The organism is Rhizobium sp. MHM7A, assembly GCF_005862215.1.
Classification (GTDB): Bacteria; Pseudomonadota; Alphaproteobacteria; order Rhizobiales; family Rhizobiaceae; genus Rhizobium; species Rhizobium bangladeshense.
Genome location: NZ_VCHT01000002.1, coordinates 396,903 through 512,245, shown reverse-complemented (window position 1 = coordinate 512,245; position 115,343 = coordinate 396,903). Strand labels below are relative to the sequence as shown.

The 115,343-nt window shown below is 60.0% G+C and carries 100 protein-coding genes, 1 other RNA gene and 3 pseudogenes (2 of these 104 cut by a window edge); 33 read left to right on the top strand and 71 right to left on the bottom strand.

The genetic code is table 11. From position 1 onward, the window contains the following. Positions 1-1,318, bottom strand: partial view of an FAD-linked oxidase C-terminal domain-containing protein gene (locus tag FFR93_RS10650; RefSeq protein WP_064705555.1) — the 5' portion only. It extends 95 nt beyond the left edge of the window; 1,318 of the gene's 1,413 nt are visible here — the first part of the coding sequence; it begins with the start codon at positions 1,316-1,318; its stop codon lies beyond the left edge, outside the window. Positions 1,319-1,583: 265 nt separating this feature from the next. Beyond that, entirely contained in the window at positions 1,584-2,618 is a 1,035-nt protein-coding gene (locus FFR93_RS10645) for an aldo/keto reductase (protein ID WP_064705556.1), read from the bottom strand. Between the two features lie 93 nt (positions 2,619-2,711). Between FFR93_RS10645 and FFR93_RS10640 the strand changes: the two genes are divergently transcribed. Both FFR93_RS10640 and FFR93_RS10635 read left to right on the top strand, forming a co-directional pair. Continuing rightward, the gene (locus tag FFR93_RS10640; protein WP_138393185.1) at positions 2,712-3,614 is read left to right on the top strand and encodes a LysR family transcriptional regulator; all 903 of its coding nucleotides are present in this window, start codon (positions 2,712-2,714) and stop codon (positions 3,612-3,614) included. A 212-nt stretch (positions 3,615-3,826) separates the two neighbouring features. Beyond that, on the top strand, positions 3,827-4,921 hold the full coding sequence (locus FFR93_RS10635) for an AbrB family transcriptional regulator (protein ID WP_138393184.1): 1,095 nt from the start codon (positions 3,827-3,829) through the stop codon (positions 4,919-4,921). Here FFR93_RS10635 and FFR93_RS10630 read toward each other — a convergent pair. Continuing rightward, on the bottom strand, positions 4,881-5,795 hold the full coding sequence (locus tag FFR93_RS10630) for an AraC family transcriptional regulator (protein WP_064711572.1): 915 nt from the start codon (positions 5,793-5,795) through the stop codon (positions 4,881-4,883). The two genes, FFR93_RS10635 and FFR93_RS10630, sit on opposite strands and share 41 nt — an antisense overlap. Before the next feature lie 32 nt (positions 5,796-5,827). On the opposite strand from FFR93_RS10630, the gene FFR93_RS10625 reads away from it, so the two are divergent. Next, positions 5,828-6,235 carry a DUF2000 family protein gene (locus FFR93_RS10625; protein WP_138393183.1) on the top strand — a complete coding sequence of 136 codons (408 nt, stop codon included), beginning with the start codon at positions 5,828-5,830 and terminating at the stop codon, positions 6,233-6,235. A gap of 66 nt (positions 6,236-6,301) precedes the next feature. Here FFR93_RS10625 and FFR93_RS10620 read toward each other — a convergent pair whose 3' ends face one another. The 9 genes from FFR93_RS10620 to FFR93_RS10580 form a co-directional block, all read right to left on the bottom strand. Further along, positions 6,302-6,967 carry an OmpA family protein gene (locus FFR93_RS10620; protein ID WP_011426055.1) on the bottom strand — a complete coding sequence of 222 codons (666 nt, stop codon included), beginning with the start codon at positions 6,965-6,967 and terminating at the stop codon, positions 6,302-6,304. Between the two features lie 294 nt (positions 6,968-7,261). Next, positions 7,262-8,260, bottom strand: coding sequence for a flagellin (locus FFR93_RS10615; protein ID WP_064705560.1), 999 nt, complete (start codon positions 8,258-8,260; stop codon positions 7,262-7,264). Positions 8,261-8,531: 271 nt separating this feature from the next. Further along, positions 8,532-11,687 (bottom strand): efflux RND transporter permease subunit, encoded by a 3,156-nt coding sequence (locus tag FFR93_RS10610; protein WP_138393182.1) that lies wholly within the window; start codon positions 11,685-11,687, stop codon positions 8,532-8,534. Then, complete coding sequence (locus FFR93_RS10605) at positions 11,684-12,895, bottom strand: efflux RND transporter periplasmic adaptor subunit (protein ID WP_138393181.1); 1,212 nt, start codon at positions 12,893-12,895, stop codon at positions 11,684-11,686. The genes FFR93_RS10610 and FFR93_RS10605 overlap by 4 nt, the downstream gene beginning before the upstream one ends. 282 nt (positions 12,896-13,177) lie before the next feature. Further along, positions 13,178-14,086 (bottom strand): adenylate/guanylate cyclase domain-containing protein, encoded by a 909-nt coding sequence (locus FFR93_RS10600; protein ID WP_138393180.1) that lies wholly within the window; start codon positions 14,084-14,086, stop codon positions 13,178-13,180. A gap of 273 nt (positions 14,087-14,359) precedes the next feature. Then, entirely contained in the window at positions 14,360-15,913 is a 1,554-nt protein-coding gene (locus FFR93_RS10595; RefSeq protein WP_064711566.1) for a SpoVR family protein, read from the bottom strand. Next, positions 15,910-17,184 carry a YeaH/YhbH family protein gene (locus FFR93_RS10590; RefSeq protein WP_064705565.1) on the bottom strand — a complete coding sequence of 425 codons (1,275 nt, stop codon included), beginning with the start codon at positions 17,182-17,184 and terminating at the stop codon, positions 15,910-15,912. Before FFR93_RS10590 ends, FFR93_RS10595 begins: the two co-directional genes overlap by 4 nt. Positions 17,185-17,196: 12 nt before the next feature. Next, positions 17,197-19,140, bottom strand: a complete 1,944-nt coding sequence (locus FFR93_RS10585) for a PrkA family serine protein kinase (RefSeq protein WP_138393179.1) — start codon at positions 19,138-19,140, stop codon at positions 17,197-17,199. Between the two features lie 405 nt (positions 19,141-19,545). Then, positions 19,546-20,022, bottom strand: a complete 477-nt coding sequence (locus tag FFR93_RS10580; RefSeq protein ID WP_138393178.1) for a VOC family protein — start codon at positions 20,020-20,022, stop codon at positions 19,546-19,548. Between the two features lie 233 nt (positions 20,023-20,255). Between FFR93_RS10580 and FFR93_RS10575 the strand changes: the two genes are divergently transcribed. Further along, positions 20,256-22,733 carry a UvrD-helicase domain-containing protein gene (locus FFR93_RS10575; protein WP_138393177.1) on the top strand — a complete coding sequence of 826 codons (2,478 nt, stop codon included), beginning with the start codon at positions 20,256-20,258 and terminating at the stop codon, positions 22,731-22,733. Positions 22,734-22,760: 27 nt separating this feature from the next. Here FFR93_RS10575 and FFR93_RS10570 read toward each other — a convergent pair whose 3' ends face one another. After that, positions 22,761-23,108, bottom strand: coding sequence for a hypothetical protein (locus tag FFR93_RS10570; protein ID WP_064705569.1), 348 nt, complete (start codon positions 23,106-23,108; stop codon positions 22,761-22,763). A gap of 370 nt (positions 23,109-23,478) precedes the next feature. Between FFR93_RS10570 and pncA the strand changes: the two genes are divergently transcribed. After that, the gene (gene pncA / locus FFR93_RS10565) at positions 23,479-24,105 is read left to right on the top strand and encodes a bifunctional nicotinamidase/pyrazinamidase (protein WP_064706125.1); all 627 of its coding nucleotides are present in this window, start codon (positions 23,479-23,481) and stop codon (positions 24,103-24,105) included. Positions 24,106-24,192: 87 nt separating this feature from the next. Further along, the gene (locus FFR93_RS10560; RefSeq protein ID WP_064711562.1) at positions 24,193-24,858 is read left to right on the top strand and encodes a dihydrofolate reductase family protein; all 666 of its coding nucleotides are present in this window, start codon (positions 24,193-24,195) and stop codon (positions 24,856-24,858) included. Positions 24,859-24,910: 52 nt separating this feature from the next. On the opposite strand, the gene FFR93_RS10555 is transcribed toward FFR93_RS10560, so the two are convergent. Together FFR93_RS10555 and FFR93_RS10550 are read right to left on the bottom strand one after the other, a co-directional pair. Then, positions 24,911-26,503: a hypothetical protein gene (locus FFR93_RS10555; protein ID WP_138393176.1), complete on the bottom strand. Its 1,593-nt coding sequence runs from the start codon at positions 26,501-26,503 to the stop codon at positions 24,911-24,913. A 93-nt stretch (positions 26,504-26,596) separates the two neighbouring features. Then, on the bottom strand, positions 26,597-26,842 hold the full coding sequence (locus FFR93_RS10550; protein ID WP_064711560.1) for a DUF2164 domain-containing protein: 246 nt from the start codon (positions 26,840-26,842) through the stop codon (positions 26,597-26,599). Positions 26,843-26,973: 131 nt separating this feature from the next. Here FFR93_RS10550 and FFR93_RS10545 point away from each other — a divergent pair, with 131 nt between their 5' ends. Both FFR93_RS10545 and FFR93_RS10540 read left to right on the top strand, forming a co-directional pair. After that, entirely contained in the window at positions 26,974-27,705 is a 732-nt protein-coding gene (locus FFR93_RS10545; RefSeq protein ID WP_138393175.1) for an AzlC family ABC transporter permease, read from the top strand. A 3-nt stretch (positions 27,706-27,708) separates the two neighbouring features. After that, complete coding sequence (locus FFR93_RS10540; RefSeq protein WP_138393174.1) at positions 27,709-28,017, top strand: AzlD family protein; 309 nt, start codon at positions 27,709-27,711, stop codon at positions 28,015-28,017. Positions 28,018-28,081: 64 nt separating this feature from the next. On the opposite strand, the gene FFR93_RS10535 is transcribed toward FFR93_RS10540, so the two are convergent. Further along, entirely contained in the window at positions 28,082-29,917 is a 1,836-nt protein-coding gene (locus FFR93_RS10535) for an aminopeptidase P family protein (protein WP_138393173.1), read from the bottom strand. Between the two features lie 249 nt (positions 29,918-30,166). On the opposite strand from FFR93_RS10535, the gene FFR93_RS10530 reads away from it, so the two are divergent. Next, positions 30,167-30,370 (top strand): hypothetical protein, encoded by a 204-nt coding sequence (locus FFR93_RS10530; RefSeq protein ID WP_138393172.1) that lies wholly within the window; start codon positions 30,167-30,169, stop codon positions 30,368-30,370. A 285-nt stretch (positions 30,371-30,655) separates the two neighbouring features. Here the strand turns inward: FFR93_RS10530 and FFR93_RS10525 are convergent, their stop codons facing one another. Together FFR93_RS10525 and FFR93_RS10520 are read right to left on the bottom strand one after the other, a co-directional pair. Further along, entirely contained in the window at positions 30,656-31,534 is an 879-nt protein-coding gene (locus FFR93_RS10525) for a 50S ribosomal protein L11 methyltransferase (RefSeq protein ID WP_138393171.1), read from the bottom strand. A 68-nt stretch (positions 31,535-31,602) separates the two neighbouring features. Continuing rightward, positions 31,603-32,202, bottom strand: a complete 600-nt coding sequence (locus FFR93_RS10520) for an SCO family protein (protein ID WP_138393170.1) — start codon at positions 32,200-32,202, stop codon at positions 31,603-31,605. 381 nt (positions 32,203-32,583) lie between these two features. Between FFR93_RS10520 and FFR93_RS10515 the strand changes: the two genes are divergently transcribed. After that, complete coding sequence (locus FFR93_RS10515; protein WP_138393169.1) at positions 32,584-34,548, top strand: HAMP domain-containing methyl-accepting chemotaxis protein; 1,965 nt, start codon at positions 32,584-32,586, stop codon at positions 34,546-34,548. Positions 34,549-34,550: 2 nt separating this feature from the next. Further along, positions 34,551-35,018 (top strand): chemotaxis protein CheW, encoded by a 468-nt coding sequence (locus FFR93_RS10510; RefSeq protein ID WP_004668786.1) that lies wholly within the window; start codon positions 34,551-34,553, stop codon positions 35,016-35,018. Positions 35,019-35,298: 280 nt separating this feature from the next. Here the strand turns inward: FFR93_RS10510 and FFR93_RS10505 are convergent, their stop codons facing one another. Both FFR93_RS10505 and FFR93_RS10500 read right to left on the bottom strand, forming a co-directional pair. Continuing rightward, positions 35,299-35,793, bottom strand: a complete 495-nt coding sequence (locus tag FFR93_RS10505; protein WP_064705578.1) for a CreA family protein — start codon at positions 35,791-35,793, stop codon at positions 35,299-35,301. 107 nt (positions 35,794-35,900) lie between these two features. Further along, positions 35,901-36,491, bottom strand: a complete 591-nt coding sequence (locus FFR93_RS10500) for a 3'-5' exonuclease (protein ID WP_138393168.1) — start codon at positions 36,489-36,491, stop codon at positions 35,901-35,903. A 272-nt stretch (positions 36,492-36,763) separates the two neighbouring features. On the opposite strand from FFR93_RS10500, the gene FFR93_RS10495 reads away from it, so the two are divergent. After that, positions 36,764-37,300, top strand: coding sequence for a GNAT family N-acetyltransferase (locus FFR93_RS10495; protein WP_138393167.1), 537 nt, complete (start codon positions 36,764-36,766; stop codon positions 37,298-37,300). Positions 37,301-37,451: 151 nt separating this feature from the next. Here the strand turns inward: FFR93_RS10495 and ligA are convergent, their stop codons facing one another. The 9 genes from ligA to FFR93_RS10450 all read right to left on the bottom strand — a co-directional run bounded on the left by ligA (position 37,452) and on the right by FFR93_RS10450 (position 49,355). Next, complete coding sequence (ligA, locus tag FFR93_RS10490) at positions 37,452-39,608, bottom strand: NAD-dependent DNA ligase LigA (RefSeq protein WP_138393166.1); 2,157 nt, start codon at positions 39,606-39,608, stop codon at positions 37,452-37,454. A 109-nt stretch (positions 39,609-39,717) separates the two neighbouring features. Beyond that, positions 39,718-40,245, bottom strand: coding sequence for a DUF6886 family protein (locus FFR93_RS10485; protein WP_138393165.1), 528 nt, complete (start codon positions 40,243-40,245; stop codon positions 39,718-39,720). A 118-nt stretch (positions 40,246-40,363) separates the two neighbouring features. Continuing rightward, positions 40,364-42,037, bottom strand: coding sequence for a DNA repair protein RecN (gene recN, locus FFR93_RS10480; protein ID WP_138393164.1), 1,674 nt, complete (start codon positions 42,035-42,037; stop codon positions 40,364-40,366). A 5-nt stretch (positions 42,038-42,042) separates the two neighbouring features. Then, positions 42,043-42,912: an outer membrane protein assembly factor BamD gene (locus FFR93_RS10475; RefSeq protein ID WP_171049151.1), complete on the bottom strand. Its 870-nt coding sequence runs from the start codon at positions 42,910-42,912 to the stop codon at positions 42,043-42,045. A gap of 265 nt (positions 42,913-43,177) precedes the next feature. Then, positions 43,178-44,134: a UDP-3-O-acyl-N-acetylglucosamine deacetylase gene (gene lpxC, locus FFR93_RS10470; RefSeq protein WP_138393163.1), complete on the bottom strand. Its 957-nt coding sequence runs from the start codon at positions 44,132-44,134 to the stop codon at positions 43,178-43,180. Between the two features lie 263 nt (positions 44,135-44,397). Next, entirely contained in the window at positions 44,398-46,125 is a 1,728-nt protein-coding gene (gene ftsZ, locus FFR93_RS10465; RefSeq protein ID WP_138393162.1) for a cell division protein FtsZ, read from the bottom strand. Between the two features lie 55 nt (positions 46,126-46,180). Beyond that, a complete protein-coding gene (gene ftsA / locus FFR93_RS10460) occupies positions 46,181-47,512 on the bottom strand; it encodes a cell division protein FtsA (RefSeq protein ID WP_004668807.1) in 1,332 nt (443 codons plus the stop codon). Then, the gene (locus FFR93_RS10455; RefSeq protein WP_064705586.1) at positions 47,509-48,441 is read right to left on the bottom strand and encodes a cell division protein FtsQ/DivIB; all 933 of its coding nucleotides are present in this window, start codon (positions 48,439-48,441) and stop codon (positions 47,509-47,511) included. The genes ftsA and FFR93_RS10455 overlap by 4 nt, the downstream gene beginning before the upstream one ends. Next, the gene (locus FFR93_RS10450) at positions 48,429-49,355 is read right to left on the bottom strand and encodes a D-alanine--D-alanine ligase (RefSeq protein WP_064711548.1); all 927 of its coding nucleotides are present in this window, start codon (positions 49,353-49,355) and stop codon (positions 48,429-48,431) included. The genes FFR93_RS10455 and FFR93_RS10450 overlap by 13 nt, the downstream gene beginning before the upstream one ends. Before the next feature lie 440 nt (positions 49,356-49,795). Here FFR93_RS10450 and FFR93_RS10445 point away from each other — a divergent pair, with 440 nt between their 5' ends. Beyond that, on the top strand, positions 49,796-50,725 hold the full coding sequence (locus FFR93_RS10445; RefSeq protein WP_138393161.1) for an SDR family oxidoreductase: 930 nt from the start codon (positions 49,796-49,798) through the stop codon (positions 50,723-50,725). Between the two features lie 3 nt (positions 50,726-50,728). Here the strand turns inward: FFR93_RS10445 and murB are convergent, their stop codons facing one another. From murB to FFR93_RS10355, 18 genes are all read right to left on the bottom strand, one after another. Then, complete coding sequence (gene murB, locus FFR93_RS10440) at positions 50,729-51,703, bottom strand: UDP-N-acetylmuramate dehydrogenase (RefSeq protein ID WP_064705589.1); 975 nt, start codon at positions 51,701-51,703, stop codon at positions 50,729-50,731. Further along, a complete protein-coding gene (murC, locus tag FFR93_RS10435) occupies positions 51,700-53,115 on the bottom strand; it encodes a UDP-N-acetylmuramate--L-alanine ligase (protein ID WP_138393160.1) in 1,416 nt (471 codons plus the stop codon). Before murC ends, murB begins: the two co-directional genes overlap by 4 nt. Then, positions 53,112-54,236, bottom strand: a complete 1,125-nt coding sequence (murG, locus tag FFR93_RS10430) for an undecaprenyldiphospho-muramoylpentapeptide beta-N-acetylglucosaminyltransferase (RefSeq protein ID WP_064711545.1) — start codon at positions 54,234-54,236, stop codon at positions 53,112-53,114. Before murG ends, murC begins: the two co-directional genes overlap by 4 nt. A gap of 6 nt (positions 54,237-54,242) precedes the next feature. Further along, the gene (gene ftsW / locus FFR93_RS10425; protein ID WP_064705592.1) at positions 54,243-55,397 is read right to left on the bottom strand and encodes a putative lipid II flippase FtsW; all 1,155 of its coding nucleotides are present in this window, start codon (positions 55,395-55,397) and stop codon (positions 54,243-54,245) included. A gap of 1 nt (position 55,398) precedes the next feature. Next, positions 55,399-56,811, bottom strand: a complete 1,413-nt coding sequence (gene murD / locus FFR93_RS10420) for a UDP-N-acetylmuramoyl-L-alanine--D-glutamate ligase (RefSeq protein WP_138393159.1) — start codon at positions 56,809-56,811, stop codon at positions 55,399-55,401. Positions 56,812-56,818: 7 nt separating this feature from the next. Next, positions 56,819-57,919 carry a phospho-N-acetylmuramoyl-pentapeptide-transferase gene (gene mraY, locus FFR93_RS10415; RefSeq protein WP_004668823.1) on the bottom strand — a complete coding sequence of 367 codons (1,101 nt, stop codon included), beginning with the start codon at positions 57,917-57,919 and terminating at the stop codon, positions 56,819-56,821. 21 nt (positions 57,920-57,940) lie between these two features. Continuing rightward, on the bottom strand, positions 57,941-59,380 hold the full coding sequence (locus FFR93_RS10410) for a UDP-N-acetylmuramoylalanyl-D-glutamyl-2,6-diaminopimelate--D-alanyl-D-alanine ligase (RefSeq protein WP_138393158.1): 1,440 nt from the start codon (positions 59,378-59,380) through the stop codon (positions 57,941-57,943). Beyond that, positions 59,377-60,897: a UDP-N-acetylmuramoyl-L-alanyl-D-glutamate--2,6-diaminopimelate ligase gene (locus tag FFR93_RS10405; RefSeq protein ID WP_064705595.1), complete on the bottom strand. Its 1,521-nt coding sequence runs from the start codon at positions 60,895-60,897 to the stop codon at positions 59,377-59,379. The genes FFR93_RS10410 and FFR93_RS10405 overlap by 4 nt, the downstream gene beginning before the upstream one ends. 6 nt (positions 60,898-60,903) lie before the next feature. Then, the gene (locus FFR93_RS10400; protein WP_138393157.1) at positions 60,904-62,661 is read right to left on the bottom strand and encodes a penicillin-binding protein 2; all 1,758 of its coding nucleotides are present in this window, start codon (positions 62,659-62,661) and stop codon (positions 60,904-60,906) included. After that, complete coding sequence (locus FFR93_RS10395; RefSeq protein WP_064705597.1) at positions 62,661-63,113, bottom strand: hypothetical protein; 453 nt, start codon at positions 63,111-63,113, stop codon at positions 62,661-62,663. Before FFR93_RS10395 ends, FFR93_RS10400 begins: the two co-directional genes overlap by 1 nt. A 1-nt stretch (position 63,114) precedes the next feature. Further along, the gene (gene rsmH, locus FFR93_RS10390) at positions 63,115-64,140 is read right to left on the bottom strand and encodes a 16S rRNA (cytosine(1402)-N(4))-methyltransferase RsmH (protein ID WP_138393156.1); all 1,026 of its coding nucleotides are present in this window, start codon (positions 64,138-64,140) and stop codon (positions 63,115-63,117) included. A 17-nt stretch (positions 64,141-64,157) separates the two neighbouring features. Then, on the bottom strand, positions 64,158-64,595 hold the full coding sequence (gene mraZ, locus FFR93_RS10385) for a division/cell wall cluster transcriptional repressor MraZ (protein WP_064706127.1): 438 nt from the start codon (positions 64,593-64,595) through the stop codon (positions 64,158-64,160). Positions 64,596-65,005: 410 nt separating this feature from the next. After that, an RNA gene (rnpB, locus tag FFR93_RS10380) (RNase P RNA component class A) lies at positions 65,006-65,403 on the bottom strand. Between the two features lie 56 nt (positions 65,404-65,459). Next, positions 65,460-66,635, bottom strand: a complete 1,176-nt coding sequence (locus FFR93_RS10375; RefSeq protein WP_138393155.1) for an FAD-dependent oxidoreductase — start codon at positions 66,633-66,635, stop codon at positions 65,460-65,462. Between the two features lie 10 nt (positions 66,636-66,645). Beyond that, positions 66,646-67,833: an FAD-dependent oxidoreductase gene (locus FFR93_RS10370; RefSeq protein ID WP_138393154.1), complete on the bottom strand. Its 1,188-nt coding sequence runs from the start codon at positions 67,831-67,833 to the stop codon at positions 66,646-66,648. A 116-nt stretch (positions 67,834-67,949) separates the two neighbouring features. Further along, positions 67,950-68,477 carry a lytic transglycosylase domain-containing protein gene (locus FFR93_RS10365; protein WP_064705601.1) on the bottom strand — a complete coding sequence of 176 codons (528 nt, stop codon included), beginning with the start codon at positions 68,475-68,477 and terminating at the stop codon, positions 67,950-67,952. Between the two features lie 261 nt (positions 68,478-68,738). Further along, positions 68,739-69,500: an N-acetylmuramoyl-L-alanine amidase gene (locus FFR93_RS10360; protein ID WP_064711539.1), complete on the bottom strand. Its 762-nt coding sequence runs from the start codon at positions 69,498-69,500 to the stop codon at positions 68,739-68,741. After that, a complete protein-coding gene (locus FFR93_RS10355) occupies positions 69,497-70,204 on the bottom strand; it encodes a DnaJ family molecular chaperone (RefSeq protein ID WP_064705603.1) in 708 nt (235 codons plus the stop codon). The genes FFR93_RS10360 and FFR93_RS10355 overlap by 4 nt, the downstream gene beginning before the upstream one ends. A 385-nt stretch (positions 70,205-70,589) precedes the next feature. On the opposite strand from FFR93_RS10355, the gene FFR93_RS10350 reads away from it, so the two are divergent. The 3 genes from FFR93_RS10350 to FFR93_RS10340 all read left to right on the top strand — a co-directional run bounded on the left by FFR93_RS10350 (position 70,590) and on the right by FFR93_RS10340 (position 73,787). Then, positions 70,590-71,801: a pyrophosphate--fructose-6-phosphate 1-phosphotransferase gene (locus FFR93_RS10350; RefSeq protein WP_138393153.1), complete on the top strand. Its 1,212-nt coding sequence runs from the start codon at positions 70,590-70,592 to the stop codon at positions 71,799-71,801. Between the two features lie 58 nt (positions 71,802-71,859). Beyond that, positions 71,860-72,495 (top strand): LysE family translocator, encoded by a 636-nt coding sequence (locus tag FFR93_RS10345; RefSeq protein ID WP_138393152.1) that lies wholly within the window; start codon positions 71,860-71,862, stop codon positions 72,493-72,495. A 359-nt stretch (positions 72,496-72,854) separates the two neighbouring features. Then, positions 72,855-73,787: a lytic transglycosylase domain-containing protein gene (locus FFR93_RS10340; RefSeq protein WP_138393151.1), complete on the top strand. Its 933-nt coding sequence runs from the start codon at positions 72,855-72,857 to the stop codon at positions 73,785-73,787. Between the two features lie 119 nt (positions 73,788-73,906). Here FFR93_RS10340 and FFR93_RS10335 read toward each other — a convergent pair whose 3' ends face one another. Then, a complete protein-coding gene (locus tag FFR93_RS10335) occupies positions 73,907-75,328 on the bottom strand; it encodes a serine hydrolase (protein WP_138393150.1) in 1,422 nt (473 codons plus the stop codon). Here FFR93_RS10335 and FFR93_RS40790 point away from each other — a divergent pair. The 6 genes from FFR93_RS40790 to FFR93_RS10310 all read left to right on the top strand — a co-directional run bounded on the left by FFR93_RS40790 (position 75,327) and on the right by FFR93_RS10310 (position 80,712). Beyond that, the gene (locus tag FFR93_RS40790; protein WP_156665755.1) at positions 75,327-75,476 is read left to right on the top strand and encodes a hypothetical protein; all 150 of its coding nucleotides are present in this window, start codon (positions 75,327-75,329) and stop codon (positions 75,474-75,476) included. The genes FFR93_RS10335 and FFR93_RS40790 overlap by 2 nt on opposite strands. A 45-nt stretch (positions 75,477-75,521) precedes the next feature. Further along, complete coding sequence (locus tag FFR93_RS10330; protein ID WP_138393149.1) at positions 75,522-76,766, top strand: DUF3419 family protein; 1,245 nt, start codon at positions 75,522-75,524, stop codon at positions 76,764-76,766. Further along, on the top strand, positions 76,763-77,437 hold the full coding sequence (locus FFR93_RS10325) for a class I SAM-dependent methyltransferase (protein ID WP_064711533.1): 675 nt from the start codon (positions 76,763-76,765) through the stop codon (positions 77,435-77,437). The genes FFR93_RS10330 and FFR93_RS10325 overlap by 4 nt, the downstream gene beginning before the upstream one ends. Positions 77,438-77,564: 127 nt before the next feature. Further along, positions 77,565-78,362, top strand: a complete 798-nt coding sequence (locus FFR93_RS10320) for a GH25 family lysozyme (protein WP_138393148.1) — start codon at positions 77,565-77,567, stop codon at positions 78,360-78,362. An 81-nt stretch (positions 78,363-78,443) separates the two neighbouring features. After that, complete coding sequence (locus tag FFR93_RS10315; RefSeq protein ID WP_138393147.1) at positions 78,444-79,667, top strand: lytic murein transglycosylase; 1,224 nt, start codon at positions 78,444-78,446, stop codon at positions 79,665-79,667. Between the two features lie 139 nt (positions 79,668-79,806). Then, a complete protein-coding gene (locus FFR93_RS10310) occupies positions 79,807-80,712 on the top strand; it encodes a DMT family transporter (RefSeq protein WP_138393146.1) in 906 nt (301 codons plus the stop codon). 457 nt (positions 80,713-81,169) lie between these two features. Here FFR93_RS10310 and metF read toward each other — a convergent pair whose 3' ends face one another. From metF to FFR93_RS10290, 4 genes are all read right to left on the bottom strand, one after another. After that, positions 81,170-82,072 carry a methylenetetrahydrofolate reductase [NAD(P)H] gene (metF, locus tag FFR93_RS10305; RefSeq protein ID WP_138393145.1) on the bottom strand — a complete coding sequence of 301 codons (903 nt, stop codon included), beginning with the start codon at positions 82,070-82,072 and terminating at the stop codon, positions 81,170-81,172. A gap of 1 nt (position 82,073) precedes the next feature. Continuing rightward, entirely contained in the window at positions 82,074-83,099 is a 1,026-nt protein-coding gene (locus tag FFR93_RS10300; RefSeq protein WP_064711683.1) for a metalloregulator ArsR/SmtB family transcription factor, read from the bottom strand. Between the two features lie 162 nt (positions 83,100-83,261). Then, positions 83,262-84,911 carry an energy-dependent translational throttle protein EttA gene (gene ettA, locus FFR93_RS10295; RefSeq protein ID WP_064705614.1) on the bottom strand — a complete coding sequence of 550 codons (1,650 nt, stop codon included), beginning with the start codon at positions 84,909-84,911 and terminating at the stop codon, positions 83,262-83,264. Positions 84,912-85,008: 97 nt separating this feature from the next. Then, positions 85,009-85,749 carry a ribonuclease gene (locus FFR93_RS10290; protein ID WP_064705615.1) on the bottom strand — a complete coding sequence of 247 codons (741 nt, stop codon included), beginning with the start codon at positions 85,747-85,749 and terminating at the stop codon, positions 85,009-85,011. Positions 85,750-86,006: 257 nt separating this feature from the next. Between FFR93_RS10290 and FFR93_RS10285 the strand changes: the two genes are divergently transcribed. The 6 genes and pseudogenes from FFR93_RS10285 to FFR93_RS10260 all read left to right on the top strand — a co-directional run bounded on the left by FFR93_RS10285 (position 86,007) and on the right by FFR93_RS10260 (position 93,085). Next, entirely contained in the window at positions 86,007-86,957 is a 951-nt protein-coding gene (locus FFR93_RS10285; RefSeq protein ID WP_138393144.1) for an alpha/beta hydrolase, read from the top strand. Next, positions 86,954-87,910, top strand: a complete 957-nt coding sequence (locus FFR93_RS10280; protein WP_138393143.1) for a DMT family transporter — start codon at positions 86,954-86,956, stop codon at positions 87,908-87,910. Before FFR93_RS10285 ends, FFR93_RS10280 begins: the two co-directional genes overlap by 4 nt. Before the next feature lie 17 nt (positions 87,911-87,927). Beyond that, a complete protein-coding gene (locus FFR93_RS10275) occupies positions 87,928-89,130 on the top strand; it encodes a CaiB/BaiF CoA-transferase family protein (protein ID WP_138393142.1) in 1,203 nt (400 codons plus the stop codon). Between the two features lie 13 nt (positions 89,131-89,143). Next, positions 89,144-90,796: pseudogene (locus FFR93_RS10270) on the top strand (thiamine pyrophosphate-binding protein); the annotation flags it as partial. A 309-nt stretch (positions 90,797-91,105) separates the two neighbouring features. After that, positions 91,106-91,395 (top strand): annotated as a pseudogene (locus FFR93_RS10265) (NIPSNAP family protein). Between the two features lie 61 nt (positions 91,396-91,456). After that, positions 91,457-93,085, top strand: a complete 1,629-nt coding sequence (locus FFR93_RS10260; RefSeq protein ID WP_138393141.1) for a hypothetical protein — start codon at positions 91,457-91,459, stop codon at positions 93,083-93,085. 408 nt (positions 93,086-93,493) lie between these two features. On the opposite strand, the pseudogene FFR93_RS10255 reads toward FFR93_RS10260, so the two are convergent. From FFR93_RS10255 to FFR93_RS10200, 12 genes and pseudogenes are all read right to left on the bottom strand, one after another. Further along, positions 93,494-93,643 (bottom strand): annotated as a pseudogene (locus FFR93_RS10255) (NAD-dependent epimerase/dehydratase family protein); the annotation flags it as partial. After that, positions 93,640-94,776, bottom strand: coding sequence for a dTDP-4-amino-4,6-dideoxygalactose transaminase (rffA, locus tag FFR93_RS10250; protein ID WP_138393140.1), 1,137 nt, complete (start codon positions 94,774-94,776; stop codon positions 93,640-93,642). The gene rffA and the pseudogene FFR93_RS10255, both read right to left, overlap by 4 nt. A 225-nt stretch (positions 94,777-95,001) precedes the next feature. Then, positions 95,002-95,100 carry a sugar phosphate nucleotidyltransferase gene (locus tag FFR93_RS41365; RefSeq protein WP_246661292.1) on the bottom strand — a complete coding sequence of 33 codons (99 nt, stop codon included), beginning with the start codon at positions 95,098-95,100 and terminating at the stop codon, positions 95,002-95,004. Positions 95,101-95,191: 91 nt separating this feature from the next. Then, positions 95,192-96,073, bottom strand: coding sequence for a class I SAM-dependent methyltransferase (locus FFR93_RS10240; protein ID WP_138393139.1), 882 nt, complete (start codon positions 96,071-96,073; stop codon positions 95,192-95,194). Then, positions 96,070-96,456, bottom strand: coding sequence for a GtrA family protein (locus tag FFR93_RS10235; RefSeq protein WP_246661291.1), 387 nt, complete (start codon positions 96,454-96,456; stop codon positions 96,070-96,072). Before FFR93_RS10235 ends, FFR93_RS10240 begins: the two co-directional genes overlap by 4 nt. A gap of 10 nt (positions 96,457-96,466) precedes the next feature. Further along, complete coding sequence (locus FFR93_RS10230; RefSeq protein WP_138393138.1) at positions 96,467-97,408, bottom strand: hypothetical protein; 942 nt, start codon at positions 97,406-97,408, stop codon at positions 96,467-96,469. After that, complete coding sequence (locus FFR93_RS10225) at positions 97,405-98,070, bottom strand: acetyltransferase (RefSeq protein ID WP_138393137.1); 666 nt, start codon at positions 98,068-98,070, stop codon at positions 97,405-97,407. The genes FFR93_RS10230 and FFR93_RS10225 overlap by 4 nt, the downstream gene beginning before the upstream one ends. Then, positions 98,067-98,702, bottom strand: coding sequence for a class I SAM-dependent methyltransferase (locus FFR93_RS10220; protein WP_138393136.1), 636 nt, complete (start codon positions 98,700-98,702; stop codon positions 98,067-98,069). Before FFR93_RS10220 ends, FFR93_RS10225 begins: the two co-directional genes overlap by 4 nt. A gap of 393 nt (positions 98,703-99,095) precedes the next feature. After that, complete coding sequence (locus FFR93_RS10215; RefSeq protein WP_138393135.1) at positions 99,096-100,043, bottom strand: glycosyltransferase family 2 protein; 948 nt, start codon at positions 100,041-100,043, stop codon at positions 99,096-99,098. Beyond that, on the bottom strand, positions 100,040-100,861 hold the full coding sequence (locus FFR93_RS10210) for a phytanoyl-CoA dioxygenase family protein (protein WP_138393134.1): 822 nt from the start codon (positions 100,859-100,861) through the stop codon (positions 100,040-100,042). The genes FFR93_RS10215 and FFR93_RS10210 overlap by 4 nt, the downstream gene beginning before the upstream one ends. Then, positions 100,858-101,955: a class I SAM-dependent methyltransferase gene (locus FFR93_RS10205; protein ID WP_138393133.1), complete on the bottom strand. Its 1,098-nt coding sequence runs from the start codon at positions 101,953-101,955 to the stop codon at positions 100,858-100,860. The genes FFR93_RS10210 and FFR93_RS10205 overlap by 4 nt, the downstream gene beginning before the upstream one ends. Before the next feature lie 477 nt (positions 101,956-102,432). Then, a complete protein-coding gene (locus FFR93_RS10200; RefSeq protein WP_138393132.1) occupies positions 102,433-103,125 on the bottom strand; it encodes a WbqC family protein in 693 nt (230 codons plus the stop codon). 310 nt (positions 103,126-103,435) lie between these two features. On the opposite strand from FFR93_RS10200, the gene FFR93_RS10195 reads away from it, so the two are divergent. Next, positions 103,436-103,702 carry a hypothetical protein gene (locus FFR93_RS10195; protein WP_138393131.1) on the top strand — a complete coding sequence of 89 codons (267 nt, stop codon included), beginning with the start codon at positions 103,436-103,438 and terminating at the stop codon, positions 103,700-103,702. A gap of 39 nt (positions 103,703-103,741) precedes the next feature. On the opposite strand, the gene FFR93_RS10190 is transcribed toward FFR93_RS10195, so the two are convergent. From FFR93_RS10190 to FFR93_RS10175, 4 genes are all read right to left on the bottom strand, one after another. Beyond that, positions 103,742-105,787, bottom strand: a complete 2,046-nt coding sequence (locus FFR93_RS10190; RefSeq protein WP_138393130.1) for a DCC1-like thiol-disulfide oxidoreductase family protein — start codon at positions 105,785-105,787, stop codon at positions 103,742-103,744. Between the two features lie 834 nt (positions 105,788-106,621). Beyond that, entirely contained in the window at positions 106,622-106,966 is a 345-nt protein-coding gene (locus tag FFR93_RS10185) for a RidA family protein (protein ID WP_064705620.1), read from the bottom strand. Positions 106,967-107,039: 73 nt separating this feature from the next. Continuing rightward, complete coding sequence (locus FFR93_RS10180) at positions 107,040-107,378, bottom strand: TIGR01244 family sulfur transferase (RefSeq protein WP_064705621.1); 339 nt, start codon at positions 107,376-107,378, stop codon at positions 107,040-107,042. A 72-nt stretch (positions 107,379-107,450) separates the two neighbouring features. Then, entirely contained in the window at positions 107,451-108,290 is an 840-nt protein-coding gene (locus FFR93_RS10175; RefSeq protein WP_138393129.1) for a DUF4432 family protein, read from the bottom strand. Positions 108,291-108,543: 253 nt separating this feature from the next. On the opposite strand from FFR93_RS10175, the gene FFR93_RS10170 reads away from it, so the two are divergent. The 4 genes from FFR93_RS10170 to FFR93_RS10155 all read left to right on the top strand — a co-directional run bounded on the left by FFR93_RS10170 (position 108,544) and on the right by FFR93_RS10155 (position 112,693). Beyond that, positions 108,544-109,941, top strand: coding sequence for a L,D-transpeptidase (locus FFR93_RS10170; protein ID WP_138393128.1), 1,398 nt, complete (start codon positions 108,544-108,546; stop codon positions 109,939-109,941). A gap of 166 nt (positions 109,942-110,107) precedes the next feature. Beyond that, entirely contained in the window at positions 110,108-111,076 is a 969-nt protein-coding gene (locus FFR93_RS10165) for an aliphatic sulfonate ABC transporter substrate-binding protein (protein WP_138393127.1), read from the top strand. Positions 111,077-111,096: 20 nt separating this feature from the next. Further along, positions 111,097-111,936, top strand: coding sequence for an ABC transporter permease (locus FFR93_RS10160; RefSeq protein WP_064705625.1), 840 nt, complete (start codon positions 111,097-111,099; stop codon positions 111,934-111,936). A 1-nt stretch (position 111,937) separates the two neighbouring features. Then, positions 111,938-112,693 (top strand): ABC transporter ATP-binding protein, encoded by a 756-nt coding sequence (locus FFR93_RS10155; protein ID WP_138393126.1) that lies wholly within the window; start codon positions 111,938-111,940, stop codon positions 112,691-112,693. A gap of 57 nt (positions 112,694-112,750) precedes the next feature. On the opposite strand, the gene FFR93_RS10150 is transcribed toward FFR93_RS10155, so the two are convergent. The 3 genes from FFR93_RS10150 to FFR93_RS10140 form a co-directional block, all read right to left on the bottom strand. Continuing rightward, a complete protein-coding gene (locus FFR93_RS10150) occupies positions 112,751-113,449 on the bottom strand; it encodes a ParA family protein (RefSeq protein ID WP_138393125.1) in 699 nt (232 codons plus the stop codon). A gap of 229 nt (positions 113,450-113,678) precedes the next feature. After that, positions 113,679-114,833, bottom strand: coding sequence for an iron-containing alcohol dehydrogenase (locus tag FFR93_RS10145; protein WP_064705628.1), 1,155 nt, complete (start codon positions 114,831-114,833; stop codon positions 113,679-113,681). After that, positions 114,830-115,343: the 3' portion of an aldehyde dehydrogenase family protein gene (locus FFR93_RS10140; RefSeq protein ID WP_138393124.1), read on the bottom strand. 872 nt of this gene lie beyond the right edge of the window; only the last 514 of its 1,386 coding nucleotides appear in the window; its start codon lies beyond the right edge, outside the window; it ends in the stop codon at positions 114,830-114,832. The genes FFR93_RS10145 and FFR93_RS10140 overlap by 4 nt, the downstream gene beginning before the upstream one ends.

Sequence of the window (115,343 nt, the reverse complement as noted above, 5' to 3'; positions counted from 1 at the left end):
CCTGCTCCAGAAAGGCCATCTTGCCCTGCCCGATCCCGTGTTCGCCGGTGCATGTTCCATCCATATCGAGTGCCCGGCGGTTGAGCCGCTCGACGAAGCTCTCGGCCCTGGCTATGTCTTCGGCGCTTTTGTCATCGAACAGCAGCAGCACATGGAAATTCCCGTCGCCGGCATGACCGACAATCGGACCGAGCAGCCCGTGTTCCTCGATATCCGCCTGCGTTTCGGAAACGCAAGCGGCAAGCCTCGATATCGGAACACAAACATCGGTCGAAAGTGCGGCAAGTCCAGGCGCCAGCGCTCTCGAGGCCCAGTAGGCGTCGTGGCGCGCCTTCCAAAGCTTCGTCCGCTCCTCGGGATTGGCGGTCCACAGGAATTCGCCGCCGCCGCATTCGGCCGCGATCTCGGCAAAGGCGCCCGATTGCAGAGGCACGGTTTCGTCGGTGCCGTGGAACTCCAGGAAAAGCGTCGGGCTTTCGGCATAAGATAGCCCCGAATAGGCGTTGCACGCCCGCATCTGCACAGCATCCAACAGCTCGATGCGCGCCACCGGAATGCCCATCTGGATCGTCATGATGACAGCGTCGCAAGCCGCCTTGACGCTCGGAAAGGCGCAGACGCCGCCGGCAATCTTCTGCGGAATCGCCTGCAGGCGCAGCGTCACCGAGGTCAGAATTCCGAGCGTGCCCTCGGCGCCGACAAAGAGCCGCGTCAGGTCGTAGCCGGCCGAAGACTTGCGGGCGCGCCGCGCCGTGCGGATCTCCTCACCATTGGCGGTGACTGCCGTGACCGCAAGCACATTGTCCTTCATCGTGCCGTAGCGAACGGCATTAGTGCCGGAGGCCCGCGTCGACGCCATGCCGCCGATCGACGCATTGGCGCCGGGGTCGATCGGGAAGAACAGGCCGGTATCGCGCAGGTGGATGTTCAGGGCCTCGCGGGTGATACCGGGCTCGACCGTGCAGTCGAGATCCTCCGGATTGACCTCAAGCACCCGGTTCATGCGGCTGAAATCGATCGAAATGCCGCCACTGACAGCATTGACCTGACCTTCCAGCGAGGAGCCGGTGCCGAAACCGATCACTGGCACCTTGTGCGCCGCACAGGCGCTGACCGCCATCTTCACATCTTCGGCGCTTTCGGCAAAGAGAACGCCGTCGGGCAGTTGTGGCGGGATATAGGTCGTCGTATGGGCATGCTGTTCTCGGAAGGACTGGCCGGTCTGGAAGCGCTCACCGAAGCTCTGTTTGAGAATGCCGAGCACAGCCGATATCCCCGCTTCGTTGCGTGTTCCGGCCTTTGCGTCCCTCAGCGCCATCCCTTTGATCTCCCTTCCAGTCCGCGTAGACGAGATCTTGTCTCGCAGATACAGCGCCGCGCATCTCGCCAGACGCGCAAAGGACGCTGTAGAACTTTAAAATTGTTGCATAATTCCACCCTCGGATCGATTCCGATTTAAGGGGATATGCAGCAGGCTGGTATGGGGCAAGTCAAAGCGGCTGTCCAGTTAAGTTTGGGAAAAGATATTAACTCTCCTTTTGTTGTTGACCCGGTGCCATAGAGAGGCCGGCGTCCCGGCCGCCTCAGATGATCGGTGGATTGAGCCGCGCAAAACCCTGCTGCCGTCGATAGGGGAAATAAGGATAAGGCGCCGTCACGGCGCTGACTGCGTCGAGCCTTTCGATCTGATCCTTCGACAGGCTCCAGCCGGTCGCGGCGAGGTTTTGCCTGAGCTGATCTTCGTTGCGGGCGCCAATGATGACGCTCGATACCGTCGGCCGGCCGAGCAGCCAGTTTATGGCAATCTGCGGGACCGTCTTGCCGGTCTCCGTTGCGATCAGATCCAGCACGTCGATGATGTCGAAAAGCCTCTCATCGTCGACAGGTGGACCGTACTGGGCCGTCTCGTGCAGGCGACTTGCGGCAGGCATCGGCTCACCGCGGCGGATCTTGCCGGTCAGCCGGCCCCAGGCGAGCGGGCTCCAGACGAGAGCGCCGACACCCTGGTCGGCGCCGAGTGGCATCAGCTCCCATTCATAGTCGCGCCCTGCCAGGGAATAATAAACCTGATGGGCGACATAACGTGGATAGCCCTGACGCTCGGCAGCGGCGAGCGATTTCATCAGTTCCCAGCCGGAAAAGTTTGAAACACCGACATAGCGGATCTTGCCTGCGGCTACGAGCCCGTCGAGCGTCGACAGCACCTCCTCGACCGGCGTCGAGGCATCAAAGGCATGGAGCTGAAGCAAGTCGATATAATCGGTCCCGAGCCGGCGCAGCGCATCCTCCGTCGCGCGGATCAGCCGCGCTCGTGAGGTCCCCCAGTCCTGCGGCCCTTCGCCCATCGGCAGCGCCATCTTCGTCGAGATCAGAACGGAGGCCCGCCGGCCTCGGATCGCCTGCCCGAGCACCTCTTCGGAAGCGCCGGCCGAATAGACGTCGGCTGTGTCGAAGAGATTGACGCCGGCTTCGAGGCAGATATCGACAAGCCGCCGCGCCTCTTCAGCACCGGTATTGCCCCAGGCGCCGAATAGCGGGCCGCTGCCACCGAACGTGCCAGCGCCGAAACTCAAGGCCGGCACTCTGAGGCCCGATGCGCCGAGATTTCTGTACTCCATCGATCTGTCTCCTTCATTTTCTCCTGAGATAGACCCGCCCGCTCGGTTGATATAGCATGCTTCAAAGCACATCATCTGTGATTTGAATTCATCATGAGCCGTCAGGACATCAACCGCTCCGGCGAAATGGAAGTCTTCGTCAGCGTCGTCGAGCGCGGCGGCTTTTCAGCAGCCGCCACGACCAGGCGCATGACGCCCTCGGCCGTAAGCAAGCTCGTCGCCAGACTGGAGGCGCGCCTTGGCGCCCGCCTCATCAACCGCTCGACCCGGAAACTGCAGCTGACACCGGAGGGCTGCGCCTTCTATGAGCGCAGCATCGCTATCCTTGCCGATATCGCCGAGGCTGAACGTCAGGCTTCATCAGGCGAACAGGCCTCAGGCCGCATCCGCATCAACACCAGCGGCTCCTTCGGCAATCATGTGCTCGCGCCTCTCGTGCCCGCCTTCATGGCGCTTCATCCCGCCGTGACGCTCGATATCACCCACACCGACAGGATTGTCGATTTGATGGAGGAGCGCGCCGACGTCGCGATTCGCACCGGCCCCTTGAAGAACTCCAGCCTGATCGCCCGCAAGCTCGGCGTCACCGGCAAGGTCATCGTCGCCTCGCCCGACTATCTCAAGCGTCACGGCGGACCGTGCAGCATCACTGATCTCCGTCGGCATTGCCGCATCGGCTTTTCCTACGCCCGCGCCGTTGAGGGCTGGCCGATCCGCGACAACGGCGAAACGGTGATGGTCCCCATCACGCCGGGCGTGCAGGTTGCCGATGGCGAAGCGATGCGCCATCTTGCGCTCGCCGGCGCAGGCCTTGCGCGGCTAGCCGCCTTCACCGTGCGTGCCGACATTGAAGCAGGCCGGCTGGTGCCGGTGCTGCAGGCGGCCAATCCCGGCGACATCGAGGAATTCTACGCCCTCTATCTAGGCCAGGGCGGACCACTGCCGGCGCGGGTGCGCGCCTTGCTCGACTTTCTCGGCAGCCATGTACGTCTTTGATTGATAACAATGACTTGGGTCGACACGTTGAATCATATTCGCGTGGCAGCTTGCCAGAAAGTCAGATTTCGCAATTGACCGCGCTCGCGGCGCCCGCCTATACCGAGACCGCGCCGACCGGCCCTTGCAGCCGGACTCTCTTCGTCATGCCGGAGCTTCCTCCCATCTTCAGCCTCAGGGCTTGGCACCGGTCGGGAAAGATACGGGGATTCATGTCACTCAGCCACGCACGCCGCCTGCTCCGGGATGCCGGCCTGCCGAAATGGGCGCTGCTGCTCGCGCTTTCCGCAGCCTTCACCGTCTTCCTCGAACTCTTCGCCCTGCCCGCTTCGCTGCTGATCGGACCGATGGTCGCCGCCATCGTGCTGGCGCTGACCGTCGGCAAGGGAAGGCTTCGCGTGCCGCTCTGGCCGCTGCAGCTCGGACAGGTTCTCGTCGGCCTGATGATGGCGCGCACCATCACCCCTGATATTCTCGGCACGATGGCGAAGGACGCGCCGATCTTCCTGCTGTTCATCTTTTCGGTCATCGCTATCGCTACAGGCCTAGGATGGCTCCTAACGCGCTGGCAGGTTCTGCCGGGAACAACCGCAGTCTGGGGCTCCTCGCCGGGCGGTGCCTCCGCCATGGTCATCATGTCGGAAGCCTATGGCGCCGATGCCCGCCTCGTCGCCTTCATGCAATATCTGCGCGTCGTATTCGTCGCTGTCGGCGCTTCGGTGGTCTCGCGGCTGTGGGTGGCGGCCGATGGCGGCGAACCGCCGCCTCTCATCCTCTTTCCCCCGGTCGACTGGCCGGCCTTTGCCGCGACGATCGCCTTTGCCGCCTTTTGCGCCTATGGCGTACGCCGCCTGCGTATTCAGGGAGGCATGATCATCGTGCCGCTCTTTCTCGGAGCCTTTCTGCAGGGCGTCGGCCTCCTGAAGATCGAGCTGCCGATGTGGCTGCTCGCGATCGCCTATGCCCTCGTCGGCTGGAGCATCGGTCTGCGGTTCACCCGCTCGATCCTCGAGCATGTGGCGCGCGCCCTGCCGAGAGTGTCGGCCTGCATCGTGCTGCTGATGGCGCTCTGCGGCTGCATGGCCGCTGCCCTTCACATCTTCGCCGGCATCGATCCACTGACGGCGTATCTCGCCACCAGCCCCGGTGGCGCCGATTCCGTCGCCATCATTGCCGTTTCCAGCGATGTCGACGTGCCCTTCGTGATGGCGATGCAAACCGGCCGGTTCCTCGTCATTCTTCTGATCGGGCCGGCGCTTGCCCGCTTTATCGCGCGCCGTTCCGGCCTTGCGGAAAACCCCGCCTAAGGCTCGCCCATTGACCGGGCGTGATGCCGTAGGCCTTCTTGAAATGGCGATTGAAATGCGCCTGGTCGGCAAAGCCGGTCGCAGCCGCCACATCGGCAAAACCTTCGCCAGCATTCATCAGCGCTCGCGCCTGCTGCAGGCGACGCATCAGCATGTAGCGGTGCGGGCTGGTGGCAAAGGCCGTGCGGAAATGCCGTGACAGCGTAAAGCGGTCGAGGCCGGTAATCATCTCCAGCTCGCCCGAGCGCACCGGCCGCAACGCATGCGCTTCGAGATAATCGCGCGCTGCCCGCACCTGCCGCCAGGCGACCGCACCCAAAGGCCGGCGGCGCACCTGTGAATGTCGCGACAGGCCGCCAGCGACACGGCTGACGAAATCGTCGACGAAAAGCTCGTCCAGCTCCCGATCGAGTTCGCCGAGCGCGCCCAGCAGCACCTTCGCCAAAGCCCCGTCGCCGATGACCGGCTGCTCGACGAAGGGAAGCCCGATCTTCTCCGAGGTCAGGCATTCCATCAGCAGCGCCGGCTCCAGGTAGAGCATGCGGTAATGCAGCCCGGCCTCGGTCGCCGCCCCGCCGTCATGCTCCTCGTCGGGATGCAATACGATCACCTGCCCAGGCAGGCTGAAGCGCCGCTCGCCGCGGTAGGTGAAGGTCTGCACGCCATGCAGCGTCACCCCGAGCGCATAGGTATCGTGCCGGTGCGGCTCGAAGACATTGCCGGAGAATTGCGCTTCGATGCGCTCGATGCCGGGAAAGGCGGGCGCAGTCAGGATACCGCTGCCGGCGGGCGCGGCCAGTATGCCGCTGCCCCCCTGCGGCTCGCACAAACGTTCAAGACCCTCGAAGACCTGCGGCGTTAGATCCTGGCTCAACGCGTTTCGATACCCTGATGAGAGAGACTGTAATGTTTGATACCAAAATTGCGATCGTCCTGCGAAACAATCTTGCTGGCTGGCAGAAGCTGAACGTCACAGCCTTCCTTTCGACAGGCATCGCCGGACAATATCCCGAAATCATTGGGGAGCCTTACAAGGATCGCGCCGGCAATTTTTACAACCCGCTTTCGATCCAGCCGATCATCGTCTTGTCGGCCGACGAAGCGACCATATCGATGATTCACCGTCGCGCGCTCGAGCGCGAGGTAACCCCCTCCATCTTCATCGAGGAAATGTTTGCCACCGGCCACGATGCCGCCAACCGCGCCGTCTTCGCCGAATATGCCCCCGACGACGCCAAGGTCGTCGGTATTGCCTTACGCGCCGACAAGAAGATCGTCGACAAGATCACCAAGGGTGCGACGATGCAGCATTGACGCATAGGCAGAAACGAAGGAGGCCGGGCGATGGCCCGGCCCCCTCATGTCTGAAAGAGCGCCGGCTCAACCTTGCGTGATCGGCGCGATCTGGATCTCGACGCGGCGGTTCTGCGCGCGGCCGGCCTCGGAAGCGTTGGAGGCGACGGGCTGGGACGGGCCGAAGCCGACGGCGGAGACGCGGCGCTGGTCGATGCCCTGACCACCGAGGTAATCGGCAACCGACAGCGCGCGGCGCTGCGACAGGTCCTGGTTATGCTGCAGGCTGCCGGTCGAATCCGTATGGCCGTTGACGTCGATCAGCGTGCGGTTGAATTTGCGCAGTACGATCGCCACCGAATTCAGCGTGGGATAGAAGCCCGGTTTCACCGCGTCCTGGTCGACGTCGAAGGTGATGTTCGAAGGCATGTTGAGGATGATGTTGTCGCCGTTTCGCGTTACCGAAATGCCGGTGCCTTCGAGCTGGGCGCGAAGCTCAGCTTCCTGCTGGTCCATGTAGTTGCCGATTGCGCCGCCGGCCAGCGCCCCGATACCGGCGCCGATCAGCGCCGCATTGCGCTTGCCGTGGCCGCCGCCGCCGACGGCAACGCCGACGAGAGCGCCGCCGAGCGCGCCGAGCGCCGCACCGCCCGCCGTATTGGAAACCTTCTGCTCACCAGTATAGGGATCGGTGGTCGTGCAGGCGCTGAGATAGCTTGCCGCGACAGCCAGAAGTACGAATTTCTTGATCATGGACAGGATGGTCTCCGTTCAAAACTGATGCGAGCAAATGGCAAGGATTAAGGCAAGAAAATGAAGAGTTCTCTTGATAGGGGAATTTCAGGCGCCGAAACAGCAGCCATGTTGCAGCGATGCGCTGATATCACCAGATTTTAAGCGCATTGTGGGAGCTCCCGCTTCTCTCCCTCATTCCTGTGCTCGTCACAGGAATGAGGGAGAGTGGGTTGGCACGCCCTCCAAGTCGAGCGCTGGTATCCTGGTAGTCGAATAGACAGTGCAGCACCGCTCCAGCGTCCAATCACACCCTTAAAAATTCTGGAACAGCTGCCTGACGGTATCGTAGGTCGCGTTGGCGATATTCAGCGATTGCAGGCCGAGCTGTTGCTGCGTCTGCAGCGCCCTGAGCCTGCTCGACTCTTCCTCCATATCGGCGTCGACGAGCCTGCCGATGCCGGCGGTGATGTTGTCGTGCAGCTGGGTGGCGAAGTCGTTCTGCAGCTCGATGCGTTTTTCCAGCGCCCCGAATGCCGATCCGACTGTCGTCAGCTGCGTCAGTGCGGCATCGACAACGCTGATCATCTGGCCGATCTGGCCTTGCGTCGTGGTTGCCGATAGCGAAATGACGACCTGCCCTGCTGTGCTGCCGTTTTTGCTGGTCATCAGCACGTAGTTCTGCGCGGCCCCGAGCTCCGTGGCGAAATAGGCCGAGGTCAGCACGCCGTATTCGCCCGAGCCGGTGGCGCGGTCGTCGATCAGGTAGCGCGCGTCCTTGGAAGTCGTCGCCCCCACAGGCGTGTTGTCGATGTGGTAGCTCAGCATGCCGATTGAAATCGTGCCGTCGGCATTGCGGATAAAGGACGCCGGGATCTGCCGCGGCTGCGTCGGCGTCGCGTCATTGTTGAGGATCACCCAGTTGTCGCTGTTGAAACTCGCCGATTCCGAAACGCTGCGCAGTTGCTCCTGCAACTGCTTGAGCTCTTCATTGATCTTGTTCTTATCGACCCCTTCCTCGGTGGCGGCGACAAGCTTGGCCTTGATCTCGGAGACGACATCGATGACGTTCTGGACGCCGGTATAGGCCGTCCCCATCGTGGCAGCCGCCATGCCGAGCGCGTCCTGGATCGCCGAAACGGCCTTGTTGTCTGTGCGTGCGGTGGTAGCGATCGACCAGTAAACGGCGTTGTCAGCCGCTTTCGCGACACGCATACCTGTCGTTATGTGGTTCTGCGTCACGGTCATATTGCGATTGATATCACGCAGCACATAGAGCGCCGCATCAACGGAGACGCGCTGATAAAGACTCACGGAACTAAACTCCAAAAACACAACAGAACGCAACAGAACAGGAATGAACCTTCCGCGCAGACACTCATGTCCGGGGTCGCTGGGCCTCCAGCGCATTGCAGCCTTCAAAAACGAAGAAGACCAGTCGGTTCCTGGTCACGATCATTGCCGTTTATACTTAACAAACGGCTAATCTTCGGACGAAATTTATCCTATTTCGCAACGGTTCATACACCATAAGGGGCAGCGCCGAAACGAGGTCCGACGGGCGCGTTCAACTCGAACGGAAAGCTTATTCGGCGGCCTGCAGCCGCTCCTCGTCAGGCGTCGGACGCGGCCTTGTCGCCACCGACATTTCTTCGTGCAGGCGCGCTTCCTCATGGGCGTGCGGCTTGGCGAAGCGCGCAACGAGGAGATAGGCGACCGGCGTGATGAACAGCGTCACCAGCGTGGCGAAGCCGAGGCCACCGACGATCACCCACCCGAGCGCCACGCGCGCTTCCGCACCCGCGCCATGGGCAAAGACCAGGGGCACACCGCCGAGGATGGTGGCGATCATCGTCATCATCACAGGGCGAAGGCGCAGTGCGCAGGCCTTCTCGATCGAGGATCGCACGTCCTCGCCCTTGTCGCGCAGCTGATTGGCGAATTCGACGATCAGAATGCCGTTTTTGGCCATGACGCCGACGAGAAGCACGAGGCCAATCTGGCTGTAAATGTTGAGGCTAGAGCCGGTGATGATCAATGCGAAGACGGCGCAGGCAAGACCGAGCGGCACGGTCGACATGATGATCAGCGAGGACAGCACGCTTTCGAACTGCGCCGCCAGCACCAGGAAGATGATGACGATGGCAAAGCCGAAGGTCAGAGCCATGCCGTTCGAATTCTCTTCCAACGTTGCAGCTTCCGCAAGCGGCAGCAGACGAGCGCCTGGCGGCAGCAGCGGCTCGGCGAGCTCGGTCACCTGTCTGACGGCATCGCCGAGCGACATGCCGTTCTTTAGGCCGGCGGTGATAGCGACGGAGGCGAGCTGCTGCTCTCGGTTCAGCTGCGGCGCGACCGAACCTTCCTTCATCGTGGCGATGACCGACATCGGCACGATCTTGCCGTCGCCGGTTTTCAGGAACACGTTTTCGAGATCAGTCGGATCGTCGATCGGCCGCGTCGTCGAGGTCAGCAGCACGGGATAGGATTCGCCATCGACGAAGACATCAACCACCGAGCGCCCTTCGAGCAGCGACTGGATCGCAGTCGAAAGCCCGGTAATGTCGATGCCGAGATCCGAGGCGCGCTCACGGTCAATCGCCACCGATACCTGCGCCTGGCTGGGCTCGTTGGTTAGGCGCGGCGTGTCATATTGGCCGGTGGCGTCGAGCGCCTGCACCAGCTTGGCGGCGGCCGCCGTCAACGCCTCGTGATCATTACCGACCAGCGCCATCTGCACGCCGCTGCCGGCACCGCGGATGCGCAGGCTGTTGGATGAAATGGCGTTGCCGCGTAGCGCCGGCACCTTGGCGGCCGCCTGATTGATATCGCCGACAATCTCCGCCTGCGTCCGGTGGCGCTCTCCCCATGGCGCAAGTGTCAGCACCATGAAGCCGCTGTTCAGCGAACCGCCCTGGCCGGAGATCGAGAAGACGTTGCGAATGTCGCCGCTGTCGACCAGCGGCTGCAGATATTCCTCGACTAGCTGCATCTTGTCGCGGGTATATTCGAGGCTCGATCCCTGCGGCGTCGTCAGCCGCATCATCACCAGCGACCGGTCCTCTTCCGGCGTCAGCTCACTCTTGACGGTGGAGAAGGCGACGAGCGCCGCACCGGCGAAGATGACCGAGAACAGGATCACGACGAAGGGAGCGTTGAGGCAGCCGTGCAGTGCCCATTTGTAGAGACGGGCGAGCGCGCCGCCGAAGCGGCCGAGCGCCCCGTGATCCTCGATCATCGGCTTCGTCAGCATGCGCGAGGCGAGCATCGGGCACAATGTCAGCGCCACGATCGACGATAGCCCGACCGAGAAGGCGAGCACAAAACCGAATTCGCGGAACAGGCCGCCGACCTGTCCCGGCAGGAAAGAGAGGGGTATGAAGACTGCAGCGAGCGTCGCCGTCGTCGCGATGACGGCGAAGAACACCTCGCGCGTACCGAGTACGGCGGCCGCGCGCGGCCCCATGCCCTCGGCGCGCCGCCGCACGATGTTTTCAAGCACCACAATCGCGTCGTCGACGACGAGGCCGGTCGCCAGCACGATGGCGAGCAGCGTCAGGATATTGATCGAGAAGCCGACCATGTAGATCGCAGCCAAGGTCCCGATCAGCGCCACAGGCATGCTGACGGCAGGGATCAGCGTCGCCCGCCAGTCGCGCAGGAAGAGGTAGATGACGGCAGTGACGATGACGGCGGCGAGCACCAGCGCCAGCACCACCTCATGGATCGCGCCCTGGATGAAGACGGCGTCGTCGCTGGTGATGGCGATCGTCGTTCCCTCGGGCAGCGTTCTCGACAGTTGCTCGACGGCAGCCTTGATGCCGGTCGAGATATTGAGCGTATTCGACTGCGCCTGGCGGATGATGCCGAGGCCGATGCCGGGTTTGCCGTTGGAGCGCAGCGCGGTATCGCCGTCACGCGGCCCGAGCGTCACCGTCGCGACATCGCCGAGCCGGACGCGATCCTGCAGCATCACATTCGAGAAATCCGCCGGCGTCTGCAGGTTGGCGGTGGCGCGTACGACGATGTCCTGCGTCGTGCTCTTCAGCGAACCAGCCGGCACGTCGAGTGCGGCATTGTCAAGCGCCTTCGTCAGGTCGCCGATCGTCAGCCCTCGGCTCGCAAGCGCGCCCTGGTCGACATCGACGCGGAAGACCTTCTCCTGGTCGCCATATTCCTCGACGTCGGCCACGCCATCGACAGAAGCCAGCCGATCGATCACCTCATTCTCGACGAGCTGCGTCAGATCGTCCATGTTGAGCTTGGTGGAGGTGACGGCAAGGCGCATGATCGCAGAGGAATCCGAATCCGCCTTGACGATCTGCGGCGCATCCGCCTCCTCGGGCAGGTTCTGGGTGATGCGGCCGATCGCATCTCGCACGTCGTTGGCGGCGACCGCGAGGTCGATCTTATCGGAGAATTCCAGCGTCACTCTGCTCTGGCCGAAGGAAGAAGTGGACGAGATTGATTTCAGGCCACTGACGCGGGCGACCGCGCCTTCGATGACCTTTGTCAGTTCCTGGTCGATCGTCTGCGGCGATGCGCCGTCGAAGGTGGTGCGCACGGTGACGACGGGGCGGTCCACATCGGGCAGTTCGCGCACTTCGACGCCGACATAAGCCGCAAGGCCGGCGACGACCATCAGCGTGTTGAACACCAGCGCCAGGATCGGCCGACGAACGAAAAGCGCGGTGAAGCTCTGCTTGCCCGACGCTCGGTCCTGAGGCAGTTCGGTCACACTCATTGGGTCGCGACCTCCCCGCTCGAGGCGACATCTGCAGTGACGCGCACTGCCCCGCCCTCGCGCACGCGCTGCAGGCCCTGAGTCACGATCTTGTCGCCGTCCTTAAGGTCGGCCTTGACGAGAATGAAATCAGGATTGCGTTGCACGATGCTCACGCGAACCTTGTGCGACTTGTCGTCGGTGACCCTCCAGACGAAGGACCCTTGCGAATCCCACTGCACAGACTGCGGATCGACCGCCGGGTATTTATCGCCGGGAAATTTCATGCTGACGCTGAAGGACATGCCCGCGCGCAGCTCGTCCGAGGAATTATCGATCCTGGCGCGCAGGCGCAGCGTCCGGCTGGCCGCATCGATGCGGTTGTCCACCGCCTCGACCACTCCGAAAAACACCTGCCCCGGCTTGGCCACCGACATCGCCTCGACCGGCTGGCCCACCTCGACCGTGTTGGCGAAGCGCTCCGGCACCCAGAAATCGACGAGGATTTCCGATCGGTCGTCAAGCGTCACGATCGGCGTGGTCGTCGTGACGTTGTCGCCGATATTGACCGGCACGATGCCGACGATGCCGTCGATCGGAGCCGTGATATTGCGCCGTGCGAGATTGAGCTCTGCGGCCTGGAGCTGCAGCCGCGCGCCCTGCTCGGCGATCTCGGAATCGAACACGTCCATGCGCGATACGCTGGACTTGATGTTGTGATAGAGATTAGACTTCTCGACTGCGGCCTTCACCGCCACATCCGCCTGGCCCCGGGCAATCACCTGCTCCTCGCTGTCGAGCTTGGCGATCACCTGGTCGGCCTTCACCTTGTCGCCGGATTTGATGAGGATTTCGCGGATCGTCCCCGACGCCTGCGGCGTCACCGCGACGGAACGGATCGCATCGCCCGTCCCGATGGCGTTCAGCCGGTCGTTGACGACGCCATGAACGACCGCCTGGGTCACGACGAGAATGGCGCTGTTGCGCCCGCCGCCGCTGCGGCGGTTCTGTCCTTGATCCTCAGCCCCATCGGGCCGCTGGCCTCGCGCCCCGGCCGGAGCACCGGCATCGGCCGTCTCGTAGGCCTTCGGCGCGATCATGGAAACGAGGCTCTCCGGAATGCCTGCATCGCGCATCGTATCGCCGGCGCCGGGCGCGAAGGAAACCCACGCGGAAAAGCCGGCAATGATAACAATGAGAGAAAGTACAAACTGCTTCCAAAAGGCCATTCACGTCTCCGGAGGGACTCGAGGTTGGACCAGGGCCGGTCGAAAGAGGCGCTGCGGGACCAAAATCCCGAGGATATGCATCCAAGGATCTTGATGCCGTCTGATGCGACAATATCGCGCGTTTACAGCTTAACAGCAAGCATAAGCACCCGGGATTACCGATTTGTAATACCAGCAAAGAATGGAAATAGCCCAGCCGCTCACTTTTGCTTGAACGAAGCTGGAAAACCTCTTGACGTCACTGATTGCGAGGCAGATTACGCGGTAAAACCAGTGACAGGTCTAGCGACGCAATGACCATCGCAGGCCAGCCGCCGCCGCCAGCCCGAGCGTCGGCCAGACCGCCCAAAAGCGGCCTTCCCAGGTGAGCATATTAATGCCGATAATACCGAGCGCCACGATCGCGAAGGCGGCTGTCTTGCGGTCGAACCAGGTCTGGTCGCGATTCCAGGCGAGCGCCGCAACGACGGCGAGCACAAGTAGGGGAAAGCGCGCCCAGAAAACGCCCTGCCACGACAGGAGATTGATGCCAATCAGCACCGCGGCGATGACGCCGAACACGGCAAACAGCCTTCGTCCGCCGGAAACGGGCCTTGCCGCGTCCATGCTGGCGGAGGCCGGCTGCGGTCGGGCAGCGGCTCTCTCGGCAGGCGCCGCCTCCTCGCCTCCGCCGCCGATTCTGACCGCATAGCTCGGCACGCCCTGGTCGACGTTCTTTACCATCAGCGGCCCGAGAAACTCGAAACCAACCGCCACTTTGTTGCGCACCTGATCATATACGGTGCTCGATATGACGATGCCGCCCGGCGCCGCCGACGTCTGCAGCCGCGCTGCGATATTGACGCCATCGCCATAGATGTCGTCGCCTTCGACGATCACGTCGCCGAGATTGATGCCGATGCGGAAGAGCATGCGCCCGTCGCTCGGGCGGCCGGCATTGAAGCCGGCAAGTTCGTTCTGGGTATCGACGGCCGCGCGCACCGCTTCGACGACGCTCGGAAAATCTGCGATCAGCCCGTCGCCCCAGGTGTTGACGACACGACCGCCATGGCTTTCGATCAAATGCCCCATCGCGTCGCGGCAGCGCTTCAGGGTCGCCAGCGTCCCCTCCTCGTCGGCCCCCATCAGCCGCGTATAGTCCTGCACGTCAGCACAGAAGATAGTCGTCAGCTTCCGCCGCGTTTCACCCATGGTCACTCTTCCCGCGCTCTCCGACCCGGAAGATGCTGCAAAGGCTGAATCCGGTTAAGGAGATCGATGGAGCGATCGCAGCAGCGGCAGATTACGAAGGCTTTGCCATTGTTGCCACCGATAATTGCCAATCAGACCCATTATGTCCGAACGTTACCGGTTCAGCTTCTTTAGCTCGCCCAGTCATCGACCTTTGAAGACTCTGAAATGCGGGCAAAACCCAACCCAACACAGGCCGCCAGGCGTTTCCAATCCGGCGCCTCAGGGAAAACGCTATGACTGAACAATCTTGCGCGGGGTCGCCGCGTGCTCCCTCGCCACGGTGTTCGAACCGTCGATTTCCTGAAGCAAGACGTCGTAGCCCCAGAGATCGGCGAGATGCTGCAGCACGAGCTTTGTGTCGCTTTCCTGCAGATAGCAGCCGTTCATGACGATGTGCTGCAGCAACAGCCGACGGTCGCCGGCGAGATCGACATCGACGATATCGATTGCCGGATCGGTCCAGCCGATGTCGTATTCACGGGAGAGCTGGCGGCGAATGCGCAGATAGCCGCGCTCATTGTGAATTGCCGAAACCAGCACGCCTTCGGTCTGTTCCGGGTCGTCGTAGAGATGAAACAGCCGCAACCGGCGGATCAGGTTCGGGCTCAGGAACTGGCTGATGAAACTTTCGTCCCGATAATTCGCCCAGACGTCGCGCAGGACCCCCATCGCATCGCCTCGCCCCGCGATATCGGGAAACCATGCCCGGTCCTCTTCCGTCGGCTTCGTGACGATCCTCTCGATGTCCTGCATCATCGCAAAACCAAGCGCATAGGGATTGAAGCCCGAGAAACGACGGTCGTCGTAATTTGGCTGGAAGACAACATTGGCGTGCGACTTGAGGAATTCGAGGAAGCTCCCGTCGCTGATCTGCCCGCGTTCGTGAAGCCGGTTCATGATCTGGTAATGCACGAAGGTGGCGGTTCCCTCATTCATCACCTTGGTCTGCCGCTGGGGATGAAAATATTGCGCGACATGGCGGACGATGCGAAGGATCTCGCGCTGCCACGGCTGCAGCCTCGGCGCGGACTTCTCGAGAAAATAGAGGATGTTATCCTGCGGAAGACCGAGCGCGGCACGCCGCTTTTCCAAGCCGATGTCACCCGCCTTCTTCGCCTTGCCAACGGGAACCGTGCGCCACAGGTCGTTGAACATCTGCTCCTCGTGGGCACGACGCTCCTGCTCCCGCTTCTCTTCCTGGCGAAGGTCAATGGTGGTCTTGCCGGCATATCGATGCACCCCATGCGACATCAGCGCATGCGCCGCGTCGAGCGTCCTTTCGACGGCCGTCTCGCCATAACGCTCTTCGCAGCGGATGATATAACCCTTGGCGAAATCTAGGTAATCGAGAATTCCTTCCGCATCGGTCCAGAGCTTGAAGAGATAGTTGTTCTTGAAGAAGTGATTGTGGCCGAAGGCCGCATGGGCGGTGACGAGCGTCTGCATCGTCGCCGTGTTCTCCTCCATCAGATAGGAGATGCATGGAGAGCTGTTGATAACGATTTCGTAGGCAAGGTCGCGCATCCCGCGGCGGTAGAAGGTTTCATGATGCGCAAAATGTTTTCCGAAGGACCAATGGCGGTAGAAGAGCGGCATGCCGGTTGAGGAATAGGCATCCAGCATCTGCTCCGATGTGATGACCTCGATCTGGTTCGGATAGACATCGAGGCCGAGTTCACCGAGAGCGATCTCCTCGCACGCATCGTGGATGCGCTGGAGCGTAGCAAAGTCCCAGTCGGCCCCCTCGAACAAGAGCCGCTCTCTTGGCCTCACCGTCATGGTCATGGCGTCACCCTCGACTGTGCGTCACGTTTCTGGAAGAGATCGTGGAAAACTGGGAATATCTCGCTGCGCCGGCAGACCTTGCGCATCGAAAGCGGCAGCGGTTCGGAACGGATCCCGTCATAGAGCATCCAGAGGGGCGACCGCGACACTGAAGAATCGCCGCCTTCCTCGCCGACCTCGATATACGCGAAATACTGGCACAATGGCAAAATTTCGCGCAACAGCTGTCCGGTCAGATTTCCGTCCGAATGGGCGTTGTCGCCGTCCGATGCCTGGGCGCCATAGATGTTCCACTCAGCCGGGTCGAATCGCGCCGCGATGATCGCCCGCATTGCCGCCAGCGCACTGGACACCAAGGTACCGCCGGTCGCCGGACCGTAGAAAAAGGTTTCCTCATCGACCTCCTCAGCCCTGTCGGTGTGGCGGATGAAGACGATTTCCACTTTCTTGTAGCGCTTCGACAGGAAAAGATAGAGCAGCAGATAGAACCGCTTCGCAAGGTCCTTCATGTGCTCGGACATGGAGCCCGAAACGTCCATCAGGCAGAACATCACCGCTTTGGCGACGGGCTTCGGCTCGTTTTCGAATCGGCGGTATCGAACGTCGAGCGGATCGATATAGGGAATGCGTCGGCTTTTTTCCGTGAGGGATTTCAGTTTTGCCTCAAGCGCCAGACGGTTCTCGTCGTCCTCGCATTCCTCGATCTGCCGCTGCAGGGCTTCGATCTCTTCGCGGCGTGGGCGGCCAAGAGCAACGCGGCGCATCATCGCAAGCTTCGTGGTGCGACCGACCGCAATGTTGGAGGGCGATCCAGATACGGAATAGCCGGCGCGGAACGGCGTTTCCTCCTCGGTTTCGGCTAGACGCCGCTTGGCAAGGTCTGGCAATTCGAGGTCGTCAAGGAACACATCGAGGAATTCCTCCCGCGTCAGGACGAAACGGAAGCCATCCTCACCGTCGCCTTCGCCTGCATCTTTTGGTTTCCCCCCCTTCCCGCCCGGCGGCCGCGGAATGATGTCCCCTTCGACGAAAGCCCGGTTTCCTGGCAGGATGTGGTCGGCGATGCCGCCTTCGCCCCGTCGAAAGCTTGGTTCGGCCATCCCATCGATCGGCAGGCTGATCTCCCCACCGTCGAGCACGTCTCGAATGTTTCGATTTTGCAGAGAACGTTTCACCGCCTGCTGCACGGCTCCCTTCATGCGTCGAAGGAACCGCTGACGATTTTCCAGACTTTTACCGCGCGGATTTAGCCGCCGGTCGACAATGTGCATAATGGCTCCGCATTAACTTGCCTGTTTGACGCGCATGTACCATTCGACAAGGCGCCGAACCTGCCGTTCCGTGTAACCTCGCGCGGCCATGCGCGAGACGAATTCGCTATGCTTCTTTTCTGTTTCCGAATCCTTCTTCGACCCGAAGGAAATGACCGGCAAGAGATCTTCGACCTGCGAGAACATACGTTTCTCGATGACTTCCCGGATTTTCTCGTAGCTCGTCCATGACGGATTTTTTCCGCCGTTGGCTGCCCGCGATCTCAGCGAGAACTTGACGATTTCGTTTCGGAAATCCTTCGGATTGGCGATTCCCGCCGGCTTTTCGATCTTCGTCAGCTCCTGGTTGAGGAGCTCGCGGTCGAGAAGCTGGCCAGTATCGGGATCCTTGAAGTCCACATCTTCGATCCAGGCATCGGCATAATCAACATAGCGGTCGAACAAATTCTGTCCGTAGTCCGCATAGGATTCAAGATAGGCCTTCTGAATCTCGTTGCCAATGAACTCTGCGTAGCGTGGCGCCAGATCGGCCTTGATGAATTCCAGATACCGCTTCTCGACATCATCGGGAAACTGCTCGCGACGGATCGCCTGTTCCAGCACATACATCAGATGGACAGGATCGGCACCGATATCCGTTGTATCGTGATTGAAGGTGGACGCGAGGACCTTGAAGGCGAAGCGGGTCGATATTCCGTCCATGCCTTCGTCGATGCCGGCAGCATCCCGGTATTCCTGGACGCTGCGGGCGCGCGGATCGCTTTCCTTCAGGCTCTCACCATCATAGGTGCGCATCTTCGAGAAGAACGTCGAGTTCTCGTGTTTGCGAAGCCGCGAAAGGACGGAGAAACGCGCCAGCATTTCGAGCGTTGCCGGAGCGCAGGGTGCGTCCGCCAGCTCCGATCCCTCAATCAGCTTTTCGTAGATCTTCTGTTCCTCCGTCACCCTCAGGCAATAGGGCACTTTGATTACGCAGATACGGTCGATGAACGCCTCATTGTTCTTGTTGGCCTTGAAAGTCTGCCACTCCGCCTCATTCGAATGAGCAAGGACGATACCGGAGAAAGGTATGGCGCCGATATTCTCGGAGCCGATATAATTGCCCTCCTGCGTTGCCGTCAGCAGCGGATGCAGCATCTTGATCGGGGCCTTGAACATTTCGACGAATTCGAGGATGCCCTGATTAGCGCGGTTCAGCCCACCCGAATAGCTGTAGGCGTCGGGATCGTTCTGGGAGTAGGTTTCCAGCTTGCGGATATCGACCTTGCCGACCAGCGAGGAGATGTCCTGATTGTTCTCATCTCCAGGCTCGGTCTTTGCAATTGCGATCTGGCGCAATCGCGAAGGTTGTATCCTGACGACGCGGAATCGCGAGATATCGCCTCCAAAATCGTCGAGCCGCTTTAGGCACCACGGGCTCATCAATCCGTGCAGACGCCGCAGCGGGATGCCGTACTGCTCCTGCAGGAGCGAGCCCATCGTCTCCGGATCGAAGAGGTTGAGCGGGCTTTCGAATACGGGACTGATTTCTTCACCCGCCTTCAGCACGTAGATCGGATGAACCTCCATCAACTGCTTCAGCCGCTCCGCGAGCGAGGACTTGCCGCCGCCGACCGGACCGAGCAGATAAAGAATCTGCTTGCGCTCCTCGAGCCCCTGTGCCGCATGCCGAAAGAAGGAAACGATGCGTTCGATTGTCTCTTCCATGCCGTGAAAGCCGGCAAAGGCGGGATAAACCCGGATGGTCCTGTTCATGAAGATCCTGCCGAGGCGCGCGTCCCTGGCGGTATCCACCATCTGCGGTTCGCCTATTGCAGCGAGCAAACGCTCGGTCGCGTTGGCATAGGCGATCGGCTCGGTTTTGCAGAGATCGAGATATTCCGAAACCGACATGTCGCTTTCGCGGCGTGCTTCATAACTGCGGGTAAACGCATCGAATACGGATTCACTCAGCATGGGACCTCCATTAAGGTTATGCCGCAGGCTCTAAGCCGTATAACCATCGAGATGGCCACGGCGTTCCTAAGAATCAATAGTTTCGTAGGTATATTCGACGCCGACCGGCGGTTTGTAGCAATGCACAAAATTGTGCATGCACCGGTAATTTTTTTACTCCACGAAACTGTTTCTCATTGTAGTTGAGAAAAGGGTCATTGCGATATCAGCACATTTAGCGACGTGACATGAATGTCAAAAAGGTGTGCAATGGCGCCCGTGATTCGAGCTGTGGAAAATCGGCCTTGGCCGCCAGTGAGAGCAAGCCGGCTCTCAGAGCGGAGCAGCCAGCGCGCTCCCACAGGATGGAACGGGGCGAACGTCACCATCCGCCCGGTATAATTCGTTCATGCGCTTCTCGGGCTTTTAGCCGTTGAACGCCTTCTCCAGCTCAGCCACATCAATCTTGACCATGCCGAGCATGACTTCGGTGACGCGCCTTGCCCGCTCGCGATCTTCATCGGCGATCATCTCGGAGAGAGCGCGTGGCACGATCTGCCAGGAAAGACCCCAGCGATCCTTCAGCCAGCCGCAGGCCTCCGGCGTGCCACCATTGGCGAGGAAGGCATCCCATATCCGGTCGATCTCCGCCTGGCTTTCCAGAAGGATGGCGATCGAAAAGGAATGGTTGAAGCTGTCGAGCGGACCGGCCTTCATCGCCAGAAACGCCTGGCCGCCAAGCGTGAACTCGATCAGCTCGACGCTGCCGGGAGGACCGCTGGGCGTTTCCGCCGGAAGTATGGTGGTGCGGCCAATGCTGGAATCCGGAATGATCGACACGTAGAATTCGACGGCTTCGCGCGCCTGCTCCGCGAACCAGAGATTTGAAATGACCTTCGCCATAGACAGCCTCCTTGTTGGCTAGGATCCCGGACTCCCATCCGATGCTTCAAGGACGTCTGGTCGGCGCCGGTTCCGACAGGCTGGAATCGGATTTTTTGCCGCTCACCCGCACAAGACAGCAGCCGCACCCACGGCGGCCTGCCGCCCGCATCCGTCTGCAATAGCGGTGATTCCAGAATGAAAGCAGAACATCTTTTCTGGTCTTTCCTTCCCGAATCACTACATTACGCGCCATGAGCAATAGTTTCGACGATATTCCCTTCTTCGACGAAGAACCGGGCGACGTGGCGCGCAAGCCGCAGCCGTTTGTCGCGGCTGCCGGAAGACCCGCCGCCGGCGGCGGTATTGCCGCCCGCGCCATGGCGGCACGCGACGGCGGTAAGCGGCCGGATTATCTCGCGGGCCTCAATCCCGAGCAGACGGAAGCAGTCGAAACACTTGAAGGCCCGGTCCTCGTGCTCGCCGGCGCCGGCACCGGCAAGACGCGCGTGCTGACGACACGGATCGCCCATATTCTCAATACCGGCCGCGCCTTCCCTTCACAGATCCTCGCCGTCACCTTTACCAACAAGGCCGCGCGCGAGATGAAGGAGCGCATCGCCCTGCTCGTCGGCGGCGCCGTCGAAGGCATGCCATGGCTCGGCACCTTCCATTCGATCGGCGTCAAACTGCTGCGCCGCCATGCCGAGCTGGTCGGCCTCAGCTCCGATTTCACCATCCTCGACACCGATGACGTCGTCCGTCTGATCAAGCAGCTGATCCAGGCCGAGGGCCTCGACGACAAGCGCTGGCCGGCCAAGCAGTTCGCCGGCATGATCGACACTTGGAAGAACAAGGGCCTCGGCCCCGCCGATATTCCCGAAGGCGACGCCCGCGCCTTCGCCAATGGCCGCGGCCGCGATCTCTATTTCGCCTATCAGGCGCGCTTGTCGACGCTCAACGCTTGCGATTTCGGCGACCTGCTGATGCATCCGATCGCGATCTTTCGCAAGAATCCGGACCTCCTGAGGGAATATCACGGCCGCTTCCGTTATATCCTTGTCGACGAATATCAGGATACAAACACCGCCCAATATATGTGGCTGAGGTTGCTGGCCCAGCGCAATAAGGGCGAGCCGCAGAATGTCTGCTGCGTGGGCGACGACGACCAGTCGATCTATGGTTGGCGCGGCGCTGAGGTCGACAATATTCTTCGCTTCGAGAAGGATTTTCCCGGCGCTAAGGTGATCAAGCTCGAGCGCAACTACCGCTCGACCGAACATATCCTGGGTGCCGCCGCCCACCTGATCGCCCATAATGAAGGTCGTTTGGGCAAGACATTGTTCACCGATCGCGCCGACCCGGACGACGTCAAGGTGCAGGTCCACGCCTCCTGGGACTCCGAGGAGGAAGCCCGCGCCATCGGCGAGGAGATCGAGCAGCTCCAGCGCAGCAAGCACCTGCTGAACGACATGGCGATCCTCGTGCGCGCCTCCTTCCAGATGCGCGAATTCGAAGATCGCTTCGTCACCCTTGGCCTCAACTATCGCGTCATCGGCGGCCCGCGCTTCTATGAACGCCTCGAGATCCGCGATACCATGGCCTATTTCCGGCTCGTCGCACAGCCGGCCGACGACCTCGCCTTTGAACGCATCATCAACACGCCGAAGCGCGGCCTCGGCGACACGACGGTGCGTGCGCTGCATGACTATGCTCGCGCTCGCGACATTCCGATGCTTGCGGCAGCGGCCGACATCATCGAGACGGACGAGCTGAAGCCGAAGGCGCGAAAGGCCCTCTTCGACGTGATTCAATCTTTCCGCCGATGGCAGGAACTGCTTGAAAACACTCCGCATACCGAACTTGCCGAGCAGATCCTCGAAGAGTCCGGCTATACCGACATGTGGAAGAACGATAAGAGCGCGGAAGCGCCCGGCCGCCTCGAAAACTTAAAGGAACTCATCCGCTCGATGGAGAGCTTCGAGTCGATGCGCGGCTTTCTCGAGCACGTCTCCCTTGTCATGGACGCCGAGACCAACGAGAACCTCGACGCTGTCTCGATCATGACGCTGCATTCTGCCAAAGGCCTGGAATTCGACACCGTCTTCCTGCCCGGCTGGGAAGAAGGCCTCTTTCCGCACCAGCGCTCGCTGGATGAGAGCGGCCGCGCCGGCCTGGAGGAGGAGCGCCGCCTCGCCTATGTCGGCATCACCCGCGCCAAACGCCGCTGCCACATCTGGTTCGTCTCCAACCGCCGCATCCACGGCCTCTGGCAATCGACCTTGCCTTCGCGTTTCCTGGACGAACTGCCGGAGACCCATGTGGAGGTCGCCGAAATGGAGCAGAGCTACGGTGGTTACGGCCGCGGCGGCTACGGCCAGTCTCGCTTCGACAAGGCCGAACCCTTCGCCAACTCCTATTCCACCCCCGGCTGGAAACGCGCCCAAGCCAACAGGACTGACGCCACCCGCGAGAATTGGGGCACCCGCTCCGGCCATGCCGTCGAACGTATCGGCTATGGCGAAAGCGGCCCAAAGGGGCGCACGATCGACGGCGAACTGGTGGCGAAATCGACTTCCTCCGAGCCCTCGCGCTTCACCCTCGGCGACCGGGTCTTCCATCTGAAATTCGGCAATGGCAACATCACCGGCATCGAAGGCAACAAGCTGACGATCGATTTCGACCGCGCCGGACAGAAGCGGGTGCTGGACGGATTCGTCGAGCGCGTGTGACCGCGCGGCGGTACGGCTTAGGAATCGTCAGCCGAACATCCGCATGCTGCTGAGCCCGAGAATGTCGTTCAGCAGCGCGATCCCCATTCCGGCGGCGACGATCGACAGCCCGATCAGGAACAGCTGACGAGCCCGGTCATATCTGGCGGCGAGCAGAGAGTCGCGCGCCAAAAGATCGGCGAACACCTTCACCTGAATGGCGATACCGACAGTCAGGAACACCATCGGCAGCAGATCGATACGACTCCAGTCGTTCGGGTTGGACACCCAGAGACTGATGAAATTGAGGGAAAAACCAAGAATGATCCCGGTCGCCGTCAGCGAGCCGTTGCGGAACGTCGCATCGATCTTTTCATCTGCTTGAGGCTCGGACATGGCTTCGGTTCCGGCTTGTGTCTCGAGCAAGAAAGGCAGAAATCGCGGCCGTGAGCAAGATCGAGCTAGCATCATCGCCGGAGAGGCGCCGCAACGGCTGAGCCGGTAACCGACGATAGCGGGCCACGAAAAGAGCCTCTGTCGGCGAGCCTCGACCCGCAAAACGCAAAAGCACCCTTCTCTTTCCCGCCGCTTGCGGAGGAAAGCCTCCGCTCTCTATCGCTATGATTGTATTAGCGAATACTTTTTTGACCGACGGCTACCGCTGGTGCCAGATTTAACACTTGCGCGCCCGCGCCGGGAAATCCACTAGTGATGTATTCGGTGCATTCGGCATTTGCATTGCAAGAACGCGAAGGGATTGGGCTTGATGAAAGCGCTGCTGCTCGTCGATATCCAGAACGGTTTCTGTCCGGGCGGCAATCTGCCGGTACCGGACGGCGACAAGGTGGTTCCCGTCGCAAACAGGCTGATCGACAGCGGCAGATATGATCTGATCGTCGCCTCCCAGGACTGGCATCCGCCCGGCCATGGCAGCTTCGCATCCGCCCATCCGGGGGCCGCCCCTTTCGAGATGGGAGAACTGTCCGGCAAGCCGCAAATGATGTGGCCCGACCACTGTGTCCAGGGTACGCTCGACGCCGAACTGCATCCGGAACTGAGGTCCGAAGAGATCGACCTGATCCAGCAGAAGGGCGAGGATCCCAGGATCGACAGCTATTCGGCATTCCGCGACAATGACCGGGATGCCTCCACCGGGCTTTCCGACTTCCTCGAAGACCAGGGGGTCACCGATCTCGATGTCTGCGGCCTCGCCACCGATTACTGCGTCAAGTTCTCCGCGCTGGATGCGCTGGAAATGATGCCGGGCATACGGGTGCGCTTCATCGAGGACGCCAGCCGCGGCATCACCCCCGAAGGCGTCGCCGCCGCCATCGACGAGATGCGGGCGCATGGCATCGCGATCATCGACAGCGCCAAGGCTCTGGCCGGCTAACCCACGCAAAAAATACCGCGGGAATGTCGGGTCTGCGTAAGCCCATCCGTCCTTGGCTCTGAACACACCAACCATGGGAGCAGAGAGATGAGAAAGCTTGTGACCGCAGCCTTTGTGAGCCTGGATGGCGTGATGCAGGCGCCCGGTGCGCCTGAGGAGGACCCGACTGGCGGCTTCACCCTTGGCGGCTGGACCGCCAACTACTGGGACGAGACGATGGGTCACTTCATGGACGGGATCTTCACCGATCCCTTCGCGCTGCTGCTTGGCCGCAAGACCTACGAGATCTTCGCCGCCCATTGGCCCTATGTCGGCGAAGACGATCCCATCGGCAAAGCCTTCAGCGCCGCGACCAAGTATGTCACGACCACCTCCAAAGAGCCGTTCACTTGGGAAAATACTATCGCGCTGCGCGGCGATGTAGCCGCCGAAATCGCCCGGTTGAAGCGGGAGGACGGCCCCGACCTCCTGACGCAGGGCAGCAGCGGCCTCCTCCAAACCCTGCTGGCGCATGACCTGATCGACGAACTCCGGCTCCTGACCTTCCCAGTGATCCTCGGCCCCGGCAAGCGTCTGTTCGGCCATGGCGCGAAGCCGGAAGCGCTGAAGCTCACCGCCAACTCGGTATCGACGACCGGTGTCATTATGAGCGTCTACGAGCGTGCCGGCGAGGTCAAACCCGGCAGCTTCGCGATGGCCGAGCCCTCGCATGCCGAACTCGCACGCCGGGAGCGGATAAAGCGCGAGGGCTGATAAGCGCGGGCGTATGAAAGAGCGGAGGCCGGGCAGGCTGCTGTCCGGCCTTTTACTTCAAAATATAGGCGTCGTAGGTCTCATCGCTTCCGGCAGCCGGACCGAAGCGTTTGACGAGCTCTGTCGCGCTTTGGAATGCCGAAATATCCTCAGGCGTCAGAGAAAGCCGCCAAACATAGCTTTCACGCAAAGAGACCGGAGCGGTGATCTGATCGAGCCGCTGCGAAAGAAGAATGACGACGGGCACCTTCTCGCTCTGCTGCAATCCGCGTGCCGATTGGAGGATGTCGGCAAGGCTGAGCGAAAGCCGTGCGCTGCGGGTATATCGTACGATGGCGCCGAACCGCTCCTCCCGTAAAAGATAAGTTCGATTGGAAACGTAGTAAGGCAGGGCTTCGACGAGATAATCGGGATCCGCCATGATGATCGCATCCTTGAGATCGGGGCGCGATTGAATGAACGCACCGAAATCCTTGCTGCGGCTGAAGGGTATTTCGGCCACGAAGGTGCGATTGACTTTTTCGACAGCGGACACAACCTGCAGCGCCAGCAATATCATGAAGCACAGGCGGCCGACCTTTACGATGCGGCTGGCAGCCGTCGCGCCGGCGACGCCCGCCCCGTCGTGCTGAATGTCTGTGGTCAAGGCAGTCATCGCGATCATGAAAACCAGCCAGAGCGCCTGGTGTCTGTATCCGCCGGGATAGACCAGCGTAAACAATAGCGAGAGCCCCAACAGCACCAGCGCCGCTGCGATCATGGTCGGCCGCCGGTTCGCCAACCCCAACAGGCTGCCGTAGATCAGCACCGACATCAAAGCTGCGAAGATGCGGAAAGCCAACGGGTCGGCCACCATCAGCCCAAGGATGCCATCGGGATAGAACGACAGAAAATGCGAACTGGCCAGCGCAAGAGCACGAAGGGCGAGCAAAGCGAAATTCTCGCCGCTGAGGTCGTTCTGCCCTGTATCGTTGAAGGTCGGATAGACCGTGAGGAAACACAGAACAACTCCAACCGCGGCCGAGGCTCCGGCAATCGCAAAGTCTCGATAGGCTCGCGAAGAAGGCCTTGGCCGCGCCAGAACCAGATCAAAAAACCAATAAGTCAGGAAGCCGCCGACAAGGACCACCGAATGCACGTTGGTATTCGCCAGCAAGGCAAACAGCAGGCCGCTCAACAAGCCTTTGCGCGCTCCCTTCTGCCACGCCAGGACGATCAGGAAGATTATCAGCATGCTGATACCGTAATTTCGCGACATCGCGGCGTATTCGAAAACCGAAAAGCTGCCGAACAGCGACAGCAGCATGATGGAAAGAGGCAGCTTCAGCCTGAAAACCAGAAGGTAAGCCGCAGCCGCCGCAATCGTCAGCGCGACGACTTTCAGAACGACGGGTGAGCCGACCACGACATAGGCGGCGCGCAGCAGGATATACCAGATGGCGGGATGACCCTCGCCATGCATCTGGCGAAGCATGTCGGCGAAGTGGTCTCCCTGAAGGGCCAGCGACAATGCGCGAACTTCGTCACGCCAGACGGTTTCGGACCAGCAAAGCGCAGAGGCCAGTGCAAGCCAGACCAGGAAGGTCAACGCCTTGCCGAGCTGCCCGAAACGAGATTCATCAACAACAGAGACAATCGAGGCCAAATGACACGCTACCCGGTGAATGAAAGCGTGACGACCATATCGGCCGGGACATAATTTGGTGTTAAATGAAGGCTCTGATTTGATCTCCAGGCGCTAAGTTTTCTCCTCCCGCTCGAGAAGATGGATGTCCTCGTTCACGTCTTCCATTCTCTTCAACAAGGCGGCTTGCGCATCTCGCAGGCCGCGATTGTAGATGTAAGGCCCGATCTCCTCGGTGAAGAAGTCGAGCAGGAATTCGGCCGGCAAGGCGCCGATGGGGTCGAGTTCCCGGTCGAAATAGGCGCGGATGCGCGAAACGATTTCAGCCTTTTCTTCCTTCGAAAATTCGATCTTCTTCATGAGGGCCTCTCCGCCGGATGCGATCGGGCCTTTGATGCTTCAGAGAAATCGATTGGTCAATCAACGAAATTCAATTGCCGTGTCAGCTCTTAGCCCATAAGTGAAACCTGAATTTCCAATAGGACACCCACATGAATCGCGCCGACTTTGTTGAAGGTTTGCGGGGCGGCTCCGCCGTTGCGCTGGCATCGGCGCCCTTTGGCGCTTTGTTCGGGGCGCTCGCGGTCGAGAACGGCATGTCGCTTTCCGAAGTCGCCTTCATGAGCGCCACCGTCTATGCCGGCGCCAGCCAGATGGTTGGCATCGAACTCTTCGGCCACAATGTCCATGCTTGGCTGATCGTGTTGTCAATCCTCGCCGTCAACTTCCGCCACGTCCTCTATTCCGCCGCGCTGGCACGCTACATCGGCCATTTCACGCCAGTGCAGAAGTTCTTCACCTTCTTCCTGCTCGTTGATCCGCAATTTGCCGAAGCGGTCAAGCGCGGCGAAGCCGGCAGACCGCTGACCTTCGCCTGGTACCTCGGCTTCGGCATTATCATCTACATCCCCTGGGTGCTGATCAGCGTTGTTGGCGGCATGCTCGGCAGCTTCATCGGCGATCCCAAGGCAATCGGCCTCGATATCCTGCTGCCAGCTTATTTCCTCGGGATCGTCCTCGGCTTTCGAAAGCGTGACAATTTCCTTCCCGTGGCGCTCGTCAGCGCGGTGGCATCAGTGCTCGCTTACCACTATGTCGGCTCGCCCTGGCACGTCAGCCTCGGCGCCGCCGCCGGCATCGTCCTGGCTGCTCTGCTGCCGCTGCCGCGCCAGATGCCGGATCTCGAAGCCGACGCTCTTCAACCCGAAGTGCACGAGGTCTGAGCCATGGAATTCGATCTTCACATGGCGTTGGTCATCCTCGCGGCGGCGGTCGCCACATTCGCGACCCGCATCGGCGGCTATATTCTCATTACCAGGATGAAGAGCATCCCGCCGCGCATGGAGGCGGCCCTAAACGCCGTGCCGGCCGCCGTGCTGACGACCCTGGTCGCGCCTGCCTTCTTCATCGGTGGCTGGGAGACGAAGCTGGCGCTGATCGTCGCCCTCTTCGTCTGCCTGCGCATTTCCCATACATGGATGCTGGTCGCCGCATGGGCTGTCGTGATGGCTTGGCGGCATACGATCGGCGCCTAGTCCTATGCTGTGCCTAAGAAGATAAGCGGCGTTATAACCCGAAGGTCGCGTTCCGCCCTCTTCCCTAATATTCCAGCGGCAGCGTCGCGTTGTCGAGCCATGCTCGAACGTCGTGATCGTGGATGAGCGGCATCAGCGCCTCACGCGTGCGGCGGTGATAGTCATTGAACCAGTGAAGTTCGTCATGGGTCAGAAGCTCGGGAATGACGAGGCTGCGGTCGATCGGGCAGAAGGTCAGCGTCTCAAAGCCGAGCATCGGCATGTCTCCGCCTTCAATTTCCTCGGCGCCGCGCACGTAGATCAGGTTCTCGATACGGATGCCGAAGCTGCCTGGGCGGTAATAACCGGGCTCGTTCGAAAGGATCATGCCGGGTAGCAATTCCTGCGTCGAAAGCCGGGATATGCGCTGCGGGCCCTCATGCACGGAGAGATAGGAGCCGACTCCATGACCTGTGCCGTGGGCAAAGTCGGCCCCTGCCCGCCACAGCGCGATGCGCGCCAGCGGATCGAGGTCGCAGCCGCGCGTACCCTTCGGGAAACGCGCAGTGCTGATCTGGATCATTCCCTTGAGCACCATCGTGAAGAAACGGCGATGCTCCTCGGATACCGTGCCGATCCCGACCGTGCGGGTAATATCGGTCGTGCCGTTGATATATTGCGCACCGGAATCGATCAGGAAGAGTTCGCCCGCATCGATCATCCGGTTGGTCTCGGTCGTGACGCGATAATGCATGATCGCCGCATGTTCGCCGGCGCCCGAGATCGTATCGAAAGAAATATCCTTCAGCGGGTTCTGCATGCTTTGGCCGACACGGGCGCGCACCGTTTCCAGATGTTCGGCGGCGGCGATCTCGCTTACCGTGCCCGGCTTCTCCTGCGACAGCCAATAGAGGAACTCCACCATCGCCGCCCCGTCCTGCAGATGTGCAGCGGCCGAGCCGTTGATCTCGACGTCATTTTTCACCGCGCGCGGCAGCTTGGCGGGGTCAGCGCCCTCCACCACTTCGCCGCCCGCCTTGCGGATGATCTCCGCCAGCGCATGAGAGGCGACATCAGCATCGATCAGCACGCGGCCGCCATTCCTGGAAACGGCGGAGAGCCTCTCTTCCAGCGCCGAAGGCGGCAGTTGTGTGCAGATCTGCCCGAGATAGGCCTCCGGCTCGATGCTTGTCTTGCGCTTGTCGAGGAAGAGTTCGGCCCGCTCGTCGGCATGGATGATGGCGCGCGCCAACGGGTGCGGGGTGTGCGGCACGTCGGCACCGCGGATATTGAAGATCCAGGCCACCGACGAGGGATCGGCAATCAGCACCGCAGCGAGATTTTTCTTCGAAAGACCGGCGGCTATCGTGGCAATCTTATCGCTCGCCAGCACGCCCGCTTGGGCGACATTCTGGATGGTGACGGCGCCGAGCGGTTCGGCCGGTCGATCGCTCCACAACCTGTCGAGCGGATTGTACGGCAGGAAGACCAACATCCCGCCGATCTCTGCCAGTGCCCTTTCCAGACGCCGTACCTCCGCGCCCGAGTGCAGCCAGGGATCGATGCCGAGCCTCAACCCCTTGGTGCCGTTTGCGGCAAGCCAGACGTGCGGCGGCTCGTTGACCAGATCGCCGCCCGAGAACACCGAGCCGTCGACTTGTTCGGCCAGTTGGGTCACATAACGCCCGTCGACGAAGACGATCGCCTGCGTCCGCAGGATCAGCGCGATGCCCGCCGAACCGGTGAAGCCCGTCAGCCATGCCAGCCGCTCCGAGCAGGCCGGAACATATTCGCCGTTGAACTCGTCGGCGCGCGGCACGAGGAAGGCGTCGATGCCGAGCGTATCGAAAGTGGCGCGCAACGCGGAAACCCGTTCCTTACCGAACTGCGGCGTGGAGGTAACCTCGAAAGACTGGAACATGCTGGAAATCCGAATGGTTGAAACGAATCCGGTTAATGGGATGCCGGCCATGTTAGCGAATTTTCAATCGATGGGGAGAAAAAGCGACGAAACGAGTCGAAGCCAATGCCGACCCTTTTTATTTTGACGGAACTGTGACGCTAAAAGTTAATTTGGCACGCTTTATGCATTAGTCGCATGGCTCCCATGAGAAAAACCCTCTGCCTCCGCATTTCAGAATAGCTATATAGACGCCATCGAACGGTTCGGATGAACCAGCAAACAAAGGAAATTTTTGTAATGACCGCCTCTCTCTCGCGCTTCGCATACAGCAGCCCGGTGCAGGCTGGCGAACGCCAGACCGTGCGTCACGTGATCGGCGCCCGCCGACCGCAGAACGAGGACACCCTCAAGCTGCTCGGTGCCGGCCAGCGGGTCACGCGCCACCAGGGCGCCCCCAGCTACGCGTTCTGAGCTTGAAAGCCCGTCCATCTCCTCCCTCCCGGACAGGCCTTATTGGAATGCAGTAGAGCCCGCTCGAGCGCTCCTCCTCCTTCGAGCTCGCGGGCATTGACCGGAAAACCGGTCCAAGGCGGTGCCATCGGCACCGCCTTTTTTTGTTATGGGCGAGTTTTAATATCTTCGGAGCAGTGCAAGAACGATTTGGCTTTGGTGAGATGCAACATCCCTTGACGAGCACAGGGATGAGGGAGAGACGCCGCGCCTCAGACAAACCCGCTGCAGACCCAGCCCAAAAACTTACGGCCGGTCGAAATGGATGGTCACCCAGCCGTTCCGCCAGATCGTCCTGACATGACGAAGTCTGGCGCCGCTATAGGCGGCAATCACCTTCCACCGCTGCACCGCTAGAATGCCCGAAAGGATCACCGATCCGCCGGGCGCAAGATGCGTGGCGAGCTTTGGCGCCATTCGGATCAGTGGCCGGGCGAGAATATTGGCGATGATCAGATCGAAGGGACCATGCGCCGAGAAGGCCGTTGAATGAAAACCCGGCGCGGTCCTCGTGACAATACCCGACGCGATGCCGTTGCGTCGCACGTTCTCGGCCGCGACCCGCGTCGCCACCGGATCGATATCGGTCGCAAGCACCGGTATGTTCTTAAGCTTGCGCACGGCGATCGCCAGAACGCCGCTGCCGGTGCCGAGGTCGAGTGCGTTGGAGACCGGGCGCGAACGCACCACGGCATCGATCACCTCAAGGCAGCCGGCCGTTGTGCCGTGATGGCCGGTGCCGAAGGCCTGGCCGGCATCGATCTCGATGGCGATGTCACCAGGACGGACCTTATCGCGGTCATGCGATCCATGCACCAGGAAGCGCCCTGCCCTGACGGGCTTCAGCCCTTCCAGCGATTTCGCCACCCAATCGACGTTGGGGATGACTTCTCGCGACAGCTGAGCATGGGGAAAAGCGTCCTTCAGCGCCGCTTCGATGCGAGAGCGCACATCCGTCTCATCCTCGGCCATCATGTAGACCGAGGCCTCCCAGATATCCTTCTTCTCATCGATTTCGGTGGTGCCAATGGCAAAGTCTTCTTCGCCGAAGACTTCGGTCAGGAGGTCGAGGATCGCTTCTGCCTGGCTTTCGGTCGTCGATACGTAAAGGCGGATTTCACTCACGATAGGCGATCTTTCCGGTTTCCGTTGCCCGCCGCCGGTCGAGCCAACGCCCTATCACGCTGGAGCCGTCATCCCTTGTTGACGAGATTCTCCAGCTTCTTTACCGCCGTGTCCGGATTTTCGCCATAGGCGATCGTTCCGGAAAACCGCCCGGCCGAATCAAGCAGGAAAACCGAAGCCGTATGGTCCATCGTATAGTCGCCATTCGGGTCCTTCTCATCGACCGGCACCTTCTTGGCATAAACGCGGAAACCTTTGATGACTTCGGCAATCTTGTCCGGCGGGCCCGAAATGCCGGTAATGCGTTTGGAAACGTTGGAGACATATTGGTCCACGATCTCCGGCGTATCGCGCTCCGGATCGACGGTAATGAAATAGGCCTGCAATTTGTCACCCTTGGGATCGACCTTCTCCATCCAGCCGTTCAGCTCGAACAGCGTCGTCGGGCAAACTTCCGGGCAATGGGTAAAGCCGAAGAACAGGGCCGTCGGCTTGCCGCGCAGCGCCTCCTCGGTGATCGGCTGGCCGCTCTGGGAAACGAGCGTGAAGGGCACGCCAAAGGGTGGTTCCGCCACGACGTCCCGCGACTTCATCGAATAGCTAACCACGCCGAGAACCCCGGCAAGTATCAGAACACCAACCCAGACGGCGATGCGAAATGTCTTCATTGACGTGATCCTCGATCCGAGACGGCCATGTCCCCGCCGGCGTGATTATAGTCTCGGCCGGCCGCGCGCAATTCAAGAGTGCGTTTTCTGACCCGTGATTAATTGTCTCACGGGCAGAATCTGTCCAAGGCGGAAAAACCGTCAAACCGGAAGTGGCGCCGATCAAACGCAGCGTGTTTTGAACCCTTTACCTTCAAGACAAACAGATCGTCCCAAGAGAACATCGTTAGGAAAGGCTTAAATCGTCATCTCTATATTTAGCAGTGCGTGCGGCCTGATCGAGCCGTTCTGACATGAAGTCTGCCGAGTGGCGAAAACCCGGGACGTCCGCATGAGGGTAGGAAAAACATAAACCCGAGCGGTTTGTGGAGGGGTCTTTTCATGGCGAATTCATCAGTGCGCAAGAGCCTATCGGTCAGCCAGAGGCTCTGGACGCTCGGTGGCGCGGCCTTCGTCGGTTTCGGCACGATGCTCGGCGTCGGCTGGTACGAGAACATGCGGGTCGACGCGGCCCTGCACCGCGCCACCGAGATCCAGGCAAGCGTCAATCATCTCGGCGATATGCGGCTTGCGAATCTGACAATGGTCTTGGCTGCCATGGACATTATTGTCGACAAGGATAGCAAGGTCGTCGAGCCTGCGCGCATCAAACTGATCGGCGATTCGCTGACTGCTCTTTCCAGTGGCTCAAGGGAAATGCGCCTTCTTGCCGGGGAAATGCACGACGAGGCGCTGTTGAAGAGTTATGACGCTGATGTCGCCGCAATCGGCAAGGCAATACAGGTCGATCTGATCGCGCTGGTCCAACAGGGAGCACCCGATGCGGAATTCGACAAGATTGACGACACGATCGACGGCGCCGGCGAGGAGCTAACTGCAACGCTCGACAAGCTCGCCGCTGACGGCACCGTCTTCGCCAAGCAGCATGTCGAGCTCGCCAACGCCGTATCGCGGGAGGCCCTCATCCTGCAGATCGGCCTCGGCGTCTTGGCTATCCTCACTATGGGCATCCTGCAATATGTCCACGGCGGTTCGATCCGGCGCGGTATCGGCGCCGTGCGCCAAAGCATGCAGCACATCATGAACGGCGATCTAGCCAGCGACGTTCCGGAAAAGAACCGCGGCGACGAAATCGGCGAAATGGCGCGCGCCGCCGACAGCTTCCGACTCGCCGCCATTGAAAAGCGCGACCTTGAAGCCCAGACCCAGACGGACAGGCAACGCAGCGATGCCGAGCAACGTGCCCGCGAAGCCGCCAAGCTAGCCGAAGCCGAAGCCCTGAACGCCGCTGTCACCGCTCTCGGCGCCGGCCTCACCCGCTTGTCGGGCGGGGACGTGACCGTAACGATCGAACAGCCTTTCCGCGACGAGCTGGAGCGCTTGCGCCTCGACTTCAACCAGACGACCGCAACGCTGCGCAAAGCGATGAGCGACATCGCCATCAATAGTAGCTCGATCGAGGCGAACAGCCGCCAGATGCGCGCCGCCGCCGACGATCTCGCCAAGCGGACCGAGCAACAGGCCGCCTCGCTGGAAGAAACGTCGGCCGCCCTCGACCAGATCACCGCCACCGTCCGCAACGCCACCAGCCGCGCCGAGGAAGTGGGCCACATGGTCTCGCATACTCGCGAGAATACAGCAAAATCGGACATCGTCGTCGGTAATGCGATGGCCGCGATGGAGCGAATCGAGGGTGCCTCCCGCGAGATCGGCAAGATCATCAACGTCATCGACGAGATTGCGTTCCAGACGAACCTCTTGGCGCTTAATGCCGGTGTCGAGGCAGCGCGCGCCGGCGAGGCTGGCAAGGGTTTCGCTGTTGTCGCCCAGGAAGTGCGCGAACTCGCCGGCCGTGCCGCGGGTGCTGCCAAGGATATCAAGGCCTTGATCGGCAAATCCGGCGAGGAAGTGAAGGTCGGCGGCGAACTGGTGACGGCCGCAGGTGAAGCGCTTCGCCAGATCGGCGAGGATGTTCTGCGCATCGACGAACATGTTAAGTCAATCGTAACCTCTGCGCGCGAACAATCGGTCGGACTGAACGAAATCAACACTTCAATCAGCCAGATGGATCAGGTCACGCAGAAGAACGCGGCCATGGTGGAAGAGACGAATGCCACAAGTCATACGCTCGCCATCGACGCGGAAAACCTGACGCAGCTGGTCAAGCAGTTCAAAACCGGCGAGGGCATGACCGCCCGGCAACCGCCGCGAGAGGCAACCGCCGCCTCGCATTCACGACCATCTCCCGCGCGCAACCTGATCGGCAAAGTCGCGGGCGCATTCAACGGCGGTTCCGCCGCCAAGGCTATCGCTCCCCCCGCCGGGGACAACTGGGAAGAATTCTGATCATGAACAACAACGCCATCAAGCAGTCAGGCGCCTACCTCGAAATCGTCTCGTTCCATCTGGGCGACCAGGAATTCTGCATCGACATCATGGCCATCCGCGAAATCCGCGGCTGGGCGCCGGTGACGCCGATGCCGCATACTCCGCCCTACGTGCTGGGCCTCATCAACCTGCGCGGTGCAGTGATCCCGGTCATCGACATGGCCTGCCGCCTTGGCATGAAGATGACGGAGCCCTCCGAGCGTTCGGCGATCATCGTCACCGATATCGCCGGCAAGCTGGTCGGTCTGCTGGTCGAGCAGGTTTCCGACATGATGACGATCAAGAGCGAAGACCTTCAGCCGCCGCCGGAGATCATTCCGGAAGCTCAGCGCGCCTTCTGCCGCGGCATCGTCGCACTTGAGAAGACCATGGTCTGCTTCCTGAACCTCGATACCGTCATTGCGGACGAACTGAATCAGGCTGCTTGATATTTTGCCGGGAAAATAAGATCGCGGAGGCCCGGCTCGTCCGGGCCTTTCGCTTTGGAAGACGCGACTGATCTGACCTATTGAACCAGATGCCCCCTCTCCACCCTCATCTCTGTGCTTGTCACAGCGATCCAGCCACCGCGCGTCTGCGCGGTGAATGACCTTCTGCTCGCGCAGAGAGTCTCCTGCGCCCAAGGACTTTGGCGCGCCGACTTCCTGTGACGAGCACAGGGATGAGGGATTTGGGGAGACACTCGCACCCTTCCTAAAATCCGCAACCCTACTGCGGCTTCCCATTCCTCCAGATCACGTTCTGCCCATAGAGTGGAATGGTCGAGATCGACATCTTCGCCGAACCATCAGTGAGTTCCCGCGAATGGGCGAGATAGATCAGCGTGTCGTTGGTCTTGTCGTAAATGCGGTTGACAACGAGCGTCTTCCAGATCAGCGACATGCCCTGGCGGAACACCTCGCTGCCGTCCTTTGAGAGATCGATATTACCGATCTCGACCGGCCCGGTCTGCCGGCAGGCGATCGAATTGTTGGATGGATCCTCGAACCAGTTGCCGTTCTTGAGCCGGTCGATCAGGCTGCGATCGAAATAAGTGACATGGCAGGTGACGCCCCTGACCTCCGGATCGGACACCGCCTCGACAATGATATCGTTGCCGATCCAGTCGACCCCGACCTTGCCGACGACCTCGGCCGGGGCTGCGCCCGCTGAAAGCGCGAGAAAAGAAAGGGCAGCAAGGAAAAGATTACGCGGCTTGGACATAGCGGCTCCCTGGAGCGCAGCGCGTCCGACGGGACGCGCCTAAGGCGCTCTATCGCTTTATTGGCGCTTTGTAGATAAGTACGCGCCCATGCTTTGCAAGAAACCGCTCAGCCCTTCCGGCAGGTGCAGGGCTCATAGCCGCGCGCTGTCAGCCGCCCCGGCGTCATCCCGATCAGCGCCGGGATCGCTTCCACGGCTTTCGCCTTGACCGCCTTCGCCATCTCGATCGCCGCTGCCGCGCAGACCGCGGCGTCCTCGGCGGCGTTGTGGTGTATGAAACGCAGGCCGAGATGCTCGGCGATCAGGTTCAGCCGATGCGAGAGGAAATGCGGCCAGATCCGCTGCGCCATTTTCAGGCTGCAGAGATAGGTGAGCTCCGGATAGGACTGCCGATAGAGATCGAGGCTCGCCCGCCAGACGCTGAAATCGAAAGCCGCGTTGTGCGCGATCATCGTCGCGCCGCTGATATCATCGTAAAACTCGTCCATCACCTCGGGAAACTCCGGCGCATCCTCGACATGCTCCGGCCGGATACCGTGGATGGCGATATTCATCCCTGAAAAGCGCATGTCGCGCGGGCGGATCAGCCGCTCCTCGACACGGGTCACCCTGCCCTCCTCGATCCAGGCAAGTCCGACTGAACAGGCGCTGCCGCGCTGCTCGTTGGCTGTTTCGAAATCGATGGCAATGGTCTTCAAGGACAAAAATCCGAATCGTCTAGGCCTACCGGAATAATCATAGCGGCACGCGAAGGCAAATCTCCGCCTGTTGACATCTGCACGCGGATGGGGAAACTTCCGCGCATGATCAACTCTGTGACGCTTACCATGCATCATATCGCCACGACCCTTCCAGGGTACGCGGGAGCGATGGTGCGTCACTAGCCGTCCGATCATCCCGAAAACCCTGCCGAGGCGAGCAGGGTTTTCGACAAACCGGCTCTCCTCCAAAAACTGAGGAGAGCTATCCTATGGCCAATAACGAAGAGAATGAATTCGGCGACCGAGCGCGCCTGCCGGATGGAGTCGTCGTGCGCGCTGTACGTATTTCCGATGCCGAGGAAATCACCGATCTCATAAATTTGCCGGGCTACCGGGCCGGCACGCTGCGGCCGCCCTACCAGCGGATCGAGGATGTTCGCAAGAATATGGAAAATCCGTCGCCCGGCGCGCTCAACCTCGTCGTCACCCTGAACGGCAGGATCGTCGGCAATGGCGGCCTCAACCGCCTTAGCGGCCGTCGCCAGCACGCCGCCAGCCTCGGCATGGGCGTGCATGACGATTTCACCGGTCGCGGTTTCGGCCGTATCCTGTTTGGCGCGATGGTCGATGCCGCCGACGACTGGCTCGACATCAAGCGGCTCGAACTGACCGTATATACCGACAATGAGGCCGCGATCGCACTCTATGAGAAATTCGGTTTCGAAAAGGAAGGGCTTCTGCGCTCATTCGCCTACCGCGCCGGCCGCTATGTCGACGCCTATACGATGGCGCGGCTGAGGACTTGAAAAAAAGGCCGACAGACACCGACCTAAAGGCAGGAAAGGCCTGCCAAGCGCTCCTTCGTCATGCTCGGGCTTGTCCCGAGCATCTGCAACGATCGAATACAGGAGGTCCTCGACACGCGGAGGAGCCCTTAAAGCCTCCACACCGGTCTCTCTACCCGCCAATCAGCGCCAGCCACTCATCCTCGTCCATCGTCTGGACACCGAGCTCACGCGCCTTATCGAGTTTAGAGCCGGCGCCGGGGCCGGCAACGACGAAGTCGGTTTTCTTCGACACCGAGCCCGCCACCTTGGCGCCGAGGCTTTCGGCCCTCGCCTTCGCCTCATCGCGGGTGAATTTTTCGAGCGAGCCGGTAAAGACGACGGTCTTGCCGGCGACCGGGCTTCCGGACGTGGTCGGCTGTTCGGCCTCGGCAGGCGTCACTTCTTCGAGCAGACGGCCGATCACCTCGATGTTGCGCGGCTCCTTGTAAAATTCGACCATGGCGCGCGCCACGACCTCGCCGATTCCTTCGATAGCGTTGAGATCGTTCCACGCATCGCCGGAAAGCGGTGTTGCCTCCTGCATTGCGGTCGCAAAGGCCTCATAGGTGCCGTAGGAGCGCGCCAGCAGCTTTGCCGTGGTCTCGCCGACATGGCGGATGCCGAGCGCATAGATGAAGCGATGCAGCGCAATGCTGCGCCGCTCGTTGATCGCCGCATAGAGCTTGCCGACGCTGACTTTGCCGAAGCCGTCGATATTTTCCAGCTTGGTCAGAGAATGCGCCTGGCGCTTCTCCAAGGTGAAGATATCGGGCGCCGTCCGGATCTGCAGGGACGGATCCTCGTTTTCGAAAAAGAAGTCGACCTGCTTCGAACCAAGCCCTTCGATATCGAAGGCGTTGCGCGAGACGAAGTGTTTCAGATGCTCCGTCGCCTGCGCCCGGCAGATGAAGCCGCCGGTGCAGCGGCGTACGGAATCCATCTTTCCGGTCTTCTCGTTGACCTCGCGCACCGCGTGCGAACCGCAGACGGGGCACGTCCTCGGGAATTCATATGCCTTGGCATTGGCCGCACGCTTCTCCAACACCACGTCCAGGATCTGCGGAATGACATCGCCGGCGCGCTGGACGATGACGGTGTCGCCCTCCCGGATATCGTGCTCCTCCGGCCGTATGCGCTCACCGCTATTGCCGATGCCCTTGATGTAATCCTCATTATGAAGCGTCGCATTGGTGACGACGACGCCGCCGACCGTGATCGGCTTCAGCCGCGCCACCGGCGTCAGCGCCCCCGTGCGGCCGACCTGAATCTCGATCTTCTCGACCTCAGTAAAGGCCTGCTCGGCAGGGAACTTGTGCGCCGTCGCCCAGCGCGGCGAACGGGAGCGGAAGCCAAGGCGCTGCTGCAGTTCCAGACTGTCGACCTTATAGACGACGCCGTCGATATCGTAGTCGAGATCAGGTCGCTTCAGGCCGATCTCGTCATAATGCGATAGGATGTCGGCGACCGAATTCAGCCGCTTCATCAGCGGGTTTACGGGAAAACCCCACTCCTTGAAGGTCTGCACCATGCCGAACTGCGTGTCTTCAGGCATCTCCGACATCTCGCCCCAGGCATAGGCGAAGAATTTCAGCTTGCGGCTCGCCGTCACCTTGGCGTCGAGTTGACGCAACGATCCGGCGGCCGTATTGCGCGGATTGACATAGGTCTGCTTGCCTTCCGCTTCCATCTGCCGGTTCAGCGCCAGGAAATCGCTCTTCGCCATATAGACCTCGCCGCGGATCTCCACGACCGCGGGAACGCCCTTCGGCAATTCCTGGGGAATTTCCGCGATGGTGCGGATGTTGGCGGTGACATTCTCCCCGGTTGTGCCGTCGCCGCGCGTGGCAGCCGTCGTCAGCCGCCCGTTCTCATATCGGATCGACATCGACAGCCCGTCGATCTTCGGTTCGGCGGTAAAGGCGATCGACTGATCTGGCAGGCGGCCGAGGAAGCGATAGACGCTGGCGACGAAATCCTGCACGTCCTCCTGCGAAAACGTATTGTCGAGCGACAGCATCGGCCGCGCGTGAACGACGGGCGAGAAGGTAACCGACGGCGCAGCACCGACCCGCCGCGACGGGCTGTCCTTACGGATCAGCTCGGGAAACCGCGCTTCCAGCGCATCGTTGCGGCGCTTCAGCGCGTCGTAATCCGCGTCCGAGATCTCCGGCTGGTCCTTGCCGTGGTATAGCGCATCGTGATGCGCGATCTCCCTTGCCAGCCGCTCGAGCTCGGCGGCGGCCTCTTCGATCGTCAACGTGTCGACGGCGGAACCTTCGGTGGACATGGAACATCTCTCCAGAGAATCTGGCCGGAAAACTGCTTTGTTTTTAGAGCAAAATTGCCGGATGAAAAGAGCAGTTGCTTACCCTGTCCGGTGAGGACTGCCCATCAGCCTATTCCCAATCCAAGGCATTGCGCAGCCGGAGGCCGCTGACGTGCAGCCCGCTGTCCCAGAGGCCTTTCAGCGGCCGTAAACTGTCGACCACCCGCAATTCCACTCCGCGCGGCATGAATTCCCGGTCGAGCCGCGAAATGGCGGTGCATTCGATCGGAACAATACGCCGGCGAGCCACCCACATGCCCGCATCGCCGAGGTCCTCGAAACCTTCGGCCGGCAGCGCGTAGCGATAAATCGTCACCGTCGAGAGCCGTTCCAGCCAATGACGCTCGACATAGGCTGCTGCCCGGCAACCTGCAAGCCAATGCCGCCTCTCGGCTTCCGGCGTCTCGGATGTGGCCCAGATCAGGATCCGCGGGCAATCCCGCGGAAAGAGATACATGAAGTCATGATCGTCATCGATCGCCCAGACGAGCGGACCGTTCAGCCATTCGCAGCCCGCCGGTCGGATCGAGGGAATGCGAACCGGACGCGGCTCGAACGCCGCAATGACGGGATCATCGCTGAAATGGAAAAGGCGCATGGGAACGGATCGCCGCTGATCGGAATGATGCGCATAACGCGAAGCGCAATGTTTGTCACCGTTGCCAGTGTTGCAGACGGTCTGGGCGAGCAGCCGCCATCTCCTTCGGCCGCGGCAATCAGCCGTTACCGGCCAGCAGCCGCTTGGCAGCCGCCCTCGCCTCTTCTGTCACCGAAGCGCCGGCCAGCATGCGAGCGATCTCTTCGGTGCGATCCTTCTGCGCCATCGTCGCCACGCGGGTGGCGATCTTTTCAGAACCCTCGGCCGCCGGCCCTTTGGAGATCAGAAGATGCGTTGCCGCCCGTGCGGCGACCTGCGGCGCATGCGTAACCGACAGCACCTGGACCCGCTCGGACAGCCGCTTCAGCCGCTGGCCGATCGCATCGGCCACCGCGCCACCGACCCCGGTATCGATTTCGTCGAAGACGAGCGTCGGGGCCGACCCGCGATCGGCGAGCGCCACCTTGAGCGCCAGCAGAAAACGCGACAGTTCTCCGCCTGAGGCGACCTTCATAATCGAGCCGGGGCGTGTACCGGGATTGGTCTGGACATGGAACTCGACGACGTCGATGCCTTCGGGAAGCGCCTCATGCGCATCCGTGGTGATCTCGACCATGAAACGAGCGCGTTCGAGCTTCAGCGCCGGCAGCTCGGCCATCACGGCGGCAGCCAGCGCGGTGCCGGCTTGATGGCGCTTGTCGGAAAGCGATCGCGCCGCCCGATCGTAATTCTCCCGCGCCAGACCGACCTCCGCTTCGAGCCGCGCAAGCCGCTCCTCGCCCGCATCGAGGTCGGCAAGGTCGGCGATCATGCGCACCGCGAGCGCCGGCAGCTCGGTGACGGGCACTGAATATTTGCGCGACGCGGCTCTGAGCGCGAAAAGCCGCTCCTCTACCCGCTCCAGCTCCCGAGGATCGTATTCGGTCTTGCGCAGCGCCGCTTCGACTTCCATTTGCGCATTGGAAAGCTGGTCGAGTGCGGCGTCGAGCAGCGTCACCGTCTCTTCGAGCAGCCCGGGCGCTTCATGGCTCTTGCGCTCCAGTCGGCGCACCAGCGAGGCGATATGCGGCACCGGCGAGGCATTGCCGTTCAGGAATTCGGAGGCTTCGGCAATATCGCCGGCGATCCGCTCCGCCTTCATCATCCTCTGCCTGCTTTCGGCGAGTTCGACCTCCTCGCCGTCCTGTGGTGAGAGTTTCTCGAGCTCTTCCACGGAGGAACGCAGATAGTCGGCCTCGCGCGCCGCACTTTCCACCTTCTCGCGGTGCTTTTTCAGCGTCCGTTCGCTGTCGCGCCAGATTCGATAAAGGCGGGAAACCTCCGCAACTTCATCGGCAAGGCCGGCGAAGGCATCGAGCAGGGTGCGGTGAGCATTGGTGTCGACAAGAGCGCGATCATCGTGCTGGCCGTGAATCTCGACCAGCATCTGACCCGCCTGGCGCATCAGCTGCACGCTGACCGGCTGGTCGTTGACATAGGCCTTGGTACGCCCGTCAGCTGATTGCTGACGGCGGAAGATCAGGTCGCCCTCGTCGTCGATGCCGTTTTCACGCAGGAGCAAACGGGCCCCGTGGTCCATGCCGACGTCGAACACCGCCGTCACCTGGCCCCTGTCTTCACCATGGCGCACCAGACCGCCGTCACCTCGCCCGCCGAGCGCCAACGACAGACTGTCGAGCAGGATGGATTTGCCCGCTCCGGTCTCGCCCGTCAGCACGGAAAGACCGGTCTCGAAGGCAAGATCCAGCCGCTCGATCAGGACGATATCGCGGATCGAAAGCTGGATCAGCATTGGGCTTAGGAACCGAGCAGAAGTTTCTTGCCTGCCGCAGCGATCCACGAGCCCTTGTTTTCACGCGGCTCGGCGCCACCCGTCTGCAGCAGCTTGTAGGAATCGGCGTACCACTGGCTGTCCGGATAGTTGTGACCAAGAACGGCTGCCGCGGTCTGAGCCTCGTCGACGATACCCATGGCATAATAGGCTTCGACGAGACGGGCCAGCGCCTCTTCGATCTGGTTCGTGTTCGGATATTTCTCGACGACGATGCGGAAGCGCGAGATTGCGGCCAGATATTCCTTCCGCTCCATATAGTAGCGGCCGATCTGCATTTCTTTGCCGGCGAGCTGGTCACGTGCGTAGCGGATTTTCGCCTGCGCGTCGTCGACATATTCGGAGTTCGGATAGTTGTCGATCACCGCCTGCATCGCCTCGATAGTCTTGGCGGAGGCGCGCTGGTCCTGGGTCACGTCGACGATCTGTTTGGAATAGGTGAGACCGATGAGATACTGCACATAAGCGGCATCCTGGGACTTCGGATATTGCGACATGTAACGGTTGCCCGAGGCAAGCGCATCATCGAGCTTGCCCTGGCGGTATTTGACAAAGGTGCTCATCACAAGCGCCTTGCGCGCCCATTCGGAGAACGGGTTCTCCCGATCGATTGCGTCGAACTTGCGCGCCGCTTCCGCCATGTTGCCGGCCTTCATATTGGCGAGGCCCTGGGTGTAGAGCACGTCGGGCGGATCTGTTTCGAGGCCGAGCTTGGTGATATCGATATCGGGATCCGACTGGCAGCCGGAGATCGAGGCGCCTGCGCTAAGCACCAGAAGCGATGCGAACAAAGCGCGCGCTGTCTTCATCATACCTTCAGATCCTGCATAACCCATTCGAAAGAACCCCACTGCCGCCGCTCGCTCCACGGCAGCCACGCCTCGCTGGCGTTTCTAGCCACAAATGTGCATCAAGAGCAACGCAATGATAAGGCATTAACGCATTTTTGTGGCAGCCGCCGCCGGATTGGCCGGCTTTTCATCTTCTTGCCGACCTGTTGCAGCTGCGCATCTGCGAGAAATCATGTTGCGCCGATGCGAGCGGCCATAAAAAAACCGCCTCCGGGAAAGAGGCGGCCTGGTCTTGAGAATATGCTGGAGGTCATGCCGACCAGGGAGTGAATTCCGAAGCGCTGACGGCGATCAGTTCACGAGCGGCGACGCGCTGGCGCGGCGTCGACGTCTCCACCACCTCGTAGGCAGAGGGATCGGCGAGCAGCGCCTTCAAGGCATTGGCGTTCATCTTGTGGCCACCACGATAGGACCGGTAGCAGCCGATGAACTGGACGCCGGCGAGCGACAGATCACCGACGGCATCAAGCGTCTTGTGGCGGACGAACTCGTCCTTGGCGTAACGCAGGCCTTCGACATTAATCACGGTATTGTCGTCCGAGATGACGACGGAATTTTCGAGCGACGAACCGAGCGCATGGCCCGATGCCCAGAGACGCTCGACATCGCGCATGAAGCCGAAGGTACGGGCGCGGGAGAGTTCGGACTTGAAGACGGCGGCGCTCATGTCGCCGGCCCACTTCTGCCGGCCGATCAGCGGGCAGTCGAAATCGATCTCGACTTCGAATCGCATACCGTCATAGGGACGGAATTCGCTCCAGGAGCCGCCATGCTCGATTCGCACCGGCTTGGTGATGCGAATATAGCGGCGCTTGACGCCGAGTGAGACGAGGCCGGCCTGCTCGATCGCTTCGACGAAAGGCAACGAGCTGCCGTCCATGATCGGCATTTCGGCGCCCTGCACCTCGATCACGACATTGTCGAGGCCGAGTGCATAGACGGCGGCCATGACATGTTCGATCGTCGCAACCGAATGTGTGGGAGAGAAGCCGAGTACGGTGCAGAGGTCTGTATTGCCGACCTGCGAGGAGACGGCCTTCAGTTCGGTGATGTCACCATTATCATGCAGGCGCTGGAAAACGACGCCGGTGTCCGCTTCGGCCGGGTTCAGCGTGATCGAAACATTCGCGCCCGAATGAACGCCGATGCCCGAGAGCGTAGCGGGACGCGAAACCGTCGTTTGAAAACCCAGCAAGCCAATTGCCATAAAATCTGCCTTTATTTTTCCGCTCCAGCGGCTTGTCCCACGGCGCGGTTGTCATTCTTTCTGCAGAAGGAACCTCGTCCAGACGACTCCTAACGCAGTTTTCTTGCATCATACTTACGTGCGCCGGCGCTCCAATCCAAATCACTGTTTCTTTCGTTTTGTTACGAAGTCACACGATTGATATCGCTCAAGAATTCCCGGCCGAAAAACAGCAATGCCCGGGACCTGGATCCCGGGCATGAACGGTGCCAAAAGCCCCGATTTCAGTTCGACTGGCGACGCAGGAATGCCGGAATTTCCAGCTGATCGTCTTCTTGCATCATGCGAGCCTGCGGAACCGCACGGCCCTGGTCGTCGAGGTTGCCGCGGCGCGGCGCATAGAGGCTTGCCTCCGGCGACAGCGGACGGCGCTGCTGCGACGCGGCTGGCGGTGCGGCGGTCATGTCGGCGGCAACGGCGTCGTCGTCACGGCGGCCGAGCGAATTGGTGATTCGCTTGAGCAGGCCCATCGGGCCGCGCTCTTCCTGGCCATGCGCGGAGGCCGGCTGGGCGCGATGGTCGAGTTCCGCCTGGACGACAGGCGGGAAATCCTCGACTTTCGGCATGCGCACCGGCTCAGCCGCCTGACGGATGATCGGCTCCTGCCGGACCGGCTGCTGAATGGGCTGCGGCTGGACGGGCTGGCTCAGCGCGGGCTGGCTCATCACCGGCGCCGGAGCCTGCTGCTGCACCTGAGGACGCATGGCCGGAGCTTCCGGTGCAGCCGCGAAGATCTTGCTCTGCGGACGGAAGACTTCCTGCTGCGCAGCAGGCTGCTGGAGCGGTGCGGCGGCACGCGGGGTCGGAATTTCGAGCTCACGTTCCATCTCGGCTTCGCGAATGGTCTGCGCGATCGGATCGAGGGCCTTCGGCGCCTGCATCACCGGGGCAGGCTGAACTGCGGCCGCTGCCGGAGCAGCAGCCGCGGAGGGACGGATAGCGGGTTTGGCGGCAGGCTGGAAGTTGCGTTCTGCGGCTTCGCTGATCGCCCGGTCAATGCCTGTCGCGACGACCGAAACGCGGATGATGCCTTCAAGCGATTCGTCGAAGGTGGCGCCGAGGATGATGTTGGCGTCGGGATCGACCTCCTCGCGGATACGGGTCGCAGCCTCGTCGACTTCGAAGAGCGTAAGGTCGCGACCGCCGGTGATGGAGATCAGCAGGCCCTGGGCACCCTTCATCGAGGTTTCGTCGAGCAGCGGGTTGGCGATGGCAGCCTCGGCAGCCTGCAGCGCGCGGCCGGAGCCGGAGGCTTCGCCGGTGCCCATCATCGCGCGGCCCATCTCACGCATCACCGAGCGGACGTCGGCGAAGTCGAGATTAATGAGGCCTTCCTTCACCATCAGATCGGTGATGCAGGCGACGCCCGAATAGAGAACCTGGTCGGCCATTGCGAAAGCGTCGGCGAAGGTCGTCTTGTCGTTGGCAATGCGGAAGAGATTCTGATTCGGAATGACGATCAGCGTGTCGACCGACTTCTGCAGTTCCTGGATGCCCATCTCGGCCAGGCGCATGCGGCGGCCGCCTTCGAAATGGAACGGCTTGGTGACGACGCCGACCGTCAGGATGCCCTTGTTGCGGGCCGCCTGCGCGACGACCGGAGCAGCGCCCGTGCCGGTGCCGCCGCCCATGCCGGCGGTGACGAAGCACATATGCGTGCCGTTCAGATGATCGACGATCTCGTCGATGCATTCTTCAGCGGCGGCGCGGCCGACTTCCGGCTGCGAACCGGCGCCGAGGCCTTCGGTGACATTGACGCCGAGCTGGATGATGCGTTCGGCCTTCGTCATCGTCAGCGCCTGGGCATCCGTGTTGGCAACGACGAAGTCGACGCCCTGGAGGCCGGCGGTGATCATGTTGTTGACGGCGTTGCCGCCACCGCCACCGACGCCAAACACGGTGATGCGCGGCTTCAGCTCTGTGATGTCAGGCTTTTGCAGCTTGATGGTCATGGTACCTGTTCCTTCTCTCTCTGGCCGCATCGCCACGCCGGCCAATTACTCAATTTCAGAAGCTTTCCTTCAGCCACTGGCCCATCCGGGCTATGCGACTGTTATTTCCCCCAAGCGACATGAGCAGACCGCTCTGTGACGCATGTGTCTCCATGTCCGCGACCTGCGGATAGATCATCAGGCCGACGGCCGTCGAAAAAGCCGGGCCCTTGGCCGCCGTCGGCAGCCCCGAAACGCCCATCGGCCGGCCGATGCGGACGTTGCGGGCAAGAATGCGCCGCGCTACTTCGGCAAGCCCGGTCAGCTGGCTCGCTCCGCCGGTCAGCACGACGCGTTTTCCGACGATCGGGCTGAAGCCGGAGCGCTGGATACGGTCGCGAATGAGCTCCATCGTCTCCTCGATCCGCGCCGAGACGATACGTGAAACCAGCGCCCGCGGCACCTGCGACGGCTGATCGCGATCATCCTCACCGATCGGCGGGATCGAAATCAGCTCGCGCTCATCGGAGGAATTCGAAAGCGCGGAGGCATGCACGACCTTCAGCCGCTCCGCATCTTCGATACGGGTCGAAAGGCCGCGCGCGAGGTCGGTGGTGACATGATGACCGCCGAGACCGACGGCATCGGTATGAACGAGCTTGCCCTCGGCAAACACTGAGATCGTCGTCGTGCCGCCACCCATGTCTATCGCCGCGCAACCGAGTTCGACCTCGTCGTCGACGAGAGCAGCAAGACCCGATGCGTAGGGCGTCGCGACAATGCCTTCGACCGACAGATGTGCGCGGTTGACGCTGAGCTCGAGGTTCTTGAGCGCCGAGCGCTCTGCCGTCACGACGTGCATGTCGACGCCGAGCGCATCGCCATACATCGCGAGCGGATCGCGGATACCGCGCTCGCCATCGAGCGAGAAGCCGGTCGCCAACGAATGCAGCACCGAGCGGTCCTGCCGCAGCGACTGCTGGCAGGCAGCCGACAGCACTTTCTTCAGATCGTTGAGCTCGACTTCCTGACCGCCGAGATCGATCGTCGCGGTATAGATGTCGCTGCCGAGGCGGCCAGCCGTGAGATTGACGATCAGGCTCTCGACCGTCAGCCCGGCCATGCGTTCCGCCGCGTCGACGGCAAGGCGGATGACGCCCTCCAGCGCGTCGAGATCGGCTATGACGCCGGTCTTGATACCGCGGGAGCGCTGATGGCCGATACCGATGATCTCGATATTGTGCGTGCGGCCCGGCAGGATCTGGCTTTCCTCGCGCGGCGTCAGCCGGCCGATCATGCAGACGACCTTGGTCGAGCCGATATCGAGCACCGAAACGATATGCGACCGCTTCGACGAGAGCGGCTTCAGGCGCGGCAGTCCGAAATGGGATGAACCGAACAAGCTCATATATTCTGCCCCGACTTCTTCAATTCCTTCGTACGCTCCGTGACCGCCGCCTGCCGGCGGACCGCCGCTTCCGGCGTCAGCTGGATTGCGGTTCGGTCCGGCAATCTCAGATCGACCGCGGCGATATCCCGCTCCAGGAGCTGGTGCTCCTTGTCGAACTTCGAAAGCGTCGCCAGCGCCTGGTCGATGCCGTCTTCCGGCAGCTTGACGATGACGCCGTTATCCATGTGCAGATCCCAACGACGGCCCGATATCCAGACATAAGCCTTGACGCGGGCCTTCACGTCGGGCCACTTCGAGAAGGCGTCATCGAGCGAAGCCGCCGCGGTCTCGGCGTCGCGGCCGACGACGAGCGGCAGCGCCGAAAACTTGTTGTCGCGCAGCGGCGCAATGACGCTGCCGTTCTTCTCGATCAGGGAAAGCTCCTGCCCGTGTTGCCAGATCGCATAGGCCTGGCGCTCCTTGAGCTTCACCTCGATCGTCTTCGGATAAATCTTGCGGACCTCGACATTCTCGACCCAGGGAAGATGCGCAATCTTCCGGCGGGCCGCATCGACGTCGAGCGCGACCAGCGAGGTCGTGCCGTCGAGACCGATCAGTTGCAGGATTTCGATTTCCGATGTTTCCGAATTGCCGGAAACCTTTACGTCCTCGATCGCAAAGCCCGCGGCCGTCGTCGTCGCCTGCGCGACGGCTTCAGTGTGACCGCCGAGCGACATCCCGTAGAGGCCGGTCGCAGCCAGGAAGGCAAGCGCCGACACCGTGCCCGTATGAGCAGGGATATAGATGCGGCCACTGCCGAGACTGATCAGGAAACGCGTGACGCGGCGCAGCGGACGCGGCAGCACGAATCGCTCTTCGGCTTCCAAGACCGGAAGCACGGCGTGATGGCTGGGGCGCCCAATTCTCTTGACCCTCAACGCAAACAAGACGCGTCCTCCACCATCCACCGGAGAAACTGACCAAAGGAATAGCCGGCATGACCGGCCATTTCGGGCACGAGCGAGGTTGGAGTCATGCCGGGCTGGGTATTGACCTCCAGCCAGATGATTTCGCCGTCTTCGGAGAAACGATCGTCGTAACGAAAGTCGGACCGACTGACGCCGCGGCAACCGATTGCCTGATGCGCCCTTAGTGCCAGTGTTTGTATTTTTTGGTAAATATTCGGTGAAATTTTCGCCGGGATGACGTGTTTTGAACCGCCCGCCGCATACTTGGAATCGTAATCATAAAAATTGTGTCCCTGCGGCACCACCTCAGTGACGCCGAGCGCAGTCTCACCCATGACGCCGCAAGTGAGCTCACGACCGTAGACATAGCGCTCCACGAGCACCTCCTCGCCATAGCGCCACTCGGGCGAGCTGACGACCTGCGGCGGATGCGCCTGATCTTCAGTGACGATGACGACGCCGAAGCTGGACCCCTCGCGGACAGGCTTCACTACATAGGGAGGCTTCATCGGATGCGCCGAGGGAAAGGCGAAGCGGTTGATCACCTGTGATTCGGCGACGGGAATGCCGGCGGCGGCGGCAACGCGCTTCGCCTTGGCCTTGTCCATTGCCAGCGCCGACGCAAGCACCCCCGAATGCGTATAGGGGATCTCGAGATATTCGAGAATGCCCTGGATGGTGCCATCTTCACCGAACGGTCCGTGAAGCGCATTGAAGACAACGTCGGGCTTCAGCTCGGCAAGCCTTTCTGAAACGTCGCGGGCGACGTCGATGCACGTCACCCTGAAGCCTTCAGCTTCGAGGGCCTCTGCGCAAGCCTTTCCCGAGGAAAGGCTGACAGGCCTTTCCGAGGAAAACCCGCCCATCAGGACCGCGACATGCTTGCGACTCATCAACACCCCCAAAAATAACTTCCACTTTTGAAATCGACGCTTGCGCGAAGCTGTCTGCGCCGTTTCGCGCCTTTGTCAGGCCTCACATGCATTAGAGCATCATTATGGTTAATGAAGTGTTTACTTTCGTTAATTCTTAGCCGCGAGCTTCGCGAACTTTTACCTTTTGCCCATTGTGCCCTTCCCGCCCGTGAATGACCCTGGGCGGAATCGAAAAAGCCAATGCGCTCAATGACATATGGAATCGAGCTCATCCGCGATGGAATCAACCGAGGGAGTCGCACGCATCTCTCGGTGAGATACCGGCAACAGTGAGGCGGCGGCCCGCGCCTCGACTTGATTAATGCAGAGAACCGCGGCGCTCGGCCGTTACCGCTTTTTTATTGATGCCGATATCACTTCCGGTTAGCGAAGGCTTATGGTTGAGCAGGGAGAAGATCATGCGATACCTCGTCACCGGCGCGGCCGGCTTCGTCGGTAGACCGCTCGTCAAACGGATGCACGCAGAAAGAAATTGCGATCTTGTGGCCAGCACGAGATCCCAGACCTCCGCCTTTCCGCCGGATGTCGAGCATTTTCCGATTGAAATAACCGACGGCACCGACTGGGTGGCAGCGCTTGAAGGCGTCGATGTCATCATCCATCTCGCCGCCCGCGTTCACATCATGAACGACCGCGCGGCCGATCCGCTTGCGGAATTCCGCCGAACGAACACCGCCGCCACGCTGAATCTCGCCGAACAGGCCGCCCGCGCAGGTGTGAAGAGATTCGTTTTCGTTAGCACCATCAAGGTCAACGGGGAAGAGAACGATCGGCCATTCCGGCACGACGACACGCCGAAACCGATCGATCCCTACGGCATTTCGAAGCTGGAATGCGAAATTGGCCTGCGCGAAATCGCAGCGCGCACCGGCATGGAAGTTGTCATCATCCGCCCGCCGCTGGTCTATGGCCCCGGCGCGCGCGGCAACTTCGCCCTGCTCGTCAATCTTGTCCGCAAGAAACTGCCGCTTCCCTTCGCTTCGCTGAAGAACCGTCGCACATTGGTCGCAGTGCAAAATCTCGTGGATTTGATCCTCGCCGGCGCGACTCATCCAGCCGCCGCGGGCGAGACTTTCCTCGCCGGGGATGGTGAAGACCTCTCGACGCCGGAGCTCATCAGGGGAATTGCCGCAGGCCTCGGCGTCAAGCCGATACTGCTCCCCTTCCCGCCTGCGCTGCTACACATGGCGGCGAAGGCGGTTGGGAAGGACGCCGTCTATCAGCGCCTTTGCGGTTCGCTGCAGGTCGACACATCCCGGGCGCGCGACATTCTCGGCTGGTCACCGGTAGTCGCCCCGCGCGAGGGGCTGAAACTGGCAGTGAAATAGCCGCTATTCGCTCGTCACGCCCTGGAACGGGCGCACTTCGCGACCGGGCATGAAGACGCCGAGGCGCTTGATTTCCCATTCGAGCTTGATGCCCTCTTTCTCGAAGACCTCGCGGCGCACCTGCTCGCCGAGATATTCGAGATCGTAGCCGGTCGCCTGCCCCATGTTGATCATGAAATTGCAGTGAAGCGACGACATCTGCGCTCCGCCGATGACGAGGCCACGGCAGCCTGCCTCGTCAATCAGCTTCCAGGCCGAATGGCCCGGCGGGTTCTTGAAGGTCGAGCCGCCGGTCTTTTCGCGAACCGGCTGCACCGTCTCGCGGTGATTGCGCACAGCGTCCATCTCGGCGCGGATCTGGGCGCGATCTTCCGGATAACCCTCGAACAGCACCGAGGTGAAGATCAGATCGGCGGGTGCCTTTGAATGCCGGTAGGAATAACCCATTTCTGCATTGGAAAGCACATGCTTGTTGCCCTTGCGGTCGACGGCGTTGACCTCGACCAGCCGCTCACGCGTCTCCACGCCGTTAGCGCCGGCATTCATTCGCGCCGCGCCGCCGATGCCGCCCGGGATGCCATAGAAGAAATGGAAGCCGCCGATGCCATTGTCCATGGCCATCGCCGCGACATGTTTGTCAGGGCAGATGGCGCCGGCGAGGATGCGGTTTTCGCCGGCAAGCTCGACGAAGCCGAAACCCTTGGCCGACAGACGCAGCACCACGCCTGGAATACCGCCGTCGCGCACCAGGATGTTGGAACCGACGCCGACCACTGTCAGCGGCACCTCTTCCGGCAATATCTTCAGGAAGGCAATCAGATCATCGACGTCATGCGGCTGGAACATCAGTTCGGCCAGGCCGCCGGCCCTGAACCAGGTGACACGGTCCATGGGTGCATCCGGCGTGATACGGCCGCGGATATCCTTTACACCGTCTCCGAGAGACGCGAGAAGCTTTTCCCCATTCACCTGTTTCATGCGGACTTTCCCGATAGGCCTTCCAGTTGCTTGGGCAGTGCTGCTGCCCATGATGTGATGCTCCCAGCCCCCAACAGAACCACGAAATCCCCTGGCTTTGCAACCTCCGCAACCATTTGCGGCAGAAGCTCCGCCGAAGCGAGGAAGCGGGCATCGCGATGGCCGCCTGATTTGATGCGCGAGACGAGCGATATGGAGTCGATACCTTCGATCGCATCCTCGCCTGCCGCATAAACGGGCGCAAGGAGGATGCTGTCGGCATCGTTGAAGCAGGCCGCGAATTCCTCGAACAGGCTTGCCAGACGCGTGTAACGGTGCGGCTGATGGACGGCGATGATGCGCCCCTTGCAGGCTTCACGGGCCGCCTTCAGCACCGCCTTGATCTCCACGGGATGGTGGCCATAATCATCGAAGATTTGCACCCCGTTCCATTCGCCCGTCAGCGTGAAGCGGCGCTTGACGCCGCCGAAGGAGGAAAGCCCCTTGGCGATATCTTCGCTCGATATACCAAGCCGGTTGGCGACCGCGATCGCCGCCGTGGCGTTTGATATATTGTGACGCCCGGGCATCGGCATGACCAGCCCCTTAAGCTCGGTCCTCTGGCCGGTGCGGCGGCGGCGAATCTCGACGTCGAAGATCGAGCGCGTGCCGTCGATGCGGACATTCTTGAAACGCACGTCGGCCTGCGGGTTCTCGCCGTAGGTGATGATCTTGCGGTCCTCGATGCGGCCGACCAGCGACTGCACCTCGGGATGGTCGAGGCACATGACGCCGAAGCCGTAGAACGGTACGTTCTCGACGAATTGCCGGAAGGCGGCGCGAACGGCGTCGAAACTGCCGTAATGGTCGAGATGCTCCGGGTCGATATTGGTGATGACGGCAACATCGGCCGGCAGCTTGAGGAAGGTGCCGTCGGATTCGTCGGCCTCGACCACCATCCACTCGCCCTCGCCCATGCGGGCGTTGGTGCCGTAGGCGTTGATGATGCCACCATTGATCACGGTCGGATCGAGCCCGCCGGCTTCGAGCAGGGTCGCGACCAGCGATGTGGTCGTCGTCTTGCCATGCGTCCCGCCGATGGCGATCGCATTGCGGAAGCGCATCAGCTCGGCGAGCATTTCGGCGCGGCGCACCACCGGCAGCAGCTTTTCGCGCGCCGCGATGAGTTCCGGATTGCTCTTCTTGATTGCCGTAGAAACGACGACGACCTCAGCCTCACCCAGGTTTTCAGCCCGGTGGCCGACATAGACTTCGATGCCCTTGTCGCGGAGGCGCTGCACATTGGCGCTGTCTGACTGGTCCGATCCCTGCACCTTATGGCCGAGATTGTGCAGCACTTCGGCAATGCCGCTCATGCCGATGCCGCCAATGCCGATGAAATGGACGAGACCGATCGCCTTCGGCAGTTTCATGCGCGTGTCCTCTTGAATTCTGAGACTGTCTTGCCGGCGGCAATAGCCTCAACCATGTCGGCAAGCAAGTTCGCCGCATCCGGTTTTCCGGCGAGCTTCGCCGCCGCCGCCATGTGCGAAAGCTTGTCCGGATCGTTCATCACATGGCTCAGTATAGAGGCGATCCGTTCAGGCGAAAGCTCGGACTGAGGGATCACCTTCGCTCCGCCTGTCGCAGCCAGTGCGGCGGCGTTTGCCGCCTGATCATGGTCGAGCGCATGCGGATAGGGCACCAGAATGGCCGGACGTCCGATGACGGAAATTTCCGAGACCGTGGAGGCGCCGGAGCGGCAGATCACCAGATGTGCCTGGGCAAGACGTTCCGCCATATCGTTGAAAAATGGTGCGATATCGGCTCCCATCTCCAGCTTGGCGACGCAGCCGCTGACCATCTCCATATCCTCAGGGCGCACCTGCTGCGTCACCCTGAGCCTTGCACGCAAGCCATCGTCGAGCAGGCTGATCGCCGTCGGCATAGCCTTGGAAAAATACTGCGCTCCCTGGCTGCCGCCGAAGACGACGAGATTGAATGGCTCGCCCGGATGCGACGGAACGTAAGGCTGCTCGGCTGCGGCAAGGATCGCCGGACGCACCGGATTGCCGGTTGCAACCGTCTTGTCGGAAAAGGCATCGCCGCTTTCCGGCAGGAAGCCGCCGGCGATCGCCTTGACGCGCGGAGCCAAGGCCTTATTGGCCCGCCCCATGACGGCGTTCTGCTCATGCAGCATTGAGGCGACACCGAGCCGTGTGGCGGCCAGCAGCGGCGGCACGGTGGGATATCCGCCGAAGCCGACGACGATCACCGGTTTCAGCCGCTGGATCAGCCTCTTGGCCGCCCGCATGCCACTCCACAGCGTCCACAGCGAGCGGGCGACTGCGACCGGGTTCTTCGAGCCGATCGTCGCCGACGGCACGACATGGATTTCCTCGGCCGGGAACTTGCCGGCATAACGCTCCGCCCGGCTGTCAGTGACAAGATGCACCGAGTAGCCACGCTCCTTCAGCTTGAAGGCAAGCGCCTCCGCCGGGAACACGTGGCCGCCGGTCCCCCCGGCGGCAAGCAGCACGATGCCTTTGTTCATGACCTCTTACTCCGCGGGCATGCCGTGCGGGACGCGGAAGAGGCTCCGGTCCTGCGCGCGTTTTTCCGGGCGATGGCGCGTCAGCGCCAGAATAAAGCCGGCGGTAACGCAGATCGCCACCATGGAAGAACCGCCGTAGGAAATCAGCGGCAGCGTCATCCCCTTTGCCGGCAGCAACTCAAGATTGACGCCTATATTGATGATCGACTGGATGCCCATCTGCAGCACAAGACCCGCAACGGCAAAACGGTTGAAATCATTGCGCTCGCGATAGGCATGCGAGAGACCGCGCAGCACCAACGCGGAAAACAGCGCGACGAGCGCCATGCAGAAGACGATGCCGAACTCCTCGGCAGCGACCGAAAAGATGAAGTCGGTATGCGCATCCGGGATGATGCGCTTGACGATGCCTTCGCCCGGTCCCTGACCGAACCAGCTGCCGCGGATGATCGCCTCGCGCGCCGTGTCGATCTGGAAAGTGTCGCCTTCACCGGTCATGAACTTGTCTATTCGGCCGGCAACGTGTGGAAAGACGTAATAGGCGCTGAGCAGGCCGCCTGCACCGCCAATACCGAGCAGCACGATCCATATCCACGGCATGCCGGCCATGAAGAACATGCCTCCCCAGACGGCTGTCGTCAGGATGGTCTGGCCGAGGTCGGGCTGCGCGACGAGAAGCGCGGCGACAATGCCGAACAGGATGATGGCGAAGAGATTGCCGGGGATCTCAGGCTGGCGCGCATGTTCGGCAAACAGCCAGGCGCAGACAACGACGAAGGCGGGCTTCATGAATTCCGAAGGCTGGATGGAAAGTCCGGCGATCCATATCCAGCGTCTTCCACCTTTGACCTCCTGTCCGACGAACAACACCAGCACCATCATCGCGAGCGAGATGATCAAAAGCAGGATTGCGGTCCGCCTCACCTGGCGCGGCGTCAGGAAGGACAGTCCGAGCATGACGGCGATCGAGGGGATCATGAAGGCTGCATGGCGCTTGACGAAGTGGAAGGGTTCGAGGCCGATGCGCTCGGCAACAGCTGGAGATGCCGCAAACGACAGCATGAAGCCGATGCCCATCAGGAAGATGAACATCGCCAGGAAGAAGCGGTCGATGGTCCAGAACCAATCGGCCAAAGGCCCACGTTCCGCGCGGCTTACCATGTCATTTCTCTCCTGTTGCAGGACCGATCAGCATCGTCATTCCGTCAAGTGCCGCCACGTGGCTGACGAAGGCATCGCCCCTGACTTCGAAGTTCTTATACTGGTCGAAGCTTGCGCAAGCCGGGGATAACATCACGGCCGAGGAACCGCTCTCGTCGCGCTCCGCATCGGCCGCCGCATGCGCGACCGCGCGCTCCAACGTCCCCGAAATCTCGTAAGGCACTGCTTCGCCGAGAGTGGCTGCGAACTCGGCGGCTGCCTCGCCGATCAGATAGGCCTTGGCGATGCGCGGAAAATAAGGAGCGAGCGTCGTGATGCCGCCGGATTTCGGCAGACCGCCGGCAATCCAGTAGATGCGATCGTAGCTCGAAAGCGCCGGTGCCGCCGCGTCGGCATTCGTCGCCTTGGAATCGTTGACGAAGACGACTCGACCTCGTTTGCCGACAGGTTGCATGCGGTGTTTCAGGCCGGGGAACGAGGCCAGGCCGGCGCGGATGTCGTCAGCTAAGACCCCGACGGCAAGGCAGGCAGCAACGGCTGCAGCGGCGTTCTGAGCGTTGTGGCTGCCGCGCAGCGTCTGAATGCCGTCGAGATCCGCGAAGGGCAGCATGGCGCCGCCGGCGGCCTGTATCAGCTTCGCGCCCTCGGCATAGATACCCTCGGCCACTACACTCCGACGCGAGATGCGGACCACCTTGACGCCGGCCCGCTCGACGCGGTCGGCAATCAGAGCCGAATGGCTGTCATCGATGCCGACGACAGCGACATCGCTGCCCGCAACCAGTCTTTCCTTGACATCGGCATAATGCTGCATCGTGCCGTGACGGTCGAGATGATCGGGCGTCAGGTTGAGAAGGATGCCGGCCGACGGGTTGAGCGTCGGCGCCAGATCGATCTGATAGGAAGAGCATTCGACTACGAAATAACGCCCCGCCTTCGGCGGATCGAGCGTCAGCACCGCAGTGCCGATATTGCCGCCGAGTTGCGTGTCGTAGCCAGCCGAATTCAGGATGTGGGCGATCAGCGCCGTCGTCGTCGATTTGCCGTTGGTGCCCGTTATGGCGATGAACGGGCAATCCGGCGCATGGGCGCGGCGCTCGCGCACGAAGAGCTCGACGTCGCCGACAATATCGACACCGGCCGCGCGCGCCAGGTCCACCGTCCAGTGCGGCTTCGGATGGGTGAGCGGCACACCCGGCGACAGGACGAACAGCGCCTGCTGGCTCCAGTCGATGCTGTGCAGATCCTCAGTCCTGATGCCTTCCGCCGAAGCCTTGGCGACGCTGTCGGGATTGTCGTCCCAGGCGGTTACCTCGGCGCCGCCTGATATCAACGCGCGGGCTGTGGCAAAACCCGAGCCGCCGAGCCCGAAGAGCGCGACCTTCTTATCCTTGAGCGTCGTGACCGGGATCATCGCCGCCTCACCTGAGCTTCAGCGTCGAAAGGCCGAGCAGGGCAAGACCCACCGCGATAATCCAGAAACGGATCACCACCTGGCTCTCGGTCCAGCCCTTCTTCTCGAAGTGATGATGGATCGGCGCCATCAGGAAGACGCGCCGGCCGGTCATCTTGAAGAAGCCGACCTGGATAATGACAGAAAGCGTCTCCATGACGAAGAGCCCGCCGATGATCGCCATGACGATCTCGTGCTTGGTGGCGACGGCGACGGTACCGATGGTACCGCCAAGCGCAAGCGAGCCCGTATCTCCCATGAAGATAGCGGCCGGCGGCGCATTGAACCAGAGGAAGCCGAGGCCGGCGCCGATGACGGCGCCGAGCACGACGGCAAGCTCACCGGTGCCGGGCACGAAATTGATCTGCAGGTAGTTTGCAAAGACTACGTTACCGGCAAGATAGGCGATGACGCCGAAGGAGGCGGCGGCGATCATGACAGGCACGATGGCGAGGCCGTCGAGGCCGTCTGTGAGGTTGACGGCATTGCCGGCGCCGACGATGACGAAGCCGCCGAAGACGACGAACATGATGCCGAGATTGATCAGGAAGTCCTTGAAGAAGGGAAAGGCGATCGAGGAACCGAAGGTCGAGCCGGCAGTCCCCGAGGCAAGGGCGGTACGCATCATGAAGTAAACGGCGATGCCGGCGATGATGAACTCGATGCCGAGGCGAGCCTTCCCGGAAAAGCCCTTATGGCTCTGCTTGGTCACCTTGAGATAATCGTCGTAAAAGCCGATCGCGCCGAAGCCCAGCGTCACCAGCAGCGTGGCGACGACATAAACGTTGGAAAGATCGGCCCAAAGCAGCGATGCGCCGACGATGCCGGCAAGAATCATCAGCCCGCCCATGGTCGGCGTACCGGCCTTCTTGAAATGCGTCTGCGGCCCGTCGGCGCGGATCGGCTGGCCCTTGCCTTGGCGGATGCGCAGCGAATTGATGATCGTCGGCCCGAACAGGAACACGATCAATGCGGAGGTGAAGAGAGCGGCGCCCGTGCGGAAGGTAATATATCTGAACAGGTTCAGAAACTTGAAATATTCCGACAGTTCGACAAGCCAGATCAGCATTCAGGGCCCCTTGTTACCCGGTCAAAGTTCGCGTTGCGTGTCGGAAAATGCCGGGAACTTGTCAAGAAGCGCGGCGACGATCTTGCCGAAACCGAGGCCCAGAGACGATTTCACCATCACCACGTCGCCTGGGAGGACCGATTCCAATACATAGTCCGTCAATTCGCCGGTCTTCTCGCGGTATTCGACATGAACGCTTTCCGGCAGTGATTCCCTGAGTGCGGCCATATCGGCGCCTGCGAGCCACACATGTTCGATGCCTGCGGCAAGCAACGGCCCGGCTAGATCGGCATGGACCTTCTCAGCATACTCGCCCATCTCGAGCATGTCTCCGAGCACAGCGATACGGCGTCCGCGGCCGCTCGGCTCAGCAGCCGCGAGCAGTGCGATCGCCGCTCGCATCGAGGCGGGATTGGCATTGTAGCTCTCGTCGATCAGGGTGAAGCTGCCGTTACCGCCGCCGATCGAGAGCCGGTGGCGTTTGCCCCTACCCTTTTCAGGCTTCAGCGTCGCAAGCGCCGCGATCGCCTTTTGGAGGTCGGCGCCGACGATCGTGACGACACCGAGGGCCGCGAGCGCGTTTTCAGCGATATGGCGGCCCGGGGCACCGATAGCGACTTCCAGCGTCTCGCCGCCAATCGTCAGCCACAGTGTCGAATTCTCGTCCGCGCCGTTGAACTCCGCGAGCCGGAATTCCGCCTTGGCATGCTGGCCGAAGGAATGAATATGTTCGATGCCGAGCGACTGCGCAGTTCGATCGAGGAAATTGAACTGGTCGTTGTCGCGGTTGAGCACGACATGGCCGCCGGGCTCGAGCCCTTCGAAGATCTCCGCCTTGGCGGCAGCGATCTCCTTGATGTTCTTGAAATTGCCGAGATGCGCCGGCGCAATCGTCGTAATGACGGCGACATGGGGACGGATCATCGCCACCAGCGGCCGGATCTCGCCGGGATGATTCATCCCAACTTCGAAGACGCCGTAATCCGCATCATCAGGCATGCGCGCCAGCGTCAGCGGAACGCCCCAATGATTGTTGAAGGAAGCGACGGAGGCATGCACCCTGCCGGAGGGCGACAGCACATGCCGCAGCATTTCCTTGGTCGTCGTCTTGCCGACAGAACCGGTGACGGCAATGATTTTTGCCCGCGAGCGCTCACGCGAAGCCTGCCCCAGACGGCCGAGCGCCGCCAGCACGTCGTCGACGACGATCATCGGTACCGTCAGGCGGCCGAGAGCGGGAAGCCTCGCTTCGCTGACGACGAGCAGAGAGGCGCCGTTCGCCATCGCCATCGACGCATAGTCGTGACCGTCGACACGGTCGCCTTTGATTGCAAAGAAGGCCTCGCCGGCACCGATCGAACGGCTGTCGATGGAAATGCCGGTGATGCCTTCGGGCGGCGTGCCGAAAGGGCGCCCCGCCATCGCTGCGATCATGTCTTCGGTCGTCCAGAGCCAGCTCAAGATTTCAGTTCCTCCAAGGCCTTGCGCACCTCCGCGTGATCGGAGAACGGCAGCGTGACGGCACCGACCGTCTGCCCCTCCTCGTGCCCCTTGCCGGCAACGATCAACGTGTCGCCGGATTTCAGCATACCGACCGCGTCGCGGATTGCCGTGGCGCGATCGCCGATCTCGGAGGCGCAGCTTGCTGCTGCCATAATCTCCGCCCGGATTGCAGCCGGCTCCTCCGAACGCGGATTGTCGTCGGTGACGATGACGACATCGGCAAGACGGCAGGCGATTTCGCCCATGATCGGCCGCTTGCCGCGGTCGCGGTCGCCACCGCAGCCGAAGACGACGACGACGCGGCCGGTGGTGAAGGGCCTCACCGAATTCAGCACATTTTCCAGCGCATCCGGCTTATGGGCATAATCGACATAGGCGAGTGCGCCGTCTTTGGTATGGCCGACCAGTTCGAGGCGGCCGGATGCGCCGACCAGTTTCTCGAGCGCCGCCATCACGGCCTTCGGCTCGACTCCTGTGGACATGGCCAGTCCTGCCGCCACCAGCGCGTTGGCAACCTGAAAATCGCCGGCCAGCGGAATGTCCACCTCGAAGATCTCGTCGCCGATATGGATCTCCGCTGTCTGCTTGTGGCGGAAATGCTCAACGCGTTTCAGCGAGAGGTACTGGCCCTTGCGTCCAACGGTGCGGACGTCATGACCGGCATCGGCCGCCGCCTTGATGGCCTGCGCCGACCACGGATCGTCCGCGAAGACGACCGCCGGTGAGGCCTTCGGCAGCAGCGTATCGAAAAGCCGCATCTTTGCGGCCATATAGGCCTCGACGGTCGGATGGTAATCCATGTGGTCGCGGCCGAGATTGGTGAAGGCCGCGGCGGCGAGCCTGACACCGTCGAGACGGCACTGGTCCAGGCCGTGGCTGGAAGCCTCCATCGAGGCGTGCGTAACACCCTCGTCGGCAAGCTCCGCCAGCAGTTTGTGCAGCGACACCGGATCCGGCGTCGTCAGCGCGCCATATTCGTTGCGCGTCGGCGAAACGACACCTGTTGTGCCGATCATCGCGGCCGCATGACCGGCGTGCGCCCAGATCTGGCGGGTGAAAGAGGCGACGGAAGTCTTGCCGGCCGTGCCGGTGACGGCGACTATCGTCTCGGGCTGCCTGCCGTAAAAACGTGAGGCAGCGATGGAAAGGAAGCGCCGCGGCTCCTTGACCGCAAGCACCGGGATGGGAGCATCGACAGCCTGGGAGGCGATCGCGACGGCGGCCCCACGGCCGACGGCATCCGCGATGAAGCCGGCGCCGTCCGCCTTGGTGCCGGCGACCGCCACGAAGGCATTGCCCGGTTCCACCTTGCGGCTGTCCGAAGACAGGCCTGAGATATCAAGCAAGCCTGCCGGGCCTTCGAGTTGTGCTTCAAGTTCCGGAAACTGATCTCCGGCCAGGTCTCGCAATTTCATCGAACGCACTTTTCTCTGTTGAAGCCGGTTCACCCCTCGCGAATCGGCGCCGATATTCATTCACGCTCAATAAGACACCAGCAAGGCCGATCCGCCCTCACCAAATTTCGGCTCGATGCCGAGAATGGGGGCGGCGCGGCGGATGATATCACGGGCAATCGGACCGGCCGTACCGGCGGAGAGTGTTCCGCCATATTGCTTTTCGCCTGTTTTCGGCTCGTCGCAGAAGGTGATAACGGCATATCTGGGATTATCGATCGGGAAGGCGGCGATGAAGGAATTGAAGTTCAGCGTCGAGGAATAACGCCCGTTTACCACCTTGTCCGCCGTACCGGTCTTGCTGCCGACGCCAAAGCCCGGCACGCGGGCGACGCGGCCGGACCCCTTGTAACCGTTGAAATCGAGGAGGTAGCGGACTTCGTCGCTGGTCGACTTCTTGAGGACCTGCTTGGCGATCTGATCGGCCTGTTCGCGCGTGCGCGGCAGGAATGTCGGTTCGATCAGCTTGCCGCCGTTGACGAGGGCAGCCGCCGCCATCCCGGTCTGCAGCGCGGTCGTCGAAACGCCGTGGCCGAAGGAAATCGTGATCGAATTGATTTTCTTCCAGACGCGCGGTTGGCTCGGCATCTTCACTTCCGGCAACTCGGTCTGCATCTTCGTCAAGAGGCCGAGCTTGGTCAGATAGTCCTTCTGCGAGTCGATGCCGACGAGATCGATGACGCGCGCCGTGCCGATGTTCGAGGAATACTGGAAGATTTCGGGAACTGTCAGCCAGCGGCGCTGCCCGTGAAAGTCGTGGATGGTGAAGCCGCCGATATAGATCGGCTTGCTGGCGTCGAATGTGTCCGACATCTTCACCTTGCCGCTGTCGAGCGCCATGGCCAGCGAGAAGGTCTTGAAGGTCGATCCCATTTCGAAGGTACCGTTGGTCATCCGGTTGAGCCAGCCTTCCTTGGCGCCCTCCTGTGGATTGTTCGGATCGAAATCGGGTGCCGATGCCATGCCGAGCACCTCCCCGGTGTGCACGTCGATAACAGCCGCGCCCGCGCCCTTGGACTGGAAGTTGTTGACGGCATTGACGACCGCATCGCGAACGATGTTCTGCACACGCAGATCGATCGACAGACGCACCGGCTCCAGCGGCTGGTCGCTTGTCATGCCGACCGAGGCGAGATCGGCAAGCCCCTGGTCGTCGATAAATTTCTCCATGCCGGCTACACCGCGGTTGTCGATGTTGACGTAGCCGAGAATATGCGCGGCGGTCGGCCCGCCCGGATAGAAGCGACGCTTCTCCGGCCGAAAGCCGATGCCCGGAATGCCGAGCGCCAGGATCTGACTTTGCTGCTTCGGCGTCAGCTGCCGGCGCAGCCAGGCAAAATGCGAGGTCTTGACAGAGAGCTTCTTATAGGTGTCTCTGACATCGAGCTCCGGCAGAACAGTTGCAAGCTTCTCCACGGCCTCGTCGACGTCCACGATCTTGTTCGGCTCGGCAAACAGCGAGACCGTCCGGATGTCGGTTGCCAGCACCTCGCCGTTGCGATCGAGAATATCGGGACGCGAGGCCATCAAGCGGTCGGGGGGCAGGATGCTGGAGACCACCTCCTGATCCTTCATGGCATATTCGACGAGACGGCCGCCGATGACGACATAGACACCCATGAAGCCAAGGATCAGCAGCCCTACCCGGCTTTTTGCCTGCCCCGACTTCCTCTTGCGGGACCCCTCGATGGCTACGCCGGCGGAAGGACCGCCGAAGCGATTATAGACGCCGGCGGAGAAATGCGCCTGGCTCTTCAAGACCATGATGCGGGAAAGAAACGACATTATTCCACCGACCCCGTTTCGATCTCGTCTGCTTCATCCTGCACCAAGCCGCGCTGCTGTCCTGAGCCGCGTGGCGCGGGCGTCGGCACGGGCTGCGCTTTGGCCGTGACGGTCGCGCCCTTCGCACCGGCTTTGGCCTCTGTCACGTCGGGGACGGGAACCTCGGATTTCAGCATCGGCAATTCCCTAGCGTGCACGAGGGCCGTCGAATCCGTCGGCTGCAACTGCAACTCCGCATTATAGGCATTGACCAGCCGCTCCAGCCGGTTCGGCTGCGATTGCAGTGCCCAGTCAGCCTTGAGAAGGTCTATCGTATCTTTCTCGAGTTTGATCTCGGCTTCGAGGCGATGAACCTCCTCGAGCTTCAATTCGGCGCGATGCTTGATCGTGTAGGTGACGGCGGCAGCTGCCGTCATCACGCCGATGAGCACGAGATCGAACGTTTTCAGCATGTCAACCTCCAAGCTTTCCGAGAGTGGCAAGATTGGGAAACCCGAAGAGCGACATATCCGCGGCCTCGGCGGCGGCGTCCGTCCGCAGACCGGCGCGCAGCTTGGCGGAGCGGGCGCGCGGATTGGCTTCAGCCTCCGCCTCGCTTGCCGAAACCATCGTCTTGCCGATCACAGTGAACGTCGCCGCCCGCTGATGCGCGGCCGGCAGGTGCCGCGAGCCCGTCGCCTTGCCGGCGCGATCGGAGAAGAATTTCTTGACGATGCGGTCTTCGAGCGAATGAAAGGTGACGACGACGAGCCGCCCGCCCGGCTTCAGCGCTCGTTCCGCCGCAAACAATGCCTGCGCCAATTCCCCGAGCTCGTCATTGACGAAAATGCGCAGGGCTTGAAAAACCCGCGTCGCGGGATGGATCTTGTCTTTCATCTTGCGCGGAGTGACCAGCTCGATGAGACCAGCAAGATCGCGCGTCGTTTCGAAGGGCTTTTCCTCGCGCCGCTTCTCGATCGCATGCGCGATTCGCGGCGCCTGGTTCTCCTCGCCGAGAAAATGGAAGATGCGGATCAGGTCCGCGACCTTGGCGCGGTTGACGACGTCGGCGGCGGAAACGCCGGTCGCCGACATGCGCATGTCGAGCGGCCCGCTTTTTTGGAAGGAGAAGCCGCGCTTGGGCTCGTCGATCTGCATGGAGGAGACGCCGATATCGAGGACGATGCCGTCGAGCCCGCCCTGCGGCGCATGATCGGCAAGGTTCGAGAATTGCGAATGAATGAGCCGGAGGCGACCAGCATGGGCGGCAACCATCGCCTGGCCGGCGGCAATCGCGCTGGGATCGCGATCAAGCGCGATCACTTCAGCGCCGGCCGCAAGGATGGCCGAGCTATAACCGCCCGCACCGAATGTACCATCAAGGATGAGCTTGCCGGGTGCAGGCGCCAGCGCGGCGAGGACTTCACCGAGAAGAACAGGAATGTGACGAACCGGTCCGCCACCGGCATCAGTTGAACCTCCGCCAGGATTCGCCACCATTCCGTTCCCTCGTTCTTTCAGGAACGCTTGCCCGCCAGCTTGCGCTCCCCTCGTGCCTGCGCCTGCGCCGCTGAAAATGTCTGCGGCTGCCAGAGCTGAAAATGATCCGCTCGACCGACGAAGGTCACTTCGTCCGAGATGCCGGTGAAGTCGCGGATGAAGTCCGTGACCATCAGCCGCCCCTCGGCATCGAGCTTCATGAAGACCCCGCCTCCGTGAATGAGAAGCGACATCTCGTTCGCATCCGGCGAAAACGGATCCTCCGCAGCGATCTGCCGCTCGAACCTTTCGAGAAGATCCGGGCCGCCGACACTGATCGCCGGAAACACAAAGTCCTGGAAGCAATAGAGCTCCTGGACATTGCGCTGCGCCAGCACGGAACGGAAAACCGAAGGTACGGAAACCCTGCCTTTGGCGTCGATCCTGTTGGTCGCATTCGAAAGGAAGCGGCTCATGACACGAAACATCCGTTTCCGTAGGGATCCGGACATCATTCAAATGCCCGAAACCCCCAATATCAGGCACAGCTTCGCAAGCCGGATGAGCTAATTCCCACCCGACGCTTCCAGAGAGGAAGGCGCCTTTGCTTTGCGATGAATGGGCAAATGATTGCCCCGATGCAGTGCGTATTTGGGATAGCATGGGACCATATGGGCGTCAATGGGATACGCCCATTTTGCAACGGACGCATGATCAAACATTTATAAGCTGTTAAGTTTAACAAAGGGTTAGCGGCACGATTTTACGGACACATGCACAGGTTGCCTAACACAAAAATGCATCCTATAGACGCATTAGCTCTCACTTGAAAACGCACTGTGTCAGCAACTTAGGGGAATCGTGCCATGCCGCAGCACGAATGTTAATCGCCAGTTGGCCTGTAAGCCGGGTTCTGTATGGCTCCGGCGCGAACCGGAACGTGGCAGCCATTCCTCTGGGACAGCGTTCGCACGCTGCCTCGCGCAACCCACCCGGATGACTGGCCTGGAAACCGGCCGGAGGGCCTTTCGGCCCACCGCGTCATCCCTATTCGGTCTTGCTCCCGGTGGGGTTTACCGTGCCATATCCGTTGCCGGAGATGCGGTGGGCTCTTACCCCACCCTTTCACCCTTACCTGTCATGACAGGCGGTTTGCTTTCTGTGGCACTTTCCCTGAGGTCGCCCTCGCCGGACGTTATCCGGCACCGTGTTTCCGTGGAGCCCGGACTTTCCTCACTCTACCGCCTTTCGGCGTTGGTAAAGCGCGGCTGCCCGGCCAACTGGCAGGGCTCCCTTAACTGAGAGAGCCCGTAATTGCTACCGAAATATAGGTAACAGTCTTAACGGAAATAAGGTGTGAAATCCGTGGAGTAGCCCTGTTCGCTGATTCTGCCTGATAAAAGCAGCTCTGCTCCGAGCCTGCCGATTTCATCTGAACTCTTGGCTGAGGTGCCTGCACAGCCCGTCAGCACCGCAATCCCAGGCGAAGAACCATAGCCGATCATCGGATAGCCGCTTTCCGTATTGGAGACGACGCAGGCGGCCGTCGAAATCGAAAGCGGCGCCAGATCGGGCACGATTTTGGCGACGATGCGCTTCAGATGCGCGCGCACGGTCTCGCGCCCCTCGGTCCTGAACCAGGCCCGCATCTCCGCGTCGTCGCGCAACACCAGGTCATCGGGATCGCCGCCGATCTTCAGGTAGAATTTGCCGTCGGGATAACGGATCGGCGGCAATAGATAGATATGCATATCCGGAACATCGAGTATGAGCGACGGCATTGCTGCAAGGCGAAACGCATCGGCCTCGCTCACCTCGAAAAGGGTCACGGTCCTGCCATAAACCGTCATGGCAACCGGCCGCGGCAACAGATTCTCCGCAATGGAAAATCCGCCCGCCGCCAGCAGCACTTTCTCGCCGCGATAGGTTGGCCCCCCCGAGGTTTCGACGGTCGTAAGCCCGCCCTCCTCACGGATTGAGACGACATGGTCTCGGATCACCGTAGCGCCTGCCCTTTCCGCCAGCAGAGATTGCGCCTTGACCAGCTTGCGCGGACTGATATGTCCCGCCCCCGTCGCCTCGAAGACACCCGCGCTTCCGGCGGGAAAGGCAAAGAATGGAAAGGCCGCCTTCAACCCGGCCTCGTCGGGAAGGCTGGTCTCGACTCCGAGCGAAACGGCGGCATGGCGGGTTTTCTCAAGATAATCGCTTCCATCAGGAGCGACGACGACGCAGCCGACTTCGCGATAGAAGTCGATGCCGCTCTCGCTCGCGATCTGGCCGTAGCGGCCGATGGAGCGGTTTGCGAGCAGCGCCCAGTTGCAATCAGGATCGATAGTGCGGGTAATCCGTCCCTCATCGTAATGACTGGCAAAGACACCCGTATGCGCCTTGCAGTCGACCGGCTCGTCCGGTCCGATCACCGCCACACCATCCGCCCGCCGCGCCAGATGCCGCGCCGCGGCCGCCCCCATCAGACCTCGGCCTACGATGATATATTTGAAATCGACCGTCATCCTATCCCTCTTAAACGAAGACCGGCGTCAGTTCGCGGCCGAAGTCCTCGTCCCCGAGCTGCCCGTCCTTGAGAAGCACGGCGCCCAGGCGCCCAAGTTCGTCGGAGGATTTGGCCGCCACGAAATTGCCGCCGGTCAGCACCGCGACGCGCGGCAACTGCGTGAATCCGACATAGGGATAACCGGTTGGCGTAAAATTGGCGAGACAAGGTGCCGAAGTGACCGGGCAGCCGGCAAGCTCCGGCATCAGTTGCAGGGCGATGCGCGAGAGATGATCGCGCTCGGCCGCACTCCCGTCGGAACGGAACCACGCGCCGGCATCCTCCAGGCGGTTGAAGGAAACTGTCTCTGTATCGCCGCCGAGCTTCAGATAGGTCTTTCCGTCGGGATAACGCACCGGCGGCAGGATATAGATGTGATCCTCGTCCCGGTCGCCAAGCACGATCGTCGAAGGCATGTCGCCGAAAACAGCCATCTCGCGCTCGCCGATTTCATAGAAGGCAACTGTGCGCGCCATGACCCTGAGTTCGACGGGCCGCGGCAGCAGGGCATGGAAATTGCTGAAGGCGCCGGCCGCGACCAGCACGCGCTCGGCGTTGTAGCTTCTATCGCCGGCCGTCACCTCGACATGAGACCCCGCGTCGCGCACCGATGTAGCGGTCGCCTCGATCAGAGAGACGCCGCCCTGTTCGGCAAGCCTGGCCTGCGCGCGCACCAGCGCCCGCGGGTTGATGTGCCCGGCGCGATTGCGCTCGAAATATCCGCTGAAATCGGGACTGACTTTAAGATAGGAAAAACGGCGAGCGAGCTCTGCCGGTGCAACGATCTCGATATCGCTTCCGAGCGTGCGGCTGACAGTCAGCGCCCGGCGAAGAAAGTCCTGCTCGTCCTTGGGCGGCGGACCGGCAAAGAGGCAGCCGACTTCCGAGAAGAAGGAAATGCCGCTCTGCGCCTCGATCGCGCGATAGCGGCCGAGCGCCCGCGCGGCGAAGCTTCCCCAGGCGCGATTGCCGTCGAAGGTGCGGGTTATGCGCGCTTCGTCGTAGTGGCTGGCGAAGACGCCGTGGTGGGTCTTGCGCTCCCCTGGCTCCGGCGGGCCGATCAGTGCGATGCCGTCGGCCATCGAGGAGAGATGCCGTGCGGCCGCCGCCCCCATCATGCCGCGTCCGATGATGATGAACCTGAAATCAACTGCCATATTTCACCTCATCTCGAGGTGGCCCACCCCGTTTCGAGGTGGGATATCATGGCAAGCGTCTCAATTCATATCGGAAAAACGGCAGCGGACAATTTAACTCCGATCCGCCTGGCGTCTCAGTCGAGCATCGCCAGGACCTTCCCGCAATAGGTCTTCGACACCGGGTTCATGCGCGTCGCGCCATGGCCGGCATTGTATTTGAGGATGGTGTTGCAGGTCTGTCCACCGCCGAGCTGATGGGCGGCCGCCAGATACTTCATGCCATATTTGATGTTGGTCTCCGGATCGAACAGCCCTTTGGCCCTCCCGGAATAGCCCATCATCCGCGCCGTCGCCGGTTTGATCTGCATCAAGCCGATCTCGCCGGCGCTGCCGCGAGCCTTCGGATTGAAATTGCTTTCGACGCGAACGACGGCCTGCGCGAGCGCAACCGGCACGTTGTATTCAGCCGCATATTTGTTGATCAGCGCAGCATAGGGGATGCTGGTGGAGATATCGGGCGTGGGATAGCCGCTCTGGCGATCGACGGTTTTAAGCGAGATAGTTTTGGCCCTGACGCCCCATTCATCACCAGCCAGGGCAAAGCTATACCCCGCCAGCAGCATGCTAAAGCATGCCGCAGCACCAACAATCAGATTTTTCATATAGTCTCTTCACTCCGACCCAAAGAATTGCAGGACTGCGCGCCTCGCCGTCATCCGGTCATACGTGATCAAGACTGATCACGTTCCGTAGCAATTCTTATCGTTTCATTTGGCGCTCATGGTTACACTTGAAACCAGCCGTAAGCGCCGTTCAGCGGGCGTCCTTAGACCATCGCAATGAGGAGATAATAGGGAAATGATGTGGCGGGGAGGATTTCTCGCGAACGACGGCAACCCCGCCGCGAGATCCGCGCCCTGCCCTCAAGAGTAACGCGGCAGTGCCGACAGCAGCCGATGCAGCGTGTCGATCGTCGAGAAATCGGCGATCCCATCCACCCGCTCCGGCCGGAAATGGCGCTGGAAGGCCTCCACGTCTCCCATCGTCTTTTCAGAGAATTCGCCTGTGATTTCAGTGCCGTAGCCGTAAAGCGACAGCATCGATTGCAGCGCCTCCACGGGCTGGCCGGCATCCCCCCGCTGGAAGAACCGGCCGCCGGTAATCATCGCCGGCTCGACCCAGTGGCCTACACCCGCCCGATGAAGCTCGGCCCAAGGGAATTTTTCCCCCGGATCGACCTTGCGAATCGGGGCGACATCGGAATGGCCGAGCACCCGTTCCGGCGCAATCGACCAACGTTTGACACAGTCGTGACACAATTCGATCACGGCGGCGATCTGCTCTTTCGGATAGTCGGGAAGGCCGCCGGGATGGCCGGCATTGGCGATCTCGATGCCAATCGACAGCGAATTGATATCGCTCTCGCCATGCCAACTGCTCTTGCCCGCGTGCCAGGCGCGCCGCGCTTCCGGAACGAGTTGGATAACCTGTCCATTCTCGTGCACGAAATAATGGCTGGAAACCTGGCTCTCCTCCCGACAGAGCCAGTCGAGCGCACCATCGGCCGTCGGCATGCCGGTATAATGCAGCAGGATCATATCGGGATGCCGCCCATCCGCCCGCTCGCCGTGGTTGGGTGACGGTCGCACGGAAGCGCGTCGATAATCGGCCTCGAAAGAGGTCATGCGGCGCGGCGTTCCTTTTCGATCGCAGCATAGGCTGCGTTCAGCGCCGCCATGCGCTCGTTGGCGATCAAATGGAACTCCTGCGGCACCCCGCGCGAGATCAGTCGATCCGGATGATGTTCGCTGACCAAGCCTCGGTAACGGCGACGGATCGTCGGAAAATCGTCGGAAGGCGACACGCCGAGCACCTTGTATGGATCGCCGCCGGACGACACGTGGCGAGCGGCGATCTGCTCGAAACGTGTCTCGCTCATCTCGAAGATCTCGCCGATGTGACGCAGGAAATTCAGTTCCTTCTCATGGATCAGCCCGTCGGCCTTGGCGATGTGGAAAAGCCCATCGAGCACGTCTTCCAGCACCGTGCAATTGGCTGCACAGGTGATGCAAAGCGTGGAGAGTCGCTCGGCATAGGCCTCATAGCCGGCAATATCCTGACGCGCGAGGTTATAAAGTCTGGCGACGTTTTTCGCTTGATCCGGCGGGAACTCGAAGATTTCCCGGAAAGCGTCGACCTCCTTCTCGGTGACGATGCCGTCGGCCTTGGCCATCTTGGCCGAAAGCGCGATGATCGCCACGGAGAAAGCCACTTTGCGCCGGGTTTCGGGATCGCCTTCGAAAACCGTTCGGATAGCCTCGACGACCGCGGAAAGCGCATTGCCCGCGGTATTGCCAATGGCATTCAACAGTTTTTCCCAGAAGGACATCGAAAATCTCTCGCACGTTAGTCAAGTATGGCAATCAGCTTGACCAAAGAATCTAAGCCTTTGCAAGGCGACGTTTGGTCATAGGATCGAAAACACTTTTCACAATTCGGTAATTATTGCGTTGCAGCAAGCGATCGATCGCCTTCACTGATCTGTCAGGAGAAGATTGCCCACAGCTTCCTCAAGGCTTAACCGCCGATTTCCACAAACAGTTCCCGACAGGCAAATTGAGCTTGAACCGATTATATCGATGCTTCGCGCCACCTTCAGCGTTCAACCCGGTAAAAAGCCGCGTTTTTCGTAAATTCTTTACTTTACAGAGCCCTTTCCCTGCCGCATCCATGCGGTAGCTAACGCTGCCGCACCGAACACCATAGGAGGAATCATGGCCAAACAGAAAGTCGCAATGCTGACCGCCGGAGGCCTGGCGCCCTGTCTCTCCTCTGCTGTTGGCGGCCTTATCGAACGCTACAGCGACGTCGCGCCTCACCTCGACATAGTCGCCTACAAGTCTGGCTATCAGGGCGTTCTGCTCGGCGAAGGCATCGAGATCACCGGTCAAATGCGTGAAAAAGCGCCGCTGCTGCACCGCTATGGCGGCTCCCCCATCGGCAACAGCCGCGTCAAGCTCACCAATGCCGCCGACTGCGTCAAGCGCGGCCTTGTCAAGGAAGGCGAGAATCCGCTGAGGGTCGCCGCCGAACGTCTTGCAGGCGACGGCATCACCATTCTCCACACGATCGGAGGCGACGACACCAATACTACGGCCGCCGACCTTGCTGCTTACCTCGCCGCCAACGGCTACGACCTGACCGTCGTCGGTTTGCCGAAGACGGTCGACAACGATGTCGTGCCCATCCGCCAGTCGCTCGGCGCCTGGACGGCCGCGGAGGTTGGCGCCTACTTCTTCGATAATGTCGGCAACGAACAGACCGCCGCCCCCCGCACCCTCGTCATCCATGAGGTCATGGGACGCCATTGCGGCTGGCTGACAGCCGCCACCGCCCGCGCCTACCTCCAGCGCACCAGACACAATCAATATGTCGACGGCCTGATGATGGATTCGCAACTGAAGGGTGTCGACGCCGTCTATCTGCCCGAAATGGCTTTCGACCTCGACGCCGAGGCCGCTCGCCTCAAAGAAATTATGGACCGCACCGGCCATGCCACCGTCTTCGTCTCGGAAGGGGCCTGCCTCGACGCTATCGTCGCCGAGCGCGAAGCTGCAGGCGAGACCGTCAAGCGCGACGCTTTCGGCCACGTGAAGATCGACACGATCAATGTCGGCGCCTGGTTCCAGAAGCAGTTCGCCAACCTTCTGAACGCCGAACGTTCGCTTGTGCAGAAATCGGGCTACTTCGCTCGCTCGGCGCCAGCCAACGGCGACGACCTAAGGCTGATCCAGAGCATGGTCGATCTCGCCGTCGAAAGCGCTCTCAACAAGGTCTCCGGCGTCACCGGCCATGACGAGGCGCAGAACGGTAAGTTGCGCACTATAGAATTTCCCCGCATCAAAGGTGGCAAAGCTTTTGACCTGTCTACGGCATGGTTTGCCGAAGTCATGGACAATATAGGGCAGAAATACAAAGAAGCATGATTGACGGATGGTTAATATGGTGTCTTTGCTTATTCCCGACGGAATAGGAGGAGATTCCATGTCGCTTGAAGCCTGGCTCGCTTTTGCTGCCGCATCCGCCATCATGCTGGCCATACCGGGGCCGACGATACTGCTCGTCGTTTCCTATGCGCTTGGCCATGGCCGCCGGACGGCCTTTGCGACGGTGAGCGGCGTGGCGCTTGGCGACTTTACCGCCATGACCGCGTCTCTCTTCGGCCTCGGCGCGGTGCTTGCCACTTCCGCCACCCTCTTCACCCTGTTGAAGTGGATCGGTGGAGCCTACCTGATCTGGCTGGGATTCAAGCTCTGGCGGGCTCCCGTTATCGGCGAGCCGGTCGCTGACAACGATAATCTGCCGGAGGAAAAATCGCTCAAGATCTTCCTCCACGCCTATGTCGTTACTGCTCTCAATCCGAAGAGCATCGTCTTCTTCGTCGCCTTCGTACCGCAGTTCCTCAATCCGGTCCTGCCCTTCCTCGGGCAGATGGCCATCATGGAAGTGACCTTCCTCGTGCTGGCGATCCTCAACGCCGCCACCTACGCGTTTCTCGCCCACTCCGCTCGCGGACTGATTCGCAAGGCGAGTGTCCAGCGTGCGGTGAACCGGACCGGAGGCACCTTGCTGATCGCTGCAGGTGCTGTCACCGCCGGATATCGCCGTATTGCAGCTTAGAGCCTTCCCGATCAGCTTGAAGCATTCTGCCGGAGCAGGGTTTCGTCAGGTCAAAGGCGTTGGCGACGAGCAAACCTCCTGGTACGTCCGTGCCGATCGCCTTCGATCTTGGCTAGAGATGCCCGGCCACACCACTTCGCTGGCGAAGCGATAAGTGCGTCCGGCGAGTCTGAAGTCTTGCATTGTCGGGCAAATCTGCGGGAGGGTTGGGTGAAACGTGCCGGCTAATCGGGAAAGGCTCTCAAAATAATCCGTGGTTGCCGGAATGCCACGAATACGTTAATGGGGTCGTCAGGTTAAAGCTTTTTAGTAACTTTTATAACGCTGCCGGGGCGGCGCGATTTCACGAAAGTGACGGAATGGTAGCGATCGGATTATCCGGGCTGAAACGCAGTCTTGTCGTTTCCACGGTGCTCTGCTGTGGCGTAATGACCGGCTGCACCAGCGTCGAATATACCTCTCAGGCCGAACTCACAGCTGCTCAGACCGTGGTGCCGACGCCGAAGCCCGGCGAAGACGCGACACTTGCCGCGGTCCCGACCGCAGAAGGTGTTGTCGGCCAGGCAATCGCCGCCCTTCCCCAGACGCCGGCGGGCCCCTCCCTCGTCGCAACGGCAATGCCGGCAGTTGCGCCGTCTCAGCCTGCCGATCTGACCATGCAGGCAGGGATCCAGCCGGCGGCCTATGCGCAGATCCCGCTGACCCCCGAGATGACGGCGATCCAGTCCGTCGTGCCGACGCCGCGGCCGGCACAGCCGGCGACGCAGCTCGCTTTTGCCGCCACCCCACAGAACAACGCGCTTGCGGCACTGGCCGCAGTCGACACGACGCCGCGTTCCATGGATTACGGCTTCGACGAATCCGGGCCGATCGATCCGCCGACGGCTCCCCCGATGTTCAGCGACGACGACAAGGATGATGCGCCGACCGTCGAGAAGAGCTTCGTCACCAAGCTCATCCAGAAATACTCTAAGATTTACGAAATCCCTGAAACGCTGCTCCACCGCGTCGTCCATCGCGAAAGCCGCTACAATCCGAAAGCTTACAACAAGCGCGGATATTTCGGCCTCATGCAGATCAAATACAACACCGCCAAGTCCATGGGCTATGACGGTGCGCCGGGCGGCCTATTCGACGCAGAGACCAACATCAAATATGCCGCGAAATATCTGCGCGGCGCCTGGCTCGTCTCCGACAACAAGGAAGACGACGCCGTACGACTCTATGCCCGTGGCTATTATTACGACGCCAAGCGCAAGGGCATGAACGACATTGCCCAAGGCAATTACTGACAACAAAGACTGAAATGCTTTGACGTGTAAACGCCCGGATCGGATTCTCGGGAATGTACGATGCACAGATTCAAAGTGTTGGAGCGTGCTTTTTGCGCCCGAAAGGAACTCACGCCGCTCTATGGCTGCGCTTGCGTCCGTTGCTGCGATCCGGCCTCCTGTTGCGCCCCTCCCGGTTGCGGCGACGCCGCTAGAATCGCCTTGAGAAGCATCTGCGGCTGATAACCGAGCCAGCCCGGCGTCAGGCCGAGCCGGACGACGATCAGATTGGCGGAAGGCACGATCGCCACGCTCTGCCCGTCATGCCCCGTGAGCCAGAACGTATCCTCCGGCAGCCCGAACGCCGCGTTTGAACCACCTGGCGCGAGCCAAGCCTGGCCTTGCGTATACCGGCCGTTCGACGCCGCCGTCGGTGTGCGCATAGCGCCGACGAAACCCTCCGGCAGCAACCGCTGACCGTTCCACACGCCATCCTGCAGCAGGAACTGCCCGAAGCGCGCCCAGTCATGCGCCGTCGCGTAGAGATAGGAGCTTCCAACAAAGGTGCCCCGCGCGTCGAGTTCGAAGACGGCGCTCGTCATGCCGAGCGGAGAGAAGAGCGCGTCGTGCGGGTATGAAAAAGCCGCCGGGGCATTACCGACCCGGTCCATCCAGATGCGCGACAAGAGCACCGCCGTGCCGCTCGAATAGCGGAAGCGCTGGCCCGGGGCCGCTTCCATCGGCGCACTCGCCGGCAGCGACACCATGTCGGGGTCGAGATAGAGCATGCGCGTCACGTCAGCGACTGTGCCATAGTTCTCCTTGAAGGCAAGGCCGCTCTCCATGCCGAGAAGATCGGATACCTTGATCCTGGCGCGCTGATCGTCCTTCCACTGCGCCAGCAGATGATCATCGTCAAAAGAAATCTTGCCATCGAGCATCAACCGGCCGAGGACGGCCGCATTCACCGTCTTCGTCATCGACCAGCCGATCAACGGCGTCTTCGCTGAAAATCCGGAGCCGTAGGCTTCGGCGACGATACGGCCATCACGCACCACCACGATCGCCCGCATCGCCGGTCCGGCAAGTGCTGTATCAGTAAGCACCGCGGCGATATTTTCGTCTCGACCGCCGATGCCCTCGCCTTCCGGCCACAACGCCGCGCTCGCCTCCATTTTTGCCGGCGCGTCGAAAGGTACGGCATTCGCCGCCGCCTCGAAATCGCCGTCGGGCACGCTCGTGCACCCAAAAGCGCCGCGGTAGAGCGCGTAACTCGAAGCAAACAGACCCATGAAGCGCGCGGTCACACGGTTGTCGTCACGGTCGACGCTGACGCGCACGAGCCGCAGCAACGGATTTCCCGGCGCCTGCACGTCGTCCTCCAGCACCTCCTCCGCATTCCTTCCGGCGATGAACACATTGGAGCAGACGATCTTGGCGGCATAGCCGTCACCGACGCGCAGAAGTTCCGGCGGCCAGATGAACAGCCAGGCGGCGCCGGCAACGACAGTGAAAACGAGAAGGAGAGCAAGCGCCTTCAGGGCACGCAGGACAAATCGCATGACATTCCTCCGAATGACCGGAGAGAAGCAGGATTTCCCCCTGCCGGAAAGGGGGCGGCGCGAAGAAGATCCCTCACCCCGATCACTTTCCGAGGAGGAGGATGTCTTCCAACAGCGCAGGCCCACAGCCCGCGTCATCAAACTGTAGCAGTGGCGCGCTACACGCCCTGAACGCTAAAAAGGTGACAGACTCATGTCAGAATTTGCACCGGATGCCGGCTTCCGCAAGAACCGGAAACTCAAGGACGCCCTTCTCCGCCACAAGGCTTTTTCGAAGGATGGCTTTTCCGAGCGTCTCTTCGGTCTCCTCTTCTCCGGCCTCGTCTACCCGCAGATCTGGGAGGATCCGGATCTTGACATGCAGGCGATGGAGCTGCAGCCAAATCATCGCATCGTCACCATCGGCTCCGGCGGCTGCAACATGCTCGCCTATCTCTCCAGGGCACCGGCCTCGATCGACGTCGTCGATCTCAATCCGCACCACATTGCGCTGAACCGCTTGAAGCTTGCCGCGTTCAAATACCTTCCCGGTCACGCCGATCTCGTCCGGTTCCTGGCAATGCCGAATGAGAAGTCGAACAGCCGCTCCTACGATCAGCATCTCGCCGCCAAGCTCGACGAGACGACGCGCAGTTACTGGAACGGCCGCAAGTTCGGCCGCCGCCGCGTCACCGTCTTCGACCGCAATATCTATGAAACGGGCCTGCTCGGCCGCTTCATCGGCGCAGCCCATCTCCTTGCCCGTCTGCACGGCGTCAAGCTCCGCGAAATGACCAAAACCCGCTCGATCCGCGAGCAGCGTCAGTTCTTCGACGAGCAGATCGCACCCCTGTTCGAGAAGCCGGTCGTACGCTGGATCACTGGCCGCAAAAGCTCGCTCTTCGGTCTCGGGATTCCGCCGCAGCAATATGACGAGCTTGCAAGCCTTGCCGCCGATCAATCGATCGCGCCGGTGCTCAAGCACCGCCTGGAAAAGCTCGCCTGTCATTTCCCGATGCGCGACAACTATTTCGCCTGGCAGGCCTTCGGCCGCCGCTACGGCATGGAGGAAGAAGGCCCGCTGCCGACCTATCTGAGGCCCGAGCATTACGAGGTGATCCGCGCCAATGTGGATCGCGTCAACGTCCACCATGCAAGCTTTACCGAACTTCTGGCTCGCGAGCCGGCGGCCTCGCGTGACCGCTACATCCTGCTCGACGCGCAGGACTGGATGACCGACGACCAATTGAACGACGTCTGGCGCGAGATCACCCGCACTGCCCGTGAAGGCGCACGCGTGATCTTCCGCACCGCCGCCGAAAGGAGCATTATCGAAGGTCGTCTCTCTCCTTCGATCCGCGACCAATGGGACTACTTCGAGGAGAAGTCGCGAGAGCTGAGCGCGCTCGACCGCTCGGCGATCTACGGCGGCTTCCACATCTACGGGAAAAAGGCGTGAGCAAAGCCGGCGCTGAGACGGCGGAAAAGAGCGGGCAGCATGCCAGCCTCATGGATGGCATGTACCGCTACCAGCGCCATATCTACGACCTGACGCGGAAATACTACCTGCTTGGGCGCGACAGCACGATCCGCAATCTCGACGTGCCTGACGGCGGCACCTTGCTCGAAGTCGGCTGCGGCACGGGACGCAACATGGCTTTGGCTCATCGGCATTTCCCGAGCGCCAAGCTGTTCGGCCTCGATATCTCCCAGGAAATGCTGATTTCGGCGCGCAAGACCTTCGCCACCAAGGCGACGATTCCGGAGTTCCGCGTCGCCGACGCCACGGCGTTTACGCCGCGTGAATTCGGTGTCAGTGGCTTCGACCGCATCCTGATTTCCTATGCTCTGTCGATGATTCCCGATTGGGAACGCGCCGTCGATGCATCGATCGCCGCGCTCAATCCCGGCGGCCAGTTGCATATTGTCGATTTCGGCCAGCAAGAAGCCCTGCCGCGCTGGTTCCGAAGCATTCTGCAGGCCTGGCTTGCGAAATTCCATGTCACTCCCCGCGCCGATCTGCGGGAGGTTTTGGAAGCGCAGTCCCGGGAACACGGTGCGCAACTGTCCTTTGAAACAGTCGGCGGCGGTTACGCCTGGCGGGCGGCAATTATCAGCAGGCGTTCATAATTCGCTTGAAACTAACCGATTTTTTACGTTGATATGGTGAAAAGAGGGTTATTCCTCTGCTGGGCTCGTCGTTTTCGAAGGTCAGACTGTGGGGCAAAGAGATCATTCGGTTCACGACGGGATACCCATGCGCCGGCTTTTGTGTTGCGTTCTGCCCCTGGCCATCCTGCTGGCCGGTTGCTCTTCCTCCGGTTATGACTATCTCGAAACGGCATCGATCAAACCGAAGACGCGCTTCAAGGACACTGATCCGCAGGATTTCGGAGCAAAGCATCCGCATCAGAACGCGGTTCATGGTATCGACATCTCCAAATGGCAGGGCGATATCGACTGGAGTACGGTGAAGACTTCCGGCGTCGCCTTCGCCTTCATCAAGGCGACAGAAGGCAAGGACCGGCTAGACCCCCGCTTTGACGAATACTGGCGCGAGGCTCGCGCCGCCGGTATCCCGCACGCTCCCTATCATTTCTATTATTTCTGCTCCTCGGCCGACCAGCAGGCCGACTGGTTCATCCGCAACGTGCCGAAGGACGCCATGCGCCTGCCGCCAGTGCTCGACGTCGAATGGAACGGCGAATCGAAGACCTGCCGCTATCGTCCCGACCCGGAAACGGTGCGCGCGGAAATGCAGCGCTTTATGGACCGGCTGGAGGCCTATTACGGCAAACGCCCAATCATCTATAGCTCGGTCGATTTCCACCGCGAAAACCTCGTTGGCTACTTTCAGGACTATCATTTCTGGGTGCGCTCGGTGGCAAAACACCCGGAAGCGACTTACTCCGACCGTCGCTGGGCCTTCTGGCAATATACCTCGACCGGTGTTGTTCCCGGCATCAAGGGACCGACCGATATTAACGTTTTCGCCGGCAGCGCAAAGAACTGGAACAATTGGGTCGCGACCGTTTCTAAGGATGCAAATTCCTAGTAACGTCTTTCAATCTTTCTTGCTTCCGTCACATTCCTCTGTGAAAGCGACGGGCATCCATTTTCTATAAGGACCGCATTCATGCACCGCTCGCTCACAAGCCGCTCTGCACTCGCCCTCCTGTTTGCCCTTACTTTTGCAGGCGGCGCGGCCGCCCAGCAGGCGCCAGCTGCCTCCGACCCGTCGGCAGCGCCCTGCGGCGGCGATCTGTCCGACTTCCTCGAGGGCGTCAAGGCCGACGCAATTGCAGCGGGCGCCAGCGCGGCGGCCGCCGATGAGGCGCTCGCCGGCGCCGAGGTCGATCAGAAGGTCCTGAGCCGCGATCGCGCCCAAGGCGTCTTCAAGCAGACCTTCCTCGAATTCTCCCAGCGCACCGTCAGCCAGGCCCGCCTCGACATCGGCCGCCAGAAAATGAAGCAATATGCCGACGTCTTTGCCCGGGCCGAGCAGGAGTTCGGCGTGCCCCCCGGCGTCATCACCGCCTTCTGGGCGATGGAAACCGACTTCGGCGCTGTCCAGGGCGATTTCAACACTCGCAACGCTCTGGTGACCCTGTCGCACGACTGCCGCCGCCCGGAACTCTTCCGTCCGCAGCTTATCGCCCTCATCGAAATGGTCCAGCACGGCGACCTCGACCCCGCCACCAACACCGGCGCCTGGGCCGGCGAGATCGGCCAGGTACAGATGCTGCCGCGCGACATCATCGCCTATGGCATGGATGGTGACGGCGACGGCCACGTCCGCCTGAAGCAAAGCAGCCCGGACGCCATTCTGACGGCAGCGAAATTCATCCAGCATCTCGGTTTCGAGCGCGGTCAGCCCTGGCTGCAGGAAGTGACCTTGCCCGACAACCTACCCTTCGAGAAATCCGGCCTTGGCGGCACGATGAAGGCCAGCGAGTGGTTCGCGCTCGGCGTGAAGCCGCGCGACGGCAACACGGGCTTCGGCAATCTCGAAGGCGACCTCGTGCTGCCGCAGGGCCGCATGGGACCGGCCTTCATTGCCTATCCGAATTTCAAGATCTATCTCGAATGGAACAAGTCGTTCATCTACACGACTTCGGCCGCCTATTTCGCGACCCGCCTTTCTGGCGCCCCGACTTACCTGAAGGGCACACCGGAACAAGGGCTCGCCAATGACCAGATGAAGACGCTGCAGAGCAAGCTGCAGTCGCTCGGACATGATGTCGGCGAGATCGACGGCATCCTCGGTTCCGGCACGCGTGTCGCGATCCAGAAGGAGCAGCAGCGGTTGGGCATGCCGGCAGACGGCTGGGCGACGCCCGCCCTTCTCAACGCTCTCTAATCGCCGCTGACACTCCCGCCGCTCGCTTCGCAAGAAACGGGTGGCGCCGCTTTCCCTGCCCGTTAAACCATTATGGTGAGCAGCGACGCCGGAATTGGACGAGACGGTGACGATGCGGCTTGGGATGGAGGAGGACGGCATGGACACCAGAATGAACGCGTGGACCTGGAGTCTGCTGCTCCTGCTCGGTCTCATCTGGGGCGGCTCCTTTTTCTTCGCGCGCATCGCCGTCCAGCATATCCCGCCGCTGACCCTCGTCTTCCTCCGGCTGCTGCTGGCCGGGCTCGCATTGCACATTTATATCGCCGGCCGTTTAGACGTCTATCAGACCCTGAAATCCCGCTGGCGCGAATTCCTGATCCTCGGGCTGATCAACAATGCTCTGCCGCATGCTCTGATCTTCTTCGGCCAGACCCGAATCGGCGCCGGCCTTGCGGCGATCCTCAACGCCACGACGCCGATCTGGACCGTGCTGATCGCCAATTACCTCACCTCCGACGAAAAGCTGTCCTCTGCCAAGATCGCAGGCTGCCTCGTCGGCCTGGCCGGAACGATCGTGCTGATCGGCCCCGGACTGTCAGCCAGCGGCCAAGCACCCCTTTGGGCGCTGCTGCTTCCCGTGCTTGCCGCCATCTCCTACGGGTTCGCAGCCATCTACGGAAAGCGGTTCAAGGACGTTCCGGCACCAGTCACCGCCGCCGGCCAGTTGACCGCATCCTCGCTAATTACCTTGCCGCTCTCATTGCTGGCCGATCGCCCTTGGACGCTCTCCTTGCCGCCGCTCGATATCGTTTTCGCCGTTCTGGCGCTGGCGCTGGTATCGACCGCTTTCGCCTACATTCTCTATTTCCGGATCATGGCGGCGGCTGGCGCCACGAACGCCTCGCTTGTCACTCTGCTGGTGCCGCCAAGCGCAATCCTTCTCGGCGTGCTCTTTCTCGGTGAACGGCTGGCGCTTGGCGAATTCGCCGGCATGGCGCTGATCGGTTTCGGCCTCGTCATCCTCGATGGCCGCGCCTATCGCGCGCTGGTGAAACCCGCCTGACCGGCGGTTGCATTTCGTCTATGCTTTCAACCACTTGCGAAGCCTGCCATGTTTTAGGCTCACAGGTAAATCCGTAATCGCCTGATTTAACGCCGCGTTAAAATGTGTGAACAAAAATTAGGTGAAGATTATCGATCTTTTCCAACAGCTTGCGAAAACGATGTTCGACTCATCCACCGCCCATTTCGGCGGCGCAGCATACAATTCGCTTTCCAACCGACATATTTCAGACATAATATCAGCCGGTTAACGCGAGGAGACAGACATGGGACTCACGCAATCCTTGAATGTTCTGTTGGTCAGTGCAGCGTTCGTTTTCGTCCTATCCATGCTCTTCATTTGAGCGGGGTGGCGGGCGTGTACGCTGATAGTGCCTAAACTCCCCTGATCAATCCGCCAACGAAAAGCGCATGTCCCGCCCGACATGCGCTTTTTCACTTTTGAATGTTGCGGAAAATCAGGCCGCTGCGCCCGCGCTCTTTATCGCCCGACGGGACAAGCCGAGATTTTCGAGCACCGCGGAAACCAGCGGCGCGCGGTTCATTGTATAGAGATGGAACTCATCGATGCCGCGCCGGACGAGATCCTCGATCTGTTCGGCGGCAACGTCGGCCGCGACCTTCGCCCGTTCCTCGGGCTTGTCGTCGAAGCCGGAAAAACGTTCGTCGAGGAAGGCGGGGATGACCGTGCCGCAGGCGCCGGCGAAACGCTTCAGTTGAGTCAGGTTCTGGATCGGCATGATGCCGGGCACGATCGGGATCGAGATGCCGGCAGCGCGCACTCGCTCCAGGTAACGCTCGAAATTGTCGTTGTCGAAGAAGAACTGCGTTAGCGCCCGGTCGGCGCCGTTGTCGGCCTTGCGCTTCAGCATCTCGATATCGGCGGCCGTATCGCGGCTCTCAGGATGCTTTTCGGGATAGGCGGAGACCGAGATCTCGAAATTTCCGATCTCCTTGAGCCCGGCCACCAACTCGGCCGCGTTGGCATACCCCCCGGGGTGCGGCGCGTAGGGCGCGCCAGCGCCGCCGGGCGCATCACCGCGCAACGCCACGAAATGCGTCACGCCGGCATTGCGGAATGTATCTATCACCTGATGCGTCTCTTCCTTCGTCGCGCCGACGCAGGTCAGATGAGATGCGGTGGCAAGCGGCGTCTGCGCCAGGAAGCGCGTGACGGTCGACAGGGTCGGCGCCTTGGTCGTGCCGCCGGCGCCATAGGTCACCGATACGAAATCCGGCTCCCAGTCCTGCAGCTTGCTGACGGTCTCCCAAAGCTGGCCTTCCATCTCTTCCGATTTCGGCGGGAAGAATTCGAAAGAGATCCCGATGTTGCGCCCGCGTGCTTCGTTTTTCAAAGCCATGTCATACTCTCCCGGCAAATGTAGGTTCGGCGCCTTCGCTCGTCTGCGAAGCCATGAGGCGCCTCGGATCGCGCGCGAGCCAGACGGTGACCGTCAGCCCCTGCCCGCCCTGCTGACCCGGATGAAGGTCGACGACCTGCTCGACATCGAGCCCGGCCTTGCGCAGCCAATCGGACATCGACTGGTGCGAGAAGCCGAGCCGGACGTGCGCATGCTCGTCGCGGAGATATTCGAGCGTGTGCGGCGCAAGATCGATGACCACGAGCCGGCCGCCCGGCCGGAGCATGCGCGCCGCTTCCGTAATCGCAATCTCCGGCTGGTCGAAAAAATGCAGGACCTGATGAATCGTCACCAGATCGAAATCCTGCCCCTCGAACGGCAGGTTCAGAATATCGGCGTGGCGCACCGTCGCCTTGGTGATGCGGGACTTGTCGAGGTTGGCGCGCGCCACACTCAGCATGTCGCGGCTGGCGTCGACGCCGATCGCCCGCCGGTAGAGCCCGGATAGGAGTTCGAGGATGCGACCGGTTCCGGTGCCGAGATCGAGCAGCGAATCGATCGGCTGGTTGCCGAGCAGACGGATGACGGCGGCGTCGACCTCCTCGTCGGCGGCATGCAGGCGGCGAAGTTCGTCCCATTCAGCAGCGTTGCGGCTGAAATAGGCCTGTGCCCGCTCGGCCCGCTGGCGCTTGACCGCCGACAGCCGCTCGCCATCGCGAAGGATGGTCGGATCGTTCTCGGAGACATGCTTGAGCAACGCCCGAACGAGCATTGCTGCCTTGCCGTCCTGCTTGAGACGGAAGTAGGCCCAGGCGCCCTCCTGGTAGCGTTCAATCAGTTCGGCCTCGCCGAGCAGCTTCAGGTGGCGGGAAATACGGGGCTGAGATTGACCGAGAATTTCGGTAAGATCGGTCACCGTCAAGTCGCCGCCGTCGAGAAGCGCCAGAAGACGCAGGCGCGTGGGTTCGCCGGCCGCCTTCAAGACGTCCACAAGCCCATCCAGTCCAAGCTTCAAGGGTTCGCTCATCATCAGCCCAATCAACATATAAAGATATCTTTATGTGATTTAAACGGCGGTGACAAGCGGCAATTCGCACTCTCTGCGAAATCGGCTGCTCCCATTGCGACAGGAGCGAACATGAAAAAAGCCCCGGCCAAAGCCGGGGCTTTCGTAAACAAAACGCTGCGATCAGCGCGTCAGGCGCTTATGTGCCTGGCTGCCAGGATTGAGAGCGTCGGGGCCGAGGCGGCGAACCTTGTCCTCCTCATAATCCTCGAAATTGCCTTCGAACCACTCGACATGGCCTTCGCCCTCGAAAGCCAGGATATGCGTCGCCAGGCGATCGAGGAACATACGATCGTGGCTGATGACGATGGCGCAGCCGGCGAAATTCTCAAGCGCGTTCTCGAGGGCGCCGAGCGTTTCCGTATCCAGGTCGTTCGTCGGTTCGTCGAGCAGCAGAACGTTGCCGCCGGACTTCAGCATCTTGGCGAGGTGAACGCGGTTGCGCTGACCGCCCGAGAGACTGCCGACCTTCTGCTGCTGATCGCCACCCTTGAAATTGAAGGCGCCACAATATGCACGGGAGTTCATGTCAAACTTGCCGAGCTTGATCACTTCGGCGCCGCCGGAGATCTCTTCCCAGACGGTCTTGTTGGGATCCAGCGCATCGCGGCTCTGGTCGACATAGCTGAGATGCACGGTCTCACCGATCCGGATCGAACCGCCATCCGGCGTTTCCTGACCCGTGATCATCTTGAACAGCGTCGTTTTGCCGGCGCCATTCGGGCCGATGATGCCGACAATACCGCCCGGCGGCAGCTTCAGCGACAGGTCGTTGACCAGCGTGCGGCCGTCGAAGCCCTTGGTGATGCCTTCCATCTCGATGACCACCTGGCCGAGGCGCTCGCTGACCGGAATGATGATCTGCGCGTCGCCGGGACGCTGCTTCTCGGCGGCCTCCACCAGCTGCTCGTAGGACTTGATGCGCGCCTTGGACTTGGCCTGACGAGCCTTCGGGCTGGAAGCAATCCATTCCTGCTCGCGGCTGATCGCCTTCTGGCGAGATGCTTCCTCGCGATTTTCCTGCGCCATGCGCTTGGCCTTAGCCAGCAGGTACGCCGAGTAATTGCCCTCGTAAGGGATGCCGCGGCCGCGGTCGAGTTCGAGAATCCAGCCGGTGACGTTGTCCAGGAAGTAACGGTCGTGAGTGATCATCATCACGGCGCCGGGGTAGTCGCGCAGGTGCTTTTCGAGCCAGGCGATGGTTTCGGCATCCAGATGGTTGGTCGGTTCGTCGAGCAGCAGCAGGTCCGGCTGCGACAGAAGCAGGCGGCAGAGCGCGACGCGGCGCCGCTCACCACCGGAAAGAGTGGTGACATCGGCGTCGCGCGGCGGGCAGCGCAGGGCTTCCATCGCCATCTCGACCTGGCTTTCCAGATCCCAGAGGTTCTGGCTGTCGATGATGTCCTGAAGCTTGGCGCCTTCTTCCGCCGTCTCGTCGGAATAGTTCATCATCAATTCGTTGTAGCGATCAACGATCGCGGTCTTCGAGGCAACGCCCTCCATGACGTTCTCGAACACGGTCTTGGCGGAATCGAGCTGCGGCTCCTGTTCGAGATAGCCGACCGTGGCACCCTCGGCGAGCCAGGCTTCGCCGGTATATTCCTTGTCCTTGCCGGCAATGATGCGCAGCACGGTGGACTTACCGGCGCCGTTCGGGCCGAGGATGCCGATCTTGGCATCCGGGTAGAAGGAAAGGTGGATGTTCTCCAGGATCTTCTTGTTGCCATAGGCCTTGTTGAGGCCGGACATATGATAGATGAATTGACGTGCCATGCTGCGCTGCTCCGGGCGGGAAACTTCGTTTCGTGCCGCTATGTAGGCGAAACAGCGCCTGTGAGCAACGCCGAAACCCGGTTACGCAGGATTCCGGTCAAAAGCCCGCCGCATCGACAACGCCCTCGTCACAGCCGAAGGAGGTTTTTCCCGCCCCCCGGATCAGATCGGCAAGGCTCGCGTTTTTCCCCGATGCCGTTCCGGCATCCGCAGACAGGCCGATCGTCAGCTCACTGATCATTCTGACATTGCCGGCTCGCCGGCAGCTCATCTTGACGCGGTCACCCGCACCGGGCCCGAAACTCTTGTCGAAAGCCGCCTTAATCGCCTCGGCCTTGACCGTCTTGCCGATATTGGCGGCAAAGAGATCGCGCACGGCCGATGCGTTGAGCGCATCCACGAGACGGACGCTGACGCCGAAATAGTCTTCCACGCTCATTTTCGTGCAGGTGCCATGCTTTATCCACTCGTGCCGCTCGAGGCCGGACTGCGTGCCCGGCATCGCCTTTGCAAGCGCTGCCTGCGTCTCGGCCGAAACAGCGACCGCTGGCAATGCATCCCATTTGCCGTCTTTGTCGGCGGCCTTCTGGTCATCGCTGACGCCGCAATAGTCCTGCCGCATCGGCCAGAGGCCGTGCAGCGAGAAATTGGTCGCGTCATGGCGCTCGCCGGTCTGGCTGGCGCATTCGGCTTTCTTCTGGTTCGTCTGGCAGAAAGCGGGCTGCCAGCTCGCGGCAAGAATGAAACGGGTACGGCCGTCGGTCTCCTGCGCCGTGGCAGCGCCAGCAAGGACCATCGATACGGCGAACGTAAAGGTACGCAACTGCATGCTGCTCATTTCAACCCCCAAAAGAAGAACAATGCAGGAACAGATAAGCACAAAGAGTAAACGACAGCAACCCTGAATCGAAACACATTCAGAATTTATATCAGCTGTATATTTCCGGAAAAGATGCGGTGGTTCATGGCACGTCATGTTCGAAGCCGCGCAAAGAACACTATCGCGCCTGGAGCTACTGCATAATTCCTTAAATCGATTCCGCTTTAAGGAATTATGCAGTAGCGATCTGCTCTGCTGCGGCAGGGAGGATCCGGATGTTTTCTGATACGCGAAGGCTCGCAATAGGGGAAGCGTCGCTGGCCTATCACCATGCCGAGGCCGCCGGTCCGGCACGCGGCATCCTGTTGATATCGCATGGCTTAGCGGAGCACTCGAAGCGGTACGGCCGCTTTGCCGAGGCGATGGCGGCGCGCGGCTATCACGTCTATGCCCATGATCACCGCGGCCACGGCGAGACGATGGCACCCGACGCGCCGATCGGACGCTTTGCCGGCCGGAATGGCGTCGAACGGGTGATCGGCGACGTCATTGCCATGCGCGCCCATGCGGCCTCGCGCCATCCCGGCCTGAAGGTGATCCTCTTCGGCCATTCGATGGGTGGCCTCATCGCGCTCAATGCCATCGTCACCGCTCCGGCCGACTTCGACGCCGTCGCCGTCTGGAATTCGAATTTCGCTGTCGGCCTTGCCGGCCGAGCTGCCCAGGCGATCCTGCTTGCCGAACGGATGCTGAAGGGGTCAGACGTACCGAGCGGCCTCTTGCCGAAGCTCACCTTCGGAGCTTGGGGAAAATCGATCCCGGAAGGCCGCACGGCGTTCGACTGGCTGTCGCATCGCGCCGATGACGTCGACAAATATATCGCCGATCGGCTCTGCGGCTTCGACGCATCGGTCTCGCTCTGGCTCGACCTCTTCGAGCTGACCTTTCGCGCGCCGCAGAAACTCCATCTGGACCGGCTGCCGCGTGATATGCCGATCCATCTCGTCGGCGGCGCCGAAGATCCCGCGACGGAGCGTGGAAAAGCCGTGCTCTGGCTGTCAAACCATTTGAAAGCCAGGGGCTTCTCTCGGATCACCACCGTGATATATCAGGGCATGCGGCATGAAACGCTGAACGAAATTGGCGCCGACGCGGCGATCGCAGCCTTCGCGGACTGGTGCGACGCGGCACCCGCAATATTCCGAGCCAGAGAGAATCCATCATGAGCAGCCCCTCCGCCCGCACCGCTTCGTCTGCCTCCGAGGTGACGACGGGGCTCGTGCTGATGTTTCTGTCGGTGATGGTCTCGCCGCTAATTGATATCTTCTCCAAGCTCGCCGTCGTCACAGTCCCGTCCGCCGAGATCACCGCCGGCCGCTTCGTCGTGCAGGCGCTCTGCATGCTGCCGATCGTGCTATGGCGGCGCAGATTTACGGACTTCTCGTGGCGCCAGAGCCTGTTCCACGCCATCCGCGGCTTCATCATCACAGTCTCGATGATCTCGTTCGTAACCACGCTGAAATACATGGCGGTCGCCGACGCGATCGCGATCTTCTTCATCGAGCCGATCATCGTGACGGTCCTCGGCGGCATTTTCCTCAAGGAGACGATCGGATGGCGGCGCTATACCGCCTGCGGCGTCGGCTTCTTCGGGGCGATGCTGATCATCCAGCCGAGCTTCGAGGAGGTCGGCTATGTCGCGCTCCTGCCCGTTGTCAGCGCGCTCTGCGTTGCGATCTTCGTGTTGATGACCCGCGTCCTCTCACACAGGGAGGACCCCTGGTCGATGCAGTTCCAGATGGGCATCTGGGGCTTGCTCTTCTGCGTCCTCCTGCTTTTTGTCGGCGAAGGAAGTGGCTCCGATCTCTTCGATCCCGTCATGCCTGCGGGCAGCGCGTGGTTCTACGTCGCCGGCGTAGGGGCCACGGCCGCCATAGCCGGGATCCTCGGCGTCTACGCCTATCGCGCTGCGCCGGCGTCGACGCTGGCGCCGCTGCAATATTTCGAAATCGTCTCGGCAACGATCTTCGCCTGGCTGGTCTTCGGCGACTTTCCGGATGCAGTCAAATGGCTCGGCATCACGATCATCATGGTGTCGGGCTTGTACATCCTCTGGCGTGAGCGCCGCTTTGCTTCAAAGCCCGTATCGGATACATCTGAGGTGACGCTGGCGCCGTAGACATTGACGGGAGGAACATGATCGAGACCGCGATGAAACAGCCGCCGCTTACCGGCATCCGGGTGATCGAGCTTGCCCGTGTGCTGGCCGGCCCCTGGGCGGGACAGATGCTCGCCGATCTCGGCGCCGACGTGATCAAGATCGAAAATCCCGACGGCGGCGATGATACGCGCCAATGGGGCCCGCCCTTCGTCGAAGCTGCCGACGGCGAAAATCTCTCGGCCGCCTATTACCACGCTGCCAACCGCGGCAAACGCTCCATCACCGCCGACCTCAAGAGCACTGAGGACCAGGATCTCGTTCGTCGCCTCATAGCCACCGCCGATGTGGTGATCGAGAATTTCAAGGTTGGCGGCCTCGTCAAATACGGGCTCGATTACGACAGCCTGCGCAAGCTGAACCCGAGGCTCGTCTATTGCTCGATCACCGGCTTCGGCCAGACCGGCCCCTATGCCGGTCTCGCTGGCTACGATTACATAGTCCAGGGCATGTCCGGCTTCATGTCGATAACAGGCGAGCCGGACGGCCAGCCGATGAAGGCGGGCGTGGCGATCGCCGACATCTTCACCGGCATCTATGCCGTCTCGGCGATCGAGGCCGCCCTGATCCACGCGTTGAAAACCGGCGAAGGCCAGCTTATCGACATGGCCCTGCTCGACGTGCAATCGGCCGTTCTCGCCAATCAGAACATGAATTCCCTCATTTCCGGCGCCGCACCGACCCGCCTCGGCAACGCCCATCCCAACATCTCGCCCTATGAGGTCGTGCCGACGGCCGACGGTTATCTCATCCTTGCCGTCGGCAACGACGGTCAGTTCCGCCGCCTCTGCGCCATCCTCGGCCTGGAGACGATCGCGGACGACGAGCGTTTCTCCACCAACAAGGCCCGCGTTGCCAACCGCGGCGAAGTCCGCCGCCTGATCTCCGCCGAGACGCTGAAATTGCAGAAGGCGGATCTTCTGAAGGCCTGTGAGCAGAACGCGGTCCCATCCGGCGCCATCAACACGATCGAGGAAATGTTCGCCGACCCGCAGGTGAAGGCCCGCGATCTGCGCATCGACCTTACCGATGCCGCCGGCACGATCATTCCGGGGGTCAGGACGCCGGTTGTGCTGTCGGAAACACCGTTGCGCTACATCAGTCCGAGCCCGCGTCTTGGCGAGCACAGGGAGGAAATTCTGGCGGAACTCGCCGAGTTGGAGAGGAAGGCATCGTCATGAAGAAGGCATCATCATGAAAAAGACGGGCGGAGAATTGATTGTCGAGGCGCTGAAGGCGAATGGCGTCAAGCGCCTCTCCTGCGTGCCCGGCGAGAGTTTCCTCGCCGTTCTCGACGCCTTGCGCGACAGCGATATCGACGTCCTCGTCTGCCGGCAGGAAGGCGGGGCGGCGATGATGGCGGATTGCTGGGGCAGGCTGACGGGCGAGCCAGGCATCTGCATGGTGACCCGCGGACCTGGCGCCACCAACGCCTCCGCCGGTCTGCATATATCAAGGCAGGATTCGACCCCGATGATCCTTTTCATCGGCCAGGTGCAGCGAGAGGCGCGTGAACGCGAGGCCTTCCAGGAGGTCGAGTTCCGCCGCGCCTTCACCGAATTCGCCAAGTGGGTGGGCGAGATCGACGATGCCGCCCGCATTCCCGAGTTTATAACCCGCGCCTTTGCGGTCGCGACCTCCGGCCGTCCCGGCCCCGTGGTGCTGACGCTGCCGGAAGACATGCTGCGCGATGAGGTCGAGGCGCCCCGCGCCAGGCGTTATGCCAGCGTCGAGGCCCACCCGGGCCGCAGCCAGATCGATGATCTTTATGTAAGACTCTTGAAGGCCGAACGGCCGATGGTGATTCTCGGCGGCACACGCTGGGATGCCGATGCCGTCGCCGATTTTGCAATCTTCGCCGAACGTTTTCAGCTGCCGGTGGGCTGCTCCTTCCGCCGGCAGATGCTGTTCGATCATCTCCACCCCTGTTATGCAGGCGATGTCGGCATCGGCATCAATCCAGCGCTCGCCAAGGAGATCAAGGAGAGCGACCTGCTGATCCTGCTCGGCGGCCGCATGTCGGAAATGCCTTCCTCAGGTTATACGCTGCTCGACATCCCCTACCCCAGTCAGTCCCTCGTTCATATCCATCCGGATCCGTCGGAACTCGGCCGCGTCTATCGCGCCGATCTTGCCATCTGCGCGAGCCCCGCCGATTTTGTCGAAACACTCGTCGATCTCGAAGCCCCGGCCGAGCCACGGTGGGCGCAGCGGACCGCGCATATGCACCAGGCCTACCTCGCATGGTCGAAGCCGCCGGCGACGGGTCCGGGCGCCGTCCATATGGGACCGATCATGGAGTGGCTGGAAGGCAATATCGGGCCGGAAACGATCTTCACCAATGGCGCCGGCAACTACGCCACCTGGCTGCACCGCTTCCACCGTTTCCGCCGCTTCAACACCCAGGCCGCGCCCACCTCCGGCTCGATGGGTTACGGGCTGCCGGCGGCGGTGGCCGCCAAGCGGCTCTTTCCCGAGCGTGAGGTCATCTGTTTTGCCGGCGACGGCTGCTTCCTGATGCACGGCCAGGAATTCGCCACCGCCATCCGTTACGACCTGCCGATCATCGCAATCGTCGTCAACAACGGCATGTACGGCACGATCCGCATGCACCAGGAGCGCGAATATCCCGGCCGCGTCAGCAGTACCGATCTGACCAATCCGGACTTCGCGGCCCTCGCCCGCGCCTATGGCGGCCACGGCGAGACGGTAGAAAACACGGAGGAATTTGCCCCCGCTTTCGAGCGCGCGCGTGCAAGCGGCAAGCCGGCGATCATCGAGGTGAAGCTCGACCCGGAAGCGATCACACCGACCAGAACGTTATCCGAAATCGCGCAAACAAAAACCGATGAGAGACCGACTAAACACCGCCGAAAAAGCCACCAACCACTCCTTCGTCATGCTCGGGCTTGTCCCGAGCATCTGCAACCGATCGATAGCGCAGCAGATCCTCGGCAAAAGGCCACGGCTGTCCGGTTTAGAAATGTGGAGTGGATGAATGGTATTGATTCTTTTAATTTCAGATGCTTCCTGCAAAATGAGACATGAGCAGGAGTTCAATGCCAGGCGATATCCCGACACCGGGAGATTGGCGAAACCAGCCCCTCATCCGCCTGCCGGCACCTTCTCCCCCAAGCAACATAAGGAAGCAAGACTATGATCTACGAGCTTAGAATTTACGACTGCCTGCCCGACGCGATTTCCCGCGCCGCTCAACCGCTTTGCCAAACATACGCTAGGCCCTGTGGAACAAGCACGTCATCAAGCGGGCGGGTTTCTTCACGACAATGGTGGGCGAAAGGAGGCAACGTCTCACCTATCTCATCGCCTGGGAATCATTAGCCGATCGCGAGGTGAAATGGAACGCTTTCACCACTGATCCGGCATGGCCCAAGGCCCGCGACGAGTCAGAGCACGACCGGCAAATCCTCTTTCGATATCTCTAACCAGCTGAGTCTGACATTCCGTAAAACAATGGATGTCTCTTTTCGTAGCGAAAGCCCTCGTATGCCCGACATGAAAATTATTTGGAAAAGAGTTGAATTACGGTTGTTTTTTATTTACGCGACCGCCCATTTACCCATTTTTCTCTTATCGGATGCGAAGTATTGGGATGACTGGAGCCTTTCCGGTGCCAGTAAAGATATGCTTGTTTCCGTGTTTTCTCAGGCTGGACTTCCGATTATCGGATACTATCACTATGCTGTGCAGCTGGTCGGTTGGTGGCTGTATCCTTTCTCGACCTTTTGGCTAGGCTATCTTATCGTTGCCGTATTTTATCTTGTTCTAAAAGCTTTGAATTTCTCGAAATTCGACGCAATGGCCCTATCGTTTCTTGTGGCGGTCCTACCTCTGTATCATGCTAGAATTGCAGCAATTAATAATCCCGGGCTTATCTTCATATTAATATTCATTTTTGCTGTTTATATTTTCGTCATATCCATAAATGAGAATAATAAACAAAAGGAATATTTATCATACGCACTGTTTGTGCTCTCATTCCAATTAAATTCTCTAGTTCCGTCGTTTTTGCTGGTGTTGTTTTTAGCTACCTACCTCCTTTACAAAAAGGAAAACGCTTTGAAAGCTGAATTCCATCAGCGAAAGTATTTTAATGTAACAAAATACGTTCTAAAGAATACATACGTTATCATATTACTTCCTTTTGTTTATGCTGTAATTCAGCATTTTCTATTGAAAAAAAGCGGCATGTTTGCTGATGATTACAACGTAATCGACGTAAAAACCTCGACGTTAATCTCAGAAATGAGGGTAATATTTTTCTACTTATTTCCGGGTGATGGAATTTACATTGGCAAGAGGCTTCTCTTACTAGTTTTCGCAGCTGTCCTGATGGCGGTTTTTTCCATCACCTCCTATCAAGTATGCAGCAGCCCCGAGGTCGAACACAGTGGAAGAGGACTGATTGGCATGGGTGTCGTGTTACTGGGGCTTGGCGCGTCGGCTTATGTGATGGTCGGGAAGGAGCCCTCCTATGAACCTTGGACCGCGACCCGTTTTCAGGTATTGCTTCCGTTCGGTGCGGCCTTCTCGACGCTGGGTCTATTTAAGACCATATGTGCCGTTTTTCCGGCGACGAATCCCGATAAACGTCATCGGATGAAAGTGGCCTCTTTTGCCGGCTTAATCGCGGTGTTCATTGTGAATTGGTGGTTCGTCTATGGCACCTTTTACCTGGACCACCTTTGGCAGGAAGCTTTTGCTGACACCATCAGGAACACTCCCGCCCTGCAAGGCCGCAATTCCGTGATCCTCGACCGATCAGGCCTGCAAGCCTTCGATACCACGGCCGGATTGGGCGAATACGCCGGGCTGCATGAATCCGCGACCGGGAACCGTGATGCATTGATCCTGAATTATGATTCCATGATCGCTTATGGCGGCTGGTCTGGATTTGTGAGTAAATTCGGAAGGTTCTTAGGCGCCTGGACGAAAGTCGAAGACGCGGCGTTTGATGTTCCAGGATGCCTCTATATCATTCACCGCGGACGCGCCGGGCAAAACAAATGGTCCTATGCGGCCAATGCTTTTATTGTCAAGATAACGTATCCAGAACGCTACGTGGCAAGAGATCTCTTGAGATTTGACGGTCCCTTTTGCCAATCGACCCGGTGAAAGTTGAAGGCGATGCGGCGGCAAGTGGTCTAACAGATCCGGACCATCTGTGCGCGCCCTTCCAATCCACCGGTAGAAGCCATCGGCTGTCGAATCTGCCCCAGACGTCCGCGCTGACATCTGCCAGCCTGTACGCGTTTGCATCAATCGAGTTTCTCGAGAACCACTTTACGGTTTTTCGAACGCCGCTCTCGAAAGTCACCGTCGGGCCAGCCCAATTCGCACTTTTGCTGGTATCGACGGCGTAGCGGCGGTCGAGCCTGGGTGATCCTGCAAGGCTACCCCAGCAAAAACTCCAGCAGCCAAGCTTGTCCTCTTGGTTGCTGAGCAAATATCCGTTCCAACTCGGTACGGTTGCATATATCGGCCGCTCTAACGCACAGCGATCTGAGCCACCGCCCCCGCCGAGCTTTCAAGGTTTCCAGCATAGGTCAGCTTGTCGACGTTGATGATCGAGTGGTCGGTATTCTGGATGATGTGACGGATAACTGCCGACCCGATAAAGCCGGCCCCGCCATCACAGAATTTCCATTCCCATTGATGCTTTTGATGGGTCACCCGATGGCATCTTCCAAAACCCTGACAACGTGTTCCTGCTGCTCAGCAGTCAGATCAACCCATAAGGGCAGACGCACCAGCCTTTCCGACTGGGCGTTGGTCACCTGCAAGTCGCCCCGCGTGCGGCCATACCGTTTTCCGGCGGGCGAGGAGTGCAGGGGCACATAATGGAAGACCGAATAGATATCGCTCCTCTTCAGCTCACTGAGTACCTTCTGACGATCGATCTCCGGCGCTAGCAAAATGTAGTACATGTGGGCATTGTGCTGGCATTCGTCTGGGACGATGGGCCGGCGAAGCAATCCTTTAGCCTCGAGCGGTTCAAGAAGCGTGTGATAATGTTGCCAGATGCTCAAGCGATGATTGGTGATGCGCTCGGCTTCCTCAAGCTGGGCAAATAGGAAAGCCGAGATCAGCTCGCCCGGTAAGAACGAAGAGCCCACCTCCTGCCAAGTGTATTTATCGACCTCTCCCCGGAAAAAGCGACCACGGTCCGTGCCTTTCTCGCGGATAATTTCGGCGCGCACCGCCAGTGCAGGGTCGTTTACCAGCAGGGCCCCGCCTTCCCCTGAAATTACATTCTTGGTTTCGTGAAAGCTGTAGGTCCCGAGGTCACCAATGCTGCCCAGTGCCCGGCCTTTATAGGCTGCCATCACGCCCTGTGCCGCATCTTCCACGACCCTGAGGCCATGGCATTTGGCAATGCTCATGATAGCGTCCATCTCGCAGGCGACACCCGCATAATGAACCGGGACGATAGCGCGAGTGCGCGAGGTGATAGCCGATTCGATCAGGCGTTCGTCCAGGTTCAAAGTATCTTCCCGGATGTCGACGAACGCCGGCACACCGCCGCGCAGCACGAACGCATTGGCGGTAGAGACAAAAGTATATGAGGGCATGATGATCTCGTCACCAGGCTCGATGTCGAGAAGCAAAGCCGCCATCTCCAGCGCGGCGGTGCATGAGTGCGTCAGCAGCGGTTTTGCACATCCACTTTTATTTTCCAGCCACTCGTGGCAACGTTTCGTGAAAGGCCCGTCACCAGCAAGCATGTTGCCGAACTTCGCTTCCGCGATGTAATATAGCTCTTTGCCGGTCATGAACGGCCGGTTGAACGGGATTTTCTCGCTCACTGCTTATCCTCTTGAACCCTGTGCCACTCGTCGGCGACGCCGCGCGGATAGTCGCTGTACTCGCATGCCGGCATGCGCCCAATCAAGGTTTCAAATTGAGCAATGCTGAGGACCCCTCGAACCAGCGCCGCCTCTTCCCGGACAACCGATTTTTAAGCCTTGCCGTCGCTCTATTGCCTCGATGTAGGACCTCTGACGCAATCAGAACGGTCAGAGGGTAATAGATCATGGGTTTGTCGAAAACAGCCTGGAGCTGCTTATCGAGACTTGCGTCAGAGGATACAGGCGCACCCCCGCGCCGCCAGCAAGTACAATCGCTTTCATTCATGTGTCCCACGCGAGAGCCTCGCCGCGATCGGTGTCCGTTAGATGAATGCCCTTCCACTCGACAAAATGAATAGGGACAACATCAGCCTCACATCTTTCTGGCGACGAGCAGTCGCGAACCACCCAAAGGGAAATCCAAACCAGTTCCGATGAGAGCGCTTTCTGCACGCAATATCCGTCTGAAAGCGTTATTGAGCAGGCTTGGAAGTTGCATCTCGGTTCGAACGTCGATCTCGTCAACCGATTTATTTCGGCTTAGTAAACGCGAAGCAAGCATCGCCGGCAGCAGGAACGAGACGAAGGAGGTGTTGCGGAGGACGGTGAAACCCGCGGCAGTAACTTTCCTGCTCAATTCGCTGGCCGTGTAGCGACGGCAATGGTGAGCGTAATCGTCAAGAGGGCTCCACAGCCATGGATGTTGCGGAACAGTCACCAGCAGCGTACCTTTAGGCTTCAGCGCGGCGTGCATTTGCTGCAGGACGGTTTCATCTTCCTCGATGTGCTCAAGGACATCAAATGCGCCGATGGCATCAAATTCCTCCGCGAATGGAATTGCCCGGGCGTCCATTTGCATGAGTCGTGCATTAGGCAATCTCTGAGAAGCGAATCGCAGACCCTCGATAAATATCTCGCTTCCGAAAATCTCAGCTTCAGGATATTTGCCGGTGACGCCGGAAAGAACAAACCCCGTTCCACAGCCAATTTCCAGAAAAGAGCGGAATTTGGGATGGTACTTCCCCAAAGCCCATAGGATAAGATCGTTTCGGGACCGGAACCAGAAATTCGTCGCCTCTAATTCCGACAAAACCTTGAAATAAGAAGCCTCAAATCCCCCTCCTTGGTTAGCAAACTGTGGAGCGTAGGCTGCTATTCCACCTATTTCGTCAGGCTCCCAACCGCAAGCGGGGCAACGAGACGTGCCGGCTTCGCTGTCGAATTTCGTTCCACAAACCAGACAACGGGAGTTCACGGGTTTTGTTTTCTCTTGCTAGTGGACGGGAAGGCATAAATGTTGGACGCCAGATATACGAATGCGGCCACAGCAACTATACCAAATGCTTGCACGTAGAAGTGCGCGTAATGGAGCCTATCCACAAACACGTAAAGGATGCTGTAGTTCAGCGCGTAACCAATGCCATAGATGATTCCATATCGGACTAGGGCCCCCTGCTGCTCCGCAGCCTGAATAAAAACCCAGCGCCGATTGGCGGCAAAGCTCATCAAAACTCCGACCAAATAAAGTATAGTCATCGCCAACTTTGGCGGAATCCCAGAAAAGGTGACAATGAGGTAAAGGATATATCCGAAGCCGTTGGTCAATAAGCCGATAAATCCAAAACGGGCCAGCTGCAATATACTATTTCTAGACAGAATCAGATCTCTCCACCTTATTGTCGTCCAGAACAGCCAAGCCAACACCCGTTTTACCGTAGCCATCGCCATTGTATAGCATATAGGTATTGTCCTCGTGCCGAAACACGTAAGGGTACTCGATCATCGCGCTATCCCAGCCGTTTTCGGAAACGTCTATACCCACCTGGTCCAATTTCAAGATCCACGCGATTCCGTCCCGGCTTTCAGAATACCCGATTCGATAGGCTTCGCCCTGACCGCTGCGGTAAGAGAACCACATCCGGTAACCACACGCCGCATCAATGAGAACCGTCGGCCTGGAGAAGGCTTGCGCCCTACCAATTTCATAGGGAATTGCCACACCTTCCTTGTGCCATATATGTCCATCCCTTGAACTTGCGGACTTGATAAGATGAAGCATTTCACCGTTGCCCGCGTCCCAGGTTACGGTGGACCCATACCACATCCTGAACGTTTCACTACCCGTCTTTTCAACCCATGGATAGGAAAGACTGACGGAATCTTCCTCATCCGAAGCCATGAACGCTACGTCGGCGTCCAGCTCAAGCGTCAGATCGGGCCGAACCTTTATACGGCCTATATCGCCGCGCCAATGCCCTCCCGGAGGCCTCTGCCATCCCATGAATAGCATATAGCGCTGCCCCCCCGCATAATAGCAGTTACCGATGCTGATACCCGCTTCAAAGAAACTGCCGCGAGCACCGTGTACCAGAAAGGGCTGCTTGTGTTCGTGAACGACTTCTCGCGTCAAGAGATTGATATCAACGGCGCCCACAGAGGAACGATTCTCGCCGTCGCGCCCGCTAAAAAACACCCTGTATGTGTCACCTTCAAGGTGGAGTGCGAGCGGGTTGGCAGCGTGACTCCTCAGCTTCGAGTGCAAACCAGACGGTTTGAAGAGCAGGCCGGTTTTAACCCATGTGCCGGTCATATCTTGCGCAGTTTTGAACTGGGAACACGCGAGCGTTCAGAGGCGCTAGCTACGTAAACTCCATCAGCCTCGGCATCGGACAGTATGAGTGCTGCGGCACCGATAACGCACTTTGCCCCGATACTAACGTGATCACGAAGCGTGGCATTGACCCCTATGAAACATTGCTCGCCGATCCTGACACCACCGGACACCACAACATGGGAGGATATGAACGTGTGACTTCCGATATCCGAATGATGACCTATGTGGTTACCGCTCCACAACGTGACATTGTCACCAATACGCGAAAATGGTTGGATCGTATTGTCTTCAAGAATAAAACAATTACGTCCGACGGAATGCTCATTGAGGACTGTTGCGCTAGAACTGATATAGCTTGCCAGGTCATAACCGAGAGCCAGCCCGGCATCGAACTTCTGCTTGCGGATTTGATTTAGCTTGGAGTAGCTGAGTGCCACGAAAAGGGCATGGTCGGCCGGAGGATATCGATCAGCGACGTTTTCGAAGGCAACAACCGGAAGGCCACAAAACTCTCGATCAGTTAAATAAGCTTCGTCCACAGTGAACGCGACCACATCATAATCGCTGTCATTTTCGAAATAGTAATGGGCGAGTTGTGCAATTTCACCTGTCCCAAAAATGACGAGCTTCCGCATCATGGCAACTTCCTCACGATCATCGTAAACTCGTATAGCTCATAGTCATGTAACAAAGCTACCTGCCTTGAATAGCGCTGTTTGCAAAGATCAAATAAGTCCAGCGGATTGGCGTAAAAAAGATCACCCCGCATCCGGTCTCCGTCAGAATAGGATGTTAGACAATTGAAAGAAAAACCCGTCCGACTGGATATGTCCATCATGTCCAGTGTTTCCACCAGATACGCAAGCCACTCCTCGTCCGTCCTACCAAGCCGCACATTGAAAATTCCCGACGCTACAGAATAATCGACGATCTCACCTGGCGAGTTACCCAGCCTAAAAGTCACGTCCGGCGACGCCGCGATACGCGAACGGGCGGCTTCAATCATCGGCAGAGCAATGTCGACACCTATGTACCGAGTGGCGTGTCCCAACTGCGAGAGGTGGTCAAGCAACGCTCCATATCCGCATCCTATGTCGGCGATAGAGTATGGTTTCGAAGAATTGACCACTTTCAGAAGTTGATTGAAGCGCATTATTTGGCCGGCTTGGCTGTTCCAGTCAACACCTGCTGCGGTTTGGCCATGTTCAGCGATCCGTCCCGAATAATAGTTAGCCACATCCTTCAGAATGTCGTCACTCGATTCAACCATGAATGTCCACCACGTGTAAGGGCGCTGATGTTTAGCGGCGCTAATTGTTATCAAAATCCTATAAACACACTACCAGCCCGCCACTCAAAGAAATATGAGCTCTTCCTCCGATCTTCGTTATCGCTCAGCGCTCGCATTTGTGAGGGACAGCAACATCTCGTATCCCAATTTGGTCATTTCCGTGAGCCGGTTACCGCGTCCGAATACTCACGCGACGGGTATCTGCGATTGACTCGGACGATCGTCAACATGAACTCCAGGCAGGTCACGCCACGTGGTAGCCATTCCAGCAATACTTCAACACCCGCGACAGGATATACCACCCGGCTGACGACGTTGGAAATGCCCCTCCAACTTTTGTAAAGCGCGTTAGTATTTTTCGGAATACATCGGCTAGGTCTCTGAGGAATTCCTTTTAGAATAGATATCTTGAATGATTGAGCGGGGTCTATCCTTCACCTCCTCCAGGATCTGCTTAACATAAAGGCCCATGAGCCCCGTAAAAACAGCATTCAAGCTGAAGAAAAAGACCACGACAGCCATGAGTGACGCCCATCCGTCTTGGACCGGTCCGATCAGTGCACGCACCACAACGAACCCGCCGTAGACGATCCCTAAGAATGCCATCATTAAGCTGAAGCACAGCATTAATATCAGTGGCTTGGCTGAAAACGTCGTGACGGCAAGGGCGGTCAGAGCAATCCGCCTTCCTAGCGAGTAGGTCGTATCCGAGGTGCTGGCTTTGATAAAAGGGAACGATGCCTGGGGATAACCAACAAGAATGCTTAGTGGAACGAAGACGGGGTTTTTGTCGCGAAATTTAAGTAGAGCGGATACATAGCGACGGGTCATCAACCGCATCGTTGATACGTTCTGGGGTATGCGTACCTCGCTTAACGCGGAGAAAAGCCAATAAAAAAGGTGCCCCGATATCCGCTCCATCCGGCCGCCTTTCCGACGTTCCTGCAGCCCGTACAGACAATCAACAGCTTTTCCCCGCAAAATCTGCGCCATTTCCGAAAGCAACTCGGGAGGCTCCTCGAGATCGCTGTCAATCAGGAATATTAGGTCGCCTTGAGCATGCTCCAAACCCACGAGCATCGCTTTATGATGTCCGAAATTTCTGCTCAAGCATAATAGCGAGATCCGAGCGTCGCGCTCAACCCAGTTTCGCACGATGTTCGCCGAAGCGTCCGGACTGCCATCATCGACAATCACGATTTCCACGTCATCCGACACCGCCTCTCCCGCCGCCAAGGCACGTTGGATGAACTCATCGATTGTGTCCATTGACCTGTATAGAGTGGTAACAATGGATAACTTGCGTGTCATGGAACTCATTTGACTTTCGGCAACCGAGACTTGAACCAGTCGCCAACTGAACGAAATTCATCTAGGCCATAGCCCAGTATTTTCTTTTGCTGCTCGGTAAAATCTGGAGCTTCACCTAGCACAGAAGGAATATGGAACTGCTGACGCAGCATAGGAATCGTGAAGACGTGATTAATGGCGCGACGATTTTTATCAGTCTTATTGGTGCTGCCGGCGTGATAAACCATGCAGTCCAAGACAATGAACGTCCCCCGCTTGACGGTGAGATGGGTCTCCAAACGCCGAACAACTTCGTCAGGTGGAAACGCTTCACGATGATGTGTTCCAGGGATCACGCGCGTGGAGCCATTTTCGATAGTGAAGTCGTCTAATGCAAAGAGTGCATTGATAGCGAGCGGCCGAGAGCTAGTGAAATGCTGATACGGAAGATCTCTGTGATACTGGGCTTGGTGGTATTTGCTTTGGTGGCCGCGGTTTATCAGGCCGTTCACCTGGTTCAGGATGAAGTAACCGCCGAGGAGCCGCGACAATAACGCATGAAGTGGCCGATTGAAAACGACCTCCCAGAAATTGGGGCACACCATCGGAAGGAGGCGAATCGTATCACGCTCATTGATCTTGCTAAGATCATAACCTCGGTCTGTTGCCTCGGTATCGTATTCCAACTCCGCTCTATTGAACAACTGCGAGAGTTCATCGAGCTGAGCCCCGGCCAATCCGGAATCTAGCGTAGTGTACCCCAGTAGCCTGACCTCCTCCGCGAGGATGTCGTAAATGTCGTTTGCTTCGGTTGTCGTAATAACGCCGTAGCGAGAAATTTCCGTCATAGGGTGGCATCCTGCCTTGCAATTTCAAGAGAATGAAAGATCGGAACATCCTCCGATCCAAAACGATCTCGGATAAGCGACCAGCTTCGCTCATGCACAGCCGCGATCAGGGGCATTCTTGGAAAGCTCAAGAAGTCTTTGACCGATACAACAGGTTTACCATAGAAATCCGCCTCTACCGGTTGATCCCTGACAAAAAACTCTGCGTTTTCGATCACGGACGGACTATAGGCGTGAAGAAGATCCGAATACTCACCCGTGCCGAAGATGCCATACTTCCGGCCCTTAAGCACCCGGTTGGTCGCGTCTCGTATCCTGCTCCAGGTGTTCACATACTCGGCGCGCTCCTGAGAAAGAACGGCGAAGCCGCGGGTCTGACTTTCAAGGTCAGCGTCACCGCACTGCAACAGGTAAATCCTAAATCCCTGCAGGCTGCCCGTTAAGCGGGAGTTCGCAACCATCCGCAGGTTTGCACCCGCTACAATCATTGCCAAGGAAGCGGACGTAAAGTTGGATATATGATCGTAAAAGAGCAACTCCGACCCTACGATTTCTCCATCCGGACAAATGACGACAATGTTCCCCGTTTTATCAATGGCGCGTCGGCATGCTTGCAGAAAACCGAGGGGATTACGTGTGTGCTCTATCACGTTAACGGACAGGCAAAGATTGTAGCCGGGGGGGGGGGCCTCGAACTGCTCGGCAAAACCCTCGTGGATGGAAATTCGACCTCCCACGTTTGAACGCGCATTCGCAGCTACCCGGGAACTAGGCTCCACTCCGGTTGAAATTTGAGCGCCAAGCCTATTGGTCAGATGACCGAGCAACGTACCGCTGCCGCATCCAAACTCTACGATTTTGGAAAAATTGGCTTCATTCCCCAGATGATGAATCAAGAAAGCTTCTATCTGTCGGCTATATTCGGCGGAGCGCGCAGCGTCCGCCACCGCGTCTCGCAGGCCGATCGAGTAGTCGGCGCTATAAATCTCTTTTATTTGCTCTTCTGAAAAACTCTGGGTGTGAAAGCCATGGCCGCAGTTGTTACAAGAACAGCGCCTAAGAGGATTCGATACCACCTTGCCGTCGCTAACCATCGAGCGGGCTGCATGCGGAATAGGTAGATTTCTACAATCTGCTGATCCACATGCGGGACACCTAGAAATATATTCCGTCAAGCGAAGTCCCCCGCAGTGCTTGCTAGCGGACCGCAATAACGCAATTTTGTCACCACGCGCAAGCCTTAAAAATGCGGAGGATTGGCGCCGGTATCCGGTACGCTTTCTTCTTTCTGCACACCCGCACCAATGCTCCAAAAGGCGGTGCGGCACCGGAAACCCACGCCAAGGTTCAAATGTTAGTCAACTCATGATACCTCTTCCAAGGATCAAAACTGCCCCACGCTATTTACATCGCAACCTCCAGGCTTCAGAGAGCGCCGATCATCCACCCCCGGTACCTTGTTCGCGGGAGTTGGCAAGAGTGTCGAAACACCTCCAGCGGTGCCCAATCATTTCCGCCACTCTCAAAAGCGCAACTCACCAGCGGACCAGAAATTTGGCGCTGTGAAGGTTTCATTTCAGGTACCTCATGTAATCTCGCGTGTCCCTTCCACAATTAAAGAGAAGATCGAGGATCGTCACTCCATGAACGAATTCACCCCAGAGCTGAGGGTATTTAGGATAGCCGGCATAGTCGAACCAGGTAAGCCTAATTCCTCGTTCTTCAAAGACTCCTTCATCTACATAGTCTTTTGCCGCGGGGCCAGATACGTACTCTGTGCCACCCGCTTGAGCACAAAGCGCAGCCAGACGCTCTGTCTTTCCTTCCACTAACGTGTAGTCCCATGAATGGGAAATTATAGTTTGGATTGAGAGATAATTACAGATTGCTTCAATGAATCGGCGATTGAGCGGCGAAAGGTGACTTGGCGGTTCATTCAGGTAAAGAGGCTCCAGCCACACAGCGATTTCCTCAAAGTGTGCAGCACGACGATAGTTCTGGATCAGGCTCTTCCAATGGGCGTTGGCCCATTCGGTGCCTTCTGTCTCAGTTTCTCTGATTTTCTGGTGGTACTTTCCCTTTACCTGAACGGGGACTGTGAGCCATTGAATCCCCTGAGGCGTCTTGATCTGATTACGATTGCGCCAATCACGTCGCGTATATTGCATGTCGTCGTAGAGGATAAACTCATCCACGGCAGCGATCATATCGAAATAACCCTTCCACGGGATATAGTTTGACTGGACGATAGCCACCTTCTTCACTTCATTTCCTTCCCTCGAATGGCTCGGCAGGCGTTCAAAGCCTCACTCGCTGCCGTCGGTTTGTAAAGCTCTTGAGTACGGATGGCATCATAGCCGCCTGCGCCTGCGGCTGCACATCATTGTTTGTTGGGAGATCGTCAACGCGCCCGATCGGGGCATCCTGGGAAATGTACAATAAGAGGCTGAAAGAAGTCATCAGCGCCTTTCAGTGGGTTCGCCCTGTCTGGTCAAAGTAGTATGGTGACAGTTCAAGAAGATTGGCAGCGCCTGCTGATCGTCCATGGCCTGACCAGAGTCTCGGAACAATCAGATGGTATGGTTTCGCGTCTTGATGAGCCCCGCGATGATAGGAGGCCGATACGGCGGCGCGCTCTCGAAGGAGCACTGGGTTGAACTGAACCAGCTCACGTTACAAGGGCAGCAGCTCGACGGTTCGCAGGGGCCGCCGACGAAGGACGATAATCCTCGTGACCACGAGGGTTTTAACAAGAAGCGGAAGGAAAAAAGTCCTTTTGGGCCATCGCAGAAAAACGGTTCAGGATTAGCGAACTCGCCTCCCAGTCCTGATGAAAGGTGATTGTATATGGACAGCCGCCCCTCGAACGTCGGCAGTCCGCTAAAACTTCACTTCGCAAACCAGTCGTCTGTCGCTCGCCATATATTGGCCCCGCAGTAGCAAATCCACGCTGGGTAGCGGCTCCACGTACTGACGATAAATGAGGGTCTCACCGCTTGAATGTTCGTTTTCGCTAAGGTAGCTGACCTGCTGGCGAAACGCTTCAAATTGGCAGCCCTCCTTTCCGATTACGCCGCGCCTGAAAGCCACAGTGTGCCCAAAATAGACCCGGTCCGATCTGTGAGCAGCTAGACGTTTTCCGTCCTCGGAGAATATTGGAAGAAGCTGTTCGAGGCCGTCCTTGGTCTTCTTACTGAGGGTAAACCAGTTCTCAGCCATCCGAAGATCGGTAGAATTAAACACATTGATTGGACCGACCCCGTATATACCTGCTGCGTCGGTCGGCGCCGCAACGGATCTTTGGATTTTCCGCAGGACCGTCAGATCGTTCTTGACCAGATACGGCAGAGGAAGCGAGATAACAAAGCATGCCAGCAAAATAATCACATGACAGAAGACGGTGGAGATCGGGTCACCCGGGACGATGTCCTTGTGGACCATCTGGCCCGTTGGCAACAGCGTATACTCTGGCTTTGGCGTAGGGATTTGACAGACGCCGAACATCCTCGTCCGACGCTCGGCAACGAACCTATACACTGCCGGTCCTCCCAAATATCGACCGACTATGAGCAACGGATGAAGCGGCAGCAAAAGGAATACGTGCTTCGATAAAAGTACATAGAACTCGTAACCTTTGACGGCATTCCCGCTGCTGACGTCGACAGCGTAAAGGTCCTTTCGTGCATCATCTGGATCGATGCCGACTTCGATAAGCCAAGGAATGTTCTTGGACAACGGCTTAAGGTGGATCCGCCTGAAGAGATCGACGGCCTTTACGAACGTCACGGTTCTATCGCACAGATTGCAGCGGTCATCGTACGCCACCTGAAGCCTGTTTGCGCCACTGATGAACGTCTTGGTCCAAAACAAGGCGGCCACGAACAAGAACTCGAATTGGGCTAGCCACCCGAGCTGGAGGACGAATAGGCTCAGCCCGAAGAACAGCAAGCCCCACACGATTACATATTTGCGAAACACTCCGCCGAGCAGCACAAACGGAAGCAGCAAAAGATACCACGGCAACATCGCCCAGAGTGATACGCGCGCCAGCAAAACCGGGATCGGGCCTTGCGAAAGCAGCCAGCTAAACTCACTCGAATATCTGGACATGAAGTTATTGGTGAGCAGCAGTGGGCCAGCCGAACCTGACATCCAGGCAGGCTCGCCCAAATGGATCGAAAGCGAGTACAGGCACACGCACCAATAACAAGCGAGTGTCATCAACTTTGCGAGCTGCAGCCCGGATTCACTTGGCAAACCGTTGTCATAGTAGAAGGCTGAGATGACCTTGCACGCGAACGTGCTTCTTTTCATAAGCAGCCGGTCCAGCGAAAAATTCGCTCCGGCGTTTGTGAATATCAGAAGCACTGAAAGCATCGCTGCGATCCAGTTTCCCAATGTGGATGTGCGGAGCAGTATGTCTCCCATCTGCCACTGAAAAACGATCAGGTACACGAGAGCGTACTGCGTCAGCAGACCCGCTGCCACTAAGACGCCGCAGAGCAAGCCCATCATGGCAGTCAACCAAATCCATGGCTGCCCCCAGTCCGAAGGCTCAAGATAGGAGATTATCCAGAAGGCGCGCTCGATCATGAGGAGCCCAAATACTATTCGGATCAGCGCGAATTTCGGTGCTTCCTCCTCTGGATTTGATACGAAGCCCCCACGTCTAGAGAGCCAATCCGCAAGACCACTTAATGCTACTGCGGCCTTCACTCTAACTACGGGGTGGATGCCGAGTACGAACAAACCGATCAGCAGCGGGAAAAAGCCGAAAAAGCGCTTCGCGAACCAGTCCCAAGTTCCGGTAAGAGCGACCAGGGAAAGAGCAATAATGAATATCAGGCTGGTTACGAGGATCCCTTTGCTGCGGCGCACGTTTGAAAGGGACTCCACGCCCGCTGATATATCCGTCGCATCAACCATGCCCAACCGTCGCCTTCGATGTCTTCGCTAAGTCTCATTAGAGGCGTACTGTCCAGCGCCCTGAGATTAGCGCCTCCTGCCCCATGACCTCTGTCCAAGCGAACGCTTACTTTAGAATCGAGCGAAGCTCAAGGCACGCCCGCGGAAGCCAATCGCCGCCAAGTGGCCAAATGCCGCAAGTAAGCCGGACTGGTGGCGAAGTCGGCCGGGATCGGGCCCTTACTCTCTAGATCTTTACTCAGATCCTCCTTCTTTGATCCATATCGATCGCCACTACGATGCCCAGGGTTCGAAATGGCGACAGCATGTGCAGGTCATGCCCGGCTTGCGCGGTCTCTCGATCACAGACCATCTTGGTGCAGGTGTGAAACCGGGCGTTCAGTTTCCCCTCTTCAGATGGGACAATAACCTCTCGCTCTATTTGGCCGCTGCCTATCCCAAACTGCAGACGTTCCGATGCATTACCCAACATGACGGTGACAAACCTCTTTCCGAGGGGATGATGGAACCGACCCTGAGGATCTGCCGCAGAATTCGACTGGCTCGAGCGTGGCCGATCGGTAAACGGGGCGAAGGCACGATGCCGCAAGCTCTCCGTTCCGACCACCTCTCGCGGGGCACGTCCCCTCTCCCCGTCAGAACGGGGGTCCGCAGGACGGCTCGAGACCAGTGGCTAGATCCAGGAAAGGTCAGGGTGAGGGGCAAGCCATCGACGCGAACCGGACAGCGGTGGCACAAGGCCGAGGATGACGCCGAGTAAGAAACGACGTTGATCAATAAGATAAGCCGGTGAAGAGATTCACCGGCTTCAAGCAATCTTAAACCTGTGTGACCTTAGTCGAGCGCGGCCGTGACGATGAACTCGACCTTGTACTTCGGCGCAGCAAGCTTGGCTTCGCTGGTGGCGCGGGCCGGAGGATTGGCCGGATCGATCCAGGCTTCCCAGGCAGCGTTCATCTCGGCGAAATAAGCGATGTCGGAGAGATAGACGATCGTCTGCAGGATCTTCGACTTGCTGCTTCCGGCGGCCGCCAAGAGGCGGTCGACTTCGGCGAGCGCAGACTTGCACTGATCGGTGACGCTTTCACCCTCGCCGACCTGGCCCGCCAAATAAACCGTGTTGCCGTGAATGACGGCGCCGCTCATGCGTGCGCCGACGTCGATACGCTTAATGCTCATTATCGTCTCCTGAGTGAATAGTAGGTGGCGGCGCTGCGGAGCAGCGCCCGAAAATCGGCGGCTGGTGCGACGCTCAACTGCGGATATGGTGGGTCTTCTGGTAAATCGCCGTCGAACGCGCGCCCGAGCGGCAATATCCGAGCATCGGCCGCGGGAACTCGTCGAGCGCGTCGACCATGCCCTGCACCGCCTCTTCGGTCACGCCCATCGGTCCAACCGGCACATGGGCGATATCGAGTCCGAGCTCTTTGGCACGCGCCTCGATGACGGAAAACGACGTTTGGTCGGGGCTTTCATGGTCGGGGCGGTGGCAGACGATCGATTTGAAGCCCAGCGCCTTGATCTCGTCGAGATCTTTGAGCGTGATCTGTCCCGAAACCGAATATTCATCGTCGATCTGGCGAATATCCATCGTCTTGTCTCCTCATAAGTCGTGGGCTGAAGGTCTACGACGGGAGGCTGGCGAGCGTCAACAACACTTCGCTTACACGAATGCGAAGGTGAGCGCATAGCTGCGGCTCTCGCCGGGCGCCAGCATGTTGAACTCGCCGGACGCCTCGAGTTCGTCGCGCAGGACCCATCGATGCGAGACGGGCTCGATGCCGATGACATGTGCCGGCGCATTCTGGTTTCGCCACACCTGCAGATAAGGCAGCGTATCGGCGCGGAAGCGCACGCGCAGCGTCCTGCCGCCGATTGCGGCGATGGGACCAAGCCGGACTTCCGCAAAACCCTCGTCCGTCGCGGGCGCCGGAACACAGAAGATGCCGCCCGGCTCTTCGCCGAAGGTCCAGGGAAAGCCGCCGTTCTCCAGCATATACCCTTCGAGTCGCGTGCCCTCGTCCAGCCATTTGCCGCCGGTGTTCATATGATACATCAGGAAGGTCGGCACCGTCTCCTCGCTGGTGTTGACGACGCGGTCCTCGAGCCACACCTCGCCGGTCACGCCGTCGATCCGCCAGAGCCGCTCTATGCGATGCGGAAGCCCCTCGATGGTTACGATGTCGACATCGGCGCGGCATTCGGCATTGCCATTCTCGAACTTCGTCCAAAGCACCTTCGCTGCGTGGCCGGAGGCCGATCCGTGCAGCGGATAGACCTTGCCGTCGCCCCGGCCGGCGATTAGCTGGCGATGGCGGATATGGTCCGGCCCGCAGGTGAAGAGAAAGCCCTCAAGTGAGTGATCGATTCGCGGATCGCCATCGTCGGGAATGGCTCGTTTCGGCGCGATATCGACGCCTTCGACGATACATCCCCCGATATCCAACACCGATGTTTCATCCAGCATCAGGCGCGGCCCGCTTGCAGCGGCAAATTCGATCATCTCGGGTCTCCTCGGGGTTATCGGCCGCCGTAGCGTTAGGTTTCGCGCCGTCTTTCGTCAATCGGCGCCTTTCGCCTCTTGCGCTTTTGCCGCAACCGTGGATTTTGCGGAACTGACACAAGGACGCAAACGTTTATGAGTAAAAGGAAATCTTAGTGATTTTCATATTTTGTTCAGCACGCTTTCATAAATTCCACACTAGCGTCAAGATTCGCGGGTGTGTGTCTGCCCAGTACTGTTCGAGGTTTGAGACGTGAGTCGCTTTTTGAAATCGGCATTCTCGGTTGCCGCCGTCCTGGCAACCCTTGCGCTGGCAGCACCCGATGCAAGTGCGCAGCAATTCCGCGACCGCCGCCAGAGCGATATTGTGCTGGTCACGCCGAACGGTGAAATCCTCGATTATGTGCCCCGCGGCTTTGCCTATGCCCGCGACCGCAGCGGCAATCGCGTGCTGATCGACGCCTACGGCAATATCGTCGCCACTGAGATGCGCGCCCGCGGCTATTATTCGCAGCGCCCCAGCCCGCGCGAGGTCTATTCCGACCAGTACGGCAATGATCCCTACTATGCCGACGATCCGTATGGCGATACGCGTTATTCCGAGCGCGGCGCCGTTACCGGCGGCATTCCGCGCGACGCAGCGATCGAGCGCCTGCCGCTAGGCGAGCAGCCCTATCCGGACGACAACAGCATCGGCAACCCGCAATCGGGCGAAGATTACGCCTCAATCGATCCCGACCAGCAGATCCCGCCCGCCGACGCGCCGACGACCGCGCCCGAAGAACCCGTCATTACGCTCCAGGGTAAGTCCAAGCTCGAGATCGTCGCACTGCAGGTCTTCCTTGACCGCGCCGGCATCTCTCCTGGCGTCATCGACGGCCATATGGGTTCGAACGTCACCAAGGCGATCTATGCCTATGACCAGATGACCGGCTCCAAGCTCGATCCAAACAACACCGACGCCATTCTCGAAGAACTCCGCATGACAGGCGGCCTGCCCGTCGTAAGCTACACGATCACACCAGCCGATGCCGCAGGCCCCTTCGTCGCCCAGATCCCGGAAGATTATGCGCATAAGGCGATGCTGCCGTCGCTTGCCTATACCTCGACCACCGAAATGCTGGCCGAGCGCTTCCACATGGATGAGGCCTTTCTTAAGGAAATGAACCCGGGTGCCGATTTCAGCGTTCCCGGCACGGTGATCAAAGTGGTCAATCCCGGCGAACCAAAAACCGGCGAAGTTGCCCGCATCATCGCCGATAAGGGCCGCAAGCAGGTCTTCGCATATGACGGCGCCGGCAATCTGTTGGCCGCCTATCCGGCGTCGATCGGCTCCGCCGACACACCCTCCCCCTCAGGTACCGTGACAGTCGAGCGCGTCGCTCTCAATCCCGGTTATACCTACAATCCGAAGATCAATTTCCAGCAGGGCGCCAACGACAAGATCCTCAACATTCCCCCGGGTCCGAACGGCCCGGTCGGCACCGTCTGGATGGCGCTCTCCAAGCCGACTTACGGCATTCACGGCACGCCCGATCCTTCCAAGATCGGCCGTACCCAGAGCCATGGCTGCATCCGCCTGACCAACTGGGATGCCACCGAGCTTGCCAAGATGGTTAAGCCCGGCGTGACGGTAGAATTCGTGGATTGACGAAGACGCGCGCGGATCGCCGCCGCCCGCCGTTTGACACAACAATCTAGTGCCGCCCGCGGCGGCAGTTCAAATTTGCTTCTCCTTTCCCAAAGTTTGGAACCTGAAAGCACGCCAAAGAACATTAAATCTGTAGATTTTCCTTCATAACATTTGTGGAGGTCCTATGAAATCGCTTGTTCGTTTAGCTTTGAGCACTTTGGCAGGTTTAGTAGCGGTCGCAACGGCGCAGGCTGCCGATGTGTCGGAAATTCGGGTGGACTGGGCAACCTACAATCCGGTCAGCCTCATCCTGAAGGATGAAGGAATTCTGGAAAAGGAATTCGAAAAAGACGGGATCAAGGTAACGTGGGTGCAGTCCGCCGGCTCCAACAAGGCGCTGGAATTCCTGAATGCCGGCTCCCTCGACTTCGGTTCGACTGCGGGCGCAGCTGCCCTGATCGGCCGGATCAATGGCAACCCGATCAAATCGGTCTATGTCTATTCACGCCCGGAATGGACCGCTCTGGTCACACGCAGAGATACCGGTATTGCCAAGGTCGAGGACCTTAAAGGCAAGTCCATCGCCGTGACACGCGGCACCGATCCGCATATTTTCCTGGTCCGCGCTCTCGCCGAGGCGGGTCTGACCGAAAAGGATGTTTCGCTTGTTCTGCTGCAGCACGCGGACGGCCGCCTGGCGCTAAAGCGGGGCGATGTCGACGCATGGGCCGGCCTCGATCCGATCATGGCCTCCGCCGAGATCGAAGATGGCGACGTACTCTTTTATCGCAAGCCCGAGAACAACAGCTGGGGCGTGCTCAACGTGCGCGAGGAGTTTGCCGCCGCCCATCCCGATATCGTCAAACGCGTGCTTGCATCATACGAGAAGGCACGTGCCGAAGCCCTGAAAGATCCGGCCAAGCTCAAAGAAGCGCTCGTCACCGCCACCAAGTTGCCCAATACTGTGATCGACCGCCAGTTGGAGCGCACGGATCTCGGCTACTCCGTCATCGGCGATGCACAGCGGGAGACGATCGAGGCGGCAGGCCTCGCCTTGCAAAGGGCCGATGTCATCAAGGCGGATGTCGATGTTACCAAGACCGTATCGGCGCTGATCGACCCCAGCTACGCCTTTGCCGCCCTCGGGCAGTAACGCGATAGGAAACATGTTCCATGTCGTTGGTCGACATCGCGCTATCATGGCGCAATACGGAACCAGCAAGGGAGACCCGGCAGCGCCGAGTTTCGCCTTTCGATCATCCGATCGTCGGTATGCTCTTTCCAGTTACATTGTTTGCTGCCTGGGAGATCCTGGTCCGCACAGGTATAGTCGGAGGCCGTTTGATGCCGCCGCCTTCGAAGATTCTGTTTACCGTCTATACGCTCGCAGCATCGGGCGATCTCATAACGCATGTGGGCGCGACGCTGCGCAGAGTGGCGATTGGTTTTACCTTCGGCTCTTTGGCAGGAACAGCGCTCGGAGCGCTTACCGGATACTCCAGGCTGCTCGCACGCTTGCTCGATCCGACGCTGCAGGCCTTGAGAGCCATTCCCTCGATTGCCTGGGTGCCGCTGTTCATCCTGTGGTTCGGCATTTTTGAGGCCTCCAAAGTCGCCCTGATTGCCGTCGGCGTGTTCTTCCCGGTCTATCTCGGGGTCTACGGCGCCGTTGTCGGCGTCGACAGGCGCATCGTCGAAGTCGGCCGCGTCTTCCGCCTTTCAGGGCTGGAACTCATTCGTCTGATCCTGCTGCCAGCCGTCCTTCCGGACTTCGTTCTTGCGCTCCGCGCCGGCCTCGGCCTCGGGTGGATGTTCGTGGTGGCGGCGGAATTCATGGGCGCGTCGGAAGGCCTGGGTTATCTTCTGGTGGACGGCCAGCAGCTCGGAAAGCCGGATCAGATCCTCGCTGCTATCTTGATCTTTGCCATCGTCGGCAAAGCGACCGACAGCCTGCTTCTGATTGCGACTTCGCCGTTCCTGCGCTGGCGTGACAGCCATAGGAGCGGAATCTGACATGCTCGATATCAGCTCTCTGTCCAAGATCTATCCCAATGGAACGCATGCGTTGCAAGATTTTTCTCTTAGCATCGCAAGGGGGGAGCTGGTTGCGGTCATCGGCGGCTCGGGTTGCGGCAAGAGCACTCTCTTGAGGCTGTTGTCGGGCCTGGAAGCGCCCACACAAGGCGAAATCAGCCTGGAAGGACGGCGGCTGACGGAGCCGGACCCGCTCGTGAATATCGTCTTCCAGGAACCTCGCCTCTTTCCCTGGCTGACGGTTGCCGACAACATCGGTTTCGGCCTGCGCCATCTGCCAAGCAGCGAAAGTGACGAGCAGGTATCGGCTGCCCTGGAGAAGATCGGCCTTCGTGGTTACGAGAACCGCTGGATCAAAGAACTGTCCGGCGGGCAGGCTCAGCGTGTGGCCTTGGCGCGCGCGCTCGTGACAAAGCCCGCCGTGCTGTTGGCGGACGAACCCTTCTCCGCACTCGATGCGATGACGCGCCTCGAACTCCAGGATCATCTGCTCGACCTCTGGCGCGCAAATGCCACGACAATGCTGCTGGTCACGCACGACATCGAAGAGGCGGCTTTTCTGGCGGACCGTGTGGTGGTGATGCGTCCCTGGCCGGGACGCATTCAAGAGGTGGTCGATGTAGGGCTGCCGCGGCGGCGCAATCGCATGTCGGGTGAACTCGCCGCAGTCAAAAGGCGTCTGTCGGGCCTTCTGGCTCATTCTCTCAACGATAGCGGCGGCACGGCCATCGGCTGAAAAGCGAAAATGCGCCGCGGACGGACCGGACGCATTTCCCTAGAATGCGGAAAATTTTCAGGCCGCGGTCGCCATGTGGGTCGACGCCGTAAGCCTGACCGGCAGCTTGCGCATGATCTCCTCGGCAAAACAGGTGGCGTTCTCGCGCGCCTTGTCGAGATTGCTGACACGCGTGGGGTCCATGGTCTGCAGCGTGCCGCCACAGTCGAAGATATCGCGGAAGGCGGAGCGTTCGATGATCGCCGTATCCAGCACCGGCACATGCCGTTCGCTCAGGAGCGATTTGACGAGCTGCAGCGCCCGGGTCGTCACCATTGAGTTGACGCGGGTCAGCACCACCGAATGACCGATCCTGATGCCGGCCTTCTCGTCCAGATACTGCAGAAGTTCGAGCACCTGCGCGCCGCCGCGTGCATCCATCGCACAGCCTTGGATCGGGATCAGCACGTGGTCGGAGAGGCCGACGGCGGTGGCGAGCAGAGGATTTCGCGCGCCCGGCAGGTCGACAATGAAATAGTCGGTATTATGCTTGTTCTCGCTGATATGCTGCGGCAGCGAGGCGGTGGTGACGAAATCGATCACAGAGATATTGGGCACATGACCAGAGATCTCGTGCCAGCGCGTAATCCAGTGTTGCGGATCGGCGTCAAGAATGGTGACGCGATAGCCCTTGCGGGCAAGCTCAGTCGCGAGCAGGAGAACAGCGGTCGTCTTGCCGGCGCCGCCCTTGGTATTTGCGAATGTAATCACTGGCATGTTCGGTCCTCGGGAGGAAAATGGCACGAGCCGGCATCGCTCTTTTGCGCACTGTCAGAGCATCGTGCGGTTAAGCCATCCTTTACAATCATGGTTAACAAATTCCGAACGCGCCCGCCCAAATTGCAGCCTGTACTTTTCGTATTCCTAAAATTGGGGACGCCGAAAAAGAAGAAAAAGCCCGGAAAGCCGAGCTTTCCGGGCCAATCCGCAGGTTCGCTCTCAAGGCTCAGAAACAATCCCTGAAAAGCGCCTTGGTATTTTCGAGCGTCATCGCGACAGGATTGCCGCCGGCGCTCGGATCTTCGATCGCCATGGCCGACAATTCGTCGATACGGTCGGGGGCGATTCCCATCGCCGTCAGCGTCTCCGGCACGCCGAGATCGGAGCGGAGCTTCAGCACATAGTCATAGAAGCCGTCGAAACCGCCCGAAATGCCGAGATAGGCCGCCGCGCGGCTGATCTTCTCCTCGATTGCCGCACGGTTGAAACGCAGCACCGCCGGCATGACAACCGCGTTGGTCATGCCGTGATGGGTGTTGTAGACGGCGCCGATTGGATGGGACAAGGCGTGGATTGCGCCGAGCCCCTTCTGGAAGGCGACCGCGCCCATGGCGGCGGCGGACATCATATTGGCGCGAGCTTCGAGATCAGTGCCTTCCCTGTAAGCTCGTGGCAGGAACTCCTTGACGAGACGCATGCCTTCAAGCGCAATGCCGGCCGACATCGGATGATAGAAGGGCGAGGAATAGGCCTCGAGGCAATGGGCGAATGCATCCATGCCGGTTCCGGCGGTTATGATTTTCGGCATGCCGACCGTCAGTTCCGGATCGGAGATGACGACGCCGGGCAGGAACTTTGGATGGAAGATGATCTTCTTCACATGCGTTTCGGAATTGGTGATCACGCTGGCGCGCCCGACTTCCGAACCGGTACCTGCCGTCGTCGGTACGGCGACGATCGGCGCAATGCCCTCGAGGCTCGCGCGCGTCCACCAGTCGCCGATATCCTCGAAATCCCAGACGGGCCGCGTCTGGCCGGCCATGAAGGCGACGCACTTGCCGAGATCGAGGCCCGAGCCGCCGCCGAAGGCGACGACGCCGTCATGACCGCCATCCTTGAATGCCTTGACGCCGGCGTTGAGGTTCTTCTCGTTTGGGTTCGGGTCGACCTCAGCGAAGATCGCCCGGCCAAGGCCTGCATCTTCGAGGATGTCGAGCGCGTTCTTCGTGATCGCCATTGAGGCAAGGCCGCGGTCGGTGACGAGCAGCGGCTTCTTCATGCCGAGGCTCTTGCAGGCGTCGGCCAGTTCCTTGATACGGCCCCGGCCGAGCTTGACCGATGTCGGGTAGCTCCAGTTTGCGGTGATGTTGCTGCTGCTCATGCTGTCACTTTCTTCAGGTGGAAGGATTTCGGACGCGTCAGATTCTGGAAGCCGATGATCGACAGCGAGCCGCCGCGGCCGGTCTCCTTGACGCCGGTCCAGCAGAGCGCCGGATCGAGATAGTCCGCTCGGTTCATGAAAACGGTGCCGGTTTCGATGTCGCGGCCGAGACGCGCAGCCCGCTCGACATCCTTGGTCCAGAGCGAGGCCGTCAGCCCGTACTGGCTGTCGTTCATCAAAGCGAGAGCCTCCTCGTCGCTCTTCACCTTCATGATGCCGACTGCCGGACCGAAGGTCTCTTCACGCATGAAGGCCATGGAATGATCGACAGCGACGAGGACCTGCGGTGCGAGATAGGCGCCGCCATCGTCCTGAGGGAAAAGCTTGGGATCGACAAGCGCCTTGGCGCCCTTGGAAACCGCATCGGCGATCTGCTCGCGCACCACCTTGGCGAAACGCTTGTTCGCCATCGGCCCAAGCGACGTCTCGGGATCGAGCGGACTGCCAAGC

Excerpts from the sequence above, each read along its gene's own strand:
- FFR93_RS10530 (WP_138393172.1), top strand. The coding sequence starts at position 30,167 with ATGAACCAGCAAACAAAGGAAATTTTTGTAATGACCGCCTCTCTCTCG.
- FFR93_RS10365 (WP_064705601.1), bottom strand. The coding sequence starts at position 68,477 with ATGAAAAATCTGATTGTTGGTGCTGCGGCATGCTTTAGCATGCTGCTG.
- FFR93_RS10300 (WP_064711683.1), bottom strand. The coding sequence starts at position 83,099 with ATGAGCGAACCCTTGAAGCTTGGACTGGATGGGCTTGTGGACGTCTTG.
- FFR93_RS10215 (WP_138393135.1), bottom strand. The coding sequence starts at position 100,043 with ATGAGTTCCATGACACGCAAGTTATCCATTGTTACCACTCTATACAGG.
- pncA (WP_064706125.1), top strand. The coding sequence starts at position 23,479 with ATGAAAGCGCTGCTGCTCGTCGATATCCAGAACGGTTTCTGTCCGGGC.
- FFR93_RS10495 (WP_138393167.1), top strand. The coding sequence starts at position 36,764 with ATGGCCAATAACGAAGAGAATGAATTCGGCGACCGAGCGCGCCTGCCG.
- FFR93_RS10535 (WP_138393173.1), bottom strand. The coding sequence starts at position 29,917 with ATGTTCCAGTCTTTCGAGGTTACCTCCACGCCGCAGTTCGGTAAGGAA.
- FFR93_RS10360 (WP_064711539.1), bottom strand. The coding sequence starts at position 69,500 with ATGACCTCTTTCGAGGCCGATTATCGACGCGCTTCCGTGCGACCGTCA.
- FFR93_RS10550 (WP_064711560.1), bottom strand. The coding sequence starts at position 26,842 with ATGAAGAAGATCGAATTTTCGAAGGAAGAAAAGGCTGAAATCGTTTCG.
- FFR93_RS10340 (WP_138393151.1), top strand. The coding sequence starts at position 72,855 with ATGGTAGCGATCGGATTATCCGGGCTGAAACGCAGTCTTGTCGTTTCC.
- FFR93_RS10320 (WP_138393148.1), top strand. The coding sequence starts at position 77,565 with ATGCGCCGGCTTTTGTGTTGCGTTCTGCCCCTGGCCATCCTGCTGGCC.
- rsmH (WP_138393156.1), bottom strand. The coding sequence starts at position 64,140 with ATGGTGGCGAATCCTGGCGGAGGTTCAACTGATGCCGGTGGCGGACCG.
- FFR93_RS10540 (WP_138393174.1), top strand. The coding sequence starts at position 27,709 with ATGGAATTCGATCTTCACATGGCGTTGGTCATCCTCGCGGCGGCGGTC.
- FFR93_RS10220 (WP_138393136.1), bottom strand. The coding sequence starts at position 98,702 with ATGGTTGAATCGAGTGACGACATTCTGAAGGATGTGGCTAACTATTAT.
- ftsW (WP_064705592.1), bottom strand. The coding sequence starts at position 55,397 with ATGGTAAGCCGCGCGGAACGTGGGCCTTTGGCCGATTGGTTCTGGACC.
- FFR93_RS10520 (WP_138393170.1), bottom strand. The coding sequence starts at position 32,202 with ATGAAGACATTTCGCATCGCCGTCTGGGTTGGTGTTCTGATACTTGCC.
- FFR93_RS10180 (WP_064705621.1), bottom strand. The coding sequence starts at position 107,378 with ATGGATATTCGCCAGATCGACGATGAATATTCGGTTTCGGGACAGATC.
- FFR93_RS10620 (WP_011426055.1), bottom strand. The coding sequence starts at position 6,967 with ATGATCAAGAAATTCGTACTTCTGGCTGTCGCGGCAAGCTATCTCAGC.
- FFR93_RS10485 (WP_138393165.1), bottom strand. The coding sequence starts at position 40,245 with ATGCGCCTTTTCCATTTCAGCGATGATCCCGTCATTGCGGCGTTCGAG.
- FFR93_RS10600 (WP_138393180.1), bottom strand. The coding sequence starts at position 14,086 with ATGGGTGAAACGCGGCGGAAGCTGACGACTATCTTCTGTGCTGACGTG.
- FFR93_RS41365 (WP_246661292.1), bottom strand. The coding sequence starts at position 95,100 with ATGAAAGCGATTGTACTTGCTGGCGGCGCGGGGGTGCGCCTGTATCCT.
- FFR93_RS10290 (WP_064705615.1), bottom strand. The coding sequence starts at position 85,749 with ATGAGCAGCATGCAGTTGCGTACCTTTACGTTCGCCGTATCGATGGTC.
- FFR93_RS10605 (WP_138393181.1), bottom strand. The coding sequence starts at position 12,895 with ATGGCCTTTTGGAAGCAGTTTGTACTTTCTCTCATTGTTATCATTGCC.
- FFR93_RS10230 (WP_138393138.1), bottom strand. The coding sequence starts at position 97,408 with ATGACCGGCACATGGGTTAAAACCGGCCTGCTCTTCAAACCGTCTGGT.
- FFR93_RS10580 (WP_138393178.1), bottom strand. The coding sequence starts at position 20,022 with ATGGCGAAGGTCATTTCAAATCTCTGGTTCGCGGAGCAGGCGCGCGAA.
- FFR93_RS10285 (WP_138393144.1), top strand. The coding sequence starts at position 86,007 with ATGTTTTCTGATACGCGAAGGCTCGCAATAGGGGAAGCGTCGCTGGCC.
- FFR93_RS10625 (WP_138393183.1), top strand. The coding sequence starts at position 5,828 with ATGTTTGATACCAAAATTGCGATCGTCCTGCGAAACAATCTTGCTGGC.
- FFR93_RS10405 (WP_064705595.1), bottom strand. The coding sequence starts at position 60,897 with ATGAATATCGGCGCCGATTCGCGAGGGGTGAACCGGCTTCAACAGAGA.
- FFR93_RS10280 (WP_138393143.1), top strand. The coding sequence starts at position 86,954 with ATGAGCAGCCCCTCCGCCCGCACCGCTTCGTCTGCCTCCGAGGTGACG.
- FFR93_RS10355 (WP_064705603.1), bottom strand. The coding sequence starts at position 70,204 with ATGTCCTTCTGGGAAAAACTGTTGAATGCCATTGGCAATACCGCGGGC.
- FFR93_RS10225 (WP_138393137.1), bottom strand. The coding sequence starts at position 98,070 with ATGATGCGGAAGCTCGTCATTTTTGGGACAGGTGAAATTGCACAACTC.
- FFR93_RS10450 (WP_064711548.1), bottom strand. The coding sequence starts at position 49,355 with ATGAGTCGCAAGCATGTCGCGGTCCTGATGGGCGGGTTTTCCTCGGAA.
- FFR93_RS10635 (WP_138393184.1), top strand. The coding sequence starts at position 3,827 with ATGTCACTCAGCCACGCACGCCGCCTGCTCCGGGATGCCGGCCTGCCG.
- FFR93_RS10585 (WP_138393179.1), bottom strand. The coding sequence starts at position 19,140 with ATGCTGAGTGAATCCGTATTCGATGCGTTTACCCGCAGTTATGAAGCA.
- FFR93_RS10510 (WP_004668786.1), top strand. The coding sequence starts at position 34,551 with ATGAACAACAACGCCATCAAGCAGTCAGGCGCCTACCTCGAAATCGTC.
- FFR93_RS10165 (WP_138393127.1), top strand. The coding sequence starts at position 110,108 with ATGAAATCGCTTGTTCGTTTAGCTTTGAGCACTTTGGCAGGTTTAGTA.
- FFR93_RS10595 (WP_064711566.1), bottom strand. The coding sequence starts at position 15,913 with ATGACCATGACGGTGAGGCCAAGAGAGCGGCTCTTGTTCGAGGGGGCC.
- FFR93_RS10185 (WP_064705620.1), bottom strand. The coding sequence starts at position 106,966 with ATGAGCATTAAGCGTATCGACGTCGGCGCACGCATGAGCGGCGCCGTC.
- FFR93_RS10260 (WP_138393141.1), top strand. The coding sequence starts at position 91,457 with ATGCCCGACATGAAAATTATTTGGAAAAGAGTTGAATTACGGTTGTTT.
- ftsZ (WP_138393162.1), bottom strand. The coding sequence starts at position 46,125 with ATGACCATCAAGCTGCAAAAGCCTGACATCACAGAGCTGAAGCCGCGC.
- recN (WP_138393164.1), bottom strand. The coding sequence starts at position 42,037 with ATGCTGATCCAGCTTTCGATCCGCGATATCGTCCTGATCGAGCGGCTG.
- FFR93_RS10560 (WP_064711562.1), top strand. The coding sequence starts at position 24,193 with ATGAGAAAGCTTGTGACCGCAGCCTTTGTGAGCCTGGATGGCGTGATG.
- FFR93_RS10645 (WP_064705556.1), bottom strand. The coding sequence starts at position 2,618 with ATGGAGTACAGAAATCTCGGCGCATCGGGCCTCAGAGTGCCGGCCTTG.
- FFR93_RS10640 (WP_138393185.1), top strand. The coding sequence starts at position 2,712 with ATGAGCCGTCAGGACATCAACCGCTCCGGCGAAATGGAAGTCTTCGTC.
- FFR93_RS10400 (WP_138393157.1), bottom strand. The coding sequence starts at position 62,661 with ATGTCGTTTCTTTCCCGCATCATGGTCTTGAAGAGCCAGGCGCATTTC.
- FFR93_RS10315 (WP_138393147.1), top strand. The coding sequence starts at position 78,444 with ATGCACCGCTCGCTCACAAGCCGCTCTGCACTCGCCCTCCTGTTTGCC.
- FFR93_RS10590 (WP_064705565.1), bottom strand. The coding sequence starts at position 17,184 with ATGCACATTGTCGACCGGCGGCTAAATCCGCGCGGTAAAAGTCTGGAA.
- FFR93_RS10195 (WP_138393131.1), top strand. The coding sequence starts at position 103,436 with ATGGTATGGTTTCGCGTCTTGATGAGCCCCGCGATGATAGGAGGCCGA.
- FFR93_RS10575 (WP_138393177.1), top strand. The coding sequence starts at position 20,256 with ATGAGCAATAGTTTCGACGATATTCCCTTCTTCGACGAAGAACCGGGC.
- murG (WP_064711545.1), bottom strand. The coding sequence starts at position 54,236 with ATGAACAAAGGCATCGTGCTGCTTGCCGCCGGGGGGACCGGCGGCCAC.
- FFR93_RS10570 (WP_064705569.1), bottom strand. The coding sequence starts at position 23,108 with ATGTCCGAGCCTCAAGCAGATGAAAAGATCGATGCGACGTTCCGCAAC.
- FFR93_RS10155 (WP_138393126.1), top strand. The coding sequence starts at position 111,938 with ATGCTCGATATCAGCTCTCTGTCCAAGATCTATCCCAATGGAACGCAT.
- ftsA (WP_004668807.1), bottom strand. The coding sequence starts at position 47,512 with ATGAGCTTGTTCGGTTCATCCCATTTCGGACTGCCGCGCCTGAAGCCG.
- FFR93_RS10610 (WP_138393182.1), bottom strand. The coding sequence starts at position 11,687 with ATGAGTGTGACCGAACTGCCTCAGGACCGAGCGTCGGGCAAGCAGAGC.
- FFR93_RS10350 (WP_138393153.1), top strand. The coding sequence starts at position 70,590 with ATGGCCAAACAGAAAGTCGCAATGCTGACCGCCGGAGGCCTGGCGCCC.
- FFR93_RS10190 (WP_138393130.1), bottom strand. The coding sequence starts at position 105,787 with ATGGTTGATGCGACGGATATATCAGCGGGCGTGGAGTCCCTTTCAAAC.
- FFR93_RS10175 (WP_138393129.1), bottom strand. The coding sequence starts at position 108,290 with ATGATCGAATTTGCCGCTGCAAGCGGGCCGCGCCTGATGCTGGATGAA.
- FFR93_RS40790 (WP_156665755.1), top strand. The coding sequence starts at position 75,327 with ATGACATTCCTCCGAATGACCGGAGAGAAGCAGGATTTCCCCCTGCCG.
- FFR93_RS10505 (WP_064705578.1), bottom strand. The coding sequence starts at position 35,793 with ATGTCCAAGCCGCGTAATCTTTTCCTTGCTGCCCTTTCTTTTCTCGCG.
- ettA (WP_064705614.1), bottom strand. The coding sequence starts at position 84,911 with ATGGCACGTCAATTCATCTATCATATGTCCGGCCTCAACAAGGCCTAT.
- metF (WP_138393145.1), bottom strand. The coding sequence starts at position 82,072 with ATGGCTTTGAAAAACGAAGCACGCGGGCGCAACATCGGGATCTCTTTC.
- FFR93_RS10395 (WP_064705597.1), bottom strand. The coding sequence starts at position 63,113 with ATGCTGAAAACGTTCGATCTCGTGCTCATCGGCGTGATGACGGCAGCT.
- FFR93_RS10375 (WP_138393155.1), bottom strand. The coding sequence starts at position 66,635 with ATGACGGTCGATTTCAAATATATCATCGTAGGCCGAGGTCTGATGGGG.
- FFR93_RS10160 (WP_064705625.1), top strand. The coding sequence starts at position 111,097 with ATGTCGTTGGTCGACATCGCGCTATCATGGCGCAATACGGAACCAGCA.
- FFR93_RS10445 (WP_138393161.1), top strand. The coding sequence starts at position 49,796 with ATGCGATACCTCGTCACCGGCGCGGCCGGCTTCGTCGGTAGACCGCTC.
- FFR93_RS10205 (WP_138393133.1), bottom strand. The coding sequence starts at position 101,955 with ATGGTTAGCGACGGCAAGGTGGTATCGAATCCTCTTAGGCGCTGTTCT.
- murD (WP_138393159.1), bottom strand. The coding sequence starts at position 56,811 with ATGATCCCGGTCACGACGCTCAAGGATAAGAAGGTCGCGCTCTTCGGG.
- lpxC (WP_138393163.1), bottom strand. The coding sequence starts at position 44,134 with ATGGCAATTGGCTTGCTGGGTTTTCAAACGACGGTTTCGCGTCCCGCT.
- FFR93_RS10310 (WP_138393146.1), top strand. The coding sequence starts at position 79,807 with ATGGACACCAGAATGAACGCGTGGACCTGGAGTCTGCTGCTCCTGCTC.
- FFR93_RS10475 (WP_171049151.1), bottom strand. The coding sequence starts at position 42,912 with ATGGGTTATGCAGGATCTGAAGGTATGATGAAGACAGCGCGCGCTTTG.
- mraZ (WP_064706127.1), bottom strand. The coding sequence starts at position 64,595 with ATGAGCCGCTTCCTTTCGAATGCGACCAACAGGATCGACGCCAAAGGC.
- FFR93_RS10150 (WP_138393125.1), bottom strand. The coding sequence starts at position 113,449 with ATGCCAGTGATTACATTCGCAAATACCAAGGGCGGCGCCGGCAAGACG.
- FFR93_RS10145 (WP_064705628.1), bottom strand. The coding sequence starts at position 114,833 with ATGAGCAGCAGCAACATCACCGCAAACTGGAGCTACCCGACATCGGTC.
- ligA (WP_138393166.1), bottom strand. The coding sequence starts at position 39,608 with ATGTCCACCGAAGGTTCCGCCGTCGACACGTTGACGATCGAAGAGGCC.
- FFR93_RS10345 (WP_138393152.1), top strand. The coding sequence starts at position 71,860 with ATGTCGCTTGAAGCCTGGCTCGCTTTTGCTGCCGCATCCGCCATCATG.
- FFR93_RS10545 (WP_138393175.1), top strand. The coding sequence starts at position 26,974 with ATGAATCGCGCCGACTTTGTTGAAGGTTTGCGGGGCGGCTCCGCCGTT.
- FFR93_RS10335 (WP_138393150.1), bottom strand. The coding sequence starts at position 75,328 with ATGCGATTTGTCCTGCGTGCCCTGAAGGCGCTTGCTCTCCTTCTCGTT.
- FFR93_RS10515 (WP_138393169.1), top strand. The coding sequence starts at position 32,584 with ATGGCGAATTCATCAGTGCGCAAGAGCCTATCGGTCAGCCAGAGGCTC.
- murC (WP_138393160.1), bottom strand. The coding sequence starts at position 53,115 with ATGAAACTGCCGAAGGCGATCGGTCTCGTCCATTTCATCGGCATTGGC.
- FFR93_RS10275 (WP_138393142.1), top strand. The coding sequence starts at position 87,928 with ATGATCGAGACCGCGATGAAACAGCCGCCGCTTACCGGCATCCGGGTG.
- FFR93_RS10210 (WP_138393134.1), bottom strand. The coding sequence starts at position 100,861 with ATGACGGAAATTTCTCGCTACGGCGTTATTACGACAACCGAAGCAAAC.
- murB (WP_064705589.1), bottom strand. The coding sequence starts at position 51,703 with ATGAAACAGGTGAATGGGGAAAAGCTTCTCGCGTCTCTCGGAGACGGT.
- FFR93_RS10370 (WP_138393154.1), bottom strand. The coding sequence starts at position 67,833 with ATGGCAGTTGATTTCAGGTTCATCATCATCGGACGCGGCATGATGGGG.
- FFR93_RS10330 (WP_138393149.1), top strand. The coding sequence starts at position 75,522 with ATGTCAGAATTTGCACCGGATGCCGGCTTCCGCAAGAACCGGAAACTC.
- mraY (WP_004668823.1), bottom strand. The coding sequence starts at position 57,919 with ATGCTGATCTGGCTTGTCGAACTGTCGGAATATTTCAAGTTTCTGAAC.